The organism is Bradyrhizobium sp. USDA 4501 (assembly GCF_054062115.1).
On the sequence record NZ_JBSSEX010000001.1, the window covers coordinates 6891672 to 7005799 of the forward strand.

Annotated in this window: 100 protein-coding genes, 1 other RNA gene and 1 pseudogene (2 of these 102 cut by a window edge); 65 read left to right on the plus strand and 37 right to left on the minus strand. The window is 65.5% G+C overall.

Features of this window, described 5'->3' with window-relative positions:
- Positions 1-754 carry the 5' portion of a TAXI family TRAP transporter solute-binding subunit gene (locus tag ACVWZM_RS31715; RefSeq protein ID WP_168857512.1) on the minus strand. It extends 629 nt beyond the left edge of the window, so the window shows 754 of its 1383 coding nt (coding positions 1-754); the start codon lies at positions 752-754; its stop codon lies beyond the left edge, outside the window.
- A 138-nt stretch (positions 755-892) separates the two neighbouring features.
- Here ACVWZM_RS31715 and ACVWZM_RS31720 point away from each other — a divergent pair, with 138 nt between their 5' ends.
- From ACVWZM_RS31720 to ACVWZM_RS31730, 3 genes are all read left to right on the plus strand, one after another.
- A complete protein-coding gene (locus tag ACVWZM_RS31720) occupies positions 893-1948 on the plus strand; it encodes a glycosyltransferase family 4 protein (RefSeq protein WP_168857513.1) in 1056 nt (351 codons plus the stop codon).
- Positions 1949-1981: 33 nt separating this feature from the next.
- Entirely contained in the window at positions 1982-2671 is a 690-nt protein-coding gene (locus ACVWZM_RS31725; protein WP_057014960.1) for a class I SAM-dependent methyltransferase, read from the plus strand.
- Between the two features lie 242 nt (positions 2672-2913).
- Complete coding sequence (locus tag ACVWZM_RS31730) at positions 2914-3531, plus strand: hypothetical protein (protein ID WP_253639060.1); 618 nt, start codon at positions 2914-2916, stop codon at positions 3529-3531.
- Between the two features lie 399 nt (positions 3532-3930).
- Here ACVWZM_RS31730 and ACVWZM_RS31735 read toward each other — a convergent pair whose 3' ends face one another.
- A complete protein-coding gene (locus ACVWZM_RS31735; protein WP_456855545.1) occupies positions 3931-5595 on the minus strand; it encodes an aminotransferase class III-fold pyridoxal phosphate-dependent enzyme in 1665 nt (554 codons plus the stop codon).
- Between the two features lie 34 nt (positions 5596-5629).
- Between ACVWZM_RS31735 and asd the strand changes: the two genes are divergently transcribed.
- A complete protein-coding gene (gene asd, locus ACVWZM_RS31740) occupies positions 5630-6496 on the plus strand; it encodes an archaetidylserine decarboxylase (RefSeq protein WP_057014963.1) in 867 nt (288 codons plus the stop codon).
- Between the two features lie 121 nt (positions 6497-6617).
- Positions 6618-7418 carry an NUDIX domain-containing protein gene (locus ACVWZM_RS31745; protein WP_456855546.1) on the plus strand — a complete coding sequence of 267 codons (801 nt, stop codon included), beginning with the start codon at positions 6618-6620 and terminating at the stop codon, positions 7416-7418.
- Here ACVWZM_RS31745 and ACVWZM_RS31750 read toward each other — a convergent pair whose 3' ends face one another.
- Complete coding sequence (locus tag ACVWZM_RS31750) at positions 7419-9224, minus strand: winged helix-turn-helix domain-containing protein (protein WP_168857517.1); 1806 nt, start codon at positions 9222-9224, stop codon at positions 7419-7421.
- Between the two features lie 164 nt (positions 9225-9388).
- On the opposite strand from ACVWZM_RS31750, the gene ACVWZM_RS31755 reads away from it, so the two are divergent.
- From ACVWZM_RS31755 to ACVWZM_RS31765, 3 genes are all read left to right on the plus strand, one after another.
- Complete coding sequence (locus ACVWZM_RS31755; protein ID WP_057014965.1) at positions 9389-9694, plus strand: nickel-binding protein; 306 nt, start codon at positions 9389-9391, stop codon at positions 9692-9694.
- A 78-nt stretch (positions 9695-9772) separates the two neighbouring features.
- Positions 9773-10180 (plus strand): hypothetical protein, encoded by a 408-nt coding sequence (locus ACVWZM_RS31760; RefSeq protein WP_168857518.1) that lies wholly within the window; start codon positions 9773-9775, stop codon positions 10178-10180.
- 119 nt (positions 10181-10299) lie between these two features.
- Positions 10300-11127 (plus strand): class I SAM-dependent methyltransferase, encoded by an 828-nt coding sequence (locus tag ACVWZM_RS31765; RefSeq protein WP_233475622.1) that lies wholly within the window; start codon positions 10300-10302, stop codon positions 11125-11127.
- Between the two features lie 91 nt (positions 11128-11218).
- Here ACVWZM_RS31765 and ACVWZM_RS31770 read toward each other — a convergent pair whose 3' ends face one another.
- The 4 genes from ACVWZM_RS31770 to ACVWZM_RS31785 form a co-directional block, all read right to left on the minus strand.
- A complete protein-coding gene (locus ACVWZM_RS31770; protein ID WP_456855547.1) occupies positions 11219-12805 on the minus strand; it encodes a FecR domain-containing protein in 1587 nt (528 codons plus the stop codon).
- A 154-nt stretch (positions 12806-12959) separates the two neighbouring features.
- Positions 12960-13286 (minus strand): hypothetical protein, encoded by a 327-nt coding sequence (locus ACVWZM_RS31775; protein WP_063790043.1) that lies wholly within the window; start codon positions 13284-13286, stop codon positions 12960-12962.
- Between the two features lie 141 nt (positions 13287-13427).
- Positions 13428-14042, minus strand: coding sequence for an inner membrane-spanning protein YciB (locus tag ACVWZM_RS31780; RefSeq protein WP_253639064.1), 615 nt, complete (start codon positions 14040-14042; stop codon positions 13428-13430).
- 735 nt (positions 14043-14777) lie between these two features.
- Positions 14778-15590, minus strand: coding sequence for a hypothetical protein (locus ACVWZM_RS31785; RefSeq protein WP_456855548.1), 813 nt, complete (start codon positions 15588-15590; stop codon positions 14778-14780).
- A 59-nt stretch (positions 15591-15649) separates the two neighbouring features.
- On the opposite strand from ACVWZM_RS31785, the gene ACVWZM_RS31790 reads away from it, so the two are divergent.
- From ACVWZM_RS31790 to ACVWZM_RS31805, 4 genes are all read left to right on the plus strand, one after another.
- Positions 15650-16138, plus strand: coding sequence for an autotransporter outer membrane beta-barrel domain-containing protein (locus ACVWZM_RS31790; protein ID WP_229192769.1), 489 nt, complete (start codon positions 15650-15652; stop codon positions 16136-16138).
- A gap of 124 nt (positions 16139-16262) precedes the next feature.
- Positions 16263-17498 (plus strand): extensin-like domain-containing protein, encoded by a 1236-nt coding sequence (locus ACVWZM_RS31795; protein WP_168857524.1) that lies wholly within the window; start codon positions 16263-16265, stop codon positions 17496-17498.
- A gap of 113 nt (positions 17499-17611) precedes the next feature.
- Positions 17612-17995 carry a response regulator gene (locus ACVWZM_RS31800; protein ID WP_050425581.1) on the plus strand — a complete coding sequence of 128 codons (384 nt, stop codon included), beginning with the start codon at positions 17612-17614 and terminating at the stop codon, positions 17993-17995.
- 59 nt (positions 17996-18054) lie between these two features.
- On the plus strand, positions 18055-18753 hold the full coding sequence (locus ACVWZM_RS31805) for an ABC transporter permease (protein WP_016845814.1): 699 nt from the start codon (positions 18055-18057) through the stop codon (positions 18751-18753).
- Here the strand turns inward: ACVWZM_RS31805 and ACVWZM_RS31810 are convergent.
- Positions 18727-19545, minus strand: coding sequence for an extracellular solute-binding protein (locus ACVWZM_RS31810; protein ID WP_057014973.1), 819 nt, complete (start codon positions 19543-19545; stop codon positions 18727-18729). The genes ACVWZM_RS31805 and ACVWZM_RS31810 overlap by 27 nt on opposite strands.
- A 140-nt stretch (positions 19546-19685) precedes the next feature.
- On the opposite strand from ACVWZM_RS31810, the gene ACVWZM_RS31815 reads away from it, so the two are divergent.
- Together ACVWZM_RS31815 and ACVWZM_RS31820 are read left to right on the plus strand one after the other, a co-directional pair.
- The gene (locus ACVWZM_RS31815; RefSeq protein ID WP_057014974.1) at positions 19686-20390 is read left to right on the plus strand and encodes an SDR family oxidoreductase; all 705 of its coding nucleotides are present in this window, start codon (positions 19686-19688) and stop codon (positions 20388-20390) included.
- A 411-nt stretch (positions 20391-20801) separates the two neighbouring features.
- Entirely contained in the window at positions 20802-23474 is a 2673-nt protein-coding gene (locus ACVWZM_RS31820; protein WP_168857525.1) for a flavin-containing monooxygenase, read from the plus strand.
- Positions 23475-23656: 182 nt separating this feature from the next.
- Here the strand turns inward: ACVWZM_RS31820 and ACVWZM_RS31825 are convergent, their stop codons facing one another.
- Together ACVWZM_RS31825 and ACVWZM_RS31830 are read right to left on the minus strand one after the other, a co-directional pair.
- Entirely contained in the window at positions 23657-24499 is an 843-nt protein-coding gene (locus tag ACVWZM_RS31825) for a GNAT family N-acetyltransferase (RefSeq protein WP_168859082.1), read from the minus strand.
- 267 nt (positions 24500-24766) lie between these two features.
- Positions 24767-25408 carry a TetR/AcrR family transcriptional regulator gene (locus ACVWZM_RS31830; RefSeq protein WP_456855549.1) on the minus strand — a complete coding sequence of 214 codons (642 nt, stop codon included), beginning with the start codon at positions 25406-25408 and terminating at the stop codon, positions 24767-24769.
- 188 nt (positions 25409-25596) lie between these two features.
- Here ACVWZM_RS31830 and ACVWZM_RS31835 point away from each other — a divergent pair, with 188 nt between their 5' ends.
- The 3 genes from ACVWZM_RS31835 (at position 25597) to ACVWZM_RS31845 (ending at position 30822) form a co-directional block, all read left to right on the plus strand.
- A complete protein-coding gene (locus tag ACVWZM_RS31835) occupies positions 25597-26883 on the plus strand; it encodes an efflux RND transporter periplasmic adaptor subunit (RefSeq protein ID WP_438073437.1) in 1287 nt (428 codons plus the stop codon).
- Between the two features lie 47 nt (positions 26884-26930).
- A complete protein-coding gene (locus ACVWZM_RS31840) occupies positions 26931-28520 on the plus strand; it encodes a DHA2 family efflux MFS transporter permease subunit (RefSeq protein WP_168859079.1) in 1590 nt (529 codons plus the stop codon).
- A gap of 502 nt (positions 28521-29022) precedes the next feature.
- Entirely contained in the window at positions 29023-30822 is a 1800-nt protein-coding gene (locus ACVWZM_RS31845; protein ID WP_253589623.1) for an ABC transporter ATP-binding protein, read from the plus strand.
- Positions 30823-30886: 64 nt separating this feature from the next.
- Here the strand turns inward: ACVWZM_RS31845 and ACVWZM_RS31850 are convergent, their stop codons facing one another.
- Positions 30887-31630 carry a sulfite exporter TauE/SafE family protein gene (locus tag ACVWZM_RS31850; protein ID WP_253589624.1) on the minus strand — a complete coding sequence of 248 codons (744 nt, stop codon included), beginning with the start codon at positions 31628-31630 and terminating at the stop codon, positions 30887-30889.
- A 206-nt stretch (positions 31631-31836) separates the two neighbouring features.
- Between ACVWZM_RS31850 and ACVWZM_RS31855 the strand changes: the two genes are divergently transcribed.
- A complete protein-coding gene (locus ACVWZM_RS31855; RefSeq protein ID WP_253589625.1) occupies positions 31837-32565 on the plus strand; it encodes an alpha/beta fold hydrolase in 729 nt (242 codons plus the stop codon).
- Here ACVWZM_RS31855 and ACVWZM_RS31860 read toward each other — a convergent pair.
- From ACVWZM_RS31860 to ACVWZM_RS31870, 3 genes are all read right to left on the minus strand, one after another.
- The gene (locus ACVWZM_RS31860) at positions 32546-32767 is read right to left on the minus strand and encodes a DUF2721 domain-containing protein (protein ID WP_168859075.1); all 222 of its coding nucleotides are present in this window, start codon (positions 32765-32767) and stop codon (positions 32546-32548) included. The genes ACVWZM_RS31855 and ACVWZM_RS31860 overlap by 20 nt on opposite strands.
- Positions 32768-33083: 316 nt before the next feature.
- Positions 33084-33611, minus strand: coding sequence for a hypothetical protein (locus tag ACVWZM_RS31865; RefSeq protein WP_253589626.1), 528 nt, complete (start codon positions 33609-33611; stop codon positions 33084-33086).
- Positions 33612-33795: 184 nt separating this feature from the next.
- Positions 33796-33975, minus strand: a complete 180-nt coding sequence (locus ACVWZM_RS31870) for a hypothetical protein (protein ID WP_057014983.1) — start codon at positions 33973-33975, stop codon at positions 33796-33798.
- A gap of 230 nt (positions 33976-34205) precedes the next feature.
- Between ACVWZM_RS31870 and ACVWZM_RS31875 the strand changes: the two genes are divergently transcribed.
- Complete coding sequence (locus ACVWZM_RS31875; protein WP_057014984.1) at positions 34206-35225, plus strand: patatin-like phospholipase family protein; 1020 nt, start codon at positions 34206-34208, stop codon at positions 35223-35225.
- A 4-nt stretch (positions 35226-35229) separates the two neighbouring features.
- Entirely contained in the window at positions 35230-36681 is a 1452-nt protein-coding gene (locus ACVWZM_RS31880) for a GntT/GntP/DsdX family permease (protein WP_253589627.1), read from the plus strand.
- A 169-nt stretch (positions 36682-36850) separates the two neighbouring features.
- Here ACVWZM_RS31880 and rnpB read toward each other — a convergent pair.
- Positions 36851-37265: RNase P RNA component class A (gene rnpB, locus ACVWZM_RS31885), an RNA gene on the minus strand.
- 145 nt (positions 37266-37410) lie between these two features.
- Here rnpB and ACVWZM_RS31890 point away from each other — a divergent pair.
- Complete coding sequence (locus tag ACVWZM_RS31890; RefSeq protein ID WP_168859073.1) at positions 37411-38310, plus strand: LysR family transcriptional regulator; 900 nt, start codon at positions 37411-37413, stop codon at positions 38308-38310.
- Between the two features lie 105 nt (positions 38311-38415).
- A complete protein-coding gene (locus ACVWZM_RS31895; protein ID WP_092087651.1) occupies positions 38416-38850 on the plus strand; it encodes a PAS domain S-box protein in 435 nt (144 codons plus the stop codon).
- 236 nt (positions 38851-39086) lie between these two features.
- On the opposite strand, the gene ACVWZM_RS31900 is transcribed toward ACVWZM_RS31895, so the two are convergent.
- Together ACVWZM_RS31900 and ACVWZM_RS31905 are read right to left on the minus strand one after the other, a co-directional pair.
- Positions 39087-39287: a hypothetical protein gene (locus ACVWZM_RS31900; RefSeq protein WP_253589628.1), complete on the minus strand. Its 201-nt coding sequence runs from the start codon at positions 39285-39287 to the stop codon at positions 39087-39089.
- A gap of 7 nt (positions 39288-39294) precedes the next feature.
- Positions 39295-39450 carry a hypothetical protein gene (locus ACVWZM_RS31905; RefSeq protein ID WP_253589629.1) on the minus strand — a complete coding sequence of 52 codons (156 nt, stop codon included), beginning with the start codon at positions 39448-39450 and terminating at the stop codon, positions 39295-39297.
- Between the two features lie 225 nt (positions 39451-39675).
- Here ACVWZM_RS31905 and ACVWZM_RS31910 point away from each other — a divergent pair, with 225 nt between their 5' ends.
- Together ACVWZM_RS31910 and ACVWZM_RS31915 are read left to right on the plus strand one after the other, a co-directional pair.
- The gene (locus tag ACVWZM_RS31910; RefSeq protein WP_253589630.1) at positions 39676-40029 is read left to right on the plus strand and encodes a YciI family protein; all 354 of its coding nucleotides are present in this window, start codon (positions 39676-39678) and stop codon (positions 40027-40029) included.
- A gap of 94 nt (positions 40030-40123) precedes the next feature.
- Complete coding sequence (locus ACVWZM_RS31915; protein ID WP_076824119.1) at positions 40124-41359, plus strand: RNA polymerase sigma factor; 1236 nt, start codon at positions 40124-40126, stop codon at positions 41357-41359.
- 80 nt (positions 41360-41439) lie between these two features.
- Here ACVWZM_RS31915 and ACVWZM_RS31920 read toward each other — a convergent pair whose 3' ends face one another.
- Together ACVWZM_RS31920 and ACVWZM_RS31925 are read right to left on the minus strand one after the other, a co-directional pair.
- Positions 41440-41667, minus strand: a complete 228-nt coding sequence (locus ACVWZM_RS31920) for a hypothetical protein (protein WP_016840052.1) — start codon at positions 41665-41667, stop codon at positions 41440-41442.
- Between the two features lie 120 nt (positions 41668-41787).
- Positions 41788-42654, minus strand: coding sequence for an N-acetylmuramoyl-L-alanine amidase (locus tag ACVWZM_RS31925; protein WP_076824121.1), 867 nt, complete (start codon positions 42652-42654; stop codon positions 41788-41790).
- 580 nt (positions 42655-43234) lie between these two features.
- On the opposite strand from ACVWZM_RS31925, the gene rsmH reads away from it, so the two are divergent.
- The 20 genes and pseudogenes from rsmH (at position 43235) to ligA (ending at position 68945) form a co-directional block, all read left to right on the plus strand.
- A complete protein-coding gene (gene rsmH, locus ACVWZM_RS31930) occupies positions 43235-44230 on the plus strand; it encodes a 16S rRNA (cytosine(1402)-N(4))-methyltransferase RsmH (RefSeq protein ID WP_456855550.1) in 996 nt (331 codons plus the stop codon).
- A gap of 2 nt (positions 44231-44232) precedes the next feature.
- The gene (gene ftsL / locus ACVWZM_RS31935; RefSeq protein WP_035632058.1) at positions 44233-44682 is read left to right on the plus strand and encodes a cell division protein FtsL; all 450 of its coding nucleotides are present in this window, start codon (positions 44233-44235) and stop codon (positions 44680-44682) included.
- 11 nt (positions 44683-44693) lie between these two features.
- Complete coding sequence (locus ACVWZM_RS31940) at positions 44694-46451, plus strand: peptidoglycan D,D-transpeptidase FtsI family protein (RefSeq protein WP_456856800.1); 1758 nt, start codon at positions 44694-44696, stop codon at positions 46449-46451.
- A gap of 49 nt (positions 46452-46500) precedes the next feature.
- Entirely contained in the window at positions 46501-47958 is a 1458-nt protein-coding gene (locus ACVWZM_RS31945; protein ID WP_456855551.1) for a UDP-N-acetylmuramoyl-L-alanyl-D-glutamate--2,6-diaminopimelate ligase, read from the plus strand.
- Entirely contained in the window at positions 47955-49388 is a 1434-nt protein-coding gene (locus ACVWZM_RS31950) for a UDP-N-acetylmuramoylalanyl-D-glutamyl-2,6-diaminopimelate--D-alanyl-D-alanine ligase (RefSeq protein WP_456855552.1), read from the plus strand. Before ACVWZM_RS31945 ends, ACVWZM_RS31950 begins: the two co-directional genes overlap by 4 nt.
- A 10-nt stretch (positions 49389-49398) precedes the next feature.
- Complete coding sequence (gene mraY / locus ACVWZM_RS31955; protein WP_016846578.1) at positions 49399-50505, plus strand: phospho-N-acetylmuramoyl-pentapeptide-transferase; 1107 nt, start codon at positions 49399-49401, stop codon at positions 50503-50505.
- A gap of 109 nt (positions 50506-50614) precedes the next feature.
- Positions 50615-52015 carry a UDP-N-acetylmuramoyl-L-alanine--D-glutamate ligase gene (murD, locus tag ACVWZM_RS31960; protein ID WP_456855553.1) on the plus strand — a complete coding sequence of 467 codons (1401 nt, stop codon included), beginning with the start codon at positions 50615-50617 and terminating at the stop codon, positions 52013-52015.
- A 247-nt stretch (positions 52016-52262) separates the two neighbouring features.
- On the plus strand, positions 52263-53414 hold the full coding sequence (gene ftsW / locus ACVWZM_RS31965; protein WP_057014997.1) for a putative lipid II flippase FtsW: 1152 nt from the start codon (positions 52263-52265) through the stop codon (positions 53412-53414).
- 35 nt (positions 53415-53449) lie between these two features.
- Positions 53450-54550, plus strand: coding sequence for an undecaprenyldiphospho-muramoylpentapeptide beta-N-acetylglucosaminyltransferase (gene murG, locus ACVWZM_RS31970; protein ID WP_456855554.1), 1101 nt, complete (start codon positions 53450-53452; stop codon positions 54548-54550).
- A 120-nt stretch (positions 54551-54670) separates the two neighbouring features.
- Complete coding sequence (gene murC / locus ACVWZM_RS31975; RefSeq protein WP_456855555.1) at positions 54671-56074, plus strand: UDP-N-acetylmuramate--L-alanine ligase; 1404 nt, start codon at positions 54671-54673, stop codon at positions 56072-56074.
- A gap of 2 nt (positions 56075-56076) precedes the next feature.
- Complete coding sequence (gene murB / locus ACVWZM_RS31980; RefSeq protein ID WP_076824233.1) at positions 56077-56997, plus strand: UDP-N-acetylmuramate dehydrogenase; 921 nt, start codon at positions 56077-56079, stop codon at positions 56995-56997.
- Positions 56998-57104: 107 nt separating this feature from the next.
- On the plus strand, positions 57105-58091 hold the full coding sequence (locus ACVWZM_RS31985; RefSeq protein ID WP_057015000.1) for a D-alanine--D-alanine ligase family protein: 987 nt from the start codon (positions 57105-57107) through the stop codon (positions 58089-58091).
- A 98-nt stretch (positions 58092-58189) separates the two neighbouring features.
- Positions 58190-58484, plus strand: a pseudogene (locus tag ACVWZM_RS31990) (D-alanine--D-alanine ligase); the annotation flags it as partial.
- Positions 58424-59434 carry a cell division protein FtsQ/DivIB gene (locus tag ACVWZM_RS31995; protein WP_057015001.1) on the plus strand — a complete coding sequence of 337 codons (1011 nt, stop codon included), beginning with the start codon at positions 58424-58426 and terminating at the stop codon, positions 59432-59434. The pseudogene ACVWZM_RS31990 and the gene ACVWZM_RS31995, both read left to right, overlap by 61 nt.
- Positions 59431-60747 (plus strand): cell division protein FtsA, encoded by a 1317-nt coding sequence (ftsA, locus tag ACVWZM_RS32000; protein WP_028332543.1) that lies wholly within the window; start codon positions 59431-59433, stop codon positions 60745-60747. Before ACVWZM_RS31995 ends, ftsA begins: the two co-directional genes overlap by 4 nt.
- An 89-nt stretch (positions 60748-60836) precedes the next feature.
- The gene (ftsZ, locus tag ACVWZM_RS32005) at positions 60837-62627 is read left to right on the plus strand and encodes a cell division protein FtsZ (RefSeq protein WP_057015002.1); all 1791 of its coding nucleotides are present in this window, start codon (positions 60837-60839) and stop codon (positions 62625-62627) included.
- 349 nt (positions 62628-62976) lie between these two features.
- Positions 62977-63939, plus strand: a complete 963-nt coding sequence (lpxC, locus tag ACVWZM_RS32010; protein ID WP_456855556.1) for a UDP-3-O-acyl-N-acetylglucosamine deacetylase — start codon at positions 62977-62979, stop codon at positions 63937-63939.
- Positions 63940-64197: 258 nt separating this feature from the next.
- Positions 64198-65106, plus strand: a complete 909-nt coding sequence (locus ACVWZM_RS32015) for an outer membrane protein assembly factor BamD (protein ID WP_028332540.1) — start codon at positions 64198-64200, stop codon at positions 65104-65106.
- A gap of 13 nt (positions 65107-65119) precedes the next feature.
- Positions 65120-66790, plus strand: coding sequence for a DNA repair protein RecN (recN, locus tag ACVWZM_RS32020; RefSeq protein ID WP_456855557.1), 1671 nt, complete (start codon positions 65120-65122; stop codon positions 66788-66790).
- 7 nt (positions 66791-66797) lie between these two features.
- Positions 66798-68945 carry an NAD-dependent DNA ligase LigA gene (gene ligA, locus ACVWZM_RS32025; protein WP_456855558.1) on the plus strand — a complete coding sequence of 716 codons (2148 nt, stop codon included), beginning with the start codon at positions 66798-66800 and terminating at the stop codon, positions 68943-68945.
- Between the two features lie 95 nt (positions 68946-69040).
- On the opposite strand, the gene ACVWZM_RS32030 is transcribed toward ligA, so the two are convergent.
- Positions 69041-70318 (minus strand): multidrug effflux MFS transporter, encoded by a 1278-nt coding sequence (locus ACVWZM_RS32030; protein ID WP_253639074.1) that lies wholly within the window; start codon positions 70316-70318, stop codon positions 69041-69043.
- Between the two features lie 309 nt (positions 70319-70627).
- Positions 70628-72457, minus strand: coding sequence for an aminopeptidase P family protein (locus ACVWZM_RS32035; RefSeq protein WP_456855559.1), 1830 nt, complete (start codon positions 72455-72457; stop codon positions 70628-70630).
- Positions 72458-72647: 190 nt separating this feature from the next.
- Here ACVWZM_RS32035 and ACVWZM_RS32040 point away from each other — a divergent pair, with 190 nt between their 5' ends.
- Positions 72648-72833: a hypothetical protein gene (locus ACVWZM_RS32040; protein ID WP_057015008.1), complete on the plus strand. Its 186-nt coding sequence runs from the start codon at positions 72648-72650 to the stop codon at positions 72831-72833.
- Positions 72834-72851: 18 nt separating this feature from the next.
- On the opposite strand, the gene ACVWZM_RS32045 is transcribed toward ACVWZM_RS32040, so the two are convergent.
- Both ACVWZM_RS32045 and ACVWZM_RS32050 read right to left on the minus strand, forming a co-directional pair.
- A complete protein-coding gene (locus tag ACVWZM_RS32045) occupies positions 72852-73358 on the minus strand; it encodes a hypothetical protein (RefSeq protein ID WP_456855560.1) in 507 nt (168 codons plus the stop codon).
- Positions 73355-74239 carry a 50S ribosomal protein L11 methyltransferase gene (locus tag ACVWZM_RS32050; RefSeq protein WP_456855561.1) on the minus strand — a complete coding sequence of 295 codons (885 nt, stop codon included), beginning with the start codon at positions 74237-74239 and terminating at the stop codon, positions 73355-73357. Before ACVWZM_RS32050 ends, ACVWZM_RS32045 begins: the two co-directional genes overlap by 4 nt.
- A gap of 170 nt (positions 74240-74409) precedes the next feature.
- Here ACVWZM_RS32050 and ACVWZM_RS32055 point away from each other — a divergent pair, with 170 nt between their 5' ends.
- Positions 74410-74574: a Flp family type IVb pilin gene (locus ACVWZM_RS32055; RefSeq protein ID WP_016841571.1), complete on the plus strand. Its 165-nt coding sequence runs from the start codon at positions 74410-74412 to the stop codon at positions 74572-74574.
- A gap of 263 nt (positions 74575-74837) precedes the next feature.
- On the opposite strand, the gene ACVWZM_RS32060 is transcribed toward ACVWZM_RS32055, so the two are convergent.
- Complete coding sequence (locus ACVWZM_RS32060; protein WP_456855562.1) at positions 74838-76439, minus strand: phytoene desaturase family protein; 1602 nt, start codon at positions 76437-76439, stop codon at positions 74838-74840.
- Positions 76440-76618: 179 nt separating this feature from the next.
- Here ACVWZM_RS32060 and ACVWZM_RS32065 point away from each other — a divergent pair, with 179 nt between their 5' ends.
- Entirely contained in the window at positions 76619-78883 is a 2265-nt protein-coding gene (locus ACVWZM_RS32065; protein WP_456855563.1) for a spermidine synthase, read from the plus strand.
- Between the two features lie 46 nt (positions 78884-78929).
- Here ACVWZM_RS32065 and ACVWZM_RS32070 read toward each other — a convergent pair whose 3' ends face one another.
- Positions 78930-79517, minus strand: coding sequence for a TetR/AcrR family transcriptional regulator (locus ACVWZM_RS32070; RefSeq protein ID WP_456855564.1), 588 nt, complete (start codon positions 79515-79517; stop codon positions 78930-78932).
- Positions 79518-79651: 134 nt separating this feature from the next.
- Here ACVWZM_RS32070 and ACVWZM_RS32075 point away from each other — a divergent pair, with 134 nt between their 5' ends.
- Positions 79652-80209, plus strand: a complete 558-nt coding sequence (locus ACVWZM_RS32075; RefSeq protein ID WP_456855565.1) for a DUF308 domain-containing protein — start codon at positions 79652-79654, stop codon at positions 80207-80209.
- Positions 80210-80307: 98 nt separating this feature from the next.
- Here ACVWZM_RS32075 and ACVWZM_RS32080 read toward each other — a convergent pair whose 3' ends face one another.
- Together ACVWZM_RS32080 and ACVWZM_RS32085 are read right to left on the minus strand one after the other, a co-directional pair.
- Complete coding sequence (locus tag ACVWZM_RS32080) at positions 80308-81156, minus strand: alpha/beta fold hydrolase (protein WP_456855566.1); 849 nt, start codon at positions 81154-81156, stop codon at positions 80308-80310.
- A 317-nt stretch (positions 81157-81473) separates the two neighbouring features.
- Entirely contained in the window at positions 81474-82271 is a 798-nt protein-coding gene (locus ACVWZM_RS32085; protein WP_168858432.1) for a L,D-transpeptidase, read from the minus strand.
- Positions 82272-82574: 303 nt separating this feature from the next.
- Between ACVWZM_RS32085 and ACVWZM_RS32090 the strand changes: the two genes are divergently transcribed.
- Positions 82575-82904: a hypothetical protein gene (locus ACVWZM_RS32090; protein ID WP_018273009.1), complete on the plus strand. Its 330-nt coding sequence runs from the start codon at positions 82575-82577 to the stop codon at positions 82902-82904.
- Positions 82905-83035: 131 nt separating this feature from the next.
- Here ACVWZM_RS32090 and ACVWZM_RS32095 read toward each other — a convergent pair whose 3' ends face one another.
- The 5 genes from ACVWZM_RS32095 to ACVWZM_RS32115 all read right to left on the minus strand — a co-directional run bounded on the left by ACVWZM_RS32095 (position 83036) and on the right by ACVWZM_RS32115 (position 88949).
- Positions 83036-83797, minus strand: a complete 762-nt coding sequence (locus ACVWZM_RS32095; protein ID WP_028342160.1) for an ABC transporter permease — start codon at positions 83795-83797, stop codon at positions 83036-83038.
- Positions 83794-84717, minus strand: coding sequence for an ABC transporter ATP-binding protein (locus ACVWZM_RS32100; protein WP_018273008.1), 924 nt, complete (start codon positions 84715-84717; stop codon positions 83794-83796). The genes ACVWZM_RS32095 and ACVWZM_RS32100 overlap by 4 nt, the downstream gene beginning before the upstream one ends.
- 447 nt (positions 84718-85164) lie before the next feature.
- Complete coding sequence (locus ACVWZM_RS32105) at positions 85165-85857, minus strand: OmpA family protein (RefSeq protein ID WP_456855567.1); 693 nt, start codon at positions 85855-85857, stop codon at positions 85165-85167.
- Positions 85854-86267, minus strand: coding sequence for a hypothetical protein (locus tag ACVWZM_RS32110; protein WP_057015016.1), 414 nt, complete (start codon positions 86265-86267; stop codon positions 85854-85856). Before ACVWZM_RS32110 ends, ACVWZM_RS32105 begins: the two co-directional genes overlap by 4 nt.
- 90 nt (positions 86268-86357) lie before the next feature.
- A complete protein-coding gene (locus tag ACVWZM_RS32115; RefSeq protein WP_456855568.1) occupies positions 86358-88949 on the minus strand; it encodes an ATP-dependent helicase in 2592 nt (863 codons plus the stop codon).
- A gap of 293 nt (positions 88950-89242) precedes the next feature.
- Here ACVWZM_RS32115 and ACVWZM_RS32120 point away from each other — a divergent pair, with 293 nt between their 5' ends.
- On the plus strand, positions 89243-89416 hold the full coding sequence (locus ACVWZM_RS32120) for a DUF1328 domain-containing protein (RefSeq protein ID WP_016846258.1): 174 nt from the start codon (positions 89243-89245) through the stop codon (positions 89414-89416).
- Positions 89417-89458: 42 nt separating this feature from the next.
- Here the strand turns inward: ACVWZM_RS32120 and ACVWZM_RS32125 are convergent, their stop codons facing one another.
- The gene (locus ACVWZM_RS32125) at positions 89459-89947 is read right to left on the minus strand and encodes a thioesterase family protein (protein ID WP_456856802.1); all 489 of its coding nucleotides are present in this window, start codon (positions 89945-89947) and stop codon (positions 89459-89461) included.
- Positions 89948-90107: 160 nt separating this feature from the next.
- Here ACVWZM_RS32125 and ACVWZM_RS32130 point away from each other — a divergent pair, with 160 nt between their 5' ends.
- From ACVWZM_RS32130 to ACVWZM_RS32140, 3 genes are all read left to right on the plus strand, one after another.
- Complete coding sequence (locus ACVWZM_RS32130) at positions 90108-91532, plus strand: FAD-binding oxidoreductase (RefSeq protein ID WP_168858429.1); 1425 nt, start codon at positions 90108-90110, stop codon at positions 91530-91532.
- Between the two features lie 124 nt (positions 91533-91656).
- On the plus strand, positions 91657-93036 hold the full coding sequence (locus tag ACVWZM_RS32135) for a Spy/CpxP family protein refolding chaperone (protein ID WP_456855569.1): 1380 nt from the start codon (positions 91657-91659) through the stop codon (positions 93034-93036).
- A gap of 236 nt (positions 93037-93272) precedes the next feature.
- Positions 93273-93665 carry a hypothetical protein gene (locus ACVWZM_RS32140; protein ID WP_057015020.1) on the plus strand — a complete coding sequence of 131 codons (393 nt, stop codon included), beginning with the start codon at positions 93273-93275 and terminating at the stop codon, positions 93663-93665.
- 308 nt (positions 93666-93973) lie between these two features.
- On the opposite strand, the gene ACVWZM_RS32145 is transcribed toward ACVWZM_RS32140, so the two are convergent.
- From ACVWZM_RS32145 to ACVWZM_RS32155, 3 genes are all read right to left on the minus strand, one after another.
- Complete coding sequence (locus ACVWZM_RS32145; RefSeq protein ID WP_456855570.1) at positions 93974-95662, minus strand: SulP family inorganic anion transporter; 1689 nt, start codon at positions 95660-95662, stop codon at positions 93974-93976.
- Positions 95663-95753: 91 nt separating this feature from the next.
- A complete protein-coding gene (locus tag ACVWZM_RS32150; protein WP_016846251.1) occupies positions 95754-96485 on the minus strand; it encodes a cytochrome c biogenesis CcdA family protein in 732 nt (243 codons plus the stop codon).
- Positions 96486-96931: 446 nt separating this feature from the next.
- Positions 96932-97672: a FadR/GntR family transcriptional regulator gene (locus ACVWZM_RS32155; RefSeq protein ID WP_233475729.1), complete on the minus strand. Its 741-nt coding sequence runs from the start codon at positions 97670-97672 to the stop codon at positions 96932-96934.
- A gap of 159 nt (positions 97673-97831) precedes the next feature.
- On the opposite strand from ACVWZM_RS32155, the gene ACVWZM_RS32160 reads away from it, so the two are divergent.
- The 11 genes from ACVWZM_RS32160 (at position 97832) to ACVWZM_RS32210 (ending at position 112647) form a co-directional block, all read left to right on the plus strand.
- Positions 97832-98863, plus strand: a complete 1032-nt coding sequence (locus ACVWZM_RS32160) for a TRAP transporter substrate-binding protein (RefSeq protein WP_168858425.1) — start codon at positions 97832-97834, stop codon at positions 98861-98863.
- Between the two features lie 9 nt (positions 98864-98872).
- Positions 98873-100729 (plus strand): TRAP transporter large permease, encoded by a 1857-nt coding sequence (locus ACVWZM_RS32165; RefSeq protein WP_168858424.1) that lies wholly within the window; start codon positions 98873-98875, stop codon positions 100727-100729.
- A gap of 12 nt (positions 100730-100741) precedes the next feature.
- A complete protein-coding gene (locus ACVWZM_RS32170; protein ID WP_456855571.1) occupies positions 100742-101677 on the plus strand; it encodes an NAD(P)-dependent oxidoreductase in 936 nt (311 codons plus the stop codon).
- A 162-nt stretch (positions 101678-101839) separates the two neighbouring features.
- A complete protein-coding gene (locus ACVWZM_RS32175) occupies positions 101840-103036 on the plus strand; it encodes an ABC transporter substrate-binding protein (protein WP_456855572.1) in 1197 nt (398 codons plus the stop codon).
- 19 nt (positions 103037-103055) lie between these two features.
- On the plus strand, positions 103056-103913 hold the full coding sequence (locus ACVWZM_RS32180; RefSeq protein ID WP_050385417.1) for a branched-chain amino acid ABC transporter permease: 858 nt from the start codon (positions 103056-103058) through the stop codon (positions 103911-103913).
- Positions 103913-105712 (plus strand): branched-chain amino acid ABC transporter ATP-binding protein/permease, encoded by a 1800-nt coding sequence (locus tag ACVWZM_RS32185; RefSeq protein WP_168857180.1) that lies wholly within the window; start codon positions 103913-103915, stop codon positions 105710-105712. The genes ACVWZM_RS32180 and ACVWZM_RS32185 overlap by 1 nt, the downstream gene beginning before the upstream one ends.
- Positions 105693-106439 (plus strand): ABC transporter ATP-binding protein, encoded by a 747-nt coding sequence (locus tag ACVWZM_RS32190; RefSeq protein ID WP_456855573.1) that lies wholly within the window; start codon positions 105693-105695, stop codon positions 106437-106439. The genes ACVWZM_RS32185 and ACVWZM_RS32190 overlap by 20 nt, the downstream gene beginning before the upstream one ends.
- A 224-nt stretch (positions 106440-106663) precedes the next feature.
- A complete protein-coding gene (locus ACVWZM_RS32195; RefSeq protein ID WP_456855574.1) occupies positions 106664-109903 on the plus strand; it encodes an AAA family ATPase in 3240 nt (1079 codons plus the stop codon).
- Between the two features lie 41 nt (positions 109904-109944).
- A complete protein-coding gene (locus ACVWZM_RS32200) occupies positions 109945-110586 on the plus strand; it encodes a hypothetical protein (RefSeq protein WP_456855575.1) in 642 nt (213 codons plus the stop codon).
- Positions 110587-110590: 4 nt separating this feature from the next.
- Positions 110591-111184: a hypothetical protein gene (locus ACVWZM_RS32205; protein ID WP_229190161.1), complete on the plus strand. Its 594-nt coding sequence runs from the start codon at positions 110591-110593 to the stop codon at positions 111182-111184.
- 170 nt (positions 111185-111354) lie between these two features.
- Positions 111355-112647: an MFS transporter gene (locus ACVWZM_RS32210; RefSeq protein ID WP_156436024.1), complete on the plus strand. Its 1293-nt coding sequence runs from the start codon at positions 111355-111357 to the stop codon at positions 112645-112647.
- Between the two features lie 4 nt (positions 112648-112651).
- On the opposite strand, the gene ACVWZM_RS32215 is transcribed toward ACVWZM_RS32210, so the two are convergent.
- A complete protein-coding gene (locus ACVWZM_RS32215) occupies positions 112652-113263 on the minus strand; it encodes a TetR/AcrR family transcriptional regulator (protein WP_168857176.1) in 612 nt (203 codons plus the stop codon).
- A gap of 157 nt (positions 113264-113420) precedes the next feature.
- On the opposite strand from ACVWZM_RS32215, the gene ACVWZM_RS32220 reads away from it, so the two are divergent.
- Positions 113421-114128, plus strand: the 5' portion of a protein-coding gene (locus tag ACVWZM_RS32220; protein WP_028332498.1) for a cytochrome P450. Its footprint extends 525 nt past the window's final position; the window shows 708 of its 1233 coding nt (coding positions 1-708); it begins with the start codon at positions 113421-113423; the stop codon falls past the right edge of the window.

Here is a 114128-nt window from a genome sequence, read left to right on the forward strand (position 1 = left end):
CGGCGATCTCCTCGGACTCATAGCGCGGATGCTTCTGCGCGATTGCCTCCGAGACATCGACCGGGAGGAAGACCGGCTCGCCGCGCGCCGCCGCCGTCGCCGTAATCGCTTCCGCCGTTATCTTGCTGTCGAGCGGGCCGACGGTCATGTAGGCATCGAGCGAGGGGTCGCGCGCGAGGTCGGCGATCTTGTTGACGGCGAACTGGCTGACCGCGACCTTGTCGGGGTTGACGCCGGACTCGGTCAGGATCACGCGCAGCAGCGTGACGTTGGCCTGGGTGCTGCCGACCACGCCAACCTTGTGGCCGGCGAGATCGTCGATGCTCTTGATCTTCGCGGACCGCCGCTTGCCTTTGGCGCCCGAGGGCGCCCACAGCACGACGACATTCTTGCGCAGGATCGCAACCGACTCGGCGCTCGCGGGCAGATCGAGGTCGCCGCGCACCACCGCGAGGTCGACCTTGTTCGCCGTGAACAGTGCGATGCTCTCGGCGGAGCCCTGCGTCGTGACCGGCTTCAGCCGCACCGAGCTGCCGTCGTGCGTAAAGACCTGGGCGAAGCCCTGGATCAGCTTGACGTCCTCGCTGCCGGTCGGGCCGACCGCGATCGCGAGCGTCACCGGACGCAGCGCGTAATACAGCGCGCCGGCGGCGAGGCCGAACACAAGCATGCCGGCCGCAAGGATCAGCAGCGACGAGTTTCGCCGCCTGAGCCTGCGGCGCTTCGCGCCGGGATTTTCACTCTGCTCCGACATCTGGCTGTCACGTTACACGAAAAACCGGCCGTTTGCCGTGAAAAACAACCTAACATTTCGATGACGTCATACGTTTGAAACATCCATGTCAGAACGTCGTGCGAGCAGAATCAAGATTAACGATTTGGATCTCCTGCAATGCGCATACTCGTTGCGACCGATGCCTGGCATCCGCAAGTCAACGGCGTGGTCCGGACGCTGACGTCGCTTGCGCGCAGCGCAGCCGGGCTCGGCGCCGAGATCGAATTCCTCACTCCCGACGGTTTCCGCTCGGTCGGCGTGCCGACCTATCCGGGCCTGCGCGTGGCGCTGCCGAACCGCCGCGAGATCGCGCGCCGGATCGAGGAGGCCGCGCCCGAGGCGATCCACATCGCGACCGAAGGGCCGATCGGCTGGGCGGTGCGCGGCTATTGCCAGCGCAACAAGCTCGCCTTCACCACATCCTATACAACGCGCTTCCCGGAATATGTTTCGGTTCGCACCGGCATTCCCGACAGCGTCGGCTATGCGGTGCTGCGCCACTTCCACGCCGCCGGGTCGATGACGATGGTCGCGACCGACTCGCTGCGCAGCGAGCTCGCCGAGCGCGGCTTCCGCAGGCTCGGCTTCTGGACCCGCGGCGTCGACACCAGAATCTTCAATCCGGACCAGCCGGCGGTGCTCGATCTGCCGCGGCCGATCTTCATGACCATGGGCCGCGTCGCGGTCGAGAAGAACCTCGACGCCTTCCTGTCGCTGGACCTGCCGGGCTCCAAGGTCGTGGTCGGCGATGGCCCGCAAAGGGCGGCATTGGAACAGAAATATCCCGACGCGATTTTCCTCGGCGAGAAGAAGGGGCATGATTTGACCTCGCACCTCGCCGCCGCCGACGTCTTCGTGTTCCCGAGCCTGACCGACACCTTCGGCGTCGTGCAGCTCGAAGCGCTGGCCTGCGGCACGCCGGTCGCGGCATTCCCGGTCACCGGCCCGAAGGACGTCATCGCCAACCATCCGATCGGCGCGATCGACAACGATCTGCGCAGCGCCTGCCTGCGCGCGCTGACGATGTCGCGCGCCGACTGCCGCAATTTTGCGTTGGAGCGTTCCTGGGAAAACAGTGCGCGTCAGTTCATCGGCAATCTGGCCACGCTGCAGCCGAGCCGTGCGCCGCGGCCTGCCCGCCGCGTTGCCGGCCGCAGTGCGGTTCCGAATTAACACCTCAATCGAACGAGAGACGAGAGACGATCTATGGCTGAAATCATCAAGCTGGGTGCCGACCGTTCCATGGACTTCGACCGCGAGACGGTCGAGCAGGCCTATGACCGCTGGGCGCCGATCTACGACCTCGTGTTTGGCGGTGTGTTCAGCAAGGGCCGGCAGGCCGCGATCCAGGCCACCAACAAGATCGGCGGCCGGGTGCTCGAGGTCGGCGTCGGCACCGGCATCTCGCTGCCGCTCTATAGCCCGAACGTCCGCATCTTCGGCACCGACATCTCGGAAGCGATGCTGGAGAAGGCCAAGAAGCGGGTCGCGGAGCGGGGCCTGAAGAATGTCGAGGGCCTCGCGGTGATGGACGCCGAAAAGCTCGAATTCCCCGACAATTCGTTCGACGTGGTGATGGCGCAGTACGTGCTGTCGGCGGTGCCGAACCCGGAAGCCGCGCTCGACGAGTTCGCCCGCGTGGTGCGTCCGGGCGGCGAACTGATCATCCTGACCCGCGTCAGCGCCGATGCCGGCGTGCGCCGCTTCATCGAGCAGAAGCTGCAGCCGGTGGTGCGCCCGCTCGGGTTCCGGACCGCCGAATTCGCCTGGTCGCGCTACACCAAATGGCTCGCGGGCGCGCGCGGCATGGAGCTCGCGGAGCGCCGCCTGATTCCGCCGCTCGGCCACTTCTCGCTGGTCCGCTTCCGCAAGGCGGATGTCGCCAAAGCCGCCTGAGGCGGCCCGGCCAGGCGGCCCAGCCCGCCGCTCCTCCCGGGTGAGGTAGCGCACAGCGCACCCCAGGCCGGGAGGCTACGATCTCCTTCGCCTGATCTCCGCAGATCTTCTCGGGATGAGGCGAGACCCTGCTCCGGTTGCGTCAAGGCGTCGCTCCGCATTGTCATATGTCATTATGATGATGTCACACGCGATACATCGAATCCCTGTAAATCCTGTTCCGAAAGATGTTGGGGGAACCAATGATCAAGAATTTCCTGCAAGAGCTGCGTACCCAGCGTTGGGATGACCATCGCTTCTACCATCACAGCCGGATCAACCAGAGCCTGCACTTCGTCAGCGCGCTGAGCTTCCTGTTCGCCTATGTGATGCTGTTCTTCGATCCGGTCGTGTCGGCGCTGGTCGGCTGGCTGGTCTCGATGACCTCGCGCCAGGCCGGTCACTTCTTCTTCGAGCCGAAGGGCTACGACCACGTCAACCAGGCGACCCACGAGCACAAGGAAGATATCAAGGTCGGCTACAATCTGCAGCGCAAGGTCGTGCTGATGGCGATCTGGGCGCTGTCGCCGATGGTGCTGTACTTCGATCCGACGCTGTTCGGCCTGTTCAAGCCCTGGGTCACGATGGGCGACTTCACCCGCCAGGTGGCCAAGATCTGGCTCGTGGTCGGCATCGGCGGCCTCTTGTTCCGCACCGTCCATTTGTTCTTCATCCGCGACGTCGAGACCGGCCTCGTCTGGATGACCAAGATCGTCACCGACCCGTTCAACGACCTGAAGCTCTATCACAGGGCGCCGCTGTTCCTGATGAAGGGCGAACTGATCGATCCGGGTCTCGAGAAGCACGTCAAGCACGCCTGATCGGTTGCCCTCAGAGTCTTCAAGCTACGTCATGCCCGGGCTTGTCCCGGGCATCTACGTCTTAGGATTACGGCGGATCATCACTTGAGCGCCTTCGACCGCGCGTACACGTCACCTCGCCCCGCTTGCGGGGAGAGGTCGGATCGCGCCAGCGATCCGGGTGAGGGGGGCTCACCACGAGTCCGTCCATTTCCGATTTTATGGATGCAGCCCCTCACCCCAGCCCTCTCCGCGCAAGGGCGGGGCGAGGGAGCAGGGGGGCCGCGCGTTGCCTCAGCGCCTGAACTTCACGGTGACGACCTAAACGCCGTCATTCCGGGGCGATCGCGCCAGCGAGCGAACCCGGAATCTCGAGATTCCGGGTTCGATGCTGTGCATCGCCCCGGAATGACGGTGTGCTCAGCGGCCGAACCTCACGGCGACCATCTCCTTCAGGATCTGCCGCTTGATGTTCTTGTTGGTGAGGCCGGCCTTGTGCCACCACCAGCCGTCGCGCTTCATCTTCTCGGCTGCGGCGACGAAGCGGTCGCTGACCTCGGCGAAGTCGGCGTCGGTGTAGTTCAGGGTGAAGATCAGGCGGCCGGTGCCGACCCAGCTCAGCGCCAGGCCCTCGGCCCGCAGATAGTATTGCAGCATCCAGTTGTAGCGGGACGGCTCGGTGTAATAGACGGTCCAGATCGACGAGATGTTGCCGACGCGAACCGGCAAGCCTTGCGCGGCGAGGCGGTCGTTGAGCGCCTTGGCACGGCCGTTCCAGGTCTCGTCCAGCCCGTTGTAGATCGAGCGGAAGTTCGGGCTGGCGAGCCGGCTCAGGAACTCGTCCATCGCCGTCATCACATAGGGATGCGAGTTGAAGGTACCGCGGGCGAAGCAGATGTCGGCCGGGCGGTCGGCGCGGAAGCGCCGCATCAAATCCTTGCGGCCGCACACCACGCCGACCGGAAGCCCGCCGGCCAGGCTCTTGCCGTAGGTCGCCATGTCGGCCTTGACGCCGAAATATTCCTGGGCGCCGCCGGCGGCGAGGCGGAAGCCGACGAACACCTCGTCGAAGATCAGGACGATGCCGCGTTCGGTGCACACCTCGCGCAGCTTCTTCAGCCATTCGGTGTAGGCGGCGCGGTCGTATTTGGAGGAACGCGAGGAGTCGACCAGCGCGGAATCGCCGGGCGCGTTGGAATTGGGATGCAGCGCCTGCAGCGGGTTGACCAGCACACAGGCGATGTCGCTGCGCGTCCGCAGCACGTGCAGTGTCTTCTCCGACATGTCGGCGAGCGTGAAGGTCTCGTGCGGCGACACCGGGTTGCCGACGCCGGGCTGCACGTCGCCCCACCAGCCGTGATACGCGCCGGCGAAGCGCACGAGGCGCTTCCGCTTGGTGTGGTAGCGGGCGAGCCGCACCGCCTGCATCACGGCCTCGGTGCCGGACATATGGAACGAGACCTCGTCGAGGCCGGACAGCTCGCAGAGCCGCTTGACGTTGTCGGCAATGACCGGGTGATAGGGGCCCAGCACGGGGCCGAGCGCGTGGGCGCGCTTCTCACCCTCGGCGATGCACTCCTTGTAGAAGTCGTTGCCGAAGATGTTGACGCCGTAGGAGCCGGTCAGGTCGTAGAAGACATTGCCGTCGACGTCGGTGACGGTGACGCCGCTGGAGGCCTCGACGAAGGCCGAGGTGCCGAGATGCTCGCGCACCAGGCGGCTGTACTGGAACGGCACGCGGTAGGTTTCGGTGAACTGCAGGTCGGAGATGCGCTTCGTCACCTCGGCGGTCAACGCGCGGCCCTTGGGGTAGCGATCCCCGTAGAGGCCGGCGAGGCGGAAGAAGCCGTCCTGGCGCTGCATCGCGACCTCCTTCGGCGCGCCGTCGGAGCGGAAGAAGTCGTCGATGTCGAATTCGTAGTGCGGGACCATGCGCGCGACCATCTTGGACATCTTGGAATGTCCGGTCAGCGAGCGGTGTTTGGCGCGCGACAGCGCGATGCGGGCCTGAATTTTGGGGAAAGCTGCGGCGGCGCCGGCAAGCGCGGCGGCGGACAGCGAGAGAATCGGAAGGGATGTTTCCATGACAGAAGCGCTAGCCTCAGCACCTAACAGATTCATGACAGTCAAGGGCCTGATCTCGGCATTCACCCAGCAGGAAGACCTCAATTTCCTGCTCACCAACCGGATTCCGCGGGCCGCGCTGACCCGCTTCATGGGCTGGTTCTCCAAGGTCGAGAACCCCCTGGTGCGCGACGCCTCGATCGCCTGCTGGAAGCTGTTCTCCGACCTCGATCTGTCGGAGGCCAAGAAGACCGAGTTCAGGAGCCTGCACGATTGCTTCACCCGCGAGCTCAAGCCCGGCCTGCGTCCGGCCGCTGCCGATCCTGCCATCATCGCGAGCCCGTCGGATGCGATCATCGGCGCGCATGGGCGGATCGAGGACGGGCAATTGTTCCAGGTCAAGGGCGCGCCCTATTCGCTGCTCGATCTGGTCGGCGATCCGGCGCTCGTGGAGCAGCACCGGAACGGCCGCTTCGTCACGCTGCGGCTGACCTCGAGCATGTACCACCGTTTCCACGCGCCCTATGATCTTGCCATCGACAAGGTGACGTTCATTCATGGCGACGTCTGGAACGTCAATCCGATCGCGCTGAAGCGGATCGAGCGGCTGTTCTGCAAGAACGAGCGCGCGGTGCTGCGCGCCAAGCTGCCAACCGGCGAGGCACTGACGCTGGTTCCGGTCGCGGCGATCCTTGTCGCCAGCCTCCGCCTGCATTTCCTCGATATCACGCTGAACGCGCAGTCGCGGGGCCTAGTGGATTTTTCCTGTAACGCGCATGTGAAGAAGGGCGATGAACTCGGCTGGTTCGAACACGGCTCGACGATCATCGTGCTGGCGCCCGGCAATTTCGAATTCCCTGACAACGTCGCGGAGGGAACGCGGATCAAATGCGGCGAGCCGCTGCTGCGGAAGCCTTTATAGCCTTGTTTCCATAGCGCTCATCGTTTGAGCATGAAAACCGGTTTCCACTTTTTCCGATCATGCTTTAGAGTAGCGGGATCGTCGTGCGACGATCCTAAATCGCAAACCTGATGGACACGAGATGGCGCGGACGCCTGTTCTGGCGGCGGGAGGCATTGTGCTGCGGCGGGACGCACCGCAGCGCTTCGCCGTGGTGCGGCTGCGCAAGCGCAATGAATGGGTGTTGCCGAAAGGCAAGCTCGACGACGGCGAGACGCCGCGCGCCGCTGCCGAGCGCGAGGTGCTCGAGGAAACCGGCCATGAAGTCGACGTGCACGAATTCCTCGGCACGCTGGTCTATGATTCAGGCGGCCGATCCAAGGTGGTGCATTACTGGCGCATGGATGCCGGCGGCAAGCCGGTGCGGGCGCTGATGAGCGACATCCGCGAGGTGGACTGGCTGCCGCTCGATGCGGCACTCGAGCGTCTGTCGCGCGGCTACGAGCGCGCGTTCCTGGAAAATGTCGGACCGATCGCGTTGCAGGCCGCGGCGCTCACCGAGCGCGAGCGGCGCGCGCGGGCGAGAGCCGTGGCCGCAGAGCGCCGGCGGATTCGCGAAGCCGCAGTGCCACAGGTCATCGACGAGCAGGAGGTCACCGACGCGCCTGATGTTGCCGATACGGCTGCGCCGGCGGAGACGCCGGCCATCGATCAGCCGCCACTCGCGCAAAGCGAGCCCGATCCGCCGGCCATGGCGCCGCAAGACGTTCCGGTGGCCGCACCCGATGCAACTGCCGAGACCGAGCGAGGCGCCGAGACGGTGATCCCTGAACAAACGCCGCCATTCGTGCACGAGGTCGTGCCGGCCGGCGCGGCACCTCGGCCCACGCCGCGCAAGAATCTGATCGAACGCGTGCGCGACTGGCTGCGCCGCGCGGCGTGATCACCCGCACATCTGACGTCGTGCCGTTGGCTGCCAGGCGTCAATGTCACGCTGCAAGGCAAGACACTCGGCAAGACGCTTGGGCGAGCCCAGGTCACGGGCCAGAAGCTGTGCCGCATGAACTTCGGCCATGGCGCCGCGAACATCTCCATGCTCCAGCTGGAGGCTGGAGATCTGAAGCCGCAGCCGCACGATCTGGACCCGCCCCTCGATGCTGGACCACAGCTGGCGGGCGAGATGGAGATGCCGCATGGCTGTTTCATGGTCCTGCCGGGAAAGCGCGAGGATCGCCTGTGCTTCGTTGGTGAGTGCGCGGATCGAGGGCATCGGCCAGCGATCCGGACTTCCCGACAGTTCGCAGATCAATGCCTTCGCTCGAACGGTCCGATGCGTGTGCGCGGCAACCAGCGCCAGATGCGCGAGCAGGATTCCGCGTCGCTGCAGCGTCCACCAGGTCTTGCCGATCAGGCTCCGCTCGAGGCTTGCATAGGCGGCCTCCGCTTCCCCTCTTGCGAGCAGCAGCATGGCGCGGCCCGGCTCCGGACACCAGCCCAGCGTGTAAGCCCTGTCATAGGCTTCGAGCGCTGCGTCGTCATTGCCGATCGCCGCCTGAATATCGCCCAGCACCCGGTTGGCATCGCCAAGAGACCAGGGCGCATCGCTGGTCAGGCGTCCGAGCGCGTCCTGAATGCGCGACAGCGCTTCGTCGAGCGAGCCTCGGATGCCGAGCACCTCGGAGCGGTGCAGCTGGCACGAGCCCGTCAATTCCATGCCGCTGCCCGAGCAAAAGTTCTGGTAGCTCCGCGTCCACTGGTCGGCGCGTGCCCAATCTCCGAACATCCGGGCCGCCCAGAGGATGTTGCAATAGAGGTTGCCGCCCATGATCGGGTCCAGATTGTTGCTGGACAGGGCAACCGCGGCGGCATGGTCCTGATCGGACAGTCCTCCGTGTGTGTCGCCGAGGCACAGCCGATAGAAGCCGCGATAGGCCAGGCTCAGCGCTTCGATATTGATCGCATCCTTGTATCTGACGGCGGTGTAGGCAGCGTCGGCCAACGCGAGTGCCTGTTCCGGCTCGCCATCGAAAGCAGCCAGTTTCGACTTCATCCATAACACCAGGGCCGTCGTCGGAGGATCGTCGAGCGTTGAAGCCCAATCTTCCGCCCGCGCGAGCCAGCCCTTTCCGATCGCGGCCTGGCCGCTTTCGAAATGCAAAGCCGAGAGTGCTATCGCGTCGACCGTGGCGCCTGCCGCGTCACCGGCCTGGCTGCGTGCGGCGACCGCGCGAACCAGAATCGGAATCGCTGCCGTGGCCCTGCCGAGGCACTGCAGGGCAAGCGCCCAATCGTGCAGATCTTCAGCGTTGAGCTGGCCGCTTTCATCCGCGCTCGCGAACAGGGTCGCTGCCTGCAGCCACAATTGTCCGGCCGCTGCGCGTCGGGCGAGACCGATTGCACCGACGGTGCCATCGACTTGCTTGGGGTCGATGCGTTCCGGCTGCCGGATCCCGGACTCGAGGAAGAAGCGATAGCCTTTGCCCGGCAGATTTCGGATCGCGCCGTCCATGCCGCCGTTGCGCAGCGCGGCGCGCAACGCACTCACCGCCCGCTGCAGCGAGTTGTCTGTGACCGTCACATCCGGCCAGACGGCTTCGAGGAGTTCTTCCTTGGGGATGACCCGGTCGCGGTGTCGAACCAGATAAATCAGCAGATCGAACACACGCGGCTGCAATGGGACCTCTTGGCGCGCGCACAGCAACACGCGTCCAGCTTCATCAAGCTCGAACAGTCCAAATGAGAATGCCATGTGTATGAGTGCGGGCTCGGCGGAAAAGGTTCAGCCAAGGATCAGACAAAGATCAGGCAATGATCAGTCCGCGGTAAGGACAGTCGGCATCGACAGCGCCTATAGCTGATCATGGCTCGCCATGAGCGCCTGCCGTTTCAATAATTGCAACCGAGGAGATTTCGATGGAACTCTATGTCATTCGCCGTCCGAGCGCCTGGGCGAACATGAGCGAGCTGGAACTCGCCGGCGCAACGTCCGCAAGGGTCGGCGACGAGCAGATGCCGGACCGTGTCCGCTGGATCCGCAGCTATGTGGTGCACGAGGCGGATGGTCGCATCGGCACATTCTGCATATACGAGGCGCGTGACGGTGACTCGATCCGGGAGCATGCGCGCTGCGTCGGCATGCCGGGCGAGGAATTCTACAAGGTCGCGGCAACCGTGGTGGTGCGTGGTGATCCGGTCCAACCACCCATTGCAGCCGAATGACGCCTGCGCGGCGTCGCATGGCGTATCCCGACCAAACCTGATCCGGAGCGCCATCACACTTCGATCAAGGAAACAATTATGTCGATTTCATTCATGGAATCCATTTCAAGTCCGGTACGAAGGCATTTTTCCTTCCTGCTTTTGCGGATCCGCCGGATCGTCAATCAATCGGTCGCAGGCATGCTCGCCCATCGCGAGCGGCAGGCCAGTCGCCTGATGCCGCGCGAGGCCGGCGGCCAGTCGAAGGGCGCCGGGAACCGCTGCTCACGGCCGATCCGGCGAAGCGCGCTGCTCGGGCTGGTGATCGCGGGTTTGTCCTCGCCCGTGTTCACCCGAGCGGAGGAACCTGTCGTTCTGGAGCATCGTGCAGCTCCGGCGCAGCAGGCCGCCTCGACGCAGCGTGGCAGCCACGGCTGCAGGCATCGCTCGGACTGGAGCATAGTTGCCGCATCGACCATCCCGGTCCTGCTCGACCGCCGCACATAGCGCGCAGCACATTTGAAGTCATTGCACTGCTCGACGCCGTTTTTTGGCGCAACCCGCGGACTTTCGGCGAAGCCGGCGGCCTTGCCGCGAGCCGCACCACATTTTCAAAGGAGATGCACATGAACGTTCAGACCGAAATGCCGACTGTCGATCTCGCCGCCGTCAAGGCGCGCCAGCAAGCCACCTGGAGCTCGGGCGACTACGCGATCGTCGGCACCACGCTCCAGATCGTCGGCGAGATGCTCTGCGAGGCAGTCGACCTGCGCAGCAATCAGATGGTGCTCGACGTCGCCGCCGGCAACGGCAATGCGACGCTGGCTGCGGCGCGGCGCTTTGCCGACGTGGTCTCGACCGACTACGTCGCGGCGTTGCTCGAGCGCGGCCGCGAGCGGGCGGCGGCGGAGCGTCTGCCCATCACGTTCCAGGAAGCGGACGCGGAGAAGCTGCCGTTTGCCGATGCCAGCTTCGATGTCGTGCTGTCGACCTTCGGGGTCATGTTCACCGCCGACCAGCAGCAGGCGGCGAATGAACTGCGCCGCGTCTGCCGCATCGGCGGCAAGATCGGCCTCGCAAGCTGGACGCCGGAAGGTTTCATCGGCCAGCTGTTCAAGACCATCGGGAAGTATGTCCCGCCGGCGCCGGGCGTGAAGTCTCCCGCGCTGTGGGGCACCGAGGCGCATCTCGGCGCCTTGTTCGGCCCGCAGGCGACGCTCGATGCCAGGCGCAGGCACTTCAATTTCCGTTACAGGTCGCGCGAGCATTTCCTCGAGATCTTCCGCACCTATTACGGGCCCGTGCTGAAGGCGTTCGGGGCGATCGATCCGGTCAAGCAGCAATTGCTCGCCGCCGACATGTTCAGCCTGATGGACCAGTTCAATATCGCCAGGGACGGCACGCTGGTGATTCCGAGCGAATATCTGGAGGCCGTGATCACCAGGCGCGGCTGACCTGCCGCTCGGCATTGGTCGATCTGTGCATGGCGCCGGCGTAACTCGCCGGCGCCATTCGCTCGTTTGATCGACATTGCTGTGATCTCAGTTACTGGCGCTTGTCCTTGGGTGGAGGCTTCGCGCCGCGCGGCGGAGGCGGCGCGCGCCGTTGCTGGAAGCCTGGCCGCGCCTGCACCGCGGGCCGTTGTATGCCCGGACGTACGCCCGGTGCGGCTTGCTGGATGCCGGGTCGGATCTGGCCGGGCGCCTGCGGCACGGGCTGCGCTGTGCCTTGTCGCGGCGCGCCCGATTGACCCGGCTGGGCCGCCGGTGGTCCTGGCTGGCGCACGCCGCCCGGCGCCTGGGTGCGGCCGGGCTGCAGACCGCCTTGACGTGCCGGCGATTGTTGTCCGCCGGGTTGCGTCGTGCCGCCTTGGCGCGCGGGCTCTTGCGTGGGGGCTTGGCGCGTTGGCTGTTGTCCCGCCGGCTGTTGTCCGGCTGGCGTCTGGACGCCGGGCGCGTGCGGCAGCGTCGCGCCGCCGGGTTGGCCGGGCAGCGCATGCTGTGCGCCGCCTTGCTGCTGCGTGCCGGGCCGCTGCTGCGAACCTTGCCGGCCAGGCGTGCCCGGTTGCTGGCCGGGACGGTTCGGCTGACCGGGCTGCTGCATCTGGCCCGGACGGTTTTGCTGACCCGGCTGCTGCGGCGTGTTGCGGTTCTGGCCCGGCAGGCCGTTCTGCCGCTGCGGGTTCGGCTGCGCGGGCTGGCCGCGGTTCGGATAGGGCGCGGCCGGATTGGCCCTGCGGAAATCGGGATTGGCGCGGCGGAAGTCGCGCTGCTCGGTCACGACCTGGCGGCCCAGCGTCTGCGCGCTATGGACCTGGCGCACAAAGCCCTGGTCGCGCGTGATCTGTTGCGGCGAGATCGTCAGCGGCACCGCGGCGAAGCGGGCACCGCCGGTGCCCGGACGAATCGCAAAGCCGCTGGCGCCGCGCGTCAGCACGCCGAGCGAGGCACCGCTGCGGTCGTTGACCTCGATGCGGCCGACATGTCCGTCGGCGTCGGGATAGAGCTTGATGCCGACATTCCTGCTGGTCGCGGTGGCGCCTTCGGGCACCTCGACGAGACCGGTGGTGCCGCGGATGCCGAGCGTCGCGGTCGGGGTCGAGATCTTCATGTCGCCGGTTTTGGCGACCGCGGCGGCGACGAAGGCCGCCGTTCCCTTGGTGACGTTGAACAGCGCGCTGTTCTGTTGGCCGCCGTCCTCATAAACGTAATTGTCGATCGTGATCCTGGCATTGGCGCGCAGGTTGAAGGTGGTGCCGTCGTTGAAGGTGATGCCGAGCGAGGAGGTCCCTGATGTCGCGACCTCGTCATTGGCAAAGATGTCGTCGCGGATCTGCAGCGGCGTCGCGGTGCTGTTGCGCGTGACGGTCGCGGTTCCTGTCAGTATCGCCACGTTGCCGATCGGCTCGGGCGCTGCGGGCTGCGCGCTCGCGGCCGGCGCCGGCGTTGCAGGCGCGGGTGTTGCGGGAGCGGGCGTAGCCGGCGTCGCACTCGGCGCCGGGGCGGGCGCCTGTGCAGGTTGCGCCTGTGCAAGCCGCGTCAAGTCCGGCGCGGCATTGGCCGCTGATTGCCAACCGATCGTGACGCCGGCGCCAAGCAGAAGCGCAAAGAGAAGGCTGCGGCGCATCGCCATCGATTCCCGGGGGAGGCAGTGGGGACGGCAATTGAGCCGCGTCAGGCTGAATGCCGCATGAACGGTCGTGCCTTGTTGTCATGGCGGACCGAAACGATCAAGCACCGCGCTCCGTTGCCGGAAGCGCGGTGCTTGGTCGCTGTTGGGGTTTTGCTTAGCCGCGCTTGTGAGGAGTGATATTGAGCGGTTTCGCCGGCTTGGCCGCGGGCGCATAATTCGCGGGTTGCGCAGCCGCCGGCGGCACGTAGTGGAACACCGCCTTGCAGCCGTCGCTGAGCAGCGCGCGCTGGCGGATCATGCAGGCGGTGACGCGATCGACGTCGGGAATTTCCGAGCTGCACAGCCGCATGGCGTCGCTGGTGCACATCTGCTGCTGCTCGTCGGTGTAGGCATAGGACGCCGAGGTCAGCAGACCGAGCGTGAACGCGGTTGCCGCCAGCAGTTTGCCGTGACGAAGCGCGGAAGCGGTGAAAGCCATCATGTCCCCCTTGTGATCGCGCCGAAGCAGCGCGTTGTCGAACCGATCACTAGGCAGGCTTGGTTTCGGCAATTCTTCGTTGTCACGGCAAAATGGTTTCGTCGCGCGGGCCGTTTGTTTCGTCGACCACACCCCGGTCGGGGGCTACGGCGCAGCTGGCGCCGGTGCCCCTTCGAGCGCGAGCACGGCCTCGCGCTGCGTCTCCGGCATGGCGCGGATGCGGCGCCTTGCGGCGAGGCGGAGCGCGGCAAAGCCGCCGAGGAACACCACGATCTTGCTCACGATGCCGAAGATCGGCATCACGACGGCCCATGTCGTGATCTCGCAGGTCAGCGCGACGATGGCGTTCACCGCGGCGGAGATGAACATCAGGGCGGCCCAGGCATAGCCGACCTTGACGGCGACATCGGGCACGACTTTCTGTGCGATCTCGGGCAGGTAGCGGTTGAGCCAGCCGGGTTTGAGCATCACGACGCCGACGATGGCGTAGATCACGCTCGGCTTGAACAGCACGAAGCGCGGGTCGTGGGTCAGCAGCGTGGCGGAGCCGGCGGCGACGACCAGGAACAGGCTGAGCCATTCCATGGTGTCGATCCGCTTGCCGCGCACCATCTGGACGCCGATCTGCACGACGCCGAACGCGATGCCGAGGCCGACCGCAAGCGCGGTGTTGTGCGTCAGCAGGAACAGAACAAGAAAGACAAGCGTCGAGGCGAGATCGAGGGCCAACAGCCTGGCCGCGGTGAGGAAATGCTTCATTGGTCGCCGGTCGCCCGCAGGTTCAATTCATTTTCGACAATGCGGCTCTTATAGCGGGTCCGGGGACCCACATGAAGCGACCGCCGGGCAGATACAAGCCATTACCTGAAGGCGACTCGCAAAACTCGCCTCACCGTTGCACGGCGCAGCGCTGCACGCGCATCGCATTCGAGCCCCTCATCGCGATCGTCGAGCTGTAGTTGTGGCGGAGTGAACGCAAAACAGCAAAGCGCCGGCGGGGGCGGCCGCCGGGCGCTGAACTCATGCCTGTCGAATGTCCTAGAACACGCCGAGAATAATGGCGCCGACGAAGGCTAACGCGATGTACGCGGCCACAATGCTCAGCTTGCTCAGCAGAGGACTCGCGAAATCCATTGGGGAAACTCCCTCGGTTCACACAACGCTGCCCGCATTAACGTCAAAGCTAGCAAGGGGTTCCAGGCCGAAAAAGGCAGTCTTGTTGTCAGGCTCGCTATTCGCGGCAATACCGCATTGCGATGCGCGGCTCAAATAGCCGCCGAATCAAGGCGTTGACGCGTCGCAAATATATTCGGCGGCGGCGCCGGTTCCAGGGGCCGATAGCAGTACCCGCTTGGATGTCCGTCGGTTGCTCTCGCCCCTGTGTCGTTGCGCCGCAAGGCAGCATCGTCATTTGTTGTGCGCCTGTCACAAACCATACCCAGATTGCCGCCCGCAATGACCGGGGCTCTACCCCGGTAATAAGTACTTGGGGCGTTACGTGAAATCTGAGTTTCTGAGCCGCGCAAGCCGGCTTGCGCTGGCTATTTCTGCGACTTCGTTGGGGTTCTCCTGTCCGGCACTGGCCGCAAGCTTCAGCACTGCTCCCAACAGCACGACGGCGCAGACCGTCTCCAACAATGATACCGGCTCGGTCGCCGCCGGCAGCAGCCTGTCGGTGACGGGCACCGCGATCACCTGGATCACCGGCCTGTCGTCGCCCGGCGTCGTCATCACCAACAACGGCACCATCTCGGCGACCTCGCGCGGCATCGACACCTCGAGCAGCGCCATCAGCGGCAATCTCACGCTGATCAACAATTCCGGCGCGCTCTTCACCGCGTCCAATGATGCATTCCGGATCAATGGCGGCCTGAGCAGCGGGTCGGTCACCGTCGACAATGCGGGCACCATCCAGTCGACGGGCAACGGCCGCGTCTTCGACTTCGTCAACGCGACGTCGAACACCACCGTGTTCTCGATCACCAACCAGAGCGGCGGCATCATCAAGTCATCAGGCAGCGACGTGATGCGGATCGGCGGCGGAACCACCACGATCACCAATTCCGGCATGATCGACGCGACCAATACGGCAGGGTCTCGCGCGATCCGCGCCACCACCAATCTCAACAACGTGATCTCGCTGTCGGTCGTCAACAATGCGGGCGCGACGATCCAGTCGGCGGACGATGCCATCCAGATCAACGGCGCGTCGGGCAGCAACAGCACGACCGCGGCCAGGTTCTCGGTCGACAATGCCGGCACCATCAAATCGGCGACCGGGCAGGCGATCGACTTCGACAATCTCATCTCGACCGCCGCGAGCGTTCACATCACAAACCGCGCGACCGGCCTGATCACTGCGGCCAATGCGGACGCGATCCGTCCCGGCGAAAACTTCACGATCGACAACGCCGTGGTCGCTGGCGCTGACGCCCTATGCCGCCGGACAGTTCACGACCTACGATCTGCCGTCCTATGCCGAGCAGGTGCTGTCGGGATCGAGCGCGTTCGCGGTGGCCTATGGCGCCAAGACCGTCACCGCCACGCGCAGCGAACTCGGCCTCCGCAGCGATCGCTCGATCGCGTTGCAGGATGGCATTCTCAGCCTGCGCGGCCGCCTTGCCTGGGCGCACGACTACAACACCGATCGCAGCGTTGCCGCGACATTCCAGACGCTGCCGGGCGCGTCCTTCGTGGTCAACGGTGCGGCGCCGGCGAGCGATGCGGTGCTCACCACCGCGAGCGCGGCGATGAACTGGACCAGCGGCTGGTCGGCGGCGCTTACCTTCGAAGGCGAGTTCTCCGACGTCACGTCGTCCTATGGCGGCAAGGGTGTCGTTCGCTACACGTGGTGATGACATCATCTCGGCAGGGCGCGTGTTGCCCTGCCGGGTTCCGCTGCATGGTTAAGGACAGCTGAAAACAACGCATCGAAATGCGTTGAAGAGTCTTTAATCAAATTCGCAGAACCTCCGCGCCATGACGCGTGGAGTTCGTTTGTATCTCGTCGGCTCCCTTGTCCTTGTGTCGCTTGCTGGTTGCGGTCGCGGTCTGTTTCAGACCGCCGAGCGCGAACCGTGGCGGGCCGAGGCCGAGGCCGCATGCCTGAAGTCGGGCGCGGTCAAGGAGAGCGCCGACCTCGTCCGCATCGATCCGATCTCCGGTCCCGGCGTCTGCGGCGCCGAGTTCCCGCTCAAGGTCGCCGCGCTCGGTGAAGCCAGTTCGGCTTACGGATTTGCCGACGACAGCCTGCGCCCGCCGGCATCGGTCGGCAACCAGCCGCGCTGGCCGATCAACCGCCAGCCGCCTCCGCCGCCCGCGCAGGCGCCGTATTCCAATCAGGCCGTCGGCCAGCCGAGCTATGGCAACGAGCCGGGCTATGGCAGCCGTCAGAATGGGCCGGTCTCGCTGTCGGCGCCCGGCGTTCCGCCGCAGCAGGACGAGATCGATTTGCCGCCGGAAGGCTCGCCCGATGCCAGGGGCGAGCGACCTTATTATCCCGGTCTGCCATCCAATCCGCAGCGCGACAGCGCGGCCGCGCCCTATTCACCGGCACCGTATTCCCAGCAGCCGCCCGGCGCGCCACCGCCGCCGCGGCTCGGTCCCTCGAGCGGCAATCCGGTGGTGACGGTCGGCCCGGTCGCAGTGAAGCCGGCGGCAACGCTGGCGTGCCCGATCGTCTCGGTGCTCGAGCGCTGGCTCGCCGATTCCGTACAGCCGGCGGCGCAGCGCTGGTTCGGCGCGCGCGTCGTCGAGATCAAGCAGATTTCGGCCTATTCCTGCCGCGGCATGAACGGCAATTCGCACGCGCATATTTCCGAGCACGCCTTCGGCAATGCGCTCGACATCGCAGCCTTCACGCTGGCTGACGGTCGCCGCATCACCGTGAAGGATGGCTGGAGGGGCCTGCCGGAGGAGCAGGGCTTTCTGCGCGATGTCCAGGCCGCCGCCTGCCAGCAATTCACCACGGTGCTGGCGCCGGGGTCCAACGTCTATCACTACGACCACATCCATGTGGATCTGATGCGCCGGGCCAGCCGGCGTCTGATCTGCCAGCCCGCCGCCGTCTCGGGCGAGGAGGTCGCGGCGCGTGCCGGCGGCCGTAACCCCTATGCAACGCGCGAACCTTATGTCACAGGATCGCTCGGCGGCAGAAAGCCGGCCCCGCGGGGTAAGGCGGGGGTCAACGAAGAAGACGAATTCGCCGACGAATAGGGACGCGTCTGATACCCGTATTTTTACTGGGTGACACCGTGCAAACGGTAGCCACTTTTATGCTGCATATGCTTCGGAGCCGGGCGCACCCGGCTGATTTCTGGGGGATAGCTTTGCAAGACGCGCCGATCATTCTCGTCATCGAAGACGATCGTGATCTTCAGATGATGGTAGAGGACGCCCTGAGGGACGGCGGCTATGAGCCGGCGATCGCGGGCTCGGGCGAGGAAGCGTTGACGCTGCTGAAGGCGTTCCGCACCAAATACTCAGCACTGGTCACCGACATCCGCCTGCTCGGCCGGCTCGACGGCTGGCGCGTGGCGCGCGGCGCCCGCGAGATCGACCCGTCATTCCCGGTGCTCTACATCACCGGCGGCGGCGGCGACGAGTGGCCGACCCGGGGCGTGCCGGACAGCGTGCTGCTGAACAAGCCGTTCTCGCCCGACGAACTGGTCGCGGCCGTGGCCAAGCTGCTCAAGAACGGCGCGCCGGCCTGAGCGACTGATCGTTCCTGCGATTTGACGATGCGCACGTTGTGCGGGCAAAACGTGCCGGCATGAATGATTTCGCACAGTCGATCACGGCGGCGGCATCGCTGATAGCCGGTCGCGATCCGGTCCTGCTTGGGATCGTCGCATTGTCGTTGCGCGTCAGCCTGCTGGCGAGCCTGCTCGCGCTTCTGATCGGCGCGCCGATCGGCGGCTGGCTTGCGATATCGAGGTTTCGCGGACGGCAGGTGGTGATCGTGCTCGCCAATGCCTGTCTCGGCCTGCCGCCGGTCGTGGTCGGCCTCGGGCTTTATCTGCTGCTGTCGCGATCCGGACCGCTGGGCTTCGCCGGACTGCTGTTCACGCCGACGGCGATGGTGGTGGCGCAGGTCATCCTGGCGACGCCGATCGTGGTTGCGCTGGTGCATCGTCCGGTCGCGCTGCTGTGGGCGGAATATGCCGATTTGATCCGCACCGACGGCCTGTCCCGCCTGCGCAGCCTTGCGCTGGTGTTCTCGCTCGGCCGCGCCTCGCTGCTCACCGCGTTCCTCGCCGCGTTCGGCCGCGCCATCGCGGAGGTCGGCGCCATCATCATCGTGGGCGGCAATATCAGCGGCTATACGCGAACGATGACGACCGCGATTGCGCTCGAGACCAGCAAGGGCGAGCTGGCGCTCGGTCTCGGGCTCGGCGTCATCCTGCTTGCGCTGAGCGTCAGCGTCAGCACGATCGCGTTTCTGCTAGTGCGCGGCGTTGGGGAAAAATAGCTGCTCGCCACCGACCTTGTAGCCGGCGATGGCTGACTGCCCGGCCTGCGAGACCAGCCAGTCGATGAAGGCCTCGCCGTCCGCGGCCTTCACCGTCGGATGTTTCGCCGGATTGACCAGCATCACGCCGTACTGGTTGAACAGCCGCCGGTCGCCTTCGGTCAGCACGGCGAGCTCGCCGCGGTTCTTGAACGACAGCCAGGTGCCGCGGTCGGACAGCACATAGGCATTCGACGCGGATGCCATGTTGAGCGCCGGACCCATGCCCTGGCCGATCTCGCGATACCACTGGCCCTTCGCTGAGCCGAGATCGACGCCGGCCGCCTTCCAGAGCCGCAGCTCGGCCTCGTGCGTGCCGGAGTGGTCGCCGCGCGAGATGAAGGCCGAACTGGTCGCAGCGATCTTGCGCAGGGCATCCGCGACATCCTTGTCGCCGGCGATATGCGCCGGATCGGCCTTCGGGCCGACGATGACGAAATCGTTGTACATCACGTCATATCGTTTGGTCGCAAAGCCCTCGGCCAGGAATTTCTCTTCGGCCACGCGATCATGCACGAACACGACATCGGCATCGCCGCGCCGTCCGATGTCGAGCGCCTGTCCGGTGCCGACCGCGACCACCTTCACGGCAATGCCCGAGGTCTCCGAGAACCGCGGCAGCAGATAGCCGAACAGGCCGGACTGTTCGGTCGATGTCGTCGAGGCGACGGTGATGGACCGGGTCTGCGCGAGCGCGGGACCGGCGAACAGCATCACGGCGGCGATGACAAGGTGTCGAAGGAGGGATGTCATGTGAATACTGCGTACCGGAGAACGATGTCGGTCACCATGCCGCATTTCGTCCGGTGACGCAAAGCAGGCGCGATGTCGCGCGCTGCGGTCGGCGGTGGTAGGGTCGCCTCGAACGAAGCAATAAGAAGGGATATCAGGTCATGGCTTTGGAGAAGGTCGCGCTCGTTACCGCAGGCGGCAGCGGCATGGGAGCGGCGGCGGCGCGGCGCCTCGCGGCCGATGGTTTCCGCGTTGCGATCCTGTCGTCGTCGGGCAAGGGCGAGGCGCTGGCAAAGGAGCTCGGCGGCCTCGGCTTCACCGGCTCGAACCGTTCCAACGATGATCTGAAACGCGCCGTCGACGGCGTGGTGGAGCGTTGGGGCCGCATCGATGCGCTGGTCAACAGCGCCGGCCACGGCCCGCGCGCGGGTGTGCTCGAACTGACCGACGAGCAGTGGCACACCGGTCTCGACGTCTACCTGATGAACGTGATCCGCCCGACGCGTCTCGTCGCGCCTCACATGCAGGCGCAGAAGTCGGGCGCGATCGTCAACATCTCCACCGCCTGGGCGTTCGAGCCGAGCGCGATGTTTCCGACCTCGGCGGTGTTCCGCGCCGGGCTCGCCGCGTTCACCAAACTGTTCACCGACAGCTACGCCGCCAGCAATGTGCGCATGAACAACGTGCTGCCAGGCTGGATCGACAGCCTCCCGGCAACCGACGAGCGCCGCGACAGCGTGCCGATGAAGCGCTACGGCAAGGCGGAGGAGATCGCCGCAACCATCAGCTTCCTCGTCTCCGACGGCGCGGGCTACATCACCGGCCAAAACATCCGCGTCGACGGCGGATTGATGCGGTCGATTTGAGGCAACTGCTAAACCCGTCATCCCCAGGGCCTGACTCATAGACGGACTCTGAGGAGCAAGTGAGCTTGTGATTCACAAGCGGCACCAAATATTCGGTGTCGTCCCGGCGAAAGCCGGGACCCATAACCACCGATGGTCATCGTTGCGCGTCGATGGAACGACGAGTCCCGTCCACAACATCCGCCGCGGAGTATGGGTCCCGGCTTTCGCGGGACGACATCAAAGTGTGCGGCGCCGTTCGTACCCGTTGCGTCGCCACAACTTACGTCACCAGTTGCGTCTACGCGCTGCGCGGCGCGCTCCAGGCCGCGGGCGTCACAATTGCGGCGACCTCTGATTGCGTTTGTCGTGATGACAAACTGAAGGCGCAGGGCTAGCCTTCCGTCAAATCAAAACATACGGAGGAATGGCATGCCAGACGCAGCAGTTGCAGCACGCGCTTCAGACTCCACGCAGAGCGGAACCACGCAGCAGGTCGACGTTGCGGTGGTCGGCGCCGGCTTCGCCGGACTTTACCTGCTGCATCGGTTGCGCAAGGCGGGCTTCTCGGCGATCGCGCTCGAAGAGGGCGCCGATGTCGGCGGCACCTGGTACTGGAATCGTTATCCCGGCGCGCGCTGCGACATCCAGACCATCGACTACAGCTACACCTTCGATCCCGAGCTCGATCAGGCCTGGACCTGGTCGGAGAAATACGCGACCCAGCCGGAAATCCTGCGCTATCTCGGCTTCGTCGCCGACCGCTACGATCTGCGTCGCGACATCAGGTTCGGCACCAAGGTCACGCAGGCGACCTGGAATGATGCGACCTCGCGCTGGCAGATCTCGACCAACAACGGCGCCGACGTCTCGTGCCGCTACTACATCATGGCGACCGGCTGCCTGTCGTCGCCGAAGCCGCCGGAGATCGACGGCGTCAAGGACTTCAAGGGCGAGATCTATTTCACCGGCCGCTGGCCGCATCAGGGCGTCGATCTCAAGGGCAAGCGCGTCGCCGTGATCGGCACCGGATCGTCGGGCATTCAGTCCATACCGATCATCGCCGAGCAGGCCGCGCAGCTCACCGTGTTCCAGCGCACCCCGAACTTCGCGCTGCCCGCGGGCAACGGCCCGGCGCCCGAGGATCGCAAGACCTATTTCGAGAGCGACCGCGCCGCCTATCGCGACCAGGCGCGCTGGTCGATGGCCGGCGTGCCCTATCCGCAGCAGACCGTGGTGAGCTGGCAATTGAGCGACGCCGAGCGCCGCGAGCGGTTCGAGAAGGCGTGGGCGGCGGGCGACCTCGTCCATATCCTGACCCAGCTCTGGGCCGACCAGGCGGTCGATGTCGACGGCAACAGGTTGGTCGCCGACCTGATCCGCGAGAAGATCGGCGCCGTGGTCAAGGATCCGGAGACGGCGGCGGCGCTGGCCCCGCATGATCATCCGTTCGGCGCCAAGCGTCCCTGCCTCGATACCAACTACTATGCGACCTACAACCGTCCCAACGTGACGCTGGTGAATCTGCGGCAGGAGCCGATCAAGGGGATCACCACCAGCGGCATCTTCACCAACGGACGCAAGTTCGACGTCGACGTCATCGTGTTCGCCACCGGCTTCGACGCGATGACCGGGGCGATCATGGCGGTGCATCCGATCTCCGGCCGCGGCGGCAAGTCGCTGTCGGATGTCTGGGCGCACGGACCGCAGACCTATCTCGGCGTCACCGTCGCGGGCTTTCCCAATCTGTTCATGATCACCGGTCCCGGCAGCCCGTCGGTGCTGTCGAACATGGCTGTCTCGATTGAGCAGCACGTCGATTGGGTGGTGGAGCGGATCGCCGCGCTGCGCGACGCCGGCTTCACCACGATGGAAGCGACCGAGACCGCGCAGGCCGGCTGGGAACGGCACATGGCCGATTGCGCGACGCTGACGCTGCACCGGCTCGCCAACACCTGGTACACGGGCGCCAACGTGCCCGGCAAGCCGCAAGGCGTGATGCCTTATACGGGCGGCGTCGGTCCGTATCGCAGCATCTGCAACGAGGTGGTCGGCCGCGGCATGCTCGGCTTCAAGCTCTCGGGTCCCGGCGTTGCCGAGCAATGCAATGACGGCGAGATCGTGCGCCTGCAGCCGGATGTGCGGCTGGTGCTGAACCTGCTCGGCGAAATGAACCTGCCGCCGCTCGAGACGATGGGGGCGCAGGGCGCGCGCGACTTCCTCACCGAATTCAACAAGGGGCGTCCCTTTGGCCGCCCGGTCGGCGAGGTCGGCAGCGGCATGCTGCAGGGCGCGGACGGTCCGCTGCCGTATAAGCTGTACCGGCCGGCGACGCCGGGGCCGCATCCGATCGTGGTGTATTTCCACGGCGGCGGCTGGGTGCTCGGCGACGAGATGTCGGACGATCCGTTCTGCCGCGACCTGTGCCGGCGCACCGGCATGATCATCGTCAGTGTCGGCTATCGCCATGCGCCCGAGCATCGCTTCCCGGCCGCGGCCGAGGACGGTTTTGCGGCGACGCGCTGGATCGCGGCCCATAGCGCCGAGCTCGGCGGCAGGGCGGGGCCGCTGCTGGTCGCGGGCTGGAGCGCCGGCGGCAACATCGCGGCCGTCACGTGCCAGCTCGCGCGCGATCGCGGCGGGCCCGAGATCGCGGGCCAGCTCCTGATCTGTCCGGTCACCGATTCCACATTCGACCGGCCGTCCTATGTCGACAACGCGACCGGCTATTTCCTGACCCGCGGGCTGATGTACTGGTTCTGGGACCTGTACTGCTCGCCGGCCGACCGCACCGACCCGCGCGTCGCGCCGCTGCGCGGCAAGCTCGAAGGCCTGCCGCCGACGTTCATCGCGACCAGCGAGTTCGATCCGTTGCGCGACGAGGGCATCGCCTATGGCGACGCGCTCGCCAAGGCCGGCGTCAAGGTCGAGCAGCTCAAGGCGCAGGGCCACTTCCACTCGTCGTTCGTGATGGTCGACGTCATCATCACCGGCGTTGCCGGCCGCGTGAAGATGGCGAAGGCGCTGCGGCGCTTCGCCGGCCTGCCCGAGGAGGTCGAGCAGGACAACGTCGCTACGCCGGAGGTCAACGCGGCGGCGAACTAGCTCGGGTTTGAATTGCAGCCGCGCTCCCTCTCCCGCTTGCGGGCACTTGCGGGGGAGGCGCGTTGCGAAAATATCGAAAACAACCCCATGCAAAGGAGCCGGCGGTGGCAGGCGTTCGACCTAGCCACTTGACACGTCGGGCAACTCACGGATATATTTCTAATATTCCGAAATCTCTCGCTCTAACCGAGCTCGAACGTCGTGACGCCGAACACGCGATCGATCCGGAGTGGCGGGATCGCGCCGGTATACATCCGCGCGGTCTCGAACACCGGCGACAGCCCGAGGCCTTGCGCCAGCGCGACGGCGTCGCGGTTGACCGCGGGGACATCGAGGAAGACCTCGCCGCTGCCCGCGCTCGCGAGCAATGCCGCGACAACGGCCTCGGCGCCGGCACGGTCATCGGCAACCAGCGGACCGATCTTGCGGCCGGTCCGGCACGGGCGGATCACGCCCCAGCCGGCCAGCCTGCCGTCGCGCATCAGCGCGCGCCCGACATGTCCTGACGTGTTGATCCAGGCGCGCAGGAATGCCGGCCGCGGTGCGGGAAACACCGTGGCGTCATCGGCCTCGATCAGCGCCATCGGCAGATCGGTCAGCGCGACGGTGCCGTCGCTCGGCGCGGATGGTGCGGCGACAGTGCCGCCGTAGCGCACATTGGCGTAGGCGAGCGCGAAGCCGGACTTCTGGTAGTTCGCCTGCTGCGCCACCACGCCATCGAGCCCGATCACGCGCAGGCGCGCATGCGCGATGGCCGCATTCCAGATCTTCAGGCCATGGCCGCGGCCGCGCAGATCCGGACGCACGATGTAGAAGCCGAGGAAGGCAAATTGCGCGCCGTAATTGACGCAGGAGATCACCGCGGCCGGCTCGCCATCGAGCTCGCCGATGAAGAAGCCCTGCGGGTCCTCGGCGGCAAAGCAGGGCGCATCTGCGAGACCAGGATTCCATCCCTCCGCCGCGGCCCAGTCCACCGCGAGCGCGATCTCGTCCGGCTGCATCTGTCGGATGGTGAGGTCGTTCATGGTCGATCGCCTCGTCGTGCTGGAGTTATTGATCGTGCACATCGACGGCTGGAGAACAATACCCCCCGTGACGATCTAAAGAACGTACGTCCGTCATGTTGATGAGGCTGCCAACGAGTCCGCACAAAGCGCGGCCCGATGATAAACTCCGCGGCCGTCTCAAGCACGACGGCCCCCAGCCGGGCCGCGCATGCTTCGAGGCTCGCTACGCGAGCACCTCAGCATGACGGGACGAAGAGCGCGCTGGTCCGCGATAAGACGTCGATCTCACCCGGCCTTCGGCCGGTACGCCGCGAAGAACACGCGCGTCGCGCTGTCGACGACGGTTGCGATCCGCTCCGGCGAGGGCGACGGCTTGGCCTGGAAGATGAACGCCTGGAACAGCGTCGCCTGGCACATCTGCATGAATTGCCAGGCCGCGAGCTGGTAGTCGTCGATCACGAGCTCGCCGAGCGCGGCGCGCGCCTCGAGATAGGCGGCGAAGCGGTCGACGGTGTGGGCGATGACGTGGGTGTAGAACCGGCTGCCGAGCTCGGGCATCCGCTCGGCGATCGCCATCACGGTGCGGATCGCCGAGCCGCCGCCGGGCCGGCACAGCACCGCGACATAGGCGCGGCCGAATTCGGGGAGGGTGGTGTCGACGTCGCGCGCCGGATCGAAATTGAAGGCGACCTTGCCCTGCTCGAGCTTTTCCTCCTCGACGATTGACGCGAACAGCCCGGCCTTGTCGGGGAAATAGACGTAGAGCGTGCCCTTGGAGACGCCGGCAGCGCGCGCGATCTCGCCCATGCTCGCGCCGTCAAAGCCGAGCTCCAGGAATATCTTACGGGCGCCGTCCAGGATCTGGCGGCGTTTCGACGATTCCTCCTCGCCGACGGACTGGAGGGAGGTTCGGGGCGCTGCAACCATTGATTTAGCTTCTCGGGAGAGAACGCAACCCAAAGTAGGAAAGGGAAGAATCGAAGCTTTATAATCTAGCGGGCGGGAATGTATATTGACCGAACCGTTCGGTCAATGGTATCTTGGGAGTGACGATGCGCCGCACGGCCCTTATTCCGCCATCGCGCGCGTCAAGATTTTTGTGGGGAGCCTCGGCCATGGCCGCAGCACGGGATCAGGCTGCACGCATTGTTCGTTCCGAGCCTGAGATGGCCGAGGACGCGATCGCGCGCGATGCATCCGCCGATCTCGGCGAGCAGGGCCGGGCTGATGAAGCCAAGCGTCCCGCGGAGGCGCCGCCCGCGTCTGCGCCCGAGCAGCCGGCGGCTTCGCCCGCTGCGGCGCCGGCGCCGAAATCCGGCAAGCGCAAATTCGTGATGATGGGCGTGGTCGGCCTGCTCGCGCTCGCTGCCGCGGGCTATGCCGCCTATTACCTGATGGTCGGGCGCTTCTACGTCTCGACCGACGATGCCTATGTCCGCGCCAACAACTCCATGCTCGGCGCGCGCGTCGCGGGCCATATCGCGGCGATCCTGCCCGGCGACAACGCGCTGGTGCGCGCAGGCGACGTGATCTTCCGGATCGATGATGGCGACTACCGTATCGCGGCCGACGCCGCGCGCACCCGGATCGCGACCCAGCAGGCGACGATCGAGCGCATCGGCCGCCAGGTTGCGGCGGCGGCGAGCTCGGTCGAGCAGGCGCAGGCCCAGCTGGTGTCCGCGCAGGCCGGCCTGAAGCGCGCCGATCTCGATTTCGACCGCCAGCAGGCGCTCAGCACCAAGGGTTTTGCCTCGCGTGCCACCTTCGAAGTCTCGGAGGCCGGCCGTGATCAGGGCGCGGCCAGCGTGCGGTCCGCGCAGGCGGCCTATGATGCGGCCAAGGACAATGTCGAGGTGACCAAGGCGCAGCAGGCCGAGGCCCGCGCCCAGCTCGCCGAATTGCAGACCCAGCTCGCCAAGGCCGAGCGCGATCTCGAATTCACCAATGTCCGTGCGCCGGTCGACGGCACCTTCTCCAACCGCCTGGTCAACACCGGCGACTATATCAATGTGGGCCAGCGGCTCGGCAACGTGGTGCCGCTCGACGGCGTCTACATCGACGCGAACTATAAAGAGACCCAGCTCAAGCGCATCCGCACCGGGCAGCGGGTGACGATCAAGGTCGACGCCTACGGCTTCCGCAAGTTCACCGGCCTCGTCGACAGCATTTCGCCGGCGGCGGGCTCGGTGTTCACGCTGCTGCCGCCCGACAACGCCACCGGCAACTTCACCAAGATCGTGCAGCGCCTGCCGGTCCGCATCCGCGTGCCTGCCAGCGTCGCCAGGCAGGGCCTCTTGCGCGCCGGCATGTCGGTCTACACCACCGTCGACACCCGTGAAGGCGCGGCCGATGCCGACGCCGAAACTGATCTCGACGCGCCGATGATGATCCATCCGCAGTGATGTCTTGAAGCTTCGGACAGAGTCCGAGGCTCGGAGCCGATGAGCCCATGGCTGATACGACCACTGCTTCACCCTCGATGATGACCGGCGCCCCGGAGTCCGAGCGCATCCAGCCGAAGCGGCTGGTTGCCTTCATCATCATGGTGTTCGGCATGTTCATGTCGATCCTGGACATCCAGATCGTCTCGGCCTCGCTGTCCGAGATCCAGGCCGGCCTGTCGGCATCCTCGACCGAAGTGTCGTGGGTGCAGACCGCCTATCTGATCGCCGAAGTGATCGCGATTCCGTTGTCCGGATTCCTGTCGCGCGCGCTTGGCACGCGGCTGTTGTTCGCGATCTCCGCGTTCGGCTTCACCGCCTCGAGCCTGCTGTGCGGCTTCGCCTCCTCGATCGAGCAGATGATCCTGTGGCGCGCGCTGCAGGGTTTTCTCGGCGCCGGCATGATCCCGACGGTGTTCGCCTCGGCCTACACGATCTTCCCGCGCACCAAATTCCACATCGTGGCGCCGATCATCGGCCTCGTCGCGACGCTGGCGCCGACCGTTGGACCGACCGTCGGCGGCTACATCACCGACCTGATGTCGTGGCACTGGCTGTTCTTCATCAACATCGTGCCCGGCGTCATCATCACGGCAGGCGTGCTGGCGCTGGTCGATTTCGACCAGCCGAACTTCGCGCTGCTCGAGCGCTTCGACTGGTGGGGGCTGATCTTCATGGGCGGCTTCCTCGGCTCGCTTGAATATGTGCTGGAGGAGGGGCCGCAATATGAGTGGCTGCAGGACACCTCGGTCGCGGTCTGCGCCGCGATTGGCTTCGTCTCGGCGGTCGCGTTCTTCTGGCGCGTCTTGACCGCGGAGGAGCCGATCGTCGATCTCTACGCCTTCAGTAACCGCAACTTCGCGGTCGGCTGCGTGCTGCAGTTCTGCATCGGCATCGGGCTCTATGGCCTGACTTATGTCTATCCGCGCTATCTCGCGGAGGTTCGCGGCTACAGCGCGCTGATGATCGGCGAGACCATGTTCGTCTCCGGCGTCACCATGTTCTTGATGGCGCCGGTGGTCGGGCGGCTGATGCAGAAGGTCGATTTGCGCTACATCATCGCCTTCGGCCTCGTGACCTTCGCGCTCGGCTCCTGGCAGATGACCTGGATCACCCGCGACTATGATTTCTACGAGCTGCTGCTGCCGCAGATCCTGCGCGGCATCGGCATGATGTGCGCCATGGTGCCGACCAACAACATCGCGCTCGCGACGTTGCCGCAGGATCGCGTCAAGAACGCCTCCGGCCTGTTCAACCTGATGCGCAACCTCGGCGGCGCGGTAGGTCTCGCCGTCATCAACGAGGTGCTCAACGACCGCACCGATCTGCACATCTCGCGGCTGCATGACCGCGTGACCTGGGGCAACACCACCGCGGTCGAGACCCTCAACATGTTCACTCAGCGCATGCAGGGCATGGGCGATTCCGCCATCATGGCGATGAAGCAGCTCTCGCAGATCGTGCACCGTCAGGCAGCAGTGATGGGCTATGGCGATGCCTTCTTCATGCTGTCGTTGTTCTATGTCGCGCTCAGCCTTCTGGTGCTGTTCGTCAACAAGCCGCCGTCGATGACCGCGAGCGGCGGCGACGCGCATTAGGTGTCATCGGTTTTCGTAGCCCGCATGAGCGAAGCGATATGCGGGACCGATCTCGGCAGTTCATCACTGAACGTGACGCGGCCCCGGATTTCGCTTCGCTCATCCGGGCTACGAAAGTGTGCCGTTGTCGCCGGGCTGAGTGCATCGCATCGGCGCGCGGGCTGCGCCCGGTCGCGTGAATAGCTGATATCGCCGACACATTGACGCACTCACGCCGATGTTACCTTGCCAATCGCGCGTGATGCATTTATAAGCAGCGCTTCCTTACTCGAACCGGGGAGATGCGCATGAAGTCGTTTATTTCGCAGATCGCGCGCCCGCGTTCGACGGTGCTGGACGCGTTTAGGCGTTAGCTCCCGGCGCTGACCGGGCCTGATCCCCGATCAGCAAAACTTCCCAACACGCTATCGACAATTTCCAGCGGCGCTCGCGGTCGGATTCTGCCCGCACGTCGCCTCAGATGGAGCCGGCACGCGCTGCAAAAGCGTGGCCGGAATGTGCCATGACCTCTCTGACGACCAAGCGGCCGGCCGCAATCCGGATCGTGCTTCCCTTTGTCTTCCGCCATTGGCTGGAACAGCCGCTGCGTGCCTCCGCGGTGACGGCCGGATTCCTCGGCGCAACCGCGGCCGACCTGTTCATGCCGGTGTTTTCCGGCCATCTGGTCGACGCGCTGACCGCGGGCGCCACCAATGCGGCCGCGCGCCATGCGGCGATGCTGGCGTTCGGCGCCATCGTCGGCCTCGGCGCGCTGTCGCTGGTGCTGCGGCTGGTCGGCATCCAGACCATCGTGCCGTTCACGCTGAAGACGATGTCCGATGTCGGGCAGCAGGCCTTCATGCGGGTGCAGCGCTTCTCGACCGACTGGCACGCCAATTCGTTCGCCGGCTCCACCGTGCGCAAGATCACGCGCGGCATGTGGGCGCTCGATTTGCTGAACGACACCATCCTGATGGCGCTGCTGCCGTCGGTCGTGGTGCTGGTCGGTTCGATGATCCTGCTCGGCGTGCATTGGCCGCAGCTCGGCGCGGTGATCGCGGTCGGCTCGGTGATCTATGTCGCGATGACCATGGTGTTCCAGGTGCGCTACGTCGCGCCTGCCGCGCGCGTTTCCAATGCGTGGGACACCAAGGTCGGCGGCACGCTGGCCGACGCCCTGACCTGCAACGCGGTGGTGAAGTCGTTCGGCGCGGAGACGCGCGAGGACATGCGGCTCGACGGCGTCATCAGCCGCTGGCGCCGACGGGTGCGGCGGACCTGGTTCCGCTACAATCACACCTCGACGGCGCAGCTCGTGGTGCTGCTGTGCTTCCGCGCCTCGGTGATCGGCGGTGCGATCCTGCTGTGGGCGCAGGGCCGCGCCACGCCGGGCGACGTCACCTATGTGCTGACCAGCTACTACATCATCCATGCCTATCTGCGCGATGTCGGCATGCACATCAACAACCTGCAGCGTTCGGTGAACGACATGGAGGAACTGGTGCAGATCCATGGCGAGCCGCTCGGCATCGTCGATGCGGATGATGCTGGGACGATCGACATCCAGGGCGGCCGCATCGTGTTCGACGACGTCACGTTTCACTATGGCGGCCACCGCCGGCCGCTCTATGACGGGCTGTCGGTCGACATCGACGCCGGCGAGCGGGTCGGCCTGGTCGGGCGCTCCGGCTCCGGCAAGACGACCTTCGTCAAGCTGGTGCAGCGGCTCTACGACGTCTCCGCTGGCCGGATCCTGATCGACGGTCAGGACATCGCCAGGGCGACGCAGCAATCGCTGCGCAGCCAGATCGCGATCGTGCAGCAGGAGCCGATCCTGTTCCACCGCACGCTGGCGGAGAACATCGCCTATGGCCGGCCGGGCGCCGGCATGGAGGCGATCGAGCAGGCGGCGCGGCTTGCCAATGCGCACGACTTCATCATGCGGCTGCCGAAGGGTTACGGCACGCTGGTGGGCGAGCGCGGCGTCAAGCTGTCGGGCGGCGAGCGGCAGCGCGTGGCGCTGGCGCGCGCGTTCCTGGCCGATGCGCCGATCCTGATCCTGGACGAGGCGACCTCGAGCCTCGATTCGGAATCCGAGGCGCTGATCCAGCAGGCGATGGAACGGTTGATGAAGGGCCGCACCTCGATCGTGATCGCGCACCGGCTGTCGACCGTGCGCAGCATGGATCGCATCCTGGTGTTCGACCGCGGCGAGATCGTCGAGCAGGGCACGCATGAGGTGCTGGCCGCGCGTCCCGGCGGCATCTATCGCGGCCTGTTCGAGCGCCAGGCGACCGAGTTTGGTCAGGCCGCGGCTGAGTGAGATGGCGCATGGCTGGAGCGCCGGTTCTGATTGGATCAGCACCGGCGCTCCCGTATCGCCCGCGCTATTTCGGCGCCAGTCCGTTCCACACCAGCGCGCCGCCGGACAGGAACAGCAGCAGCAGCACGACGTCGGAGAAATTGCGGTCGCTGAGCGCGTGATAGAGCCGCGCGCCGAGCCAGGCGCCGAGCAGTGTCCCCGGAAACGCGCACGCCACCAGCCAGATCAGCTCGGGCTTCGCCAGGCCGCTTGCGATCTGCACGCAAAGCGCGGCCGCCAGGATCGTGAAGTTGAAGATCTGGAACACGCCGCGGCGCTGCTGTTTGCCCCAGCCGCGCACGCTGGCCCACAGGATCGGCAGCGGGCCGGACAGTCCGGCGAGGCCGCCGAGGATGCCGCCGGCAAATCCGATCGCGCCATCGGCCCATTTGCCGCCGAAGGCGATCGACATCGGCTTGCGTTGCAGGAACAACGCGGTCGGAAACACCAGCAGGAAGACGCCGATCGTCAGCTTGAAGACCTCGGGGTCGGCCCGCGCGATCAGCAGGATGCCGATCGGCACGCCCGCGAGGCCTGCGATGACGAACGGCCAGACCAGACGGAAATCGATGCTCTTCCAGATCGACGGCAAGGTCGAGAGCTGCGCGATGACCGAGCAGACCAGCACCAGCGGCACCGCGAGTGTCGGCGGCAGCACATAGAGCCAGATGCCGAGCGCCATCAGCGCGGTGCCGAAGCCGGCAAGACCGGAGACGAAACCGCCGGCAAGCGCGCCGAAGAACAGGATCGCATAGCCTGCCGGGGTCATTTTTTCTCCTTCGTCATTCCGGGATGGTCCGAAGGACCAGACCGCAGGTGCGCAATCGCGCACCGGGGAATCTCGAGATTCCGGGTTCGATGCTGGCGCATCGCCCCGGAACGACGGTGGTGTTTGGCGCCACGTTTACACAACGCGTCTCGCAGGTACTATTCAAAATCGCGGCTCATCAACGATAATCGGAACGGAAGCATCCCATGACTTCAGGCTCGCCTGCGAATTCGCAAAAAACCTTTCTGGTCTGTCACGGCGCCTGGTCGGCAGGCTGGGCATGGAAGAAGATGCATCCCCTGATGCAGGCCGCCGGCCATCGGCTGGTCACGCCGAGCTACACCGGGCTTGGCGAGCGCGCGCACCTTGCGCATCAAGGACTCGACCTCGAGGCGCATATCCAGGATGTGCTCAGCGTCATCAGTTACGAGGACCTGCACGACATCGTGCTGATCGGGCACTCCTATGGCGGCATGGTCGCGACCGGCGTCGCCGACCGGGTGCGCGAGCGCATCGCGCAGATGATCTATATCGACGCTTTCGTGCCGCGCGACGGCCAGTCGCTGTTCGATCTCAACGAATCGGCCATCGAGACCATGCGTGAGTTCGTGAGCGACGGCGACGGCTGGCGTATTCCGCCGATGCCGGTGCCGCCGGACACGTCGCCCGCCGACGTCGCATGGCTGAGCGCGCGGCGCGTCGACATGCCGATCAAATGCTTCGAGCAGAAATTGCGGTTGAAGCACGGCGAGACCAGCCTGCCGCGCAGCTACATCTACGCCACCCGCGCCACGCAGGCCGACACGTTCGGCCAGTTCGCCCGGCGCATCAGGAACGAAGCCGGCTGGCGCTATTTCGAGATCGACGCCAGCCACTCGCCGAACGTCACCGCACCGGAGGCGCTGATGGCGATGCTCATGGAGATTGTTTCCTGAGGCGATCTCTAGCGATCCAGATCGTATTCGTGCACGGCAATCCTCGTTCACGGACGAGATCTATCAGCGCTGCGGTGAAAGATCCGAGCGCTACGATAAAAAGTATGGCGACACCATATTCGTGCCGCAGCTGGAAATAGGTACTGACGAATGCCACGATCACCAGCAGGCACGTCGGGATGGCGCTTATTGTGGAGAACATGATAGGCGATTGAGGAGCTCGGCGCGGCGCCTCAGCCGGGGCATGTCTCTCTTACGCCCTGTTTTGGCATCATCGCCGTCCGGGACCGCATCAAGAGCTTGTATCCGGTCGGTCACGCGGTTCATGCGGGAGATCAGCGTCCGGATTGGGTTTGAGGTTCTGGCGGGCACTGATCGACTGGCGGTTGCATTGACCAATGCCGCTGAAACGCCGCGCCCTGTCCGCTTCAGCATGCGGGAGGCCGCGCGCAACCGCGATGGCTGGCGCATCCCGCCGACGCCGCGTCGAAATCAATCAGACGCGCTTGTTGCCCGGGTCATGCACCGCGTGCGTCGCGGACGGCCTGAGCGACCTTTGTCGCCTGCGACACGCGTCCGATCTTCGCGCCTGCAATGATCTTTCGCCGGCGTTCCCTCGGCTTCGGCGCCATGCCTTCGCCCGCGGTGGCTCCAGCCGGGGGACGCGTCGTGAAGTTCGCGGCCCGGTGCAGTGCGAGGGCCTTTCGAGCCGCTTCGACATGTGCGGTCCGGGCTGCCAGATTGTGCTGACGCCTCAGCTCCGTGTTGACCCGTTTCAGCGCTGCCGCGAACACCTGTTTTCGCTCTGACGCATGCTTGGCGGTTCCTGGAAAGCTCGTGCCGCGAGCCTCGGCCTTTCCGCGGCTCTCTCGCTGCTTCTGTCGGCCGACCGTTCGCTCCTTGTCGCGCATCTTGCGCAAGCGGGGTCGCATGGCCTCGAGCTCGCTCACCTCGACGCCGTAGATGGCGGGATGATGCGTCACGCGGATTGCTTCATATTCTTCATGGCTGAGGATGCTGCGTTCGAACTTGCAGGCGACCGACATTCCTATTCCTCCTTTTGATCTTCTTGAATCTCGGGGCAGAAGGACACGTCCAGCTCTGGCGGATCATAGCTGCAATGCCGCCCGATGACCAATCTGCCACTATCCAAACTCGGCCAGCGCTTCGATCGCAGTGATCGATTGTCTTGCTGTGGCGTCAAAGCACAGTGGCTCCTACTTTGGGCTCCTACTTTTCTGCTTCGTCGTCCTTGAGACGAATCCCCTCAGTGCGCAGAGCCGCAAAGAGAGCCGCGATATCTTCGGGCTCCATATTGTTGGGGCACATCCCGTTCAGTTGCTCGGTCGTGATCGTGCCGGTACTGCTGGCGATGTCTCTTGCCTTCGCCATGATCTTCTGAAGGTCCATCTGCGATCCTCCGCGCGAGGCATACTCTACGCCCGCCACCCCATGCATGTCGCCTTTTTAAGAAACGTGGGCCTGTGGCGGCACTGAAGCGATCGGTTCGCTTCGCTTCGAGTTGAGATAATATCGTTCGAAGTTCGCCATCGGAACCATGCAGCGACCGCAACTTTGTCTCGCATGTTCGGTTGAACTGCGACATAATGAGTGTCTCGCGTGCTGGTGAGCATGGATTCATGAACCGCAGCCCCGTGCTCGTAGACCTGGCGCTCCAAGGCGGGGGATCGCACGGTGCGTTCACGTGGGGTGTCCTGGATCGGCTTCTCGAAGAACCTTGGTTTCAGATTGCGGGCATATCCGGGACATCGGCCGGAGCGATGAACGCAGCCGTGCTGGCGGATGGTTGGACCGCGGGCGGCGCTGCCGGCGCACGCGAAGCGCTTGAAAAATATTGGCGAAGCGTCTCGCGCGCCGCCGCATTCAGTCCGTTGCAACGGTCGCCGCTCGACCGCCTGATGGGACGCTGGTCGCTTGACAGCTCCCCGGCCTATCTCTTTACCGATTTGATGTCGCGGATGCTTTCACCCTACGACCTCAATCCGCTTGGCTTCAATCCGCTACGCGACATATTGAACGACAGTATCGATTTCGAGCGTCTTGCACGCGCGCCGATCAAGCTCTTCATCACCGCCACGCGCGTGCGTACGGGCCGCGGACGGATTTTTCGCAACGCGGAGATTACCGCGGAAGTCCTGCTCGCGTCGGCTTGCTTACCAACGATGTTTCGCGCGATCGAGATCGATGGCGAGCCCTATTGGGACGGCGGCTACGCGGGCAATCCCACGATTACACCGCTCGTCCGCGAGACCGACGCGCGCGACACCGTCGTCGTCCAGATCAACCCGACCGAGCGTCCGGAGCAGCCGCGCACGGCCGCTGACATTCTCAACCGGCTTAACGAGATCTCGTTCAACTCGCCGCTGGCAAAGGAGCTGCGCATGATCGCGTTGCTTCGCCAGGTCGCCGATCCCGGTACTGGGGAAGGCGCCCGCTGGGCGCAGATGAAGACGCACCGGATCAAGAGCGACATGCTCGCGACGTTCGGTTCGTCATCCAAGCTCAATGCCGAATGGGCGTTCGTGGCCAAGCTGCACGAGGAAGGGCGGCGAGCCGCCGGCGAATTCCTCGACGCCCATGGCGCCGATCTCGGTGAGCGTTCGACCGCAGATCTCGATATTCTGCTGGCGGAGTGCTGAGACGATGGGTCTTCTCGGCATTCTCGTCGGGCTTGGACTGCTGGTCTGTCTCGCTTTCCGCGGTTGGAGCGTGCTGCTGCTCGCACCGCTCTGTGCGCTGGTGGCCGCAGCTTTCGGCGGCGAGCCGCTGCTTGCCAACTGGACGCAGACCTTCATGGGTAGTGCGTCGGAGTTTCTCGCGCAGTTCTTCCCTATTTTTCTGCTTGGCGCCGTGTTCGGAAAGCTCATGGATGACAGCGGCGCGGTCGCTGCGGTCGCGGGCTTCATCTCCCGGTGCCTAGGCGAACGCCGGATCATCCTTGCGGTCGTGCTCGCAGGCGCACTGGTCACCTACGGCGGCGTCAGCCTGTTCGTCGCCTTCTTTGTCATCGTTCCGATGGCGCAGACGCTGTTTCGCACGGCGGGGATTCCACGTCGTCTGGTACCGGCGGCGGTCATTCTCGGGACTTCGACCTTCACCATGTCGGCGCTGCCGGGCACGCCGTCGATACAGAATGCGATACCGATGCCTTTCTTCGGCACGACCCCCTTTGCCGCACCGGGCCTCGGCGTTGTCGCCTCGATCATCATGCTGAGCGTCGGGCTGTGGTGGCTGCTTCGCGCGGAGAAGGCAGCGCATCGCGCAAAAGAGGGGTATGGCGACGAGCCGCCGGTTCCGGCGGATGCAGCCGACGATGAGCTGTTGCGCGAGCGGGCTACGACGGCGCGAGAATTCGACCCGGCGGAGCTCCGCCACGGATATCACAGCGATGCCGCCGTCCCGATTTTCAACGCCATCCTTCCCCTGATCGTCGTCGTCGCCGTCAATCTAGTGATGTCGCTGGTTGTGCTGCCTCGGCTTGATTTCTCGTTCCTGGCCGAACAGCGGTGGGGAAATACATCACTGGCTGCCGTGGCCGGTGTCTGGTCGGTTGTCGTGGCGTTGGCGGGAGCGATCGTGACGGTCATCCTCTGCAACTGGACGCGGCTGCCCGCACTGCGACGAACGATGGATGCCGGTGCCAACGCGTCGGTCCTGCCGGCGCTGAGCGTCGCAAGCCTTGTCGGATTCGGCGCCGTTATCGCCTCGCTTCCCGCTTTCGGCGTGGTGCGGGACTGGGTGTTGCGAATTGAAGGCGGTCCATTGGTGTCGCTCGCGGTCGCGACGAACATCCTTGCGGCGCTGACGGGGTCGGCTTCCGGCGGCTTGACGATCGCGCTCGATGCGCTGGGACGGACCTATATGGACCTTGCCGCGGAGGCGGGTATTGACCCCGGCCTGTTGCATCGCGTCGCGGTGATCGGTTCGGGAACGCTGGACATTCTACCTCACAACGGAGCTGTCGTTAGCCTGCTTGCGATCTGTGGGCTCAAGCATCGCGATAGCTATCTCGACATTGTCATGGTCGGCATTGTGAGTTCTGTCATTGCACTCGCAGCGGTGATTGCGATCGGCACCGCATTCGGGTCGTTCTGACGCAAGACGATGGGTTGGCTCTACTTCCCGCCGGCGCGCGTAGCTGGAACGACGTTGATCTGAAAATGGCGAGGGGCCCGGCGTGTCGCGCCGAGCCCCTCATGGTCCATCTTCAAGACGCGTTTTCTTCACGCGAACCGGAAATCCACTTCGCTCGAAAACGCTTTAGAATATCAGCCGGCCTGTAAGCCGGGTTCTGTAGGGCACCATTCTCGCGAATGGTACGCGACGGCCATTCCTCTGGGACAAGGTTTGCACCTTGCCTCGGGCAACCTACCCGGACAGCGGGCCTGACATCGCCCTGCGGTGTTATCGCGCGTGCGCGAACTAACCGCGTTGCCGTCCCTATTCGGTTTTGCTCCCGGTGTGGTTTGCCATGCCATCTCCGTTGCCGGAAACGCGGTGCGCTCTTACCGCACCTTTTCACCCTTACTTCCTCCGAGGAGGAAGCGGTTCGTTCTCTGTGGCACTTTCCCTGGGGTCGCCCCCGCCGGATGTTATCCGGCACCGCATGTCGATGGAGCCCGGACTTTCCTCCCCCGCGGCCTTTCGGCGCTTGCGGGAGCGGCCGTCCGGCCGACTGACGGGTTACGCATGCGGAGTTTGGCCGCCCGCGTCAAGCGATTGCGATGGTTAACCTTGGCCTGGCGCGCGGCTGGCTCTCGATTTTGACATTCGCAGAGGAGAGGCCTTTGATATCGATTTGATCGATCCAAAGCTCGAGGCGCCATGGATACCGAACTGGCCCGGACGTTCCTGACGGTGGTGAGCGCCGGCAACTTCATCACCGCGGCGGAGCGGCTGCATGTCAGCCAGTCGACCGTCAGCACCCGCATCCACACGCTCGAGCAGCAGCTCGGCTGCGTGCTGTTCGTGCGCAACAAGGCCGGCACCACGTTGACGCCGGCCGGCCGGCAGTTTCAGCGCCACGCCTCGGTGCTGGTCCGCACCGTCGAGCAGGCGCGCCATGATGTCGGAATCCCCAAGGGATTTTCCGCGACGCTGGTGGTCGGCGGCCGCATCGGACTTTGGGAAGAGTATCTGCTGCGCTGGCTGCCGCTGATGACGCGGGCGCATCCCGACATCTCGATCCGCGCCGAGAGCGCGCTCGAGCCCGAGCTGATGCAGGGGCTGGTCGAGGGACGCATCGACATCGGCGTGATGTACACGCCGCAGAGTCGCCCCGGCCTCAAGGTCGAGCAGCTGTTCGAGGAGCAGCTCATCCTGGTGTCGACCGATCCGAAAAGCGCACCGGAGCCGGGACCGGGCTATGTCTATGTCGATTGGGGCCCCGAATTCTACGCGCGTCACGCCACGCTGTTTCCGAATTTCGCCGGCCCCGCGCTGACGGTGAATATCGGCTGGCTCGGATTGCAGCATCTTTTGGAGAATGGCGGCTCTGGCTTCTTCGCGCGTCGTATCGTGGAGCCGCTCCTGAAGGCGCGGCGGCTGCACGCCGTCGCCGGCGCACCTGGCTTTGCGATGCCCGCCTATGTCGCCTATCCGGCTGACAGCCAGGACGATCATCTGGCGCGCGCGGTCGAGACCATGCATCGGCTTGCCGCGTCGCAGGTTAATGCGAGCGCGGACCTGCCGCGGGCCAGGCCTGCCGCGCGGCGGCGGCGCTGACCGCGATTTCTATCGGCATCTCCGATCGATTCCATCGGCTTTCCTCGCTTGTCAGCGTAAACGTCCGCGTTCACAGCAGGATCGGGATCAGCAGGAGGTCAAACGATGGATATTGCGGCAGAAGTGGGAGACGCGTTGCTCAAGGGAGCCTCCGACGCGATCGTTGCGACCGATGTCGAAGGCCGTATCACCTTGTGGAATCCCGGCGCGGTCAGGATGTTCGGCTTCAGCGCCGAGGAGGCGATCGGACAATCGCTCGATTTGATCATTCCGGAGAATCTGCGCGCGCGTCACTGGGCCGGCTTCCGGCACACGATGGCGACCGGGACGAGCCGCTACGGTCAGGGCGATCTGCTGTCGGTGCCGGCGCTGACCAGGCACGGGACGCGCATCTCCGTCGAATTCACCATCGAGATGCTGCACGATGCGGCGCACAAGGTCGCCGGCACCGTCGCCGTGATGCGCGACGTGACCAAGCGTTTCGAGGAGCTCAAGGAGTTGCGGCGCCGCGCCGCGCAGCAGGCCGCGACATCGTCGTAAAGGCTGGGAAGCCATGCCGTCATTGCGAGGAGCTCGCGACAAAATTGCGAAGCAATTTTGCGCTGAAGCGACGAAGCAATCCATCGCTCCGCACATGCGACAGATGGATAGCTTCGCGGAGCCTGTCATCGGGCGCGCGTTCGCGCGACCCGGTGGCTCGCAGTGACGCGGATCAAGCTACAAGCAAATGTCAGGTTCTCGGTCATCCCCTCCGGAGCCGATCACGGCCGCTGGAGTTACTTTCCCGATCGCAGGCGGGTCTCCGCCAGCGCGGTCACAAGGCCGATGACCAGCATCGAGGCCACGATGTCGGCTTCCGCACCGAAACCAAATACGATCACCGTCGCTGCGGCTACCGCCGCAAGGATCGCGATGGTCAGCCCTTCGTCGGCGATCAGCTGACGCAACGCCTTCAGGCGCGTGATGCCCCGTTGCATTGCCTGCTCACACGCCGAGCGGATTGCCGCCCGCGGCGATGTTCGAGGCGACCTGACCGGCGTGGTGGCGCGGTTTCGCCACGATCCGGCTGCGCAGGATTCGGTACAGCATCGACAGCAGGAGCCGGCAAAGGCGTGTGGCTGTCTGCGGCAGTGGTGTCATGGCGAAGTCCTCCGGGCATCCGAAGGCTACGCGCTGCCATGAATTTAACAAACGAATAATATTGGCGGTTACTATCGGATTATCCGATATCTAGCTCTGCGGCCCGCCGGGCCGGTGAGACATTCACGCCGGGCGGCCAAAATAATTTATCCTGACGATGTCGTCCTGCGTGTCGCCCGTTCGACTGGGTGTCGGCGATCCAGCCGATCAAGAGGAGTTCTCAAGATGCAATATCTGTTGCTGATCTACCGGAGCGACGCGGAATATGGCCGCATGAATGTCGACGACCGCAAGGCCCTGTCGGCGGAATATGGCGTCTACACCCAGTCCATCATCCAGAGCGGACACTTCAAGGCGGGTGACGGGCTGCAGCCGGTGTCGACCGCGACCACCGTTCGGGTGCGCGACGGCAAGACGCTGACAACCGACGGGCCGTTTGCGGAAACCCGCGAACAACTCGGCGGCTATTATCTGGTCGATGCCAAGGATCTCGACACGGCGCTCGGCCTCGCGGCGCGGATTCCCGGCGCCAAGACCGGCTCGATCGAAGTCAGGCCGGTGATGATCTACGACAAGTGATGGTTTCGTCGTTCCGGGGCGTGCGAAGCGCGAACCCGGAACCTCGAGATTCCGGGTTCGATGCTTCGCATCGCCCCGGAATGACGGTGAGACCATGACCCCCAGCCAGATCGAAAAAGTGTTTCGCGACGAGGCGGGCCGGGCGCTCGCAACGCTGATCCGTCTCGTCGGCGATTTCGACCTGGCCGAAGATGCGCTTCAGGATGCTTTTGCCGTGGCGCTGCAGCGCTGGCCGATCGGCGAATTCCCCTCCAATCCGCGTGCCTGGCTGGTCAATGTCGGCCGCAACAAGGCGATCGACCGCGTTCGCCGCGCGGCGACGTTTCGCGGCAAGCAGCAGGAACTGACGCATCAGATCCTGCTCGATGCAGAGTCCTCGCCCGAGCCGGCCGATGCAACGCTCGACGACGACATGCTGCGGCTGATCTTCACCTGCTGCCATCCGTCGTTTGCGGCGGAGGTCCAGGTCGCGCTGACCTTGCGCACGGTGTGCGGGCTGACGACGGTCGAGGTCGCGCGCGCCTTCCTGGTGAGCGAGGACGCCATGGCGCAGCGCCTCTTGCGCGCCAAGCAAAAGATAAAACTCGCCGGCATTCCCTATGAGGTGCCGGAGCGTGAGGCGCTGGAGCCGCGCCTCACCGGCGTGCTCGCGGTGATCTACCTCGTCTTCACCGAAGGTTATGCGGCGACCGCCGGCGAGGATCTGATGCGGCCCGATCTTGCCCGCGAGGCGATCCGGCTGGCGCGGCTGATCGATGCGCTGATACCGGCGCGCGGCGAGATCAAGGGGCTGCTGGCGCTGATGCTGCTGCATGATGCGCGCCGCGCCGGCCGCCAGACCGCCGGCGGCGATATCGTGCTGCTCGAGGAGCAGGACCGTTCGCTGTGGGATTTCCAGCAGATCGCCGAAGGCCTCGAACTGGTCGAGGAGGCGCTGCGGATGCCGGGCCGGCCGCAGTCCTACGCCGTGCAGGCGGCGATCGCCGCGCTGCACGCGCGGGCGCCGAGTTACAAGGACACCGACTGGCCGCAGATCGCCGGTCTTTACGAGGTGCTGCTGCGCATCAGCCCGTCGCCGGTGATCGAGCTCAATCACGCCGCCGCGGTGTCGATGGTCGATGGTCCGGCGCGCGCGCTCGACCTGATCGACGCGCTGGACGCGCGCGGCACTTTGAAGGGATATGACCAGCTGCCCGCGGTGCGCGCCGACCTGCTGCGCCGCCTCGGCCGCAAGGATGAAGCGCGGCAGGCCTATCTCGCCGCAACGGCAGCCACGCAACTCGAACCGCTGCGCCGGCTCTATGCGCGGCGCATCGCCGAGATGGGGTGACGCACCCCATCTCTTGCGTGGCCAGTGACGGCGCGCCATTCATCCACGATGGTCAGCGCGCCGTGAGGCGTTGAGCGTGCTCAGTACCCTGTCTTTGCCTTGGCGCCGGTGCTCGATTGCCCGGTCGTCGTCCCCTTCGACATGCCGGTCGTGGTGCCGGGTGCCATCTTCTTCTGCGCGTGATGGACCTTCTGGGTCTTGTGATGGGTCGACGACATGGTCTTGCTTTGGGTCGACATAGCGCCAGCGGCTGCCGGAGCGACAATGAGGCCGACGGCGGCGGCTCCTGCGATCAGTGCTTTGAACATGGACGAATCTCCACTCGGACCGCCCCACCTACAAAGACCGCTCATGCCGAAAAGTTCCAACGTGCACGCACACTTGGCCGGTAAATGCACCGCTCCTCGCGACGACGGACGGAGGCGAGCCTAGCTCGACGCGACCACCGTCGCCGCATCCGGCGGCAGGCTCTCGAGCAGCGCGTGCAGTGTGGCCATGGTGGAACGGTCGGCGATCCCGTCGATGCGCTCCGGGCGGAAGTGGCGCTGGAAGGCGGTGACGACCTCCATGGTCGGGCCGTCGAACTTGCCGTTGGTCGGGATGTTGTAGCCGTAGCGCCGGAACGCGGCCTGCATGTTGGAGACGCTGTCGCTGATCGCACCGAGCTGCAGCGCGTCGCCGCGCACGATCGGCGCCGGCTGCACCCAGTGCCCGACGCCGGAATTGGCCAGCGAGTGCCACGGGAATTTCTCGCCGGGATCCTTCTTGCGCGCCGGTGCCACGTCGGAATGGCCGAGCACGCGATGCGGGACCACCTTGCGGCGAAGCATAATGCCGCGGCACAGCGCGATGACAGCCGCGATCTGGCGCAGCGGAAAATCCGGATAGCCCCAATCGTGGCCGCGATTGACGATCTCGACGCCGATCGAGCAGGAGTTGATGTCGTCATCGCCAGCCCACGCGGACACGCCGGCGTGCCAGGCGCGCTTGCTCTCCGGCACGCACTGCACGATGCGGCCGTCCTCGAGCACGATGTAGTGCGCCGAGACCTCGGTGCCGGCCGTGCAGAGCTGGGTGATCGCACCCTCGACGTCGGGCATGCCGGTGTAGTGCAGCACGATCATGTCGGGTTGTCGGCCATTGGCGCGATCGCCGAAGTTCGCCGACGGGATCACGTCGGAGGCGATCGAGGAATCCGGCGTGAACGTCTTCGCGTCCGCCACCCCCTTTGGAACAGGGAGGGCGCGCTGACGCTTCGAATCAGCGTTGCCGGACGAAGACGAACTTGAAGCCATACGAATCACTCAAACCCGAACCAGGAGAAAGCATTTTGACATATGGATAAACAAATAGGCGTTTACTATTCCTTTACCGTGCGGGCCGCGCAATCGACCCCTGCCGGTTCCACGATCCGCATGATGCGCTGCGCCATTGTGCCCGGAGCGGGTCGCGAGGGTATCACTCGAATGCGGATCAAAGCCGCGCGATTCCGCTAACCGATCATCAACGTTTTCTTAACGTTAAGTGCCGTTACTGAGAGGTGAAGTGCCGAACCGGTTTCGGGGGACGGCCAAAGGACGCTGAGCCCCGCTGTTTGCGCGAAATCCCATGGAAACCCTCCCAATTCCGGTCGGATATCAGGATTTGCGGCCGAGAACGGGAGTTGGCGCTGGCGTCACGCAGCGGCTTTTTCACGCGTTTTCGAGCGAAGTGGATACCGGTTCGCGTGAGGAAAACGCGTCAAGACAGGAATCCAGAGCCCCGTTCCGGTCCGATCGGAACGAAGAGGGCTCTGGGCGCGAGGATTCGAGGCGCAATGAGTCGGCGCGCACCCAGCTTGCATGCCAGTTACGCGGCGCCGCCCGGGAGCGGCGCATGAGCGAGCGTGCGCCGCGTCACATTTCGGTGCTGGGCCGCGAGGCGGTCGCGCATCTCGCTCCGCGCGCCGGCGGCATCTATGTCGACGCCACCTTCGGTGCCGGCGGCTACAGCCGGGCGATCCTCGATGTCGCCGAGACCCGCGTGATCGGCATCGACCGCGACCGCACCGCGATAACCGGCGGCTTCGATCTGGTCGACGGCGCGGGCGGTCGGCTGACTCTGGTCGAGGACCGCTTCTCCAACCTCGCCGAGGTCTGCGCGTCGCACGGGGTGGATAAGGTCGACGGCGTCGTGATGGATGTCGGCGTCTCCTCGATGCAGCTCGACCAGGCCGAACGCGGCTTCTCATTCCGGCTCGGCGGTCCGCTCGACATGCGGATGGCCCAGAGCGGCCCGACCGCGGCCGACGTGGTCGCGTCGGCTTCCGAGAAACAGCTCGCCGACATCATCTATATCTTCGGCGAGGAGCGCCATTCGCGCGGCGTCGCCCGCGCCATCGTCGCCGCGCGCAAGGACGCGCCGATCACGACGACCGATGCGCTTGCCGATATCGTCGCGAAGGTCGTGCGCGCCAAGCCGAACGAGATCCATCCGGCGACGCGGACCTTTCAGGCGCTGCGCATCTTCGTCAATGAAGAGCTCGATGAACTGCACGAGGCGCTCGCAGCGGCCGAGCGCGTGCTGAAGCCGGGCGGCCGGCTCGTCGTGGTTTCGTTCCATTCGCTGGAAGACCGCATCGTCAAGAATTTCCTCAGCCTGCGCGGCAAGGTCTCCGCCGGCTCACGGCATTTGCCCGAAATGGCGCAAGCGGCGCCGAGCTTTCAGATCCTGACCAAGCGGCCGGTGACGCCCGATGAGGCCGAGCTTGCCGCCAATCCGCGCGCGCGATCGGCCAAGCTGCGTGCCGCCGAGCGCACCGCGGCGCCGGTGCACGCCGACGACGACCTGCCGTCATGGCCGCGGCTGTCCGACCTGAAGCGGGGAGGGTGACGATGCGCCTTCTCCATCTCCTCGTCATCGGCATGCTGATCTTCGCGGCGTCCTACGTCTACCGCATCAAGATGGAATCGACCGCGCGCGTCGAACGCGTGCTGCAGCTCAACGCCGAGATCCGCGAGCAGCGCAATGCGATCGCCGCGTTGCGCGCCGAATGGGCCAAGCTCGATGCGCCGCTCCGGCTGCAGGGCCTCGCCGAACGCCATCTGCCGCTGAAGCCGGTCAACGCCAACCAGTACGATTCCCTGAAGAACCTGCCGGAACGGCCGCCGAGCTTCACGCGGCCCGGTTCGCGCGATCCGATCGGCGCGATGATCGATACCATCGAGGCCGCCGCGGCGCCTGACAGCACCACCGGATCGATCGACAAGGCGGCGACCGACCAGCCGGCCGCCGACCAGCCTGCGCCCGACGACTCCGGGCAGGGCGGGGGAGACCAGCAATGACGGGACCAGCCATGACCGATCCGGCACCCGCCAACACACCGGCCGTGAAACCGGCCGAGCCCTGGAACCAGCGGCTGATCCGCACGCTGCTGTATGGCAGCAATGTCGACCGCGCCGCGAAGGCGCGCGCGCGCGTCGGTCTTGCCATCCTCGCTTTCGCCGCGGTCTATTGCGTGCTGGCGGGGAGGCTGGTGCTGTTCGCCGTCGGCGCCGACAGCCATGGTGCGCGCCGCACCGCATCGCAAGACGCCATCGCGACCGCGCGGCCCGACATCACCGACCGCAACGGCGAAATCCTCGCCACCGACGTCAAGGCGCCGAGCCTGTTCGCCGAACCGCGCCGCCTGATCGACAAGGACGAGGCGATCGAGCTTTTGACCGGAGCCCTGCCCGATCTCGACACCAGCGAGGTGCGCGACCGCCTGTCGTCGCGCAGGGGCTTCGTCTGGCTGAAGCGCGAGATCACGCCGAAGCAGCAGAGCGACATCCATCGCCTCGGCCTTCCCGGCGTCGGCTTCCTGCGCGAGAACAAGCGCGTCTATCCGACCGGCAACGAGGTCGCCCACCTGATCGGCCTCGTCAACATCGACAACCAGGGCATCGCCGGCATGGAGAAGTGGCTGGACAGCAACGGTCTGGCCGATCTGCATCGCGCGGGCTTCGCCACCGACCGGCTGCAGAAGCCGGTGGAGCTGTCGGTCGACCTGCGCGTCGAGCACGCGCTGCGCGACGAGCTGCTCAAGGCGAAAGAGAAGTTCAAGGCCAAGGCCGCCTCCGGCCTCGTCTCCAACGTCCGCACCGGCGAGATCGTGGCGATGGTGTCGCTGCCGGATTTCGATCCGAACAATCCGAAGGAGGCGCACGATCCCGATCGCATCAACCGCCTGACCACCGGCGTCTACGAGATGGGCTCGACCTTCAAGGCGTTCACGCTGGCGATGGCGCTGGATAGCGGCCGGTTCGACCTCAACTCGATGTGGGATGCGCGTGGCCCGCTGCACTACGGCAAGTTCGCGATCCATGACGATCACAACATGGGCCGCATGATCAACATGAAGGAGGTGTTCTACTATTCCTCCAACATCGGCGCGGGACGCATTGCGCTGGCGATGGGCGTCGACGCGCACAAGGCGTTCCTGCGCAAGATGGGCCAGCTCGAGAGGCTGCGCACCGAATTGCCGGAAAGCGCCTCGCCGATCGTGCCGAAGAAGTGGGGCGAATTGAACACCGTCACCATCTCGTTCGGTCACGGCATCGCGGTGGCGCCGCTGCAGGCGGTGATGGGCATCGACGCGCTGGTCAATGGCGGCTACCTGATCCCGCCGACCTTCCTGAAGCGCACCGAGCAGGAGGCGATGGCGCTCGCCAAGCGCGTCATCAAGCCTGAGACCTCGGACAAGATGCGCTATCTGATGCGGCTCAATGCCGAGATCGGCACCGCGAAGAAGGCCGACGTCAAGGGCTACTATATCGGCGGCAAGACCGGCACCGCGGAGAAGGTGATCAACGGCCGCTACGCCAAGAAGCGCGTGCTCAACGCCTTCACCGCGATCCTGCCCGCCGACAATCCGAAATACCAGCTCCTGATCATGCTCGACGAGCCGCAGCCCCTGAAGGAAACCTACGGGTTCATCACCTCGGGCTGGAATGCGGTGCCGACCGGCGGCAATGTGATCGCCCGAATTGCGCCGCTTTTGGGCGTTGAACCGCGATTCGACCTGCCGCCGTCCGACCGCCTTATTCTTGCGGCATCCAGAACAACCCAGTAAGGCGTATACTCACGCGGCGCCAGAACGGCGCCGGCCAGACTGGAAGATCATGAGACTTCGCGACCTCTTCAGCGATGATGCGACGATCGATCCGAGTGCCTCCTCGCTCATTGTCGGAGGGCTTGCGGTCGACAGCCGCGCGGTGAAGCCGGGCGACCTGTTCTTCGCGCTGGCCGGCAGCAGGACCGACGGTGCGCGCTTCGTCGATGCGGCGATTGCCGCCGGCGCGGTCGCGGTCGCCAGCGACCATCTGCCGCAAGGTCACGCGCGCGCCCCCTTCGTCATCACGCCGAATCCGCGCCGCGCGCTGGCGCTCGCCGCGGCCAAATTCTTTTCCCGCCAGCCGGCGACGATCGCGGCGGTGACCGGCACCAGCGGCAAGACCTCGGTCGCAGCGTTCACGCGCCAGATCTGGCAGCGGCTCGGTCATTCCTCCGCCAGCATCGGCACCATCGGCCTCGTCTCGGACAAGCGCACGGTCTACGGCTCGCTGACCACGCCGGATCCGATCGCGCTGCATCGCCAGCTCGACGAGATCGCGAGCGACGGCGTCACGCATCTGGCGTTCGAGGCGTCCTCGCACGGCCTCGATCAGTATCGTCTCGACGGCGTGCGCATCGCAGCCGGCGGCTTCACCAATCTGTCGCGCGACCACATGGATTATCATCCCGACGTCGCGCATTACCTCAATGCAAAACTCCGGCTGTTCCGCGATCTGGTCGCGCCAGGCGGCGCCGCGGTAATCTCGGCCGATCATGATTGCTCAGGGCAGGTGATCGATGCGGCGCGCGCGCGCGGCCTGCGCATCATCGCGGTCGGGCGCAACGCCGATGCAGGCGATGGCATCAGGCTCACCGATGCTGCCATCGAAGGCTTTGCACAGAAGCTCGCGATCGAGCACCGCGGACGCAAGCACGCGATCCGGCTGCCGCTGGTCGGCGAATTCCAGATCGAGAACGCGCTGGTCGCGGCCGGGCTCGCGATCGGCACCGGCAGCGCCGCCGATGACGTGTTCGGCTGCCTCGAACATCTCGAAGGCGCCAAGGGTCGGCTGGAATTCGTCGGCGAGCACAATGGCGCGCCGATCTTCGTCGATTACGCCCACAAGCCCGACGCACTCGCCAAGGCGCTGCAGGCGCTGCGGCCCTATGCCAGGCGCAAGCTGGTCGTGATCTTCGGCGCCGGCGGCGACCGCGACGCCGGCAAGCGTCCGATCATGGGCGCGATCGCGGCCGAGAATGCCGATCAGGTCATCGTCACCGACGACAATCCGCGCAGCGAGAAGCCGGAGGCGATCCGCGCCGCGATCATGGCGACGGCGAAGGGCGCGCGCGAGATCGGCGACCGCGCCGCGGCGATCCGCGCCGGCATTGCCGGCCTCGCGCCGGGCGATGCGCTGGTCGTTGCCGGCAAGGGCCACGAGGTCGGGCAGATCGTCGGCAACACGACGCTGCCGTTCAGCGATCATGAGGCGGTCGCCAGTGCACTGGCTGCGGAGGGCGCATGAGCACGATGTTGTGGACCTCGGATGCGATGGCGACGGCGATGCGCGCCGCCACGCAAGGCGAGCTGCCGGACGGCGTCAGCGGTCTCTCGATCGACAGCCGCACCATCGCGCCCGGCGAGGCGTATTTCGCGATCAAGGGCGACGTCCATGACGGCCATGCCTTCGTCGAGGCGGCGCTGAAGGCCGGCGCCGGGCTCGCGGTGGTCGAGACCGCGCAACGGGCAAAGTTTCCCGCTGATGCGCCGCTGCTGGTGGTCGACGACGTGCTCGCCGGTCTTGTCGAGCTCGCGCATGCCTCGCGCGCGCGGCTCAACGCGCAGATCGTCGCGGTAACCGGCTCGGTCGGCAAGACCTCGACCAAAGAGGCGCTGCGCCGCGTGCTGTCGGCGCAGGGCGAGACCCATGCGTCGGTGGCGTCGTTCAACAATCACTGGGGCGTGCCGCTGTCGCTGGCGCGCTGCCCGGCCAGCACGCGCTTTGCGGTGTTCGAGATCGGCATGAACCATGCCGGCGAGATCACGCCGCTGGTGAAGATGGTGCGCCCGCACGTCGCAATCATCACCACGATCGAGCCGGTGCATCTGGAATTCTTCGCCGGCATCGAGGCGATCGCCGACGCCAAGGCGGAGATCTTCGCAGGGCTCGAGCCCGATGGCGCGGTCGTGCTCAACCGCGACAACGGGCAATTCGCGCGGCTGCAAAAGCAGGCCAAGCAGGCCGGCATCTCGCGCATCGTCTCGTTCGGCGCCGACAAGCGTGCCGAGGCGCGGCTGCTCGACCTGTCGCTGCACGCGACCTGCTCGGCGGTGCATGCGGATATTCTGGATCACGACATCACCTACAAGATCGGCATGCCCGGCCGGCACATGGCGATGAACTCGCTCGCGGTGCTTGCCGGCGCCTCGCTACTCGGCGCCGATATCGCGCGCGCGGCGCTGTCGCTGTCGCAGCTCGAGGCGCCGACCGGCCGCGGCCTCCGCCGCACCCTCGAGGTCGGCCATGGCGAGGCGATGCTGATCGACGAGAGCTACAACGCCAACCCGGCTTCGATGGGCGCCGCGCTCAACGTGCTCGGTCAGGCCCAGACCGGGCCGCATGGCCGGCGCATCGCCGTGCTCGGCGACATGCTCGAGCTCGGGCCGACCGGGCCCGAACTGCACCGCGGCCTCAACGAGGCCGTGACCGCCAACCGCATCGACCTCGTATATTGTTGTGGTCCGTTGATGCGGAATCTGTGGGATGCCCTTTCCACCGGCAAGCGGGGAGGCTATGCCGAGAGCTCGGCGGCGCTCGAAGCGCAGGCGGTCGCCGCGGTCCGTGCCGGTGACGTGATCATGGTGAAGGGCTCGCTGGGATCGAAGATGAAGCTGATTGTCAGCGCGCTGGAAAAACGCTTCCCCGACAAGGCCGCGCACGAAGAAGCGGTATAGGACTCCTCGAATGTTCTACTGGTTGATCGAACTGTCCAACACCGTTCCGGGGTTTGGGGCGTTCCGCAGCGCTTTGAACGTGTTCCGCTACATCACCTTCCGCACCGGCGGCGCGATGGTGACCGGCGCATTGTTCGTGTTCCTGTTCGGGCCCTGGATCATCGATCACCTGCGGCTGCGGCAGGGCAAGGGCCAGCCGATCCGCACCGATGGTCCGCAGTCGCATCTGATCTCCAAGAAGGGCACGCCCACCATGGGCGGGTTGATGATCCTGTCCGGGCTCGTGGTGTCGACGCTGCTCTGGGCCAACCCGCTCAATCCCTATGTCTGGATCGTGCTGGCGGTGACGCTCGGCTTCGGCTTCGTCGGCTTCTATGACGATTATCTGAAGGTCACAAAGCAGTCGCACAGCGGCTTCGCCGGCAAGCTGCGGCTGCTGATCGAGGCCGCGATCGGGCTTGCCGCCACCTACGCGCTGGTCCGGCTCGGGCGCGACGTGTCGTCGACCTCGCTCGTGATTCCGTTCTTCAAGGACCTCGTGATCAATTTCGGCTGGTTCTTCGTGATCTTCGGCGCCTTCGTGATGGTCGGCGCCGGCAACGCGGTGAATCTCACCGACGGTCTCGACGGTCTTGCCATCGTGCCCGTGATGATTGCCGCCGCAAGCTTCGGCATGATCTCGTACCTGACCGGCAACGCGGTGTTCTCGGATTACCTGCAGATCAATTACGTCGCCGGCACCGGCGAACTGGCGGTGCTGTGCGGCGCGGTGCTCGGCGCAGGCCTCGGCTTCCTCTGGTTCAACGCGCCGCCGGCCTCGATCTTCATGGGCGACACCGGTTCGCTGGCGCTCGGCGGCATGCTCGGCGCGACGGCGGTTGCGGTGAAGCACGAGATCGTGCTCGCCGTGATCGGCGGCCTGTTCGTGCTGGAGGCGGTCTCGGTCATCGTCCAGGTCACCTCGTTCAAGCTCACCGGCAAGCGCGTGTTCCGGATGGCGCCGCTGCACCATCATTTCGAGCAGAAGGGCTGGACCGAGCCGCAGATCGTGATCCGATTCTGGATCATCTCGGTGATGCTGGCGCTCGCCGGCCTGTCGACGCTGAAGCTGCGCTGATGGCTTCGCATCCCATTGACTGTCATTCCGGGGCTCGCGCAGCGAGAACCCGGAATCTCGAGATTCCGGATAACCGCTGCGCGGTTTCCGGAATGACAGGGAGATAGACATGATCCCGGTCACCTCCTTCTCCGGCAAGACGGTCGCGGTGTTCGGGCTCGGCGGCTCCGGGCTCGCGAGCTGCCAGGCGCTGAAGGCCGGCGGCGCCGAGGTGATCGCCGCCGACGACAATGCCGACAACGTCGTCAAGGCGGCGCAGGCCGGCTTCACCACCGCCGATCTGCGCAGCGTGTCATGGGCGAATTTCGCCGCGCTGATCCTGACCCCCGGCGCGCCGCTGACCCATCCGGCGCCGCACTGGAGCGTGCTGAAGGCGCGCGAGGCGGGGTGCGAGGTGATCGGCGATGTCGAACTGTTCTGCCGCGAGCGGCGCCGTCATGCGCCGAACGCGCCGTTCGTCGCCATCACAGGCACCAACGGCAAATCGACCACCACGGCGCTGATCGCGCATCTGATTGATGTCGCCGGCTACGACACCCAGATGGGCGGCAATATCGGCACCGCGATCCTGTCGCTCGAGCCGCCGCGCATGGGCCGCGTCCATGTGATCGAGATGTCGTCCTACCAGATCGACCTCGCACCGTCGCTCGATCCGTCGGTCGGCATCCTGATCAACATCAGCGAGGATCACATCGATCGCCACGGCACGCTCGAGCATTACGCCGCGGTCAAGGAGCGGCTGGTCGCCGGCGTGCAGGCCGGCGGCACCGCGATAACAGGCGTCGACGACATCTGGTGCCGCAACATCGCCGACCGGCTCGATCGCGCCGGCAAGCGCGTGGTGCGCATCTCGGTGAAGAACCCGCTGCCCGACGGCCTCTATGTCGAGCACGAGACCATCGTGCGTGCCTCGGGCGCGGCGCGCAGCGAGATCGCGCGGCTAGGCGGCATCGGCTCGCTGCGCGGCCTGCACAATGCGCAGAACGCCGCCTGCGCCTCGGCCTGCGCGCTGGCGATGGGTATCGCGACCGACGTGCTGCAGAACGGCCTGCGCAGCTTCCCGGGTCTCGCGCATCGCATGGAGCAGGTCGGCCGCCGCGGCAACGTGCTGTTCGTCAACGACTCCAAGGGCACCAATGCGGATGCGGCCGCGCATGCGCTGTCGTCGTTCGCCGACATCTACTGGATCGCCGGCGGCAAGCCGAAGGCCGGCGGCATCACCAGCCTGACCGAATATTTCCCGCGCATCCGCAAGGCCTATCTGATCGGCGAGGCGGCGGCCGAATTCTCCGGCACGCTCGGCGAGCGCGTCCCGCACGACATGTCCGGCACGCTCGACGTCGCGATCGCCAGCGCCGCGCGCGATGCCGAGGCGTCGGGGCTCGCGGAAGCCGTCGTGCTGCTGTCGCCGGCCTGCGCCTCGTTCGACCAGTACCGCAATTTCGAAATCCGCGGTGCCGCCTTCCGCGACATCGTGCAGGCGCTGCCCGGCGTGAAGCCGGTGGTGTGACGATCACGTAGGGCGGATTGGCACAGCGTAATCCGCCGTTCGGTGCCGGGCGATGACACCGAGATGAAGTACGCAGTGACGGTGCGTCGTATCGCGCGAGAACCATCCTCATTGTCGTCCTGGCTTTCGCCAGGACGACGTCGGATGGGGGCTCATTCACCTCCCTCAAAAGTTACCCATCCCGTTAACCCCTTGGAAACCATCCTGCGCCACGAATGGACGTTATCTCTGCCATCTGGGGACGCCCATGCTCGCCCGTGACCAACGCACCCCGTTCTCGGACTGGTGGTGGACCGTCGACAAGCTGCTGCTTGTGGCGATCGCCGCGTTGATGCTGGCCGGCGTCATCCTGTCGCTGGCGGCGAGCCCGCCGGTGGCGACCCGGATCGGGCTCGATCCGTTCCACTTCTTCAACCGCCACGTCATGTTCCTGGTGCCGTCGCTGATGGTGCTGATCGGCGTCTCGTTCATGACGCCGCGGCAGATCCGGCGCACCGCGCTGATCGTGTTCGCGGTCTCGATCGCGCTGATCGTGCTGACGCTGCTGCTCGGCCCCGAGGTCAAGGGCTCGCGGCGCTGGATCACGCTGCTCGGCGTCAACATCCAGGCCTCCGAAGCCGCAAAACCCTCTTTCGTCATCGTCGCGGCCTGGCTGTTTGCGGAATCGACCAAGCGGCCGGAGATGCCGGCGACCTCGATGGCGCTGGTGCTGTTGCTGACGCTGGTCACGCTGCTGGTGATGGAGCCCGACTTCGGTCAGACCATGCTGATCCTCACGGTGTGGGGCGCGCTGTTCTTCATCGCGGGCATGCGGATGATCTGGGTGTTCGGGCTCGCCGGCGCGGCGGGCGCGGGCCTGTTCGGCGCCTATCTCCTGGTGCCGCACGTCGCCGGCCGCATCAAGCGCTTCATGAATCCCGCCTCCGGCGACACCTTCCAGGTCGACACCGCGATGGAGGCGTTCTGGAATGGCGGCTGGTTCGGCTTGGGGCCGGGCGAGGGCATCGCCAAGCGCAGCCTGCCGGACAGCCACACCGACTTCGTGTTCGCGGTCGCGGCGGAAGAGTTCGGCATCATCCTCTGTTTGATGCTGGTCGCGCTGTTCGGTTTCATCGTGATCCGCACGCTGACCCGCGCCTATGCCACCGAGGACATGTTCTCGCGCTTCGCAGCCTCGGGGCTTGCGATTCTGTTCGGCGTGCAGGCGACGATCAACATGGCGGTCAATCTGCAATTGATCCCGGCCAAGGGCATGACGCTGCCGTTCATCTCGTATGGCGGCTCCTCGTTCGTGTCGCTCGCCTATGGCGTCGGCATGATGCTGGCGCTGACGCGGCAGCGGCCGCGCACCGAGATCGAATCGATGGAAGGCGCCAGCGCTCAGCGCGCCTACGCGTAGGTGACTGTGACGGTCGTGTCGGTTATCTGGAAACCATGGACAATGCGCCCCTGATTCTGCTGGCGGCCGGTGGCACCGGCGGCCATTTGTTCCCGGCCGAAGCGCTCGCCGTGGAATTGATCAGGCGTGGCCTGCGGGTCCGGCTCGCCACCGACGGCCGCGCGCTGCGCTATTCCGGCCTGTTCGGCCGGGAGAGCATCGACCTCGTGCCGAGCGCGACCGTGCGCAGTCGCAACCCGATCTCGCTGGCGCGGACCGCGCTGATGCTCGGCTATGGCACGCTGGTCGCCGCCAGTCTGGTGCGGCGGCTGAAGCCCGCGGCCGTGGTCGGCTTCGGCGGCTACCCGACCTTGCCGCCGCTGATGGCGGCGCGGCTGCTCGGCGTTCCCGGCATCATCCATGACGCCAATGCGGTGCTCGGCCGCGCCAACCGTTTCCTGTCCGGCCGCGTCAACGCGATCGCGACCTCGCTGCCCGGCGTGCTCGATCGCGATCCCGCGCTGGCCGGCAAGGCCACCACGGTCGGCACACCGATGCGGCCGGCGATCCTTGCGGCCGCTGCGGTGAAATACACGCCGCCCGAGGCGAACGGGCCGCTGCGCCTGCTCGTCGTCGGCGGCAGCCAGGGCGCGCGGGTGATGAGCGATATCGTGCCGCCGGCGATCGAGCAGCTCGCGCCCGCGCTGTGGAGCCGCCTGATCATCACCCAGCAGGTGCGCGAAGAAGACATGGATCGGGTGCGCGCCGTCTACGACCGGCTCAAGATCAACGCCGAGCTCGCGCCGTTCTTCGCCGACCTGCCGGCGCGCCTCGCCTCGAGCCAGCTCGTGATCTCGCGCTCCGGCGCCGGCACGGTGGCCGAACTCGCCGCGATCGGCCGGCCCTCGATCCTGGTGCCGCTGCCCGGCGCGATCGATCAGGACCAGTTTGCCAATGCCGGCGTGCTGTCGCAGGCGAGCGGCGCGCTGCGCATGGCGCAGAGCGACTTCACGTCCGAGCGGCTGGCCGCTGACATTTCGGCCTTCGCCGCCGAGCCCGCGAAACTGATCGCGATGGCGGAAGCCGCGCGTGGCGTCGGCCGGCTCGATGCCGCCGAGCGGCTGGCCGATCTGGTTGCGAAAGTGGCCGGAATTTAGGCCGCTTTCGAGGAATTTCGGCCGTGGGACGCCATGGCCGGGCTTGTCCCGGCCATATCAGTCTTTCATAAGTCGGAGAATTGCCGGGGTGAGTCCGGAGACGATGAAGGTGTTAGCATCATGAGACTGCCGCGCGAGATCGGACCCATTCACTTCGTCGGGATCGGCGGCATCGGCATGAGCGGCATCGCCGAAGTGCTGATCAATCTCGGCTACACCGTGCAGGGTTCCGATGCTTCGGACAATTACAACCTCGACCGCTTGCGCAAGAAGGGCGCCAAGGTCTCAGTCGGCCACGCCGCCGAGAATGTCGATGGCGCCGATGTCGTCGTGGTCTCGACCGCGATCAAGCGCGACAATCCCGAGCTGATGGCGGCGCGCGCGCGGCGCATTCCGGTGGTGCGGCGCGCCGAGATGCTGGCGGAGCTGATGCGGCTGAAGAGCTGCGTCGCGATCGCCGGCACCCATGGCAAGACCACCACGACCACGATGGTGGCGACCCTGCTCGACGCCGGCGGGCTCGACCCGACCGTGATCAATGGCGGCATCATCAACGCCTATGGCTCCAACGCGCGGCTCGGTGCCGGCGACTGGATGGTGGTCGAAGCCGACGAGAGCGACGGCACCTTCCTGAAGCTGCCGTCCGATGTCGTCATCGTCACCAATATCGACCCCGAGCATCTCGATCACTTCAAGACCTTCGAGGCGATCCAGGACGCGTTCCGCAATTTCGTCGAGAACGTCCCGTTCTATGGCTTTGCCGTGATGTGCACCGATCACCCGGTGGTGCAAACTCTTGTCGGCAAGATCGAAGACCGCCGCATCATCACCTACGGCCAGAACCCGCAGGCCGATGCGCAGCTCAAGGATCTGACGCCGATGGGGGGCGGCTCGAAATTCTCGGTGGCGATCCGCGATCGCAAGTCCGGCGCGGTCCACGAGATCGCCGATATCATGCTGCCGATGCCGGGGCGCCACAACGCATCGAATGCGACGGCCGCGATCGCGGTCGCGCACGAGCTTGGCGTGTCCGACGACGTCATCCGCCAGGCCATGGCCGGCTTCGGCGGCGTCAAGCGGCGCTTCACCAAGACCGGCGAGACCAACGGCATCACCGTGATCGACGATTACGGTCATCATCCAGTCGAGATCGCAGCGGTGCTGAAGGCGGCGCGGGAATCCGTCAACGGCAAGATCGTCGCCGTGGTGCAGCCGCATCGCTACACCCGCCTGCAATCGCTGTTCGAGGAATTCTGCACCTGCTTCAACGACGCCGATGCGGTTGTGGTCGCCGAGGTCTATCCGGCCGGCGAGGCGCCGATCGCCGGCGTCGACCGTGATCATTTCGCCGCCGGCCTGCGCGCCCACGGCCATCGCAATGTGGTGCCGCTGCCGAACGCGGGCGAGCTCGCGAAGATCGTGCACGGCCTTGCCAAGCCCGGCGACCTCGTCGTCTGCCTCGGCGCCGGCAACATCACGCAATGGGCCTACGCGCTGCCCGGCGATTTGAAGGCGTTGGGGTGATCGTGACCTTCCCCGACATCACGCCCGACCTGAAAGCCGCGATGCCGGAGCTGCGCGGGCGGCTGCTGGCGAACCAGTCGCTGGCCGAGTTGACCTGGTTTCGCGTCGGCGGCCCGGCACAGGTGTTGTTCACGCCGGCAGATGAAGATGACCTCGCATATTTCCTGAAGCGCCTGCCGCAGGAATTGCCGGTCTATGTCGTCGGCGTCGGCTCCAATCTGATCGTGCGCGATGGCGGCATGCCCGGCGTCGTGATCCGGCTCGCGCCGCGCGCGTTCGGCGAGACCAGCGCGGCCGGCGATGTCGTCATCGCCGGCGCTGCGGCGCTCGACAAGCGCGTCGCCGAGACGGCTGCGGCGGCTGACATCGGCGGCATGGAATTCTTCTTCGGCATTCCCGGCACCGTCGGCGGCGCGCTGCGCATGAATGCCGGCGCCAATGGCGGCGAGACCAAGGACGTGCTGATCGAGGCCACCGGCATCGGCCGCGACGGAACGAAGCATACGTTCGGCAATGCCGACATGAAGTTCGTCTATCGCAACAGCGGCGCCGATCCGTCGATCGTGTTCACCTCGGCGCGCTTCCGCGGCACGATCACCGATGCTGAGGCGATCCGCGCCCGCATGAACGAGGTGCAGAGCCATCGCGAGACCGCGCAGCCGATCCGCGAGAAGACCGGCGGCTCGACCTTCAAGAATCCGCCCGGCAACAGCGCCTGGAAGCTGATCGATGCCGCCGGCTGTCGCGGCCTCAAAATAGGCGGCGCGCAGGTGTCAGAGATGCACTGCAATTTCCTGATCAACACCGGCAACGCTACCGGGCACGACATCGAGACGCTCGGCGAGACGGTGCGTGAACGGGTCAAGCAAAGCAGCGGAATTGAGCTACACTGGGAAATCAAGCGGATCGGGAATTCATCGTAGTCGTCATTCCGGGGCGATGCGCAGCATCGAACCCGGAATCTCGAGAGTCCGGTCTGGTGCTTCGGACCATCCCGGAATGACGGAAGCAGCGAAGACAGGCAAAGAAGATGCAGGTGACCATTCTGTTCGGCGGCACCAACAAGGAGCGTCTGGTCTCGGTGGCGAGCACGCAGGCGCTGCACCGCGCGCTGCCCGACGCGGATCTCTGGTTCTGGGACGTCGACGACACCGTGCACGCGGTGACGTCGGAAAAACTGCTCGGCCACACGCGTCCGTTCGAGGTCGACTTCAAACCCGACGGTCGCGGCATCGCACTCGACCAGGCGCTCGACAAGGCGAGCGCCGAGCAGCGTGTGCTGGTGTTCGGTTTGCACGGCGGCCGCGCCGAGAATGGCGAGTTGCAGGCGATGTGCGAGATGCGCGGCGTCGCGTTCACCGGCTCCGGCTCGGCATCGTCGCATCTGGCGTTCGACAAGCCGTCGGCCAAGCGCTTCGCCGCGATCGCGGGCCTCAACGCGCCGCAGGGCATCAATGTCGAACAGATCGATGACGCCTTTGCGAAACACGGCAAGCTGATCGCAAAACCGGCCAAGGACGGATCGAGCTACGGGCTGATCTTCGTCAACGCGAAGCAGGATCTCGTCGCGGTCCGCAATGCCGCGAAGCATGAAGAGTATCTGATCGAGCCGTTCGTATCGGGCGTGGAGGCGACCTGCGGCGTGCTCGAGCAGTCCGACGGCTCCGTGTTCGCGCTGCCGCCGATCGAGATCGTGCCGGGGGAGGGAACCTTCGACTACACAGCCAAATACCTTTTGAAGTCGACCCAGGAGATTTGTCCTGGCCGCTTCGCGCCCGAGGTCAGCGCCGCGATCATGGACCATGCGCTGCGGGCGCACCGCGCGCTGTCCTGCACCGGCTACTCGCGCAGCGATTTCATCGTCTCGGCCAATGGCCCGGTCTATCTCGAGACCAACACTCTGCCGGGGCTCACCGCGGCATCACTGTACCCTAAGGCCTTGAAAGCACAGGGTATCGCCTTTTCCGACTTCCTCACCGACCAGATCGAGCTGGCCCGCCGCCGCGTCCGAAGTTAATGCCCGGCCGGGGGGAACCCGCCCTGGTCGGCCGGATGGAACCCGGGCGCTGTTGCTAAAATGCTAACGAGTTCGCGGCAAAGTACTCACAGCGTTGATCAAAACACGCTCCAAGCCGAAGTCATTTACCCTTTGTTTACCAGGAAGCCCGAAGGTTAACGCTGGCGGCGCATGTAGCGCTTGGCTGCCGGGGCGTGAGCTGTCGCGGATTACCGCTTCGAGGATCGCAACCAGGGAACAGGGGGCCACTCTAATCCCACCGGTCTAGCCGAGACGTGATTTGTGCCGGGACCCGCGGGGTTTGCGGGCGCAACATGTGACGAGCTCGTGCAATGGATGGTGCAGGACGCCTCACCCGATCGCTGCGATCGCTGGGGCCTCAAGCTGACCTGAGAGCAGCCGCTATTGGAGCGGCGGTGCTGCTGCGCGAGTATGTCGGCGCCCATCTCGCACGCCGCAGGCGGCGTCCCGCCAAGCGGCCGCAAGTCATCATCGATCGCGAGCCGCCGAACCGCTACATCTTGATGGTCGAACGCTATCTGCCGCGCCGCATCGGGCTGGTCGCGACGCTCGCGATCCTGTTCGGCAGCCTGGGCCTTGGCATCGTCAAGGGTGGTCATGTCGAGGAATTCACCACCGCGCTCAGCGATGCCCGCAACGCGCTTGCCAATACCGCCGGCTTCCGCATCACCACCGTCGGCATCAACGGCCGCAAGCAGCTAAGCCAGGACGAGGTGCTCGCGATCGGCGGCGTCAACGGCCGCTCCTCGCTGCTGTTCCTCGACGCCGACACCGTGCGCGCCAAGCTGAAGGCCAATCCCTGGATCGCGGATGCCACGATCCTGAAGCTCTATCCGGGCCGGCTGCAGATCGACATCGTCGAGCGCACCGCCTTCGCGCTGTGGCAGCAGAACGGCCGCCTGTCGGTGATCGCCTCCGACGGCGCGGTGCTCGAGCCCTACGTCTCGCGCCGCTTCCTCAATCTGCCGCTGGTGGTCGGCAAGGGCGCCGACGTCAGGGCCCACGACTTCCTGGCGCTGCTCGACCGTTATCCGCAGGTCCGTTCGGTGACCAAGGCGGCGATCTTCGTCGGCGAGCGGCGCTGGAACCTGCGCCTCAAGGACGGTCTCGACGTCCGCCTGCCAGAGAACGACGTCGGCAACGCGCTCGCTGCGCTCTCCAGGCTCGACAAGGACGAGAAGCTGTTCTCGCGCGACATTGTCGCCGTCGACATGCGGCTGCCCGATCGGCTTATCGTGCAATTGTCGGAGGACGCCGGCAAGGCGCGCGACGAACTGTTCAAGGACAAGAAGTCCAAGAAGAAGGCCGGTGACTCCGCATGACCGGCCTCGATCGCAACCTGACCCCGAAGACCCGCCCGATGCAGAAGCGCACCGCGATGGTGGCTTCGCTCGATGTCGGCTCCAGCAAGATCGCCTGCATGATCGCGCGGCTGAGGCCATCGCCGCCGAACGAGGCGCTGCGCGGACGCACCCATGCGGTCGAATTGATCGGCTACAGCCAGATCCAGTCGCGCGGCGTCAAGGCCGGCTCCGTGGTCGATCTCGCCGAATGCGAGAAGGCGGTGCGCCACGCGGTGGCGTTGGCCGAGCGCATGGCCAAGGTCCGTGTCGAATCCGTCCTGCTGTCGGTCTCCGGCGGCCGGCAGCACGGCCAGCTGGTCGAGGCCGCGGCCGATATCCGCGGCGGCTCGGTGACCTCGGACGATATCAGCCGCGTCACGTCCGCCGGCATGCGCCACGCCGCCGGCGCGGGCCGCACCGTGCTGCACGCGCTGCCGGTCGGCTACGCACTCGACGGCGTCAAGGGCATCCGCGATCCCCGAGGCATGGTGGCGCGCCAGTTCGGCGTTGACATGAACGTGGTGACGTCGGACGCGACGGTTGCCAAGAACCTGATGTTGGTGGTCGAGCGCTGCCATCTCAACGTCGAAGCCATGGCGTCGAGCCCCTATGTCGCGGGCCTCTCGGTGCTGACCGATGACGAGGCCGATCTCGGCGCTGCCGTCGTCGAGATGGGCGCGGGATCGACCACGATCGCGACATACTCCGGCGGACGTCTCGTGCACGCATCCGGATTTGCGCTGGGCGGACAACACATCACGATGGACCTTGCGCGCGGCATCGGCGCGTGCATTGCGGATGCCGAGCGAATCAAGACTTTATACGGCACGGTGCTGACCGGCGGTTCGGACTCGCGCGAGCTGATGTCCGTTCCCACTGCAGGCGATGATCGGGAGACACCGCAAATCGTGTCCCGCGCCACGATTGCGAACATTGTCCGGCATCGCGCCGAGGAGATTTTCGAAATGGTCCGTGACCGGCTCGCGGATTCCCCCTTTGCGGCAGAGCCGAGGGCGCGCGTCGTGTTGAGCGGCGGCGCCTCGCAGCTCACCGGCACCGTCGAGCTTGCCACCCGCATCCTGAACCGTCAGGTCCGCATCGGCCGTCCGCTCGGCTTCGGCCGGCTGCCGAACGAGGCGAAGGGCGCCTCATTCTCGGTGCCGACGGGCCTCCTGGTCTATCCGCAATACGCACATCTTGAACATGTCGAACCGCGGCGCACGCGGCAGCTCAGGACAGGGACAGACGGTTACTTCGGAAAGGTCGGACGATGGCTTCGCGAGGGCTTCTGATGACCGCACCCCGGCTCACTGCATTTTCACCAGCTCCGGCGGCCAGCGGCCGGGACGAACCAACGCGCGCATAATCGAGAGAGGCAACCATGGCACTCAATCTGACACCCCCTGACATCAGCGAGCTGAAACCGCGGATCACCGTCTTCGGCGTCGGCGGCGCGGGTGGTAATGCCGTCAACAACATGATCACCGCCGGGTTGCAGGGCGTCGACTTCGTCGTCGCCAACACCGACGCGCAGGCGCTGACCATGTCGAAGGCGCAGCGCATCGTGCAGATGGGCACCCAGGTCACCCAGGGCCTCGGCGCCGGTTCGCAGCCCGACGTCGGCGCTGCGGCCGCGCAGGAGGTGATGGACGAGCTGCGCGATCACCTCACCGGCGCCAACATGGTGTTCGTCACCGCCGGCATGGGCGGCGGCACAGGCACCGGTGCTGCACCCGTGATCGCCAAGGCCGCGCGCGAGATGGGAATCCTCACCGTCGGCGTGGTGACGAAGCCGTTCCACTTCGAAGGTCAGCGCCGGATGCGCACCGCCGAGCACGGCATCGCCGAGCTGCACAAGGTGGTCGACACGCTGCTGATCATTCCGAACCAGAACCTGTTCCGGGTCGCCAACGAGAAGACCACCTTCGCCGACGCCTTCGCGATGGCCGACCAGGTGCTGTACTCGGGCGTCGCCTGCATCACCGACCTGATGGTCAAGGAAGGTCTGATCAACCTAGACTTCGCCGACGTCCGCGCCGTGATGCGCGAAATGGGCAAGGCGATGATGGGCACCGGCGAAGCCACCGGCGAGAAGCGCGCGCTGACCGCCGCGGAAGCCGCGATCGCCAACCCGCTGATCGACGACAGCTCGATGAAGGGCGCCCGCGGCCTCTTGATCTCGATCACGGGCGGCAAGGACCTGACCCTGTTCGAGGTCGACGAAGCTGCCACCCGCATCCGCGAAGAAGTCGACGCCGACGCCAACATCATCGTCGGCGCCACCTTCGACGAATCGCTCGACGGCGTCATTCGCGTCTCGGTGGTCGCAACCGGTATCGAGCAGGCCGCGATCGCCTCCCGAGCCCAGGCTCCCGCCGCGCAGCAGTCGGGCGGTTCGCCGGAGAGCCGGCTGGCCGATCTGACCGCCCGCCTGCGTGCCGACAATCAGCGCATGGCCGAGCGTGCCCAGAAGCTGGAACCGCCGACCGGCGTGACGGTCGCCCCGATTGCGGCTCCGGCCGGCCAGCAGCAGCGTCCGGCCGTCGAGCGCGCCGCGCTCGCGGCGATCGCCGCCGCGGTTGCTCCCGACAGCGCGCCGGCCGCCCAGGCGCCGATGCAGCCGGCCTCCTACGGTGACGTCACCGTGCGGCCGATTGCCCAGAAGCCCTCGCTGTTCCCGGACCACGAGGCCGCCCGGGCCGAGCAGCATGAGCCGATGCCGCCCGAGACCTTCATCCCGCAGGCGGCGGAACGGTCGCCGGTCCGTGCTCCGCGGATGCCGAAGTTCGAGGATCTGCCGATGCCGGCGCAGGCCGAAATCCGCCAGGCCAGCGGTGACGGCGAACCGGAACACCCGCAGAAGACCCGCCTGTCGCTGCTGCAGCGGTTGGCCAATGTCGGCCTCGGCCGCCGCGACGAGGAGACCGAGCCGCCGATCGCAGCCCGTAGCTCCGGTCCGGCCATGCCGACGATGCCGCCGCTGCCCGAGCGCAAGCCGGCCCGCAGCGTCGCCCAGCAGATCTCGGCGAACGAATCGCCGGTATCCGAATATGCAAAGCGCCCAGCGCCGCAGGGTCTGGACGCTCATGGCCGCCAAGCACCTGTTGCCCCGGCGCCACAGGGCGACGACCATCTTGATATCCCGGCCTTCCTGCGCCGGCAGGCAAACTGAAGTTTGTTACAATCTTGGCCACGAAGAAGGCCTCGGCGGGGAACCGCCGGGGCCTTTTCCCTGTCGCGGGCAGGCGATCGCGCCGGATGAACAAGCAACTGATTTTAAATGATTAATTATTCTTTCGGTGGTCAGATGGCGCGTCGCCGAGGACCGCTTTCGCTGCCGTAGTTTGGTTTACCTTGGGCGTGAATGCGGCGGAGATGGGGTAACAATCGGTAAAGAAGCGTGAGTTGGCGCGGTTTAGGGCCGTGACTATGGTCTGCCGTGACTTGGGGAGCTCAAGCGAGTCGGCCTTGGGGAAATTGGCCACTTGAATTGAGTGAAGTCGGGTAGTGGGCATTATCGAATGAAGTTCAGCCGTCAAACAACGCTTCGGTCGCAAGCCACCGTGACTGGCGTAGGCGTTCATTCCGGTCTTCCTGTCAGTCTCACCATGGGACCTGCACCTGTTGATGCGGGTTTTATTTTTGTCCGCACCGGTCTCGACGGTTCCGACCGTGAAGTCGTGGCCACCGCCGATGCGGTGATCGCGACCGAGTTCGCGACGGTGCTGGGTGACCGCGAAGGGCCGCTGGTTTCCACCGCCGAGCACGTGCTCGCGGCGCTGCGCGGCATGGGCGTCGACAACGCCACCATCGAAGTCGATGGCGCCGAAGTTCCGATCATGGACGGCAGCGCTGCAGCGTTCGTCGCGGCCATCGATCAGGCAGGCATTGTGACCCAGCCCGGCGTCCGCCGCTTCATCCAGGTTTTGAAGCCGGTGCAGGTCAAGATCGGCGAATCGGTTGGCGAGCTGCGTCCGTTCGCCGGCGGGTTCCGCGCCGAAGTCGAGATCGATTTCACCAACCAGGTGATTGGCCGCCAGACCTTCTCCTTCGATCTGTCGCCGGAAGGTTTCCGCCGCGAGGTCGCACGGGCCCGCACGTTCGGCTGCATGAGCGACGTGGCGCGGCTGTGGGGCGCAGGCTTCGCGCTCGGCGCGTCTTTCGACAACACCGTGGTGTTCGACGAGGCCCGTCTGCTCAACGCCGAGGGCCTGCGCTACGCCGACGAATGCGCCCGCCACAAGGTGCTCGACGTGATCGGCGATCTGGCGCTGGCCGGCCTGCCGCTGCTCGGCAGCTACCGTTCGGTACGGGGCGGCCACAAGCTCAACAACGCGGTGCTGAAGGCGCTGCTCGCCGACCGCAGCGCCTGGCGGGTGGTCGAATCGGAGACGGCTCGGCGGCCGGCCCGTGGCCATGTCGAAGCCGGTGCAGGCACCGTGGGCGGCCTCGTCGCCCCGGCCTATGGCCCGGACGTGTCCTGATCGCCCAAGTCCTGATCGCCTGGCCGGTCGGGCCCAATTTCCGTAATAACCACAGCAGGCTGTGAGCTTCGCCGGGTCGCCTTATTCCCGGCGGAATGGCTCCGTATTCGGTTGGTCCACGGTCATTTTTCGGCTAAGCAGGCCTGCGGTTGCGAGTAACGGCAGTCAAGGCACTGGAAATATTGCATCCATGACCGCGGTTCATGGGTGGAGTGGGGTCGCCGTTAACCGCATCAAAGGCGTCAGGTTCTAAAATCCATGTCGGCAATGCGTATGGCGCTCGAATCACGCAATTCTTCTGACGTCTCCGGCCTGACCAAGGCCGCGCGCACGCTGCGTTTTGCGGCGGGCCTGATTGTGCTGGCCATGCCGCTCAGCGGCTGCGGCACCGGCGCGCTGTGGGACAAGTTCATGGCCAAGGACGACACGTTCGTCGATGAGCCCGCGGACAAGCTCTACAATGAGGGCTTGTACATGATGAACGAGAAGAAGGACCTGAAGGCCGCCTCGAAGAAGTTCGAGGAAGTCGACCGTCAGCATCCCTATTCCGACTGGGCGCGCAAGTCGCTCTTGATGTCGGCCTATTCGTTCTACCAGGCGGGCGACTACGACAGCTGCATTGGCTCTGCCACCCGCTACGTCACGCTGCATCCCGGCAGCCCGGACGCGTCCTACGCCCAGTACCTGATCGCGGCATCGCATTTCGACCAGATCCCGGACATCTCGCGCGACCAGAGCCGCACCGAGAAGGCGATCGCGGCGCTCGAAGAGGTGGTCCGCAAATATCCGACCTCGGAATACGCCACCCAGGCCAAGTCCAAGATCCAGGCTGCGCGAGACCAGCTCGCCGGCAAGGAAATGGCGGTCGGGCGCTATTACATGGGCAAGCGCGACTTCACCGCCGCGATCAACCGCTTCAAGACCGTGGTCACGCAGTACCAGACCACGCGCCACGTCGAGGAGGCGCTGTACCGCCTCACCGAGGCCTACATGGCGATCGGCATCGCCGGCGAGGCGCAGACCGCGGCCGCGGTGCTGGGCCACAATTTTCCAGACAGCCGCTGGTACAAGGACGCATATAATCTAGTAAAGTCCGGCGGTCTCGAGCCGAGCGAGAATCAGGGATCCTGGATCAGCAGGACCTTCAAGAAGATAGGTCTCGGCTAGGAATTGTCCTCGCATGCTGGCGCGTCTGTCGATCCGTGACATCGTCCTGATCGAACGGCTCGATATCGAATTTTCCCGTGGCCTCGCGGTGCTGACCGGCGAAACCGGCGCAGGCAAATCCATCCTGCTCGATGCCTTTGCGCTGGCGCTCGGCGGCCGCGGCGATGCCGGACTGGTGCGCCACGGCGCCGAACAAGGGCAGGTCACCGCCATGTTCGACGTCCCGAAGGGGCATCCGGCGGCCGGGATCCTGGCCGAGAACGGCCTCGACGACACCGGTGAGATGATCCTGCGCCGCGTGCAGCTCGCCGATGGCCGCACCCGCGCCTTCATCAACGATCAGGCGATCAGCGTGCAGACCCTGAAGGCGGTCGGTGCCGCGCTGGTCGAGATCCATGGCCAGCATGACGAGCGCGCGCTGGTCGACGCCTCCACCCATCGCCAGCTGCTCGACGCCTTCGCCGGACACGAGAAGGACGTCGCGGCGCTGGAAGCGCTGTGGGATATCAGGCGGACCGCCAATGCTGATCTCGACGAGCATCGCGCCGGCATGGAGCGCGCCGCGCGCGAGGCCGACTATCTGCGCCATGCCTCGCAGGAATTGAAGACGCTGGCGCCGAAGGAAGGCGAGGAGACCGAGCTCGCGGGTCGCCGCACCACCATGATGCAGGGCGAGAAGATCGCAACCGATCTGCGCGAGGCGCAGGAGGCGATCGGCGGCTCGCATTCGCCGGTGGCGTCGCTGTCGGCGGCGGTACGGCGGCTGGAACGGCGCGCCGCCAATGCGCCCGCGCTGATCGAGCCCGCGGTCAAGGCGATCGATATTGCGATCAACGCGCTGGAAGAAGCCGACCAGCACCTCAACGCCGCGCTGGCGGCAACCGATTTCGATCCGGCCGAGCTGGAGCGCATCGAGGAGCGGCTGTTCGCGCTGCGCGCGGCCTCGCGTAAATATTCGACGCCGGTCGATCTGCTGGCCGCGCTGGCGGCGCAATATGCCGGCGACGTCGCGCTGATCGATGCCGGCGCCGACCAGCTGAAGAAGCTGGAAGCGGCCGCCGGTGAAGCCGACAAGCGCTATGCGGCAGCTGCCGCCAAACTGTCGGCGGCGCGCACCAAGGCCGCCGAGAAGCTCAACAAGGCCGTCAACGCCGAGCTTGCGCCGCTCAAGCTCGAGCGCGCGAAGTTCATGACCCAGGTCGACAGCAACGCGGCCGCGCCGGGGCCGCAGGGCATCGACCGTGTCGAGTTCTGGGTGCAGACCAATCCGGGCACCAAGCCGGGGCCGATGATGAAGGTCGCCTCCGGCGGCGAACTGTCGCGCTTCCTGCTGGCGCTCAAGGTCGTGCTGGCCGATCGCGGCTCGGCGCCGACCTTGGTGTTCGACGAAATCGACACCGGCGTCGGCGGTGCGGTGGCCGATGCGATCGGCTCGCGGTTGGCACGCCTCGCCGGCAAGGTGCAGGTGATGGCGGTGACGCACGCGCCGCAGGTCGCGGCCCGCGCCAGCCAGCATCTCCTGATTTCCAAGGACGCGCTCGACAAGGGCAAGCGGGTCGCCACCCGCGTCAACGCGCTCGCCGCCGACCACCGCCGCGAGGAGATCGCGCGCATGCTGGCCGGCGCCGAGATCACCGCGGAGGCGAGGGCGGCCGCGGAACGGCTGCTCAGGGCGGCGAGTTAGTTCGCCGATGGCCACCAAAGCCAAGAAAGCGCTGGTCGACGTCGACAAGCTCACCAAGGCCCAGGCCAAGGTCGAGTTGATGCGCCTTGCGCTCGAGCTCGAAGGTCACGACAAGCGCTACTATCAGGACGATGCGCCGAGCGTCACCGACGCCGAATACGACGCGCTGCGGCAGCGCTACAATGCGATCGAGAAGCGCTTCCCTGAATTCGTCACCGCGGAATCGCCGTCGCAGAAGGTCGGCGCCGCGCCGTCGGGGCGCTTCCGGAAGGTTCGTCATTCGCTGCCGATGCTGTCGCTCGACAACGCGTTCGCGGAAGCCGACGTGGTCGATTTCGTCGGGCGCATCACGCGCTTCCTCAAGCTGCCGGATGACAAGATCGATTTCTCGGCCGAGCCGAAGATCGACGGGCTCTCGATGTCGCTGCGCTACGAGGGCGGCGAACTCGTCACCGCGGCAACCCGCGGCGACGGCGCCGAGGGCGAGGACGTCACCGCCAACATCCGCACGCTCGAGGACGTGCCGCAGAAGCTGAAGGGCCGCAACGTGCCCGACATTTGCGAGGTGCGCGGCGAGGTCTATATGACCAAGAAGGCGTTCCTCGCGCTCAACGAGCGGCAGAAGGCGGCCGGCGACACCATCTTCGCCAATCCGCGCAATTCGGCGGCCGGCTCGCTGCGGCAGAAGGATCCCACAATCACTGCCTCGCGGCCGCTCGGCTTCTTCGCCTATGCCTGGGGCGAGATGAGCGCGCTGCCGGAGGATACCCAGACCGGCATGATCCACTGGTTCGAGCGGTGCGGCTTCAAGACCAATCCGCTGACCAAGCTGTGCCACTCGGTCGAGGAGCTGATCGCCTTCCATCGCAAGATCGAGGAGCAGCGCGCCGAGCTCGACTACGACATCGACGGCGTCGTCTACAAGGTCGATCGCATCGACTGGCAGGAGCGGCTCGGCTTCGTGTCGCGCACGCCGCGCTGGGCGATCGCGCACAAATTCCCGGCCGAGCGCGCCATGACGGTTTTGCGCGACATCGAGATCCAGGTCGGGCGCACCGGCTCATTCACGCCGGTCGGCAAGCTCGAGCCGGTCGGTGTCGGCGGCGTGATCGTGCAGAACGTCACGCTACACAATGAGGACTACATCAAGGGCATCGGCAACAAGGGCGAGGTGCTGCGCGAGGGGCGCGACATCAGGACCGGCGACACCGTGGTGATCCAGCGCGCCGGCGACGTGATCCCGCAGGTCGTCGACGTCGTGATCGACAAGCGGCCGAAGAGCGCGAAGGAATTCCACTTCCCAAAGAAGTGCCCGTGCCCGCTGCACACCGACGTGGTGCGCGAGGAGACTGCGGCCGGCGAGGAGGGCTCGCGCGCCCGCTGCACCGGCGAGTTCGCCTGTCCGTTCCAGAAGGTCGAACACCTCATTCTGTTCGTGTCGCGCCGCGCCTTCGACATCGACGGTCTCGGCGTGAAGCAGTTGCAATATTTCTTCGACGAGGGATGGGTCAAGGAGCCGGCTGATATCTTCACGCTGCAAAAGCGCAACGCGAAGCTGAAGCTTGAGGACATCGAAGGCTACGGCGAGACCTCGGTGCGCAATCTGTTCGCCGCGATCGACAGCCGGCGCAGGATTGGCCTGGAACGCTTCATCTACGCGCTCGGCATGCGCCATGTCGGCGAGACCACCGCGCTGGCACTGGCGCGCGGCTATGGCTCCTGGGACGCGTTCCACGATGCCTGCCTCAAGGTCGCCAAGGGCGACGAGGAAGCGATGGCGGAGATGGATGCGCTCGACCAGATCGGCGACACCGTGATCAAGAGCATCGCCGACTATTTCGGCGAGAGCCACAATCGCGGCATCGTCGAGCGGCTGACCGGAGAGCTCGACGAGATCATCGACGCCGAGAAGCCAAAGAGCAATTCGGCGGTCGCCGGCAAGACCGTGGTGTTCACCGGATCGCTCGAAAAGATGACGCGCGACGAGGCCAAGGCGACCGCCGAACGGCTGGGCGCCAAGGCGGCCGGTTCGGTGTCGAAGAAGACCGACTACGTCGTCGCGGGGCCGGGCGCCGGCTCGAAGCTTGCCGAAGCGCAGAAGCACGGCGTCCAGGTGCTGACCGAGGACGAGTGGCTGAAGCTGATCGGGGAGTAGGGTTGTCCGTCATTCCGGGGCGCCTCGAAGAGGCGAACCCGGAATCTCGAGATTCCGGGTTCGATGCTGCGCATCGCCCCGGAATGACGAACTGCTCACATCATCCCCTGCTCATCCTCCTCGGCCTGCGCGATCAGCTCTTCGCTCACCACCACCTGCCGCCGCGGCACGACGAAGATCATGGTGCAGGCGCAGGCGATCGAGATCGCGAAGATCGCCGCGGTCAGCGGCAGCGTCGTGGTGGAGTGGCCGCCGAGATAGGCGCCGAATTGCGAGATCAGCGAGCCGATGCCCTGCTGCAGGAACCCCATGGCGCCCGAGGCGGTGCCGGCGGCTTCGGGCCGGATGCTGATGGCGCCGGCGGCGGAATTGGCCATCACGAAGGCGTTGGCGATCATCACGATCATCTGGGTGCCGAACAGCCAGAGCGGGGCCTGGTTTACTCCGGTAAAACTCCAGACCAGGTTCAACAGGCTGCCGCCGACCTGCAGCGCGAGGCCGAACCAGATCAATTTCTCCAGCGAGTGCCGCGGCGCGAAGCGCACGCACAAGAGATTGCCGACGAAGTAGCCGAACCCCGTCATCGCGAACCACGCGCCATACTCGGCACTGGTCCGGCCCATCTGGGTCACCACGATGTAAGGGCCGCCGCCGGCGAAGGCGAAGATGATCTGCGACGCCAATACCTGGCACAATAGATAGCCGACGAAGGCGCGGCTCGTCATCAGCTTGCCGAGGTCGCCGCGAAAGCTGCTGCTCTCGGCGCGGTCGCGGCGGGTTTCCGGCAGCGCCAACGCGATGAAGATCGTGGTGATCAGCGACGCCGCGGTGATGAGATAGAGGATCGCGCGCCAGCCGAAGGCGGTCTCCAGCAGGCCGCCGGTCAGCGGGCTCACCATCTGCGCGATCATCAATGCGGCGACGACGAGGCTGATCATGGCGCCGACCCGCTCGCGCGGATAGAGATCGCGGATGATGGCACGGCTGATCACCATGCCGCTGGCGCCGCCGAGCGCCTGGAAGAAGCGCGCCGCGATCAGTTGCGGCAGGGTCTCGGCGAACACCGAGCCGACGCCGGCCACGACCATCAGGCCGAGGCCCGCGAGCAGCACCGGCCGACGGCCGAACCTGTCGGACAGCGGCCCCATGATCAGCTGTGAAAGCGCGATGCCGACCATGTAGAGCGACACGGTCATCTGCGCGATAGAGATGTCGCGGCCGAAGGTGGTCGCCAGCACCGGCAGCGCCGGCACCAGCATGTAGAGCGAGATCGGCGCCACGCCCGTCATCACGACGAGCATCAGCAGCATGACCTTCGATGTCGCGATGTTGTCTTTGGCCGCGCCGGGCGGCTTGCCCATCACGCCGTGCATTCAGGTCCGATCCAGCATTGTGGAAAGACTGTAGCGTGCCCGTCCGCGCGGAATACGGGTGTTTCGGCATACGCCCATGCGATTTCAGGAGACGCGGTGACGATGTTTCGTCTCGCGCAATAAACGCTCTGTCGTCAGCTGCGAATTCCGCTGTCGTCCTCCGCGAAAGCGGGGGACCCAGTATTCCAGAGGCAGGCGTATTTGAATTGAGAGGCCGCGGTGTACTGGATCGATCCTCCGCTTTCGCGGGGGATGACACCGAGCGTTAGGGGGGACGACGTCGAGTGTGCGGATGCCTGGAGGGCGCCGCTACTTCAGCGCCGCCGTCGCCTCATCCAGCCACAGCTTCGTCGCGTTGTCGTCGAGATGCGGCCGCACCACATGCGCGACGCGGGCGTGGTAGTCGTTGAGCCAGCTTAACTCGTCCGGGCTCAGCATGCCGACCTCGATCAGACGGCGATCGATCGGCGCCAGCGTCAGCGTCTCGAATGCATTGATCGGCTTCTCGGCGCCGGCAATGTCGGTGCCGATCACGAGCTCGAGGTTCTCGATCCTTATGCCGTAGGCGTCGGTCTTGTAGTAGCCAGGCTCGTTGGACAGGATCATGCCGCGCTTCAGCGGCGTGGTGCCGAGCTTGGAAATCCGCGCCGGCCCTTCATGGACGCTGAGATAGCTGCCGACGCCGTGGCCGGTGCCGTGCTCGAAATCGATCCCGGCCTGCCAGAGATATTGCCGCGCCAGCGTGTCGAGCTGTGCGCCGGTGGTGCCGTCGGGGAAGATCGCGCGGGCGATGGCGATATGGCCGCGCAGCACGCGGGTGAAGCGGTCGCGCATCTCGTCGGTCGGCTTGCCGACCGCGATGGTGCGGGTGACGTCGGTGGTGCCGTCCTCATATTGTGCGCCGGAATCGATCAGCAGGAGATCGCCGGGCTCGATGCGGCGGTTGCTCTTGCGCGTCACACGGTAGTGCACGATGGCGCCGTTCGGCCCGGTGCCGGCGATGGTCGGGAAGGAGACGTCCTTCAGCGCGCCGGTCTGGCGGCGGAACGTCTCCAGCGCCTCGACGGTGTCGATCTCGGTGAGGCTGCCGGAGGGCGCCTCGCGATCGATCCAGGCGAGGAAACGCACCAGCGCCACCGCGTCGCGCTGATGCGCCGTGCGCGTGCCCTCGATCTCGGTGACGTTCTTGACCGCCTTCAAGAGGCTGACCGGATCGCTGCCGCGCACCGGCTTGCCGCCGGCACCCGCGATCAGGCGGCTCAGGGCGTCGGCTGCGGTCGCGTTGTCGAGCGCGATCGAGGCGCCGCGCTTGGCGAGCTCGGTGAGTTTTGCCGCCAGCGCCGCGGGCTGCTCGACATCGGCCGATTGCTCGAGATGGTCGCGTGTCGAGTTGGACAGCTTGCGCTGATCGATGAACACCAGCGGCCGGCCTTCCTTCGGTACCAGCGCATAGGACAGCGGCAGCGGCGTATGCGAGACGTCGGCGCCGCGGATGTTGAAGGTCCAGGCCACCGCGTGGCTGTCGGACAGCACCAGCGCGTCGACGCCGAGCTTGTTGATCTCGAGGCGGATGCGCTTGAGCTTCTCGGCTTCGATCTCCCCGGAAAACTGCGCGCCGTGGATCGTAACCGGACCGAGCGGCGGTGCCGGCCGCTCGTGCCAGATCGCATCGAGCGGATTGCCGTCGACGGCGACCAGTTCCGCGCCGGCCTTGGCGCAGGCCGCGGCCAGCCGTTCGGCTGCCGCAGAAGTGTGCAGCCAGGGGTCAAATCCCAGGCGGTCGCCGGCCGCCAGATGCCGGGTCAGCCAGTGCTCCGGCGGCGGATCGACCAGCGGCTCGACCTGCCAGGCCTTGCGGTCGACCTGCTTGCCGGCCTGCAGCGTGTAGCGGCCATCGACGAACAGGGCGGCCTCCTTGCTCAGCACGATCGCAAGCCCGGCCGATCCGGTGAAGCCGGTCAGCCAGGCGAGCCGCTCCTCGGAGGCTGCGACATATTCATTCTGCTGCTCATCGGCGCGCGGAACCACGAATCCGGTCAGCTTGCGCCGCGCCAGCTCCTCGCGCAGCGCGCTCAAGCGGGCAGTCAGCGCCACGCCGCCTTCGGGCTCTTCGAACGTCTGGAAATGGGCTTCGAACATCGCCGTCGCACTCTCTTCGGATGAAGCATGACCTTCGCGCGAGCGCGGTCAAGCATGACCATATTTTTGGCATAACTTATGCTTGAATATGGCATAGTGGAATTGGCCGGACGATGTCCACTGCACGTCAACGGTCAAGCGTACGGGGAGTGTCCAGGAGTGTCTCAACTCAACGGTGAGGAGATGCACGATGCCTGCATTCACGTTTGAGAAGATCTCGCCGCCGGTCCGCCGCGGCCCGATCGCGCCGGTCGAACAGAAGCAGCGCGGCGTCATCGTCCAGATGCTGGACCGCCTTGTCGAGGCGCGCGCCAAGCGTGCGGCCGGTCAGGGCAAGGTCGAGACCAACCGTAGCGATTCGCCAGCGCCCGAATAAACAACCCGCGGATCGCGGCTACCGTTCCAGGTCGGACGCCTTCGCCAAGGTCACATTGACGACCTTGCCGTCCTCGAGTTCGCGCACGATCCGCTCATCGGGGCCGACGATGCCGAGATCGAATTCGCGCTCGGGCGTCACCAGCGTCATGCGCTGGCCGGCGATCACGACGACGGTCATGTCGAGCGTCTCGCCGGAGATCGCCCATTCCCTGAGCTCGTTGCAAAACGGCACTTTGCGCCAGGCGTCGGGGAAGCCCGGATCGCATCTGACCTCAAGACCATCTTCCGACGTGGTCAGGACGAGCTTCGACCTGGAAGGCTTCCAGTGCTCCTCCAGCAGCTCGTTCGCCAGCCAGACGCAGCTGAACGAGCGGCATTCCGCCGGCCGGCCCGGATAGGTCCGGCAGCCGCGCCCCGGCTTGCAATGCGGGCACCACGTGTTGGCGGGCTTGGCCAGTTCCTCGATCGCCATCACCTTGCAGCACAGCGTGCAGTCGCCGCACTGTCTGCCGGTCGCGGTCACTTCACGGAGCGCAGCAGCAGGCTGCTCCAGCCCTCGATCTTCAGATGCCGCAGCGGCACCAGCCCGCGGGCACGGTAGGCGGCGATGACCGCCGGCGCCTGGTGCGTCAGCAGGCCCGAGAGAATGACCTGCGCCGACGAGGCGAGGTGACGCGCCATCGGGCCGGCCAGCTGCCGCAGCGGATTGGCGAGGATGTTGGCGAGCACCAGGTCGAACGGACCGTCCTCGGCGAAGCGCGGAGCGGCAAAGCCGGTGGCGCGGATCACGTCCACCAGATCGCCGGCGCCGTTCAGCCGGGCATTCTCCTCGGCGACCCTGACCGACGGCGGGTCGATGTCGCTTGCCAGCACCTTGCCGTGCAGCGCCTTGGCGGCGGCGATCGCCAGCACGCCGGTCCCGGTGCCGAGATCCAGCACGCGGCGGGGCTGATACGCCTTCAGCACGTGGTCGAGCAGCAGCAGGCAGCCGCGGGTGGTGCCGTGATGGCCGGTGCCGAAGGCCAGCGCCGCCTCGATCTCGATCCCGAGCTTGTTGGGGGGTATCCGGTGCCGGTCATGCTGGCCGTGGACGATAAAGCGGCCGGCCGCGACCGGGACAAGATCCTCCAGGCTGGCCTTGACCCAGTCCTTGGCCTCCACGGTATCAAAGACTAAAGTCGATGCGACATTCTGCCGCACCACTTGGCCGACCAGCTCGCGCAGTAAATTTTGGTCCGGCGGCTCGGCAAAATGGACGGTGACGTCCCAGCGGCCATCCGGTCGCTCGAAGGCCGCAAACGCCGCCTGATCCTCGAAAAACAGCTCGGAAAGCGCGTCTACCACGCGCTTTGCGGTCGATTCATCTGGAAGGGTGACGCTGGCGCGGTGTGTGGACGGGGTCATCGGAGGCCGGTAGCGCGGTTTTTGTTAAAATTTCAAGCCGGATTCAATCGAATATCGCGAGAATTGAGAGGTTCCCGGTTCAGACAACCTTAGATGTTGCCGTACTACTACGGTGGCGGAACTGGGAACACCCTTCGTTCCAAGGCATCACAACCAAGGGCAGGGCTGCAATGAAGGCTTTTATCGTTAAGTTTTTGCGGAATGAATCCGGCGCGACCGCCATCGAATACGGACTGATCGCAACCGGTATCGCCATCGCCATCATCGCTGCGGTGAATGGCGTCGGCACGGCACTGAGCGGGACCTTCAACTCGATCAGCGGCTCGCTGAAGTAATTTCTCGAACGGCGTTCTCAGGGAAGCACCGGGCGACATGTCGCCCGGTGTTTTCTTTTTGGCCGGTTGTCCACAGAGCCACGCGCAGCTTCTCGACAAGACGTCAACAGCGTTGTCCCGGGATTGTCAGCGTCTGTCGCACAGCCGCTCCACAGCGGCGTCCACCGGTTATCCCGTCTTGAGACAAGGCCGCTGCCCACCGCAGACCCACAGCTTCTCAACACGCCTGTCCACAGCTTGTCCCGCGGCGCGCGGTGTGTCGTCTACGAGAACAGCGCGCGATGGTCGGCCAAAATCGCCCGCGCGGCATTGTGGCCGGGGGCGCCGGTGACGCCGCCGCCGGGATGGGCGCCGGAACCGCAATGGTAGAGACCCTTCAGCGGTCCGCGATAGTCGGCATGGCCGAGCATCGGCCGTGCCGAGAACAACTGGTTCAGTGTCAGCGCACCGTGAAAGATGTCGCCGCCGAGCAGGCCGAATTGCCGCTCGAGGTCGAGCGGCGACAGGACCTGGCGGCCGATCACGCTGCCTGCGAAGCCGGGGGCGTAGCGATCGACGGTTGCGATCATCAGATCGGCGACCTCTTCGCGATGATCGTCCCACGATCTGCCGTCGGGCAGTTGCGGCGCGACGTGCTGGCAGAACAGGCTCGCGACATGCTGGCCCGGCGGGCTCAGGCTGTCGTCGAGCGTCGAGGGGATCAGCACCTCGACGACCGGAGCGCGGCTCCAGCCGAATTCGCGCGCATCGTGCCAGGCGCGATCCATGTAGCCGAGGCTCGGAGCGATGATGATCCCCGCCGTGAGGTGATCCCCTAGGCCGGGCAGCGCGGTGAACGGGGGCAGGGCACTTAGCGCCACATTCATCCTGAACGTGCCGGACCCGTTCCGCCATCGTGAGATGCGCGCGCGAAACTCGGGCGCCAATGCGCCCTCCGGCACCAGGCGTGTGTACAGCAGCTTCGGATTGACGTTCGAGACGACGTATTTGGCGCGCACGGTCTTGTCATTGTCGAGGACGACGCCGACGGCGCGCTGCTTCTCGACGATCACCTCGCTGACGGCAGCATCGGTTTCGATCTCGACGCCATGGCTGCGCGCGGCACGCGCCATCGCCTGGGTGATCGCACCCATGCCGCCGATCGCGTGGCCCCAGACGCCTTTCTTGCCGTTCACCTCGCCGAACGCATGATGCAGCATCACATAGGCCGAGCCCGCCGCGTAGGGGCTGGCATAATTGCCGACGATGGCATCGAAGCCGAACAGCGCCTTGACGAGGTCGTTTTCGAAACGCTCATCGAGCATCTCGCCGGCCGATCGCGTGAACAGGTCGAGCAGATTGCGCTGCTGTTCCAGCGACAGCCGGCGCAGGATGTTGGCGGTGCCGAGCGCGTTGAAGGCCTCGCTGATCGCGTCGACACCAAAACCTTCGACGAGGTTCGGCGGCGGGCGCAGCACGAATTGCCGCAGCACGTCGGCGATGGCTTCGAGTTCCCCTGAGAACACGCCGATTGCGGCCGCGTCCTTGCGGCTGAGCTTTTCGACCGACTCCCGGGTCCGGCCTTCGCCGGTCAAAAGATAGCTGCCGTCGGGCGCGGGGAGGAAGTTCTGCGCGCGCCGCTCGACGATCCTGAGGCCGTGATCGGCAAGTTTCAGGTCAGACACGATCTGCGGATTGAGCAGGCTCACCGTGTAGGCGGCGACCGAATTGCGGAAGCCCGGGCAAAATTCTTCGGTGACCGCGGCGCCGCCGACCACCCTGCGGCGTTCCACGACCTTCACGCGCAGCCCGGCCATCGCGAGATAGGCCGCGCAGGTGAGGCCGTTGTGCCCCGCACCGATGATGACGACGTCTGTTTCGTTCATGTCCGCTTCAAGAAGCAGTGATTAGAGCATGTGCTGTGGCGCCGCAGCGCCGCGTCGTCAAGTCCGCGTGACCGCCGTTTCTTGTCCGTGATAGTGCCGTATGCTCAACTGAAATCCTCCGGTGGGGTGCCACCGGACTGTCCGCCTCCGGCGCCCGCCGGGTCCATGCCGGAGCTTTCATGACGTCTGAGCCGACCGCCTCGCGCAACCGGCTGGTGCTGGTTGTCTACACCGCCGCGATCTTCGTCAGTGCCCTGTTGCTGTTCTCGGTGCAGCCGCTGTTCACCAAGATGGTGCTGCCGCGGCTCGGCGGCTCGCCGGCGGTGTGGTCGGTGGCGATGGTGTTCTTCCAGTCGCTGCTGCTCGGCGGCTACGCCTATGCGCATCTCCTGATGAAGCTGAACGGCCGTATTGCGCCGGTCGTGGTGCATCTGGTGCTGCTCGTCGTCGCGTTGCTGACCTTGCCGCTGGCGATCAGGAGCGGCTGGGGCGAGCCGCCGACGTCCGGCTATGCGATCTGGCTGCTCGGCCTGTTCGCGGTTTCGATCGGCCTGCCGTTCTTCGCGCTCGCCGCCAACAATCCGCTGCTGCAGGCCTGGTTCGTGCGCACCGGACATCCCAATGGTCCCGATCCGTATTTCCTCTACGCATCCTCGAACATCGGCAGCTTCCTCGCGCTATTGTCCTATCCGGTGCTGCTCGAGCCGATGTTCACGTTGCGCACCCAGAACCTGATCTGGACCGGTGGTTATGGTCTGCTGATCATTCTGATCGCAAGTTGCGGCGTGCTGCTGTTGCGGTCGCCGGCCAATGCCGCCGCGCTCGACATGCAGGTCGATGACGCCAATGCGCCGGCGCCGTCCTGGCCGCTGCGGGCGCGCTGGATCTTCCTCGCCGCGGTGCCGTCCGGCCTCTTGATCGCGGTGACGGCGCATATCTCGACCGACGTCGCCGCCGCGCCCCTGCTGTGGGTGCTGCCGCTGTCGCTGTATCTCTTGACCTGGGTGCTGGTGTTCCAGTCGCGGCCGCTATTGCCGCACAAATGGATGCTGCGGGCGCAGCCGCCGGCGATTGCCGGCGTCGTGATCCTGCTTGCGGTCGGCGGCGAGCAGAACCTGCTGCTCACGCTCGGCGGCCATCAGCTCAGCTTCTTCATCATCGCGATGGCCTGTCATGGCGAGCTCGCGCGCACCCGCCCAGCGGCGAAATATCTCACCGGCTTCTACGTCGCGCTGTCGTTCGGCGGCATGGTCGGCGGCCTGTTCGCGGGGCTTGTAGCGCCTTTTACTTTCTCGTGGGTCGCCGAATATCCGATCCTGCTGGCGCTCGCGGCGCTATGCCGTCCGCCCGGCGGCGCGGAGCGGCTGCCGCGCTGGAGCGCCTGGTACTGGCCGTTCCTTGCGGTGCTGGCGGTGGCGCTGATCGCGCCGAGCTATTCGGCCGGCGACATCTTCAACTGGTTCGATGTGCACCGGGTCTGGGTGATCGGCGCGGTCGGCGTGCTCTCGGCGCTGCTTGCGCTCGCGCTGAACGCCAATCGCTGGAAGATCTTCGCCACCGTCGTGGTCGCGTTGGTGGTGCTGCGCGCCTATCCATCCGACGACGGCCGCGTCGAAACCGTGCGCAGCTTCTTCGGCGTGCACAAGATCGTGGTGACGCCGAACGGGCAGTATCACGTGCTGATGCACGGCACCACGATCCATGGCGCCGAGAAGTTCAAGAACGATGACGGCACGCCGGTCGCCGGAAAGCCCGAACCGATCAGCTATTATTACAAGGATGGCGGCATCGGGCGGGCGATCACTGCAATCCGCGAGCGCAAGGGCGCGCCGCTGAAAGTGGCGGTGATCGGGCTCGGTTCGGGGACGCTGACCTGCGCGTCGGCCCCCGGCGAGGACTGGCGCTTCTTCGAGATCGACCAATCGATGGTCGATACCGCGCGCGATTCGAAATACTTCACCTACATCCAGAACTGCGAGCCGAACCTCAAGCCCGTCATCGGCGACGCGCGGCTGACCTTCGCCAAGGAGCCGGACGGCGCCTACGATCTGATCATCGTCGACGCCTATTCGTCGGACGCGATCCCGATCCATCTCGCGACCGAGGAGGCGATGGCGATCTACAAGGAGAAGCTGGCGCCGCAGGGCGCCGTCGTGATGCACGTCTCCAACCGTCACCTCGAACTTGCCAGCGTCGTGGTCGGCATTGCCGACGCCAACGACATGAAGAGCTGGGTCTACAGCGAGGATTCCGGCCGCGACAACGAGTACATCTTCTCGACCTCGGTCGTGGTCTCCGCGCGCGAGGAGGAAGACGTCGGCAAGCTCGCATCGTCGGATGTCTGGACCGAGACCGAAGCCGACGAGAAGCAGCGGGTCTGGACCGACGACTATTCGAACGTGCTGGGCGCGGTGTACCGCCGACTGCGCGACGGCGAGCAATAGGACCTGCAAGCCGAGCCAATCGCGGCGGCTTCCGCGCGATAATTCTCTAGCGATCGGCTACCAGCAGTCTGGCGAACTGGGGCTTGACGATCGCGGCAAACATTCCGGGATCGTCGAAAGCCCTCGCCGAGAGCATTGCCCCATGAACCGATGCCATCAGCATCTGGGCCTCCTCGTGCGGCCGCTGGTCCAGCCGGAACAGATGCTGTTCCGCGCCGGCCTGCAGCACCGAGGTGAGCCATCCCGCAAGATGATGGAAATGGGCGCGGACGCGCGATGCGACCTCGTCCGGCAGCATCGGCATCTCGCCGGCAAGCATCGCGCAGACGCAGAACGGCAGCGAGGCATCGCCGATGCACGCCTGCCAGAAGTTCACGTAAGCCTGCAGTTGGTCGGCCGGGCTTGCGAGTTGCTCCCGAAGCGACTTCAGGCCCAGCTCGGTCTGCTGCCGGTAGCGATCCACCAGCGCCGAGACCAGCTCGGCCTTGGTCGGGAAGTGATGGTGGATGCTCGCCTTCCGGATGCCGATGGCGTCCGAGATGTCGGCATAGCTAAAGCCGTTATAGCCCCCCGCGACGATGAGGGGCTGCGCGACGTCGAGAATTTTTTCAGAAGTCGAAGTCATCACGTTCACGTCATGCCTACCTTCCAGTAGGTAAATTACAAAGATAGATCAAGGCCTTCCTCTCCACACAGGGCGTCCAAGCGCCAGATTGACTGGAATCCATCAACTACCTACTAGTAGGAAGACAACAAGGAGCCCTGTCAATGCAAAGCCACCTTTCGACCCAATCCACTTGGCTGCGATCCTATTATCTCGGGCGCGCCATCTTCTCGGTCGCCTGGGTCGCCGCCGCCGTTCTGTTTAGCGGCCAAGCCGGCCCTGCCGCGGTTCTGCTCGTGATCTACCCGGCGTGGGACGGCATCGCCAATCTGGCTGATGCCCGGGTCAATGGCGGCCTGAAAGCCAACCCATCCCAGGCCCTGAATGTCGCGGTCAGCGCGATCACGACGCTCGCCGTGATCGTGGCGCTCCGCCACAGCAGCTATGCCGTCCTCGCCGTGTTCGGGGTTTGGGCGATCCTCGCGGGCGTGCTGCAATTGTACACCGGCGTCAGGCGCTGGCGTCATTATGGCGCGCAATGGGCGATGATCCTGAGTGGCGCACAGTCGGCACTCGCCGGCGGCTACATGATCAGCCTGTCCGTCGGTACCGTTGCGCCGACCATTCTCGACGTCGCTCCCTATGCGGGCTTCGGCGCGTTCTACTTCTTGCTTTCCGCAATCTGGCTCGTTGCCACCGGCTATCGCCACGCGCGCGCCTAGAGTCAAAGCAAGAAGCTGGAGCTCCGTTCCGATTCAATCGGAACGGAGAGCTGTCCGGCAGCACCGGAGAGCGCGAACTCGCCTTCAGCGCGACGCGACTATTTGTTCTCTGGCGGCGCCGCACTCGCGGAGGCGGGCGTCGAGGCGGCGAGCAGCGGCATCGTCGGCGTGCTCTCGCCGGCATCCTCGTCGAGGAATCGCTCCACGCCGGCCTGGATCGACGACTTCGCGCTGTCCGGGCCGCGGTCGCTGAGATCGTTGTGCTGGAATTCGGTTCTGACCACCTTGATGCCGAATCTCGCACAGGTCTCGTCGTCGGGCACGACGCCGGGATCGGCCTTGAACACCGGATCCCTGGAGCGGAACGAGAGGATCTTGATCTTGCCGTCGGTGATGAAGGGGACGCGCAGATTGTCCAGCGTGACGACCTTCTTGACCAGGTCGGGGTGCTGCTTGGCGAAGAACATCGAGATGTCGCCGCCGTTGGAATGGCCGATCAACGTCAGCTGGCGATAGTTTGCGTTCGGGTAGAGCTTCTTGAGCTCGTCGATCGCATACATGATGTTGAAGACGCCGCGATTGTACTGCATGCGGCGGCCGACATATTCCTCGCCGACCTTGGTGACCATCGGCGCGTCGGTGTCGAGATCATGCTGAATGCTGACCACGAGGTAGCCGCGCGACGCGAACAAATTGGTGAGGAACGAGTACTCGGTGTTCTTGACGGTGTTGCCGTGGCTCAGGATCGCGACCGGCAGCTCGATCATCTCGGCCATCGCCTGCATTTGCCGGTCGCGGCGCACCGCGACCTCGACCGTGACGTCGCGGTCGTCGCGCAGAACGTCGTGGAACGTCAGCGTCGTGTGACGGATGGCCCATCTGTCCGTCGTGAAATAAGCGGCCATCGCCACGATGCACAGGCAAAGGACAATGATGCCCCGTTTCATGTCGACCTCTGATCTAGCCTACGTGACCCGCGCTTCTCGCCCTGATTTCATCGAGCATGCCGCATGAATCGGCCTCCAGGGGCCAGGCGGGCGCTTGTGCCGCCGAATATCGGGCTAGTTTTACAATCAGATGACGACGCGACGACGGGCCACGGCGCACGATGACGGGCGCCCTTTGCGAAGGTCACAAGCGGGTGAGGGGAGCGTGAACTGACGGCGCCCTGCCTGCGGCGCCGTCACGGATCAAGAGCGTGCGGCAGATTTCTTTTGACGCGTTTTCTTCACGCGAACCGGCGCCTACTTCGCTCGAAAACGCTCTAATCCTGATAGGTGTTGCCGTAGAAGCCGCGCGGCTGATAGGCGGGGCGCGGCTGGTAGTAGCCCTGCGGCGCCGGTGCGTAGCCCTGATTGCCGTAGTACTGCTGCTGCTGCTGGCCATAGGCCTGCGCATCGTAGACGCGGCGGCTTGACGGCGGTGCAGGATAGCGGCGATCGGTCGAGCTGCCGTCGGCCGGATAGATGTAGCCGTCATCGGTGCGGGCCTGCGCCGGATAGTCTCGCGGCTGCGGCGTCAGCACGACCGGATCGCCGGCGGCGGCGGTGCCGTACTGCTCGTCATATTGCTGCGGCGCGCGGCGGGCGACGGCGGTGCCATTGCGCCCACGCGGATTGCGCGCCAGCGCGACCTGCGACGAGCCGGTCAGCGTCACGGTGGTGTTGAGCACGCCTTCCTTCTGGACCAGCGAGTAAAGCGTGGTTGCGTTGTCGCGCGACAGCCGCACGCAGCCATGCGAGGCCGGCGTGCCGAGGCGGCTCACCGAGTCGGTGCCGTGAATCGCGTGCCCGATCTTGGTGAAGAAGATCGAGTGCGGCATCGGCGCGTCGTCGAATTCTTTGGAGTAGTGATCCTCTTCCATGCGGAAGGCGCGGAAGCTGCCGTTCGGCGTTTCGCGCGACGGGATGCCGGTCGAGACCGGCCAGTGATAGCGCGCGACGCCGTCGACCGCGACGGTCATCTGCTGGTTGTCCTTGTCGATGGTGATATCGACCTTGGCCTGTGCGGCGCCGGCGGTGAAGAGCATCACGGACGTGAACGCAATGAGGAACGAACGCATTTTTACCTTTGGCCTCCAGGCCTGCTCGCGAAGCCGCGGCTCTCCGTCCCCGGCAATCAATATGCACGGAATCCGAACTTGGTTCCAGTGGCGGGCCAAGGCCGTGATCAATCGCCATGGTTAATCCCGCGCGCGGCGCAAACAAGGCCGGAGCCGGGCTTGCCTATCACGGCGAGCTGACTTTTTCGCGAGCAGGCCGCGACCACGGCCCAGTTGGCCTCCGACGCGCAACCATTTGGCCGCATGGGCGTTTAACAAATCCCCGCCCGGCGGCGCGTTCGCGCCGCGCATCAAGGAATCCAGATGAACAACACCAAGGTGAAGACCGCGGCCGTCGTCCCAGCCGGCCTCTCCGCGCGGCTCCTGCTTGCGGCCGCAGCCCTCGCTTTGACGCTGGTCGCAGTCCCCCACGCCGGCCATGCCCAAGGCATCGTCCGCGGCGCCCACGAGGGCGCCTATGAGGGCAACCGGGTCGCCGGCCCGGTGGGCGGCGTGGTTGGCGGTGCTGTCGGCGCCGGCGTTGGTGGCGCCATGGGTGCGGTCAAGGGCGTGTTCGGCATCCCGGATCGCGGCTACCGCCGTGGCCACCGCTGCCGCGGCTATTACCGCCACGGCCATTTCCACTGCTATTGATTGGGATTGTCATTCCGGGGCATGCGAAGCATGAACCCGGAATCTCGAAGTGACGGCGCGAGATTCCCCGATGCGCAATTGCGCATCTGAGGTTCGCGCTAAGGCGCGCCCCGGAATGACTTGCTTGCAAGTCAGTTCTTCAGCCGGTAGCCGGTCCTGAAGATCCACGCCACGATGGCCATGCAGGCCACGAGGAATCCCACGGTCATGCCGAGGCTCAGCGGCACGCTGACATCGGCGATCTCGTAGAAGCTCCAGCGGAAGCCGGAGATCAAATAGACCACGGGATTGAGCAGCGTAATGGTGCGCCAGCCCGACGGCAGCATGTTCACCGAATAGAAGCTGCCGCCGAGGAAGGTAAGCGGCGTCACCACCAGCATCGGGATCATCTGCAGCTTCTCGAAGCCGTCGGCCCAGATGCCGATGATGAAGCCGAACAGGCTGAAGGTGACCGCCGTCAGCACCAGGAAGGTCAGCATCCACACCGGATGCTGGATATGCAAGGGTACGAAAAGCCCGGCCGTCGCCAGGATGATCAGGCCGAGGATGATCGACTTGGTGGCGGCGGCGCCGACATAGCCGATGACGATCTCGAAATAGGAGATCGGCGCCGACAGGATCTCGTAGATCGTGCCGACGAATTTTGGGAAGTAGATGCCGAACGAGGCGTTGGAGATGCTCTGCGTCAGCACCGACAGCATCACGAGCCCCGGCACGATGAAGGTGCCGTAGCTGACGCCCTCGACCTCGGTGATGCGCGAGCCGATCGCGGCGCCGAACACCACGAAATACAGCGAGGTCGACACCACGGGCGAGACGATGCTCTGCAGCAGCGTGCGCCAGGTGCGCGCCATTTCGAACAGGTAGATGGCCCGGATTGCGCGGTAGTTCATGGCGCCCTCACGAGGCTGACGAAGATGTCTTCGAGGGAGCTTTGTTTGGTATCGAGGTCCGAGATGCGGATGCCGGCATTGCGGAGATCGTTGAGCAGGCTGGTGATGCCGGTGCGGTCGCCTTTGGTATCGTAGTCGTAGGTCACGGTGCGGCCGTCGTCGGACAATTCGAGATTGTAGGCAGACAGAACATCGGGAATGGCCTCGAGCTTGTTCTGCAACTGCAGGGTCAGCTCCTTCTTGCCGAGCTTCTGCATCAAGGTCGCCTTGTCCTCGATCAGGATGATCTCGCCCTTGTTGATGACGCCGATGCGGTCGGCCATCTCCTCGGCTTCCTCGATGTAGTGCGTGGTCAGGATAATGGTGACGCCGGAAGCCTGCAGCGTGCGGACCACCTCCCACATGCCCTTGCGCAATTCGACGTCGACGCCGGCGGTCGGCTCGTCGAGGAACAGGATCTGCGGCTCGTGCGACAGCGCCTTGGCGATCATCACGCGGCGCTTCATGCCCCCGGACAGCGTGATGATCTTGTCGTCCTTCTTGTCCCATAGCGACAGGTCGCGCAGCACCTTCTCGATATGGGCGGGGTTCTTCGGCTTGCCGAACAGGCCGCGGCTGAAGCTGACGGTCGCCCACACCGACTCGAACGCGTCGGTGTGCAGTTCCTGCGGAACCAGCCCAATCATCGACCGCGCCGCGCGATAGTCGGCGATGATGTCGTGCCCGCCGATCGTGATGCGGCCCTCGCTCGGATTGGCGATGCCGCAGATGATGCTGATCAGCGTGGTCTTGCCGGCGCCGTTCGGCCCGAGCAGCGCGAATATCTCGCCTTTGACGATATCGAGATTGATGCCCTTCAGCGCCTTGAAGCCGGAGCCATAGGTTTTCGAAAGATTGGATACGGAGATGATCGGCGACATGGAGAGTCGGTGAGCGTGAGGGAGGGGGCGCGCGCGGATTGGGGCCCGGGCAGGCGCGTGATGCGGGTTCAGCCCAGATAGGAACGCACGGTCCGTTCTGCAATCGGTCGGCGAGGGAGAAATTTATTCTGCAGCGTGCACCGCTCCCGCTTGCGGGCAGGGCCATTGCATACGGCGCTTGCGGCCTCTGCAACTCACGTGTCCACCTATCGAGGCCGGGCTCGAACGAGGCTGATAGCCTGCCGCCTCAGGGGCGCACTACCAAAATATCGAAAACAACCCCATGCAAAGGAGCCGGCGGCCGGCGGCGCATATTGCAACTTGACCCGTCGGGCAAATCAGCGGTAATCTTCTATTATTCCGAAATCGTGGAGGCGCCGCTCGCCCCGGGGACATCGTATACGGGCGGGAGGGGACGCAGTTCCGACGCCCAGATATTCAATCCAATCAGTGCTTCTTGGCTGATTTCGCCGGCTTCTTGGCGGCGGCCGTCGGGGCAGGGTGCGCGGGCGGCGCGCTGTCGGCGACCTTCGCGACCAGCATGATCTGCACCTGGTTGTTGACCGGCGCGTTGGGTTTGGTCGGGTCGAGCAACTGCTCCTCGCCGAGCCCGACCGACTGCAGGCGCTTCGCGGTGATCTTGAAGGTGTTGACCAGGATGTCGCGGATCGCGTCGGCGCGCCGCTGGCTCAGCAGCACATTGTTCTCGCGTCGTCCGGTCGATTCGATGTGGCCGACGATCAGGAAGGTGTAGGGCAGCAGCGAGGAGTGCGTCAGCGCATCGGCGATCCGCCCGACCGTCTGATACGACTCCGGCAGCACGATCGGCGTGTCGACGTCGAACGCGATGTCGACGTTGAACGTCGGCAGCTTGGTCAGGTCGGGAGCGATCGGCGGCCGCTTCGAGGGCGGTGGCTCGTTCTTCGATCGCGACTTCGATCGTTCGACCACCTGCTGGCGCAGCGCAGGGACATCGACCTCGGCATCTGTCTCAAAATGATTGAGCTTGGCGATGACGTCGTCGCGTGTGATGGCGGTCTGCGCCGGCGCTGGCGCAATCGACATCGCCAGCAAAGCCAGCGTGCCCAGCAGGGCCAAAAGGCCAGGATCGCGCAAGCCTCGCCTCGACAGCCGCATCATTGATACCCCGCGTCATTGATCGCCTGGGTGCAATTGCGGCTGAGGCCCTTGGCGCTGACGAGGCAGGGCACCGACTTGCTGGTCTCCTTGGTCGAGCCGCCGCAGACCTTGACGATCTCGCGGGTGCAGGCATTCGCAACGGTGACGCGCGCCGCGATCCGCTTCTGGATCGCATCGAGGGTGGAGAAGTAGCTCTCCTTGCACTGCGGCGAGATCACGTCGCGGTTGCGCGACAGGCATTCCTTGAGGCGGTTGGAGTCGAGATTGACGCCGCGGCAGTTCGCGGTGATGTCTGCACCGCAGGCCTTGGCGAGCTGGGCTGCCGAATCGCCAAAGCTCATCGTCTCCGCGACCGCCAGCGACGGCGCGGTGAGCGCGATGACAAAAAGGAAAAACCTCCCCCGGACCATGGATCCATCTCAACCCATGAAATCAACTGGGGTCAAGGGCTACCAACAGAGAAGACCGCCAAAGAAGGTCGCCAAAGAAAGGTCGCTATGTCACACCCGTTGCACAAAGCTGTCGACCACCTTCTTCTCGCCGGCCTTTTCGAAGGCGATGGTCAGCTTGTTGCCGTCGATCTTCACCACATGGCCGTAGCCGAATTTCTGGTGAAATACCCGGTCGTCCAGCGAAAAATCCGACGTTGTGCCGGTGGACTTCGCCACCAGCTCGCCCTCGATCACGACAGGGCCGCGCTTGGTGCGATTGAAGCTTTCGGAGGAAAAGGAGGATTGCCGCTCCTCGAAGCCGCTGCCGCTACGGCCCCCGCCGCCGCGGTTGCGGTTGGCCTGGGCGCGCTGCCAGCCCGGGGTCGAATAGCTCGAGCCGAATGATTCGAGGTTGTCGAAGCGCGAGGCGCCATAGCCGCCGCTGCCGCCCCAGCCCGATCCGCCCTTGGATTCGGTGATTTCGACATTGTGCGCCGGCAGCTCGTCGAGGAAGCGCGAGGGGATCGTGGTCGACCAGGTGCCATGGATGCGGCGGTTGGTGGCGAAATAGATCTTGGCGCGGCGGCGCGCCCGGGTCAGCCCGACATGGGCGAGGCGGCGCTCCTCCTCGAGCCCGGCGCGGCCCTGTTCGTCCAGCGTGCGCTGGCTCGGAAACAGGCCTTCCTCCCAGCCCGGCAGGAACACGTTGTCGAATTCCAAGCCCTTGGCCGAATGCAGCGTCATCAGCGACACCGCCTCGTCGCCGGCCTCGCCGTCGCGGTCCATGACCAGCGAGATATGTTCGAGAAATCCTTGCAGGTTCTCGAATTCCTCCATCGAACGCACCAGCTCCTTGAGGTTCTCCAGCCGGCCCGCGGCATCAGCCGAGCGGTCCTTCTGCCACATCTCGGTGTAGCCGCTCTCGTCGAGCACGATCTCGGCGAGCTCGGTGTGCGAGGTGACCTCGCGCTGGGCGCGCCAGCGGTCGAACTGCATGACGAGATCGCGCAAGGAGCCGCGCGCCTTCGGCTTCAGCTCGTCGGTCTCAACCACGGCGCGCGCCGCCTCGAACAGCGGAATGCGGCGCTTGCGGGCATGGTCGTGCAGCAGCTGCACGGTGGCGTCGCCGAGCCCCCGCTTGGGCACGTTGACGATGCGCTCGAAGGCGAGATCGTCGGCGGGTGAATTGATGGTGCGCAAGTAGGCCAGCGCATCGCGGATTTCGGCGCGCTCATAGAAGCGCGGCCCGCCGATCACGCGGTAGGGCAGGCCGAGCGTGACGAAGCGGTCCTCGAACTCGCGCATCTGGAACGAGGCGCGCACCAGGATGGCGACGTCGTTGAGGTTTTCGCCCGCGCGCTGCAGTTCCTCGAGCTCCTCGCCGATCGCGCGCGCTTCCTCTTCCGAATCCCAGGAGCCGGTGACGGTGACCTTCTCGCCGTCGACATCCTCGGTGCGCAGCGTCTTGCCGAGGCGGCCTTCATTATGCGCGATCAGATGCGAGGCCGCGGCCAGGATGTGGCCGGTGGAGCGGTAGTTGCGCTCGAGGCGGATGACCTTGGCGCCGGGGAAATCGTGCTCGAAGCGCAGGATGTTGTCGACCTCGGCGCCGCGCCAGCCATAGATCGACTGGTCGTCGTCGCCGACGCAGCAGATGTTCTTGAGAACGGCCTGCTCCCTCTCCCCGTCCTTCACGGGGAGAGGGTCGGGGTGAGGGGCTCTATCCTCGAGCTCAGTCCGCGGAGAGTCCCCCTCACCCGGCGCGCCTTGCGCGCCGACCTCTCCCCGCAAGCGGGGCGAGGTAAGCTCGCCCGGGATCACCGCCGAGAGCGGCTGGCCCGGCCGCGACGGCGCCTGCGACAGCAGGCGCAGCCACAGATACTGCGCGACGTTGGTGTCCTGATATTCGTCGACCAGGATGAACTTGAAGCGGCTCTGGTACTGCCGCAGCACGTCTGGATTTTCGCGGAACAGCCTGATGTTCTCGAGCAGCAGGTCGCCGAAATCGGCCGCGTTGAGGATCTTCAACCGCTCCTGATAGGTCGCGTAGATCTTGCCGCCCTTGCCGTTGCCGAACGAGGCGGCTTCGCCCGCCGGCACCTGCGATGGCGACAGGCCGCGGTTCTTCCAGCCGTCGATCAGGCCGGCCAGCATCCGCGCTGGCCAGCGCTTGTCGTCGATGTTCTCGGCCTGCAGCAATTGCTTCAGCAGCCGCACCTGGTCGTCGACGTCGAGCACCGTGAAGTTGGATTTGAGCTGCACCAGCTCGGCATGGATGCGCAGGATGCGGCCGCCGATCGAGTGGAAGGTGCCGAGCCACGGCATGCCCTCGACCGCCTGGCCGAGCATCTGGCCGAGCCGCAGCTTCATCTCGCGCGCCGCCTTGTTGGTGAAGGTCACCGACAGGATCTCATGCGGCCGCGCGCGGCCCTGGCTCAGGATATGCGCGATGCGCGTGGTCAGGACGCGTGTCTTGCCGGTGCCGGCGCCGGCAAGCACCAGCACCGGACCGTCGAGCGTCTCGACCGCCTCGCGCTGCTCCGGATTGAGGCCGTTCAGATATTGCGGACCGGCCGCCGCCCGCGCACGCGCGGCGATGCCGCCAGCCGCCGGCTGGTGCTCGGGAACGCCGTGATGGGGCAATTTGCTCGGCTCGGTCATTGGCGAATCGTCTCGGCCCCACGATGGCACCGCAGGATGGTGAAGGGGAGCCTTCTTAACAGGGATTGAAGGCCATATAGGGCCTGATCGGCCATTTTGACAGGTTTTATCGCGGCTGGCGGGAACGCTTTTGGCAGCAGCCCGCAGTCAATCGCGGTTCCGGAAATCGGCGAAAATTTCGCGGTTTCATGCTCAGGAACCAGCATTTCCCCGCCGGATTGTTTCAACAGGTGCGGCGCCGGGCAGAGGTTCGCGCCGAGCTACAACAGGGAAAACGAAGCGGAGTTTTGATCATGCTGAGCTGGGTCGTCACGTTCCTGGTCATCGCCCTGATCGCGGGCATTTTGGGCTTTGGCGGCATCGCCGGCGCCTCCGTCGAAATCGCCAAGGCGATCTTCTTCATAGCCGTCATCCTGTTTCTGGTGTCGGCGGTGGTCGGATTGGTACGCGGCCGCACAAGGGTCTAGCGAGGCCGCGAACCGGCGGCGGCTTCGCTTGAAAACGGCAAGTTATTTCGCCGAGGGCATCGCCACGTTGCGGCCGATGCCCTCGGGACGCGATACGCCCACATAGCTGTCCACGATCGCTTGCGCGCGGGCGCGGATATCGGGCGGAAACGGCGCTACCTTGCGCGTCTCCATGTCGATGTGCAGCGTGAGATTTTCCGAGGTCGCGGAGAGCCAGCCTTCGGTGGCATGGCGCAGCTCCTCGAACGTGTGCAGCCGCTTCTCGTCGGCGCCGAGCAGGTAGACCTGGACCTGCACGGGATCGCCGAGATGAATCTCCCGGAGATAGCGGACGTGGCACTCGGCGGTGAAGGTCGAGCAGTGCCGCGCCTTCATGTAGTCCGGCCCGATGCCGAGCTGCAGCCACATCTCGTCGATGGCGCGGTCGAACATCACGTTGTAGTAGGCCATGTTGAGATGGCCGTTGTAGTCGATCCATTGCGGCTCGATCTGCATCACCGAGGATCTGAACGGGGCCGATGGAAGCGGCATCTCGCTGGTGGCAGTCGCTGAAGTCATGATCCGTCCCCGGTTCGTTGGCGTTCGAGCATGAGCTTTTCTGTGACTCCGGCGTCCACTTTTTCAAGTCAGGCTCTCTTGACCCCTTATACAAGCTTTGCCACGGTCGGCTAAAGGTGGGAGGAAATTTGACGTGGCGACAACGATTTCGGGCAATGTGACGCGACCTGATCCGCAGGCCCTGAAGCGCGCGATCGACGCGCTGGCGGCGCGGTTCGGCAACCGGCTCGTCACGTCGCAGGCGGTGCGCGAGCAGCACGCCCATACCACCACATGGCTGCCGACCCAGCCGCCGGACGCCGTCGTGATGGCGCAGGAAACCGCCGACATCCAGGACGTGGTGCGAATCTGCGCCGCCAATCGCGTGCCGGTCATCGCCTTCGGCACCGGAACCTCGCTCGAGGGGCAGGTCAATGCGCCCGCGGGCGGCATCTGCATCGATCTGCGCGACATGAACAAGGTGCTCGAGGTGCATGCCGAGGACCTCGACTGCGTAATCCAGCCCGGCGTGACGCGGAAGGCGCTCAACGAGCATCTGCGCGACCAGGGCCTGTTCTTTCCGATCGATCCCGGCGCCGATGCCTCGCTCGGCGGCATGACCTCGACCCGTGCCTCTGGCACCAACGCGGTGCGCTATGGCACCATGCGCGAGAACGTGCTGGCGCTGAAGGTGGTGCGCGGCGACGGCGAGATCATCACGACAGGCACGCGCGCCAAGAAGTCGTCGGCCGGTTACGACCTGACGCATCTGTTCGTCGGCGCCGAGGGCACGCTCGGGATCATCTCCGAACTGACCATCCGCCTGCGCGGCATTCCCGACACCATCGCGGCGGCGGCCTGTTCGTTCGACACGGTGCGTGGCGCCTGCCAGGCCACGATCCTTGCGATCCAGACCGGCATTCCGGTCGCCCGGATCGAGCTGCTCAATGCCGCGCAGGTGAAAGCCTGCAACAGCTACTCAAAGCTGTCGCTGCCGGAGACGCCGCTGCTGCTGCTGGAATTCCACGGCAGCGAGGTCGAGGTTGCCGAGCAGTCGAAGAATTTCCGCGACATCGCCGCCGAATGCGGCGGCGGCGACTTCACCTGGACCACCAAGCCGGAAGACCGCACCAAGCTGTGGCAGGCCCGGCACGATGCCTACTGGTCCGTCAAGGCGCTGCGCCCCGGCGACAGCATCGGCGTTGTCGCCACCGACGTCTGCGTGCCGATCTCGCGGCTTGCCGACTGCGTCACCGAGACCGAGGAGGATCTGCAGCGGCTCAACCTGCTGTCGCCGATCGTCGGTCATGTCGGCGACGGCAATTTTCACTGCTCGCTGCTCTGCGACGTCGACAACAAGGACGAGATGGCGCGCGGCGAGGAGTTCATGCACCGCCTGGTCGAGCGCGCCCAGGCCATGGGCGGCACCTGCACCGGCGAGCACGGCATCGGGCAGGGCAAGCAGAAGTACTTGCAGGCCGAACTCGGGCCGGAGGCGCTCGACGCGATGCGGGCCCTGAAGCAGGCCCTCGACCCGCAAAACATCTTCAATCCCGGAAAGATCGTCCCGGCCGCTTGAGGCGTCGTCACGCCGCGCAGCGTTCGCGAGCCCGCGCGCGGCGCGTGTCACGCGCGGAACTTTTCTGCCCGCCCGGCGTCTCTCTTGTGTTGCCGCGATATGTGCGGTGCGCGGAGGGAACGCCGTGATCGGACGGGCAATCGGAATTGCGGTCGTGGTGCTTGCGATGGCGCTGTCGGGCGATGCGATCGCCCGAGGCGGCGGCGGGCACGGTGGCGGCCATGGCGGAGGACATGGTGGCGGCCATGGGCATGGTGGTGGCCATGGCCACGGTGGTGGCCATGGACGCGGCGGGCATGGCTTCGGCCACATGCATTTCGGCGGCGGCCATCATGGCGGGTTCGGCCGCTCGCACGGGATCTCGCGATCAGGCTTCGCCGGCCATGGCGCCTTCGCATCGCGCGGGGGCGGCAATTTCGGCCGGATGCGCAATGCCGCGATCGCACCAGGCCATATGCGCAATGCGTCCAACTCGCTGTCGCGCAACGGCGCATTGCGCAACGGCCGGCTGTTGAGCAACCCTGCGGCGCGTGCGCAGATCGCCGCGGCTGCGGCGCTCGCCGGCTGGCACGGCGGGGCGCTGGCCAACGGCTGGTGGCAGCATCCCGGCGGTGGCTATGGCTGGGTCGGCCCGCTGTTCTGGCCGTTCGCGTACAACGACATCTACGACTACGCGATCTGGGGCGACGACATCGGATTCTGGGGCTACGGCTATCCGGACATCTATGCCGGCATCTTCGGGCCCTATGGGTATGACGATCTCAGGGCCTATCTGCCGGAGCGCCGGACGGGCCGCCGTTACCGCGGCGGTGGGCGCATCGAGCAGATGTGCGGCAATGACAGCCGTTCGGTCGCCGGCCTGCCGGTGGATCAGATCGCGGATACGGTGCAGCCGACCGAAGCGCAATCGGTGGCGCTCGGCGAGCTCGGCAACGCGTCGCTCGCGGCGGCCCAGGTGATTCGCGCGGCATGTCCCGCGCAGGTGGTGTTGACGGCCCCGAACCGCCTCGCCGCCATGCAGCAGCGGATCGAAGCAATGGTCACCGCGGTCGGAATCGTGAAGCCTCCGCTGGACAAATTCTACGGCCTGCTCGATGACGAGCAGAAAGCGCGGCTCAACGCGCTTGCCGAGAACCAGCGCAAGGAAGCCGCGGCGCGCGATCCGAACGCGACGGTCGCCCAGAGCTGCGGCGCCGCACAGCCGGCGATGCAGGAATGGCCGACCGGCGAGATCGAGGCGCGGCTGCAGCTCAGCGACGCCCAGCGCGGTGCGCTCCAGGCACTGCAGGATGCCAGCGCCGACGCCGCGCGGAAGCTGAAGGCCGCGTGCCAGACCAATGAGGCGATGACCCCGCCCGCACGTCTTGCCTTCGTCGCCAAGCGGCTCGACGTCATGCTGCAGGCGGTCAAGGATGTCCGCGCCGCGCTCGAAAATTTCTACGCTACGCTCAGCGATGAGCAAAAGGCGCAGTTCGAGGCGATCGGGCCGAAACGATCGGCTTAGAGCCTCGGCGGTTCGCGTGAAAACGCGGCGAGCGAAATCCCCGCAGCCTCGGCCCTGACGCAATCAGAACCGAAACGGGCTTTATTCCATGAGTTCGACATCAATTCGCGCGCGGATCGGCCGCGGGTGTGGCCGCCGGGCCATAGTGTGCACCTCTTGCTCGGCACCGAGTCGACTCTGCGGTTCACAGGTTGCGCCAAGGCCAGCTATGTTTGCCGTGCTTTCAAGGTGCAGCGATGTGGTGGTTCAGCAAGGACGAGCACAAGGATATCTGGGACGATCCCGTCGCGCACCCGCTCGGCGACATCGAAGCTGCGCAGCGGATCCGTGCGATCTGCCGCGATGCCGCCGGCTGTGCCGAGGCGGTCGGCTCGCCCGACAAGCGCTCAGCGAAGAAGCAGCAGATCGAGCGTGATCGCTACGAGCGTGCCGCTAAGGTCGCGATGGAGACCGCGATGAGGATCTCCGACGAGCTGGTGCGAGATTCCGCGGTGCGCGAGATCGTCGGTCTCTGCATGAGGGCCAACAACATCAAGACGGGGCGGGCGTTGCTGCGCGCCATCCACGCGGGCTCGATCAAGGCGGAGGTCCTGAGGGAGCATCCGACGCTCGAGGGCGAGCAGGCCTGAAGTCGTCCGGTAGCCCGGATGGAGCGTAAGCGAAATCCGGGACGGTTCATCAACGCGCGAGAAATCCCGGATTGCGCTTCGCTTCATCCAGGCTACGCAGCTGAGTCGCCCTAAATTTGTAGCTCCGTCATTGCGAGGAGCATAGCGACGAAGCAATCCATGCTTCCGCATACGCCACACGATGGATTGCTTCGCTTTGCTCGCAATGACGGAGGATCGTGCGTAGCCCGCATGAGCGAAGCGATATGCGGGAACGTTTCCCGGGTATCGCTTCGCTCATGCGGGCTACGGACTGATCTCACCAACCTCTACGCCTGTCCGCCGAGCGTGCGGACCGCTTCGTCGACGCTGTGGAAGACATGGTCCCGCGGCAACACCTCGTAGAGATCGAAGCGCTCGAACGCATCCTGCGCGCGCTCGGATTCGAGCCGCGCCACCGCCACCGTCACGCCCTCATCGCGGCATTCGCGAAATAGGTCGCGCAGCGCTTGCGCCGCCGTGAAATCGATCTCGATCATGCCGCTGGCCTCGATCACCAGCAGCCGCGGCTTGGGCGTCGCCCCGCCGATGGCCTGGAGCACGCCGCTGTGGAAGCTTTCCGCGTTGAGGAACGACAATGGCGCCTGCAGGCCGACGACGGCAATGCCGGGCGTGCGCTCGCCTGTGACGTGCGGGCCCGTCGGCCACCAGATCGTGGTGCCGGGCACATGGACGAATTCGGCCAGCTGGCCGCGCGTCGTGGTCCAGATGCCGTGCAGCAGCGACAAGGCGATGCCGACGGCGACGCCTTGCTCGATCGGCAGCACGATGATCGCGGCCGCCGTCGCCACCACCAGCAGGAATTCATAGAACGACTGGCGGAAGATCGCGACGATCTGCTTCACGCGGATGATGCGCAGCGCCACGAACAGCAGCACGCCGCCGAGTGCCGCGTCGGGCACGTGCTGCAGCAGCGTTGCGCCGAAGGCGAGCAGCGCGAGCACGATGGCCGCGGCAAACAGCCCCGAGAGCTGCGTGCGTCCGCCGGTCTCCGACACGATGCCGGTCCGCGGCGGGCTGGCGTTGACCGGAAAGGCGCCGAACAGCCCGGACAGCAGGCTGCCGGCACCGGCGCCGAGGAAGTCGCGATCGACGTCGGCCGGCTTGTCCGGATCGGACAGGAACGAGCGCGTCGTCGCCGCGGTCTGCACCATGACGACAACCGCGATCAGGATCGCCAGCGACAACAGTTTGATCCATCGCTCCGGCGCGATGTCCGGAAACGATGGCGTCGGCAGCGTCCCGGGCACGGTGCCGACCGCCTTGACGCCCTTGCTTTCGAGATGGCCAGCGATCACGGCGACGGTGGCCACGACAAGGCCGATCAGCGCGCCCGGAATGCGTGCGCTGATCTTCTCCGATCCGGCGACCAGCGCCAGCACGCCGAGGCCGATCGCCAGCGTGTAGAAATTGGTTTGACCGATCTCCTCGGTGAGCACCCCGAGCTTGTAGAGCGTCGGCCCGTCCGGCGTGGTCAGGCCGAGCACGCCGGGTAATTGCGAGACCAGGATGTGGACCGAGATGCCGGCGAGGAAGCCGACCGTCACCGGGGTCGACAGTAAATTGGCGATCCAGCCGAGCTTGAACAGGCTGCCGGCGATCATGATCGCGCCGACCATCAGCGCCAGCGCCATCGCCAGTGCCTGATAGTCCGGCGAGCCGGCGGTCGCCATCAACGCGAGTCCGCCTGCGAAGATCGGCGTGATCGTGGAGTCGGCGCCGCAGGACAGGAAGCGATTGGCGCCGAACATCGCAAAGCCGATAGAGCCGGCCATGAAGGCGAAGAAGCCGATCTGCGGCGAGAAGCCGCCGAGCCGCGCGGTCGCCATCTGCTCCGGGATCGCAATCGCGGCGAGCGTCAGCCCGGCGATCAGGTCACCCGGCAGGTCGCTTGGCCGGAACGCCCTGAGCGAACGGAAGACCGGCCAGCTGGCGCGTGTCTGACGATCCTGGCCCATCGGTGCCCCGTGAGGATTGCGGCGATTCCCCGATAGTCCGACATGGCGCGGCCAAAAGCCAGCCGACGGCACCCTGCGTCGGCGTGAAGGCCTAGCCGATATTTTGCAGCGCCGGGAAGGTTTCCAGCAGCCAGACGCTGACGCTCGAGACTGCGCCGGTCAGGAAGCCGATGCCGGTGACCACCATCAGCACGCCCATCACCCGCTCGACGGTGTCGAGATGGCGCTTCATCCGCGCGAACAGCGAGGAGAACTGCTTGACCATGAAGGCCGCAAGCAGGAACGGGATGCCGAGCCCGGCGGAATAGACCGCGAGCAGGCCGGCGCCCTTCGTCACCGTGGCCTCCGCGGCCGCGATCGAGAGGATCGCGGCGAGGATCGGCCCGATGCATGGCGTCCAGCCGAAGGCGAAGGCAAGGCCCATGACGTAGGCGCCCCACAGCCCGACCGGCTTCGGCGCGGTCAGCCGCCCCTCGCGCATCAGCAGGCCGATCCGGGTCACGCCGAGGAAGTGCAGCCCCATGATGATGATGACGATGCCCGCCAGGATCGAGAGCTCGGCCGACCAGGCGCGCACCAGCCCGCCGACGAAGGAGGCGCTGGCGCCGAGCGCGACGAACACGGTGGAGAAGCCGAGCACGAACATCAGCGCCGCCGTCATCACCGCGCGCTTGGAAGCCGCGGTGGCGCCGTCCTGGTTGACCTGCTCGATGGTCGCGCCGGTCAAATAGATCAGATAGGGCGGCACCAGCGGCAGCACGCAGGGCGAGAGGAAGCTGACCAGACCGGCGATCAGGGCCGCCGGGATCGAGACGTCGTGCATCAATGAAACCTTCGCAGAATAGCGCTCCTGTCTTGGCGTCTATGCGGCCAACAATCCAGAAGTTTCGTCGTCGCAGCCTTCAACTATGGTCACAGGCCCGTGTGCGGGTCGACTCTCGTGGCGGGCGCGGAATGACGGTGAGGCGAGCACGCCGCGCGGCTCCCACTCTCGCAAGGGGGAGGGAACCCTTCCGGCGGTGCCTCGCTCACGCGTCAATCACTGATGCCCATTTTTGACCTGCAAGCGGCACCACACATTCGCTGTCGTCCCCGCCTGGTGCGCAATTGCGCGCGGGGGGCCGGGACCCATAACCACCGCTGAACTTGGTTGCGCGACGCTGGAATGACGAGTCCCACCGACAACATCGGCCGCGGCGTATGGGTCCCTGCTTTCGCCAGGACGACCATGTGGAAGCAGTGAGCGCATCACGACCGCAGTCACCAACATCATCGGCGCTTGGCTGGACGTGGCGTCTCGAACTCCCTGCCGCGAATGCGTACCAGGTCGTCGGCGGAATTCGTCAGCAGCACAACCGTGGCTGCGCGTGCCGTCTCCGCATCTCCGGCGGCGATCGCGTCCAGCACCGCGCGGTGCTCGCGCAGCGCCCGCGGACGGTGCGAGCCCGGCGCTGCGATCGTAAAACTCCGGCGCAGCGTGATCTCGAACATCTGCGCGATCGGCCAGAAGAATTCGTTGCGGGTGGCGAAATAGATCGCCTGGTGGAACGCGATGTCGGCGGCGACGAACTCCTCGTTGGTCTTCGCCGCGTCCATGCCGTCGCATCCGGCGCGGATGCGGGCGACGTCGACCTCCTCGGCATGGGTCGCCGCGAGCGCTGCCGCGGCCGGCTCGACCGCGGCGCGCAGCTGGAACAGCTTGGCGAGGTAACGGTCGATCTCCGCGGTCTCGAGGTGCCAGCGCAGCACGTCGGGATCGAGCTGATTCCACTGCTCGGGCGGCCGAACCCGCGTGCCGCTCTTGGGCCGCGACTCGATCAGGCCCTTGCCGGTCAAGGTGCGGATCGCCTCGCGCACCACGGTGCGGCTGACGTCCATCATCTCGCAGATCCGGATTTCCGGCGGCAGCGTTTCGCCGACGCCGATCTCGCCGCGCACGATGCTGCTGCCGACGCGGTCGGTGACCTGGCTATGCACGCTCCGACGCAACGCGTTGGATGTCTGGAACATCGAGGGCCTCGCTGCGGTTGCAGCCTGCGCCGCCGCCGAGCCGCGCCCTTGCACAACCGTATCCGTTTTGTCATACATTATGACAAATCGGCTGCCAAGCTCACGCCGTCAGGCGGGTGGCCAACACAATAAAGATCCGTCCCCGGGAGGAGCACCATCATGACGTCGAACCGCGTGAGCCGCCGCATTGTGCTGCAGTCGTCGGTCGCAGCGACCGCGTGGCTTGCCGCCGCGCCCGCCATCATCGGCCGCGCCGAGGCTGCGGTGATGAAAATGCGATGCTCGTCGTCGCTTCCGAACGATCCCAAATACGCCAATGGCCGCGTCTACTACGACAATCTGGTCAAGAGTCTGAAGGCGAACGGACTCGGCGAGCAGATCGAGGTCACCTTCTTCCCCGACAACCAGCTCGGCCAGGAGATCGACGTCATCAACTCGGTGAAGCTAGGGGTGATCGACCTGATGGTGTCCGGCTCGTCGATCTCGGCGAATCTCGTGCCGCTGGTCGGCACCTTCGACCTCGGTTACCTCTTCACCAGCTTCCAGCAGCAGACCAAGGCGTTCGACGCCGGCGCGGCGAAGCCGATCGAGGCTGCGCTGCTCAAGGGCGCCAGCATTCACATCATCGGCTGGGCCTATAATTTCGGTGCGCGCAGCGTGCTGGCGAAGAAGCCGGTGAAGACGCCGGAGGATCTTGCCGGCCTGAAAATCCGCACCTTGCCCAATCCGATCATCACCGAATGCCTGCGGCTGATGGGTGCCGCCGCGACGCCGCTGGCGTTCGGCGAGATCTATACGGCGCTGCAGGCCGGCGTGCTCGACGGCCTCGAACACGATCCGCCGACCATCCTGGCGAGCAAGTTCTACGAGACCGCGAAGCACTATGCGCTGACCCAGCACATCTTCTCGCCGCTCGCGGTCTATTTCAGCGACACCAGCTTCAACCGCATGGCTCCCAAGCTGCGCGAAGGCTTCCTCGACGCGGCGAACAAGGCCGCGATCGACACCCGCGCGCACGGCCTTGCGGTGGAGAAGGAGGCGCTGGCGGCGCTGGTGGAGAAGGGCGTCACCGTCGTCGAATGCGACAAGGAGGCGTTCCGCAAGCGCGTGCTGCCGCAGACCGACAATTTCATCAAGGCGCGGCCCGAGGCAAAGGCCGTCGTCGACCTGATCCGCGCCACCCAGGCCTGAGGTCGGCGCATGTCAGTCGCCGCAGTCGAGGCGAGAAGCACCGCTGATCGGATCACGGCGCCGCTGCTCGCCATCAGTGACGCGATCGCCGCGCTCCTGCTTGCCGCCGATCTCGTGGTGGTCTGCGTCGCGGTGCTGGCCCGCTTCCTGTTCAACGCGCCGGTCGAATGGTCCGACGACGTCGCCCGCGGCCTGATGGTCGGGTCGAGCTTTTTCGGCGCGGCAAGCGCGCTCGCCCGCGCCGAAAATCTCGGCGTCGCCTTCTTCGTCAACATGCTGCCGCCGGGCATGCGGCGGGTGGTCGACGCGGTCGGTGCGCTGCTTGTCACCATCATTGCCGGCTATGTCGCGTTCAACGCCGTCAAGATGGGCTGGCTGACCACCGGTCAGACCTCCGGCTCCGGCCTGCCGCTGGAATGGACGTTCTATCCAATGGGCGTCGGCGCGGCGTTTATGACGATCTTCGCGTTCGAGACGTTCTGTGGCCGGCCGCTGCGCGACATGACGGTGGCCATCGTCGCGACTGCCGTCATCGTGGGTCTCTATCTCGCCTGGGATGCATTCGCACCATCGTCCGTACCGTCATCGCAAACGTTGATGCTGATCGGCTTCTTCCTCACGCTGTTCGGCGGACTGCCGATCGGCTTTGCGCTGGCGCTGGCGGCGCTGATCTTCATCTGGGTCGAGGGCACGCTGCCCGGCGTGATCTTCGCCCAGCAGATGGCGCGCGGCATCGACAATTTCGTGCTGCTGGCGATCCCGTTCTTCATCCTGGTCGGCTACCTGATGGAAGCCAACGGCATGTCGGTCCGGCTGATCGAGCTGCTGCAGCGCGCGGTCGGACGGATGCGCGGCGGGCTCAACGTCGTTATGGTGATGTCGATGGTGCTGTTCTCCGGCATCTCGGGCTCCAAGATGGCCGACGTTGCTGCGGTCGGCTCGGTGCTGATCCCGGCGGCGCGCCGCTCGCGGCAGAACCCGGGCGGAGCGGTGGCGCTGCTCGCCGCCTCCGCGGTCATGGCGGAGACCATTCCGCCTTGTATCAACCTCATCATCCTCGGCTTCGTCGCCAATCTGTCGATCGGCGGACTGTTCGTCGCCGGCATGTTGCCGGCCGCGCTGATGGCGCTGGCGCTGATCGCGGTGTCGATCATCTTCGGCAAGCGCCCCGCGGCGAACGTGGAAGCCGAGCCGCGCGTCGCGGTATCCGGGCTCTGGACCGGTGCGATCGCCTCGTTCGGGCTGATCTTCATGATCTTCTTCGGCTTCAAGAGCGGCTTTGCCACCGCGACCGAGATTTCCGCCTTCGCCGCGGTCTACGCCATCGCCGTCGGCAGCCTGCTGTTCCGCGAGCTCGGTGCGAGGAGTCTGGCGCATTGCTTCGTGCATGCGGCTGTTCGTTCGGGGCTGGTGCTGTTCATCGTCGCCGCGGCGCAGTCGCTGGCCTTCATCCTGACGCTGCAGCAGGTGCCGCATGCCGTCGGCGACCTCATGCTGGCGATCTCGGGCAGCCACGGCGTCTGGCTGTTCATGCTGCTGTCGATCCTGGTGCTGGTGGTGATGGGCTCGGTGCTCGAAGGCGCCGCGGCGCTGATCATTTTCGGCCCGCTGCTGCTGCCGGTTGCCGTCAAGCTCGGCATCGATCCGCTGCATTTCGGCGTCGTGCTTGTGATCGCGATGGGGCTCGGGCTCTTTGCTCCGCCACTCGGCCTTGGGCTCTACGGCGCCTGCCTGATCGGCAACGTGCCGATCGAGCAGACCATCAAGCCGATCGCGGGTTATCTCGGCCTGCTGTTGCTGTGCCTGCTGGTGATCGCCTTCGTGCCCGCCATCAGCACGGCCTTGCCGCATGCGCTCGGCTACTAGGGGGGTGGGATCGTGAAGGTGCTGCTTGCCCATACCCCGCAGATGCGCCGCGACTATTATGGCGAGCGCAGCCTGAACGGCCTGCGCGCGGTCGCCGACGTCAAGCTGCACGAGGGCGAGGACGCGCTCGATGCGGCGGCGCTGGTCGAGGCCGCGGCCGATGTCGACATCATCGTCGCCGACCGCATGACGCAGGGGCCGGGAGCGATTTTTCCGCAGCTGCCGAAGCTGCGCGCGTTCGTGCGCTGCGCGGTCGATATCCGCAACATCGACGTGGCTGCGGCCTCCGCCGCCGGCGTGCTGGTGACGCAGGCGAGCGCCGGCTTCGTCCAGTCGGTCGCCGAGCTCGCGCTCGGCTTCATGGTCGATCTGTCGCGCGGCGTCTCGCGCGCCACCGCGGATTATCACGCGGGCAGGGCGCCCGAGGTCGTGATGGGCCGCCAGCTTGCGGGAAGTACGATCGGCATCATCGGCTATGGCAGCATCGGGCGCTATCTTGCCGGGATCGCAAAAGTGCTCGGCATGAATGTGCTGGTCGCCGATCCCTTGCTGGCGCGCGCCGACTACGTTGTCTGTCTCGCGATCGCCAACGCGCAGACCGAGAACCTGATCGGGCAGGCCGCGCTGGCGCGGATGCCGAAGCACGCATTTTTCATCAACCTTTCGCGCGGAAACCTCGTCGACGAGGCGGCGCTGTCGGCCGCGCTGCGCGATGGCCGCATTGCGGGTGCCGCGATGGATGTCGGCCGCGCGCCGGACCAGATGCCGACGCCCGAGCTTGCGAAGCTGCACAATGTGATCGCAACGCCGCATGTCGGCGGCCTGACGCCGCAGGCGATCGAGCATCAATCGTCGGAGACGGTACGCCAGGTCGCGAAGATCGTCGCCGGCGAGATACCCGTCGGTGCGGTCAATGCCGGCTACTGGACGCGGCGGCCTCGGCCATGAAAGTTTGGCGAAGCCCAATGTCGACCGCGGGGCTGGACAAGAGCTTCGCATCCGGCCCAGACTTGGCCCCGCATAACCGCGGCCCCTGAGCGCGCGGACAATCAATGAACGGACGTCCCGCAACAAACGACGGGCGCCGAGAGGGAAACAGGGAGGCATCACATGGCTATTTCACGCCGTGACGTTTTGTTGGGCAGCGCCGGTGCTTTGGGCGCCGCATCATTTTCCTTCCCAGCGCCTGCCATCGCACAGTCGGAACCGATCAAGATCGGCTGTCTCGCGGCGATCACCGGCCCGAGCTCGGCTCCGACGGTCGGCTTCAATCGCGGCGTCAACTTCGCGGTCGACGCCATCAACGGCACCGGCGGGGTGAAGGGCCGCAAGATCGAGCTCGTGATGCGCGACACCCAGGGCGATCCGACCAAGGCGGTGAACGCGACGCAGGAGCTGATTAGCCAGGCCAAGGTGCACGCGATCTGGGGTCCGCTGAACTCGGGCGAGGCGCTGGCGACGACGCCGATCATGGCGCGCGCCAAGATGCCGGACCTGCATCCCTGCGTCGTCGAGACCCTGATCGACCCGGTCAAGTTCCCCAATGCGTTCCGCATCGCGCCGTCGAACAACCAATGGGACGATGCCGTGCGCAATTACTGTCTCAAGATCCTCAAGGTGAAGAAGGTCGCCGTGATCGGTGACACCACCGGCTATGGCGTCACCGCGGTCGGCGCTTCCGTCGCGGCGTTCAAGAAGGACGGCGCCGAGGTGGCCTATCAGGCCAATATCGACGCCACGCAGCCCGACATGACGCCGGACATGCTGCGCGCCAAGAATGCCGGCGCGGAAGCGATCGTGGTGTGGAGCGTCTCGACCGGCATGGAGGCGCGCATGTTCAACACCCGCGCCGCGATGAACTGGGACGTGCCCTTTGTCGGGCATCCCTCGATGGCGTCGGGCGAGCTTGCGAGCCTGGTCGCCAAGCCGGAGAACTGGAAGAAGGTCTACGCGATCGGCTACAAGAGCTGCAGCTATGACGGCGCCGGCAAGCTGCCGCCGAAGAGCGCGGACCTGGTCGCGCGCCTGACCAAGGCCAACATCGCGCTGAACGACACGCTGTTGTGGTGGGTCGCGGGCGGCATCGATTGCATCGAGCTGATCGCCAAGGCGGTCGCCGAAAGCGGCTCGACAGACAGCGCCGGCATCATCAAGTACTGGAACACGCTGTCGACCTATCCCGGCTATTTCGGCAATTACCGCTTCTCGCCGACCGAGCACAACGGCTATCTAACCGAAGAGATCGTGATGTCGGAAGCCTCTACCGCCAAGGACGGCACCTTCGCGCTGGCGCCGGGGTATGCATAGAAGGGCGAGGGCGCAGCCGATGCTGGCCTCGATCCTCGCATCCGGTCTCGCGGCGGGCGCGATCTACGCGCTCGTCGGCGTCACCTACAACACGATGTTCTCGACCTCGCGGGTGATGAGCTTCACCGCCGGCCAGCTGGCGATGCTGGGCGGCGTGTTTGGCTCGATGTTCACGCTGAAGCTCGGCCTGCCCATTGCCGTCGGCTTCGTGCTGACGCTGCTCTGCTGCGCGGTGATCGGAATCATCACGGAATTCGTCGCGGTGCGGCCGGTGCTCAAGAGCCTCGACCAGCATCTCTACGTGCTCTCGACCCTCGCGGTCGCGCTGATGATCCAGCAAATCACCGCGATCAAATGGGGCACGGAGCCGCAACCGTTCCCGCGCATCGCAGGATTCGGCGAGGGCGTCCTTGATGAGAAATTCTGGCTGCCGGTCCTCGCCTGCGCCGTCACCATTGTCGGCCTTGAATATCTCTACCGCCGCACCCTGGTCGGCCGCGCGTTCCTCGCCATCGCGGAGGACAATTTTGCGGCGCGGGCGCTCGGCCTGCCGGAGCGCAATCTGCGGGTCGCGAGCTACGCGCTCGCCGGCGTGGTCGGCGGCATCGCCGGGTTTTCCGGCGGGCAGTTGCTGCTCGCCTTCTTCGCCAACGGCGCGCTGCTCAACTTCTACGGCTTCGTGCCGGTGGCGCTGGGCGGGCTCGGCAATAACAGAGGCGCGATCATCGGCGGGCTGGCGCTCGGCCTGTTCCAGCAGGCGGCGAACTTCCTGGTCGGCGGCATCTTCTCCTCGGTCGCGGTGTTCACGCTGTTCATCGTGGTGCTGCTTGCCGCGCCGCAAGGGCTGTTCGGCGCCTCGACCGCGCGGAGGGTGTGATGACGTCGGTCGTGGCCACTCCGTCCCGAACCGACAGCGGCGTGTGGCGCGCCGCGCTGCCGCACGTCCTGCCCTTCCTCGGCATTCTGGTGGCGGCGGTGCTGCTGCCGTTCGTCAGCAACGATTACTGGGTGCTGATCGGCACCCGCATGGCGATCTACTGGGTGCTGGTGTCGGGCCTCAATCTGGTGGTCGGCTTTGCCGGTCACCTTGCGATCGGCTATGTCGCGCTGCTGACGCTCGGCGCCTACACGACGAGCGTGCTGGTTGCCGGCAACGTGATGCCGGCGATTCCGGTGTTCGTCGCCTTGCCGATCGCCGGCCTGATCGGCGCGATCTTCGGCGTGGTCGTCGGCCTGCCGGCCCTGCGCCTGCGCACCTTCTACTTCGCCATGTCGACGCTTGGCTTTGCCACCATCGTGACCCAGATCGCGCTGGCCTGGCAGAGCGTGACCGGCGGCGGCATTGGCATTGCAGGTCCGGAATTCCCGCCGCCGTTCAATACGCCGTGGGGCTTCTACGCCCTCTGCATCGCCTTCGCCGCGCTGACCACCTGGATGAGCGCCAATGTCGCGCGCAGCCGGTTCGGCCGCGCGCTGATCGCGGTGCGCGACGCCGAGGTCGCCGCTGAGGCCAGCGGCATCTCCAAGCCGAAAATGCTGATCGCGATCTTCCTGTTCGCCGGCGCGCTGGCGGCGATCGCCGGCGGATTGTTCGCGACCCTGCAGACCTACATCACGCCCGATGCGTTCACTTTCGATCTCTCGGTGCTGTTCTTCATCGCGATCCTGATCGGCGGCCGCGGCTCGATCCTCGGGCCCATGCTCGGCACCATCATCCTGACCATCCTGCCCGAGATCGCGGCGCCACTCGCGGCGTGGTCGACCTTCCTCTACGCGGTGCTGCTGCTCGTGATCGTGCTGGTGATGCCCGGTGGCATCGCGGCGCTGCTCGATTTCCGCAACCGCCGGCCGCTCGCCAGCAACCGCGCCATCGTTCCGCGTCCCGCTGCACTCGCCGACATCGTGCGCCGCAGGGACGGCGGCAAGACGCTGCAGCTGCGCGGCATCGCGCTGAGCTTCGGCAATGTGAAGGCGATCGATGGTCTCGATCTCGATATTGCGCCCGGCGCGATCCACGGGCTGATCGGACCGAACGGCAGCGGCAAGACCACGACGCTCAACGTGATCTCGGGCTATTATGCCGCCAAAGCCGGCACCATGACGCTTGGCGGCGAAGTCCTGGCCGCGGGCCAGCCGGTCAAGCGCGCCGCGTGCGGCATCGCACGCACCTTCCAGACGCCGCGCGTGATCGGCGAAGCCTCGGTGCTGGAGAACGTCATGATCGGCGGCTCGATCGAGGGCCGGGCCAATTTCGTCGAGGCGATGCTCGCACTGCCGCGCAACGGCGCCGACGAGCGTCTGCTCGCGGCAAAGGCGCACGCGCTGCTCGGCGTCGTCGGCCTCGAGGCGCTCGCCGACATACGCGCCGATCGCCTGCAGCACAGCGAATTGCGCTTCATCGAGATCGCGCGGGCGCTGATGCTCGATCCGGACTTCCTGCTGCTCGATGAGCCCGCCGCGGGTCTCTCCAATGACGAGATCGAGCGGCTCGCCAGCCTGATCAAGGCGGTCTGCGGCCGCGGTACCGGTGTGCTGCTGGTCGAGCACCATGCCGATCTGATCTTCGATATCTGCCACCAGGTCACCGTGCTCAATCTGGGCCGGACGCTGGCGGCGGGAACCCCGGCGGAGATCCGCATCCACAAGGAGGTCGTCAGTGCCTATCTCGGCGGCTGAACCGTTGCTCGCGGTCAATGGGCTGCAGTCCGGCTACGGCAAGATCCGTGTGCTGCACGGTATCGACATCAGGATTGCCACCGGCGAGGTCGTGGCGCTGCTCGGGCCCAACGGTGCCGGCAAGACCACGCTGCTGCGCGCGATGTCCGGACTGTTGCCCGTCACTGCCGGACAGGTCCGGTTCGGCGACCGCGACATGACCAACGCCACGCCGCGCGATGCCGCGCGTGCCGGGCTGGTGCATGTGATCGAGGGACATCGCGTGTTCACGCAGATCTCGGTGACCGACAATTTGCTGCTCGCCGGCTATGACCTGCCGCGCGCCGAGCGCGCCGGGCGCATCGAGGAGGCATTGGCGTTCTTTCCCGAAATCGCCGAGAAGCGGCATGAACGCGGCGGCGCGCTGTCGGGCGGGCAGCAGCAGATGCTGACGGTGGCGCAGGGCCTGGTTCGCCGGCCGCGGTTGTTGATGCTCGACGAGCCGTCCGCGGGACTGTCGCCGGTGCTGGTCGATCGCGTCCTCAACGTCATCGGCCGGCTGCGCGAGCAGGGTACCTCCGTGCTGCTGGTTGAGCAGCTCTTGGAGAAGGCACTCGCCTGTGCCGATCGCGTCTACGCGCTGGTGCAGGGTGCGATCGCGCTGGAGGCGCCGACTGGAGAGAGCGACCTCGCGCATCGGCTCGAGCGCGCCTATTTCGGCCATGAGAGCCACGCGTTGCAGACCTAGCCAATGCAACCTGTGTGCTCGACGCCAACGGCCACGCAACTTGTGATCGGATGCGGCGTCGACTGCCGTTGTGGCGCAATCTGCACGTGCGTCATAAAATGGCACGACAGGTGCAGGCGGCTTTGCTAAGCTTCACAGCGATGCCCGATTGTGGATATTTGTCGCGTTGTTTTTAAGACTTGTTGCGGTTGCCTGCGTCTGCAGCTCTCTTCAAGAGGCCTACGATGCAATGTTTGCGTTGCGGTTGTCAGAACAGGGCGACCAATGAGTATTGCGAAGGGTGCGGGGCCTCTCTCGGAATTACGTGTGAAGCTTGCGGCCACCTGAACGGATCAAGCAGCCGCTTTTGCGGAAAGTGCGGCGCTGCGTTGGCGACGGCGATTGACGCGACCCGGGTTCAGCCGTCGCACGAGCATGCGCTGAGGAGCCTGCATGCCAAGGGTGGGGAGCGGAAGCGCCTCACGATCCTTTTCGCTGATATCAGCAACTCGACGGGCATCATCGATAGCCTCGGAGATCCCGAGCTGGGCATGCGCCGCTTGCAGCCGGTGCTCGACCTGATGAACGAGGCGGTTCACCGCTACGGCGGCGTCGTCAACAAGGCCCAGGGCGACGGCGTCATGGCGATGTTCGGCGCCCCGCAGCCTCATGAGGATCACGCCGTTCGGGGCTGTCTCGCGGCGTTGGCGATGCAGGATGACGTCAAGCGGCTGCATGACGTCGATATGCAAATCCGCGTCGGCGTCCACACCGGTGAGGTCGTCTTCCAGGCCATCGAGCACGGCATCTATCAAACCTATGACGCCGCGGGCGCGAACGTGCACCTCGCCAGTCGACTGGAGCACCTTGCCGAGCCCGGCACCATTCTGGTCTCGAGGGAAACCTACGCTGTCGCGAAGCAGTTCGTGGAGGTGGAGTCGCTTGGCGAGCAGGCCATTCGGGGGCTCGCGGCTCCCGTCGAGGTGCTCAGGCTGAGGGGCCTTCAGCATGCGCCGTCGAGCGGTGTGTTCCGGACCGGACGACGGTTGAGTCCCTTGACCGGCCGCGCCGACGAGTTTGCGGCGCTGACAGCTGAACTCGAGAACACCCGCGAGGGAGATGGCCGGGTGATCGGTGTCGTTGGCGAAGCCGGCATTGGAAAGAGTCGCCTTTGCTTCGAATTTGCCGAGAGTTGTCGCAGCAAGGGCATCCGCGTCTTCGAGGCGCGTGTGCTCGCGCACGGCCGCGCAACGCCGTTTCAGCCGGTGCTGGCGCTGCTTCGGGATATTTTCGGCCTTCGCATCAAGGAGGAAGCGCCGGACGTTTTGCGCCGCCGTGTCTTCGACCGCTTGGCGGCAATGCCGGTCTCCGATCATCTGGCACCCGTGCTGCTGGAATTCCTCGGTCTGGCGGACCCGCGCCAGCCCGCGCCGAAACTGGATCCCAAGGCCCGCAAGGCCCAATTGCTCGATTTCGTCGGCGAACTGGTACGCGCCGCACCTCGTGACAATGTGACGGTCGTCCTGATCGACGATCTGCACTGGATCGATCCGGCGAGCGAGGAGTTCGTCGAGGCCCTTGCCGACGCCGTGGTCGGAACCACGACGATGCTGCTGGTCAATTTCAGGGCCGGATTGAGCGCGCCGCTGATGCAGCGGTCGCATTACCGGCAGATCAATATGGCTCCGCTTGGGCCCGCGGAGGCGCAATCGATCTTGCGCGATCATTTTGGTACCGACCCGTCGCTGGCGCTGTTGAGCCGGAACATCGTCGAGCGCGCGCACGGCAATCCGTTCTTCCTGGAAGAGCTCATGAGCGCCCTCGTCGAGCGCGGCGACTTCGAGGGCGCGAAGGGCGCGTACCGGCTGAAGGGCGGCATCGACACAATTCCGCTTCCGACGACCGTGCAGGCCGTGGTCGCGGCGCGCATCGATCGCCTCGACGAACACGCCAAAAGAGCCCTCGAGGTCGCTTCGGTTGCCGGGCGCGAGATTTCGTTGTCGGTACTCGATGCCGTTGCCGGTCTGGCGAAGGCCGAGCTGCTGGAAGCCGTGGGACATTTGCGACGCGCCGAATTGCTCTACGACGTACCTCCCTTCGAGCAGCGGCTGATCGCGTTTCGTCATCCGCTGATCCAGGAAGTCGCTTATTTGTCGCTGTTGCACGAACGGCGCCGCGAGCTTCACGCGGCCGTCGCGCAGGCGATCGAGAAGCTGTTCAAGGATCGCGCCGAGGAACGGGCGTCGCTTCTCGCCTACCACTGGGAGCATGCCGGCGAACATTTGAAGGCGGCGCAGCAGCACATGCGTGCGGCGGTTTGGGTCGGCGCGAACGATCCCAGTCAGGCCTTGCGAAGCTGGAAGAAGGTGCGTGAACTGCTGACGCACCAGCCCCCGTCGCAAATGACCGACTATCTGAAGATGATGGCGTGTGGCCAGATCGTGAATTTCGGCTGGCGCGAGGGAATTTCCGCCGCCGATGCGCAGGTCTATTTCGAGGAAGCCCGCGGCCTCGCGCTCGCGATGGGGGACCTGCGCGCCAACACGCTGATTCACGCTGCCTACGGCCGGATTTTGGCGAACGGCGGCTCGGCCGACGAATATGTCGAGCGGGTGCTGGAAGCCAAGGCGCTTGCCGACACCGGCACCGACACCAGTGTCCAGGTCACGCTGAAGGCCATTCTCTGCCACGCTCTCCGGCTCTCGGGACGGATGTCGGAGGCGCTGCAGATGAACATGGAGGCGGCCGCGCGCGCCTCGGAGATCGTGAAGTCGGACCGGGAGACGCTTGGATTCGACGTCGAGGTCTGGTTGACCGCCATGCGCGGGCAGACGCTCGTGATGCTGGGGCGCGGGTCCGAGGCCCGGCCGCTGCTCGATCGCGTGCTGCAACTGGATGGCAGCCAGGTCGATGCCATTCACTATGTCATTCCGAGCCTCGCCTATGTCGACCTCGCCTGGTCCGAAGGCGACGTCGGACTGGCCCAGCACCACGCCGATCGCGCCTTCTCGCTCGCGGTCAAGAGCGGCAATCCGTATTTGCGCGTCTACGCTCAGGCCAGCCGCGGCCTGTCCCATATGGTGGCAGGTCGGATCACATCATCGATCGAGGACCTGACGGCCGCGCTCGACTTCGCGCGAACCCGCAAGGCCGGCCTCGAAAACGAAGCACGGATTCTCGCCGATCTGGCGAACGCGTATCGGCAGAAGGGAGATGCGGCGGCGGCGTTGTCCGCCGTCGACGAGGCGATTGCGGTTGCGGTTAAGCGGCACGCGCGCATTCCGGAATGCCTTGCCCGATCGGTTCGCGCCGATCTGCTGTTGCGCTCCGGGCGCGGCGATGAGGCCGAGGAGGGCACGAAGGAACTGGATCGCGCGACCGCGCTGCTTCACGAGACCGGCGCAATGATCTTCGCGCCCTTTGTCGGTGGCGCGGGAAAGACGGTCAAAGCTAGTCGAAGTTCGAACGAAGCCAATAATATTTGAGTTGCGAGCGAAAATTGTTCTGATCCCATTCGGATGATCTCATGTTGTTCGCGAACATGACGGGTGAACCGGTCGGCAAAGGAAGCGCCCGCACGCGCAGGGACGCGCTCCTTTGCGACATCCTGGCCGATTTCAGGCGTGCGTTTTCCGATCTGCTTTTCGAGCTCGACGAAGGCAGCGCAACCGTCAATGCTCAGGCCTTCATTCGTGGCAACGACCGCGTCGTGCGGATCTATGGCGGACTGGCTTACCACGCGGCGATGAACGCCGATGGCCTGGTTTTCGCTCTGCTTCACGAGGTCGGACACCATCTATCGAAAGGCGGCCGGCTCGCCGCCAATTCCGAGCTCGGTTGCGAGTGCGCGGCGGACCGCTGGATTCTCGCCAAGGGCGCAGCCCGGCTACGCAAGCAGACCGGGCGCACGCTCTCGATTGAGCGCGCGGTATCGAGCATCGAGCAATTGACTGCGCTTGCCGCCTGCGGCCTGGGAGCTCGCAAGCGCGGTCCAAGCGTGTGCTGGGCCGATCATTGGCCGAGGCGCAAACATGTACTGGTTCGACCGGAAGCCGCGCCGGCAATTCCGCGGTGCTATCTGTCCAGGTTTTTACGACTGAATCAAATTGCACAAAGGGAGACGACAAATGGGTGCGCTACTTCCCGTCGGCAGCGGTCCCGACGCTGAAATCGTGGATAGGCTGAATGAGCTCTTCAGCGGCAAGGATCTGGCTACTCTTCGCAAGCACAACAAGAAGGAAAAGCTGTTTGATCCGAGCCACAGGTTGCGGCGCGTGGCGTTCCGCATCGGTGCCTATCCGAGCAAGGATTACGGGAAGGATGATGCCAAGCGGAAATGGTTCTTCTTTCTCCATCATGTGCTGCCTCAGGAGACGCAGGAGGCGATCAAGAAGATCCTGGGCGACGCGATGACCCGAACCGCGATCAAGGCGGTGAAGTTCTCGGTCGAGGAAAACAGCGTGGTGACCCATCCGCATCTGTTTCCGAGCAACAACGAGCCGCTCGCGAACTATCTGAATGGGGCCGGCACCGCCTATCTTGTCCATCTGGTCGTGCAAGGGCCGATGGATGACAGCGCCGAAGATCCGCCAGGCGACAACGACCCGGACAGCGGTGAACAGCCGATCGCCTGGCCCGAGCTTTCGCTCCGCAGGCCAACGTTCAGGCGCGCCAAATCAGGCGGCGGGAAGGGCGCCGGCAAGAAGAAAGCCGTCAGCAAGAAGAAGGCAGCCAAAAAGGCGGCCAAGCGTCCGCGCAAGCGTTGACGACGCGGTCACGGCGGTTGATTGTGGCGGCAAGGGTCGACGGATGCGTCGGCCCTTCTGTCTCCAGGTCGTCCTGAATCTGGCTGGTGGCAGCGCCTGCTGCCGGCTGCCCAAGTGTCCGCTACGGCGCCGGTCCAGCCTGTTCCGTTGCGGATGGAATGCTGCGTCCGATGCGACTTCCCTTTTTCTACGGCTGGATCATCGTCGCGGTGACCTTCGTCACCATGGCGATCGGCGTCAACGCGCGTACGGCGTTCTCGCTGTTCTATCCGCCGATCATCTCGGAATTCGGCTGGGAGCGCGGCATCACGGCGGGCGCCTTCTCGTTCGGCTTTGTCGCCTCGGCGATCGCAAGTCCGCTGATCGGCCGGTTGATGGACCGCGGCGGTCCGCGCGCGGTGATGGAGCTTGGCGTGCTCTTGATGGGTTCGGGTCTGCTGCTGGCGCCGCTGACCACGCAGCCCTGGCACCTCTATCTCACGATCGGCGTGCTGGTCGGCGCTGGCAGCGTCTGCCTCGGCTATTCCGGACAATCGTTGTTCGTGCCGAACTGGTTCCTCCGCCGCCGCGGACTTGCGATCGGGCTTGCCTTCGCCGGCGTCGGTATCGGCTCGGTGACGCTGCTGCCGTGGGTGCAGCACATGATCGAGCACACCGGCTGGCGCACCGCCTGCACCGCAATGGGGATCGTGGTGCTGGTCGTGCTCGCGCCGATCAATCTCTTGCTGCACAAGCGGCCGGAGGACATCGGCCTGCAGCCCGACGGCGATGCTGCGCCGACGGCGACGTCAGCCAGGCCGGCATCGAATATCGTCGACCCCGTGTGGGCCGGCACCGACTGGACGCTGTCGCGTGCGCTGCGCACCGCGCGGTTCTGGTGGATCGCGATCGGTTATTTCTGCGGCCTGTACATCTGGTACGCGGTGCAGGTGCATCAGACCAAATTCCTGCTCGACATCGGCTTCAGCTCCAATGTCGGGGTCTGGGCGCTTGGGGTCGTCAGCCTGCTCGGCATTCCCGGCCAGATCTGGCTCGGGCATCTCTCCGATCGGATCGGCCGGGAATGGGTGTGGGCGATCTCCTGCTTCGGCTTCGTGATCTGCTTCGCCGCGCTCGCCGCCTTGAAATACTGGCCCAACATGACGCTGATCTATCTCATGGTCTTCACCCAGGGCGCGCTCGGCTACGGCCTGACATCCGTGATGGGCCCGGTCGTGCTGGAGATCTTCCAGGGCAAGCATTACGGCAGCATCTTCGGCACCGTGATGCTGGCTGCGCTCGCCGGCGGTGCTGCGGGCCCCTGGATCACCGGCCAGCTCTATGATCTCTCGGGCAGCTATACCAGCGCCTTCCTGCTTGGGATCGCCTTCAGCCTGCTGTCGGCGTTTGCGATCTGGCAGGCCTCGCCCCGCAAGGTCCGCGCCGTCGCCGGACAGGTGCACAAGGTCGCAAGCGCGTCCTGACACGTCAGGCCGCCGAAACGCCGATGGCGCGCTGCAGGTCGGTGATCGCGCGCAGGCAGCTGTCGGCGGGGGTGGTTTCCGGATCGATCAGGCGGTGCAGGCGGAAACCATCTTCCAGCGCCAGCACGATCGCTCCGGTCCAATCCGGATCGAGTCTGCCGTTCCGGCCGCTGTTCTTCTGCGCAGTCGTGACAATGTCGGCGATCAGCTTGCGCCGCGCGCGCAGACGCTTGGCGAGCTCGGGCCGGCGCTTCTCGGCGCGCGCCACGAACAGGATCATCTCCATGTGCAGGAGAGGGGAGCGGCCGAGTGGATCCTGCCGGCTGCGATCCATGGTGCGCAGCGCCTCGAGGAAGTCGGCCAGGTTGCTGTGCCGGGCGAGCAAGTCGAGATTGCGCCGGATCGATTGCTCGACGTGATCCTCGAGCATCGCGAAGATCAGCTCGTCCTTGCTCTTGAAGTTCGAATAGAAGGCGCCGCGGGAGAAGCCCGCCGCGGCCGCGATCGCCTCGATGCTGGCGCCGCCGATGCCCTGTTCCTCGAACACCCGCGCCGCAGCCTCGAACAGCTTCTCGCAGGTGTCGTCCCGTGTCGGTCTGGTTCGAACCCTTGACATCGGCGCATTTTAGGGCAGAATGCAACTCGATACAAGAGTGTATCGAGTTGCATTCGACAGAACCAGAACAGCCGCATCCGTGATGATGCGGTCTTGAGGATGACACCAGGGCACGCCAGGCTTTAAGGCCCAGGCGTAGCGTGCGAACGAGGTCACCATGAACGAGCAAGTTCAGCCGGCGAGCGGCGAGCCGCTTTTCAATCCACTGGCGCCTGAATTCATTCGCAATCCCTATCCGTATTACGAGCGGCTGCGCCGCCTCGATCCGATGCATGTCAATGTGCACGGCGCTTTCGTCGCCAGCCGGCACGCCGAGGCGAGCCTCGTGCTGCGCGACAAGCGGTTCGGCAAGGATTTTGCGGAGCGCTCGATCCGCCGCTACGGTCCGAAGATCATGGAGGAGCCGGTCTTCCGCAGCATGAGCCACTGGATGCTGCAGCAGGATCCGCCCGACCACACCCGTCTGCGCGGCCTTGTCGTCAAGGCCTTCACCGCGCGGCGAGTCGAGGACATGCGGCCGCGCATCCAGCACGTCGTCGACGAGACGCTGGATCGCATCATTCCGCAAGGCAAGATGGACCTGATCGAGGATTTCGCGTTCCGCCTGCCGGTCACCATCATCTGCGACATGCTCGGCATCCCCGAGGAACACCGCGAGGCCTTCTACAACGGTTCGCGCGATGGCGGCCGCATCCTCGAGCCGGTGCCGCTGACCCCCGAGGAAATCAAGCAGGGCAACGCCGCCAATGCGATGGCGGCGATGTATTTCCATCAGCTGTTCGAGCTGCGCCGCAAGCAACCCGGCGACGACCTCACCACCCAGCTGGTGCAGGCCGAAGAGGACGGCCAGAAGCTCACCAACGAG

Coding starts and splice junctions, on each gene's coding strand:
- ACVWZM_RS31720 (WP_168857513.1), top strand. CDS start 893: ATGCGCATACTCGTTGCGACCGATGCCTGGCATCCGCAAGTCAACGGC.
- ACVWZM_RS31725 (WP_057014960.1), top strand. CDS start 1,982: ATGGCTGAAATCATCAAGCTGGGTGCCGACCGTTCCATGGACTTCGAC.
- ACVWZM_RS31730 (WP_253639060.1), top strand. CDS start 2,914: ATGATCAAGAATTTCCTGCAAGAGCTGCGTACCCAGCGTTGGGATGAC.
- ACVWZM_RS31735 (WP_456855545.1), bottom strand. CDS start 5,595: ATGGAAACATCCCTTCCGATTCTCTCGCTGTCCGCCGCCGCGCTTGCC.
- asd (WP_057014963.1), top strand. CDS start 5,630: ATGACAGTCAAGGGCCTGATCTCGGCATTCACCCAGCAGGAAGACCTC.
- ACVWZM_RS31745 (WP_456855546.1), top strand. CDS start 6,618: ATGGCGCGGACGCCTGTTCTGGCGGCGGGAGGCATTGTGCTGCGGCGG.
- ACVWZM_RS31750 (WP_168857517.1), bottom strand. CDS start 9,224: ATGGCATTCTCATTTGGACTGTTCGAGCTTGATGAAGCTGGACGCGTG.
- ACVWZM_RS31755 (WP_057014965.1), top strand. CDS start 9,389: ATGGAACTCTATGTCATTCGCCGTCCGAGCGCCTGGGCGAACATGAGC.
- ACVWZM_RS31760 (WP_168857518.1), top strand. CDS start 9,773: ATGTCGATTTCATTCATGGAATCCATTTCAAGTCCGGTACGAAGGCAT.
- ACVWZM_RS31765 (WP_233475622.1), top strand. CDS start 10,300: ATGAACGTTCAGACCGAAATGCCGACTGTCGATCTCGCCGCCGTCAAG.
- ACVWZM_RS31770 (WP_456855547.1), bottom strand. CDS start 12,805: ATGGCGATGCGCCGCAGCCTTCTCTTTGCGCTTCTGCTTGGCGCCGGC.
- ACVWZM_RS31775 (WP_063790043.1), bottom strand. CDS start 13,286: ATGATGGCTTTCACCGCTTCCGCGCTTCGTCACGGCAAACTGCTGGCG.
- ACVWZM_RS31780 (WP_253639064.1), bottom strand. CDS start 14,042: ATGAAGCATTTCCTCACCGCGGCCAGGCTGTTGGCCCTCGATCTCGCC.
- ACVWZM_RS31785 (WP_456855548.1), bottom strand. CDS start 15,590: ATGAGATTGTCGAAGTCGATCGCCTGCCCGGTCGCCGATTTGATGGTG.
- ACVWZM_RS31790 (WP_229192769.1), top strand. CDS start 15,650: ATGCGGACGCGATCCGTCCCGGCGAAAACTTCACGATCGACAACGCCG.
- ACVWZM_RS31795 (WP_168857524.1), top strand. CDS start 16,263: ATGACGCGTGGAGTTCGTTTGTATCTCGTCGGCTCCCTTGTCCTTGTG.
- ACVWZM_RS31805 (WP_016845814.1), top strand. CDS start 18,055: ATGAATGATTTCGCACAGTCGATCACGGCGGCGGCATCGCTGATAGCC.
- ACVWZM_RS31810 (WP_057014973.1), bottom strand. CDS start 19,545: ATGACATCCCTCCTTCGACACCTTGTCATCGCCGCCGTGATGCTGTTC.
- ACVWZM_RS31815 (WP_057014974.1), top strand. CDS start 19,686: ATGGCTTTGGAGAAGGTCGCGCTCGTTACCGCAGGCGGCAGCGGCATG.
- ACVWZM_RS31820 (WP_168857525.1), top strand. CDS start 20,802: ATGCCAGACGCAGCAGTTGCAGCACGCGCTTCAGACTCCACGCAGAGC.
- ACVWZM_RS31825 (WP_168859082.1), bottom strand. CDS start 24,499: ATGAACGACCTCACCATCCGACAGATGCAGCCGGACGAGATCGCGCTC.
- ACVWZM_RS31830 (WP_456855549.1), bottom strand. CDS start 25,408: ATGGTTGCAGCGCCCCGAACCTCCCTCCAGTCCGTCGGCGAGGAGGAA.
- ACVWZM_RS31835 (WP_438073437.1), top strand. CDS start 25,597: ATGGCCGCAGCACGGGATCAGGCTGCACGCATTGTTCGTTCCGAGCCT.
- ACVWZM_RS31840 (WP_168859079.1), top strand. CDS start 26,931: ATGGCTGATACGACCACTGCTTCACCCTCGATGATGACCGGCGCCCCG.
- ACVWZM_RS31845 (WP_253589623.1), top strand. CDS start 29,023: ATGACCTCTCTGACGACCAAGCGGCCGGCCGCAATCCGGATCGTGCTT.
- ACVWZM_RS31850 (WP_253589624.1), bottom strand. CDS start 31,630: ATGACCCCGGCAGGCTATGCGATCCTGTTCTTCGGCGCGCTTGCCGGC.
- ACVWZM_RS31855 (WP_253589625.1), top strand. CDS start 31,837: ATGACTTCAGGCTCGCCTGCGAATTCGCAAAAAACCTTTCTGGTCTGT.
- ACVWZM_RS31860 (WP_168859075.1), bottom strand. CDS start 32,767: ATGTTCTCCACAATAAGCGCCATCCCGACGTGCCTGCTGGTGATCGTG.
- ACVWZM_RS31865 (WP_253589626.1), bottom strand. CDS start 33,611: ATGTCGGTCGCCTGCAAGTTCGAACGCAGCATCCTCAGCCATGAAGAA.
- ACVWZM_RS31870 (WP_057014983.1), bottom strand. CDS start 33,975: ATGGACCTTCAGAAGATCATGGCGAAGGCAAGAGACATCGCCAGCAGT.
- ACVWZM_RS31875 (WP_057014984.1), top strand. CDS start 34,206: ATGAACCGCAGCCCCGTGCTCGTAGACCTGGCGCTCCAAGGCGGGGGA.
- ACVWZM_RS31880 (WP_253589627.1), top strand. CDS start 35,230: ATGGGTCTTCTCGGCATTCTCGTCGGGCTTGGACTGCTGGTCTGTCTC.
- ACVWZM_RS31890 (WP_168859073.1), top strand. CDS start 37,411: ATGGATACCGAACTGGCCCGGACGTTCCTGACGGTGGTGAGCGCCGGC.
- ACVWZM_RS31895 (WP_092087651.1), top strand. CDS start 38,416: ATGGATATTGCGGCAGAAGTGGGAGACGCGTTGCTCAAGGGAGCCTCC.
- ACVWZM_RS31900 (WP_253589628.1), bottom strand. CDS start 39,287: ATGCAACGGGGCATCACGCGCCTGAAGGCGTTGCGTCAGCTGATCGCC.
- ACVWZM_RS31905 (WP_253589629.1), bottom strand. CDS start 39,450: ATGACACCACTGCCGCAGACAGCCACACGCCTTTGCCGGCTCCTGCTG.
- ACVWZM_RS31910 (WP_253589630.1), top strand. CDS start 39,676: ATGCAATATCTGTTGCTGATCTACCGGAGCGACGCGGAATATGGCCGC.
- ACVWZM_RS31915 (WP_076824119.1), top strand. CDS start 40,124: ATGACCCCCAGCCAGATCGAAAAAGTGTTTCGCGACGAGGCGGGCCGG.
- ACVWZM_RS31920 (WP_016840052.1), bottom strand. CDS start 41,667: ATGTTCAAAGCACTGATCGCAGGAGCCGCCGCCGTCGGCCTCATTGTC.
- ACVWZM_RS31925 (WP_076824121.1), bottom strand. CDS start 42,654: ATGGCTTCAAGTTCGTCTTCGTCCGGCAACGCTGATTCGAAGCGTCAG.
- rsmH (WP_456855550.1), top strand. CDS start 43,235: ATGAGCGAGCGTGCGCCGCGTCACATTTCGGTGCTGGGCCGCGAGGCG.
- ftsL (WP_035632058.1), top strand. CDS start 44,233: ATGCGCCTTCTCCATCTCCTCGTCATCGGCATGCTGATCTTCGCGGCG.
- ACVWZM_RS31940 (WP_456856800.1), top strand. CDS start 44,694: ATGACCGATCCGGCACCCGCCAACACACCGGCCGTGAAACCGGCCGAG.
- ACVWZM_RS31945 (WP_456855551.1), top strand. CDS start 46,501: ATGAGACTTCGCGACCTCTTCAGCGATGATGCGACGATCGATCCGAGT.
- ACVWZM_RS31950 (WP_456855552.1), top strand. CDS start 47,955: ATGAGCACGATGTTGTGGACCTCGGATGCGATGGCGACGGCGATGCGC.
- mraY (WP_016846578.1), top strand. CDS start 49,399: ATGTTCTACTGGTTGATCGAACTGTCCAACACCGTTCCGGGGTTTGGG.
- murD (WP_456855553.1), top strand. CDS start 50,615: ATGATCCCGGTCACCTCCTTCTCCGGCAAGACGGTCGCGGTGTTCGGG.
- ftsW (WP_057014997.1), top strand. CDS start 52,263: ATGCTCGCCCGTGACCAACGCACCCCGTTCTCGGACTGGTGGTGGACC.
- murG (WP_456855554.1), top strand. CDS start 53,450: ATGGACAATGCGCCCCTGATTCTGCTGGCGGCCGGTGGCACCGGCGGC.
- murC (WP_456855555.1), top strand. CDS start 54,671: ATGAGACTGCCGCGCGAGATCGGACCCATTCACTTCGTCGGGATCGGC.
- ACVWZM_RS31985 (WP_057015000.1), top strand. CDS start 57,105: ATGCAGGTGACCATTCTGTTCGGCGGCACCAACAAGGAGCGTCTGGTC.
- ACVWZM_RS31995 (WP_057015001.1), top strand. CDS start 58,424: ATGGATGGTGCAGGACGCCTCACCCGATCGCTGCGATCGCTGGGGCCT.
- ftsA (WP_028332543.1), top strand. CDS start 59,431: ATGACCGGCCTCGATCGCAACCTGACCCCGAAGACCCGCCCGATGCAG.
- ftsZ (WP_057015002.1), top strand. CDS start 60,837: ATGGCACTCAATCTGACACCCCCTGACATCAGCGAGCTGAAACCGCGG.
- lpxC (WP_456855556.1), top strand. CDS start 62,977: ATGAAGTTCAGCCGTCAAACAACGCTTCGGTCGCAAGCCACCGTGACT.
- ACVWZM_RS32015 (WP_028332540.1), top strand. CDS start 64,198: ATGTCGGCAATGCGTATGGCGCTCGAATCACGCAATTCTTCTGACGTC.
- recN (WP_456855557.1), top strand. CDS start 65,120: ATGCTGGCGCGTCTGTCGATCCGTGACATCGTCCTGATCGAACGGCTC.
- ligA (WP_456855558.1), top strand. CDS start 66,798: ATGGCCACCAAAGCCAAGAAAGCGCTGGTCGACGTCGACAAGCTCACC.
- ACVWZM_RS32030 (WP_253639074.1), bottom strand. CDS start 70,318: ATGCACGGCGTGATGGGCAAGCCGCCCGGCGCGGCCAAAGACAACATC.
- ACVWZM_RS32035 (WP_456855559.1), bottom strand. CDS start 72,457: ATGTTCGAAGCCCATTTCCAGACGTTCGAAGAGCCCGAAGGCGGCGTG.
- ACVWZM_RS32040 (WP_057015008.1), top strand. CDS start 72,648: ATGCCTGCATTCACGTTTGAGAAGATCTCGCCGCCGGTCCGCCGCGGC.
- ACVWZM_RS32050 (WP_456855561.1), bottom strand. CDS start 74,239: ATGACCCCGTCCACACACCGCGCCAGCGTCACCCTTCCAGATGAATCG.
- ACVWZM_RS32055 (WP_016841571.1), top strand. CDS start 74,410: ATGAAGGCTTTTATCGTTAAGTTTTTGCGGAATGAATCCGGCGCGACC.
- ACVWZM_RS32060 (WP_456855562.1), bottom strand. CDS start 76,439: ATGAACGAAACAGACGTCGTCATCATCGGTGCGGGGCACAACGGCCTC.
- ACVWZM_RS32065 (WP_456855563.1), top strand. CDS start 76,619: ATGACGTCTGAGCCGACCGCCTCGCGCAACCGGCTGGTGCTGGTTGTC.
- ACVWZM_RS32075 (WP_456855565.1), top strand. CDS start 79,652: ATGCAAAGCCACCTTTCGACCCAATCCACTTGGCTGCGATCCTATTAT.
- ACVWZM_RS32080 (WP_456855566.1), bottom strand. CDS start 81,156: ATGAAACGGGGCATCATTGTCCTTTGCCTGTGCATCGTGGCGATGGCC.
- ACVWZM_RS32085 (WP_168858432.1), bottom strand. CDS start 82,271: ATGCGTTCGTTCCTCATTGCGTTCACGTCCGTGATGCTCTTCACCGCC.
- ACVWZM_RS32090 (WP_018273009.1), top strand. CDS start 82,575: ATGAACAACACCAAGGTGAAGACCGCGGCCGTCGTCCCAGCCGGCCTC.
- ACVWZM_RS32095 (WP_028342160.1), bottom strand. CDS start 83,797: ATGAACTACCGCGCAATCCGGGCCATCTACCTGTTCGAAATGGCGCGC.
- ACVWZM_RS32100 (WP_018273008.1), bottom strand. CDS start 84,717: ATGTCGCCGATCATCTCCGTATCCAATCTTTCGAAAACCTATGGCTCC.
- ACVWZM_RS32105 (WP_456855567.1), bottom strand. CDS start 85,857: ATGATGCGGCTGTCGAGGCGAGGCTTGCGCGATCCTGGCCTTTTGGCC.
- ACVWZM_RS32110 (WP_057015016.1), bottom strand. CDS start 86,267: ATGGTCCGGGGGAGGTTTTTCCTTTTTGTCATCGCGCTCACCGCGCCG.
- ACVWZM_RS32115 (WP_456855568.1), bottom strand. CDS start 88,949: ATGACCGAGCCGAGCAAATTGCCCCATCACGGCGTTCCCGAGCACCAG.
- ACVWZM_RS32120 (WP_016846258.1), top strand. CDS start 89,243: ATGCTGAGCTGGGTCGTCACGTTCCTGGTCATCGCCCTGATCGCGGGC.
- ACVWZM_RS32125 (WP_456856802.1), bottom strand. CDS start 89,947: ATGCCGCTTCCATCGGCCCCGTTCAGATCCTCGGTGATGCAGATCGAG.
- ACVWZM_RS32140 (WP_057015020.1), top strand. CDS start 93,273: ATGTGGTGGTTCAGCAAGGACGAGCACAAGGATATCTGGGACGATCCC.
- ACVWZM_RS32145 (WP_456855570.1), bottom strand. CDS start 95,662: ATGGGCCAGGATCGTCAGACACGCGCCAGCTGGCCGGTCTTCCGTTCG.
- ACVWZM_RS32150 (WP_016846251.1), bottom strand. CDS start 96,485: ATGCACGACGTCTCGATCCCGGCGGCCCTGATCGCCGGTCTGGTCAGC.
- ACVWZM_RS32155 (WP_233475729.1), bottom strand. CDS start 97,672: ATGTTCCAGACATCCAACGCGTTGCGTCGGAGCGTGCATAGCCAGGTC.
- ACVWZM_RS32160 (WP_168858425.1), top strand. CDS start 97,832: ATGACGTCGAACCGCGTGAGCCGCCGCATTGTGCTGCAGTCGTCGGTC.
- ACVWZM_RS32165 (WP_168858424.1), top strand. CDS start 98,873: ATGTCAGTCGCCGCAGTCGAGGCGAGAAGCACCGCTGATCGGATCACG.
- ACVWZM_RS32175 (WP_456855572.1), top strand. CDS start 101,840: ATGGCTATTTCACGCCGTGACGTTTTGTTGGGCAGCGCCGGTGCTTTG.
- ACVWZM_RS32180 (WP_050385417.1), top strand. CDS start 103,056: ATGCTGGCCTCGATCCTCGCATCCGGTCTCGCGGCGGGCGCGATCTAC.
- ACVWZM_RS32185 (WP_168857180.1), top strand. CDS start 103,913: ATGACGTCGGTCGTGGCCACTCCGTCCCGAACCGACAGCGGCGTGTGG.
- ACVWZM_RS32195 (WP_456855574.1), top strand. CDS start 106,664: ATGCAATGTTTGCGTTGCGGTTGTCAGAACAGGGCGACCAATGAGTAT.
- ACVWZM_RS32200 (WP_456855575.1), top strand. CDS start 109,945: ATGTTGTTCGCGAACATGACGGGTGAACCGGTCGGCAAAGGAAGCGCC.
- ACVWZM_RS32210 (WP_156436024.1), top strand. CDS start 111,355: ATGCGACTTCCCTTTTTCTACGGCTGGATCATCGTCGCGGTGACCTTC.
- ACVWZM_RS32215 (WP_168857176.1), bottom strand. CDS start 113,263: ATGTCAAGGGTTCGAACCAGACCGACACGGGACGACACCTGCGAGAAG.